95 protein-coding genes and 2 pseudogenes (2 of these 97 only partly in view) are annotated in these 114,894 nt (G+C 73.4%); 45 read left to right on the forward strand and 52 right to left on the reverse strand.

Annotated elements, in window-relative coordinates; genetic code table 11:
• From ACZ4V6_RS26760 to ACZ4V6_RS26780, 5 genes and pseudogenes are all read right to left on the reverse strand, one after another.
• Positions 1-593: the 5' portion of a CGNR zinc finger domain-containing protein gene (locus ACZ4V6_RS26760; RefSeq protein ID WP_467832148.1), read on the reverse strand. Its footprint begins 10 nt before the window's first position; the window shows 593 of its 603 coding nt (coding positions 1-593); the start codon lies at positions 591-593; the stop codon falls past the left edge of the window.
• A 433-nt stretch (positions 594-1,026) separates the two neighbouring features.
• A pseudogene (locus ACZ4V6_RS26765) lies at positions 1,027-1,228 on the reverse strand (VOC family protein); the annotation flags it as partial.
• Between the two features lie 78 nt (positions 1,229-1,306).
• Positions 1,307-1,651, reverse strand: a complete 345-nt coding sequence (locus ACZ4V6_RS26770; RefSeq protein ID WP_467832151.1) for an SCO0607 family lipoprotein — start codon at positions 1,649-1,651, stop codon at positions 1,307-1,309.
• 73 nt (positions 1,652-1,724) lie between these two features.
• Positions 1,725-2,951, reverse strand: a complete 1,227-nt coding sequence (locus ACZ4V6_RS26775) for an MFS transporter (RefSeq protein WP_467832154.1) — start codon at positions 2,949-2,951, stop codon at positions 1,725-1,727.
• A gap of 85 nt (positions 2,952-3,036) precedes the next feature.
• Positions 3,037-3,633 carry a TetR/AcrR family transcriptional regulator gene (locus ACZ4V6_RS26780; protein ID WP_467832157.1) on the reverse strand — a complete coding sequence of 199 codons (597 nt, stop codon included), beginning with the start codon at positions 3,631-3,633 and terminating at the stop codon, positions 3,037-3,039.
• 228 nt (positions 3,634-3,861) lie between these two features.
• Here ACZ4V6_RS26780 and ACZ4V6_RS26785 point away from each other — a divergent pair, with 228 nt between their 5' ends.
• Positions 3,862-5,904, forward strand: coding sequence for a SpoIIE family protein phosphatase (locus ACZ4V6_RS26785; RefSeq protein ID WP_467832159.1), 2,043 nt, complete (start codon positions 3,862-3,864; stop codon positions 5,902-5,904).
• 368 nt (positions 5,905-6,272) lie between these two features.
• Here the strand turns inward: ACZ4V6_RS26785 and ACZ4V6_RS26790 are convergent, their stop codons facing one another.
• A complete protein-coding gene (locus tag ACZ4V6_RS26790) occupies positions 6,273-7,685 on the reverse strand; it encodes an aminopeptidase P family protein (protein WP_467832161.1) in 1,413 nt (470 codons plus the stop codon).
• Between the two features lie 166 nt (positions 7,686-7,851).
• Between ACZ4V6_RS26790 and ACZ4V6_RS26795 the strand changes: the two genes are divergently transcribed.
• Entirely contained in the window at positions 7,852-8,835 is a 984-nt protein-coding gene (locus ACZ4V6_RS26795; protein ID WP_467832164.1) for a helix-turn-helix transcriptional regulator, read from the forward strand.
• Here ACZ4V6_RS26795 and ACZ4V6_RS26800 read toward each other — a convergent pair.
• Positions 8,765-9,253 carry a ribosomal maturation YjgA family protein gene (locus ACZ4V6_RS26800; protein ID WP_467832472.1) on the reverse strand — a complete coding sequence of 163 codons (489 nt, stop codon included), beginning with the start codon at positions 9,251-9,253 and terminating at the stop codon, positions 8,765-8,767. The two genes, ACZ4V6_RS26795 and ACZ4V6_RS26800, sit on opposite strands and share 71 nt — an antisense overlap.
• 149 nt (positions 9,254-9,402) lie before the next feature.
• Here ACZ4V6_RS26800 and ACZ4V6_RS26805 point away from each other — a divergent pair, with 149 nt between their 5' ends.
• Positions 9,403-9,918 carry a hypothetical protein gene (locus ACZ4V6_RS26805; protein ID WP_467832165.1) on the forward strand — a complete coding sequence of 172 codons (516 nt, stop codon included), beginning with the start codon at positions 9,403-9,405 and terminating at the stop codon, positions 9,916-9,918.
• Positions 9,919-10,112: 194 nt separating this feature from the next.
• On the opposite strand, the gene ACZ4V6_RS26810 is transcribed toward ACZ4V6_RS26805, so the two are convergent.
• The 5 genes from ACZ4V6_RS26810 to ACZ4V6_RS26830 all read right to left on the reverse strand — a co-directional run bounded on the left by ACZ4V6_RS26810 (position 10,113) and on the right by ACZ4V6_RS26830 (position 15,578).
• A complete protein-coding gene (locus tag ACZ4V6_RS26810; protein WP_467832168.1) occupies positions 10,113-11,300 on the reverse strand; it encodes an anhydro-N-acetylmuramic acid kinase in 1,188 nt (395 codons plus the stop codon).
• 136 nt (positions 11,301-11,436) lie between these two features.
• Entirely contained in the window at positions 11,437-12,993 is a 1,557-nt protein-coding gene (locus ACZ4V6_RS26815) for a sodium:solute symporter (RefSeq protein WP_467832172.1), read from the reverse strand.
• Positions 12,994-13,400: 407 nt separating this feature from the next.
• Positions 13,401-13,760, reverse strand: coding sequence for a hypothetical protein (locus tag ACZ4V6_RS26820; protein WP_467832176.1), 360 nt, complete (start codon positions 13,758-13,760; stop codon positions 13,401-13,403).
• A gap of 213 nt (positions 13,761-13,973) precedes the next feature.
• Positions 13,974-14,828, reverse strand: a complete 855-nt coding sequence (locus tag ACZ4V6_RS26825) for an SGNH/GDSL hydrolase family protein (protein ID WP_467832178.1) — start codon at positions 14,826-14,828, stop codon at positions 13,974-13,976.
• Between the two features lie 156 nt (positions 14,829-14,984).
• Complete coding sequence (locus ACZ4V6_RS26830; protein ID WP_467832181.1) at positions 14,985-15,578, reverse strand: DinB family protein; 594 nt, start codon at positions 15,576-15,578, stop codon at positions 14,985-14,987.
• A gap of 238 nt (positions 15,579-15,816) precedes the next feature.
• Here ACZ4V6_RS26830 and ACZ4V6_RS26835 point away from each other — a divergent pair, with 238 nt between their 5' ends.
• Positions 15,817-17,442 (forward strand): multicopper oxidase family protein, encoded by a 1,626-nt coding sequence (locus tag ACZ4V6_RS26835; RefSeq protein WP_467832183.1) that lies wholly within the window; start codon positions 15,817-15,819, stop codon positions 17,440-17,442.
• A 236-nt stretch (positions 17,443-17,678) separates the two neighbouring features.
• Here the strand turns inward: ACZ4V6_RS26835 and ACZ4V6_RS26840 are convergent, their stop codons facing one another.
• From ACZ4V6_RS26840 to ACZ4V6_RS26850, 3 genes are all read right to left on the reverse strand, one after another.
• On the reverse strand, positions 17,679-19,433 hold the full coding sequence (locus ACZ4V6_RS26840) for a lysyl oxidase family protein (protein ID WP_467832188.1): 1,755 nt from the start codon (positions 19,431-19,433) through the stop codon (positions 17,679-17,681).
• Positions 19,434-19,748: 315 nt separating this feature from the next.
• Positions 19,749-20,765: a DUF6215 domain-containing protein gene (locus ACZ4V6_RS26845; RefSeq protein ID WP_467832191.1), complete on the reverse strand. Its 1,017-nt coding sequence runs from the start codon at positions 20,763-20,765 to the stop codon at positions 19,749-19,751.
• 444 nt (positions 20,766-21,209) lie between these two features.
• The gene (locus ACZ4V6_RS26850) at positions 21,210-22,664 is read right to left on the reverse strand and encodes an amino acid permease (protein WP_467832192.1); all 1,455 of its coding nucleotides are present in this window, start codon (positions 22,662-22,664) and stop codon (positions 21,210-21,212) included.
• Between the two features lie 145 nt (positions 22,665-22,809).
• Between ACZ4V6_RS26850 and ACZ4V6_RS26855 the strand changes: the two genes are divergently transcribed.
• Positions 22,810-23,664 (forward strand): IclR family transcriptional regulator, encoded by an 855-nt coding sequence (locus tag ACZ4V6_RS26855; protein ID WP_467832194.1) that lies wholly within the window; start codon positions 22,810-22,812, stop codon positions 23,662-23,664.
• A gap of 3 nt (positions 23,665-23,667) precedes the next feature.
• Here ACZ4V6_RS26855 and hutC read toward each other — a convergent pair whose 3' ends face one another.
• Positions 23,668-24,417, reverse strand: a complete 750-nt coding sequence (gene hutC / locus ACZ4V6_RS26860) for a histidine utilization repressor (RefSeq protein ID WP_467832199.1) — start codon at positions 24,415-24,417, stop codon at positions 23,668-23,670.
• 217 nt (positions 24,418-24,634) lie between these two features.
• On the opposite strand from hutC, the gene hutU reads away from it, so the two are divergent.
• Together hutU and hutG are read left to right on the forward strand one after the other, a co-directional pair.
• Positions 24,635-26,320, forward strand: coding sequence for a urocanate hydratase (gene hutU / locus ACZ4V6_RS26865; RefSeq protein WP_467832202.1), 1,686 nt, complete (start codon positions 24,635-24,637; stop codon positions 26,318-26,320).
• On the forward strand, positions 26,317-27,306 hold the full coding sequence (hutG, locus tag ACZ4V6_RS26870; protein ID WP_467832204.1) for a formimidoylglutamase: 990 nt from the start codon (positions 26,317-26,319) through the stop codon (positions 27,304-27,306). Before hutU ends, hutG begins: the two co-directional genes overlap by 4 nt.
• Positions 27,307-27,413: 107 nt before the next feature.
• Here hutG and ACZ4V6_RS26875 read toward each other — a convergent pair whose 3' ends face one another.
• Complete coding sequence (locus ACZ4V6_RS26875) at positions 27,414-27,995, reverse strand: HutD/Ves family protein (protein ID WP_467832206.1); 582 nt, start codon at positions 27,993-27,995, stop codon at positions 27,414-27,416.
• A gap of 76 nt (positions 27,996-28,071) precedes the next feature.
• A complete protein-coding gene (gene hutH, locus ACZ4V6_RS26880) occupies positions 28,072-29,607 on the reverse strand; it encodes a histidine ammonia-lyase (protein WP_467832208.1) in 1,536 nt (511 codons plus the stop codon).
• 138 nt (positions 29,608-29,745) lie between these two features.
• On the opposite strand from hutH, the gene ACZ4V6_RS26885 reads away from it, so the two are divergent.
• Positions 29,746-30,531: an IclR family transcriptional regulator gene (locus tag ACZ4V6_RS26885; protein ID WP_467832210.1), complete on the forward strand. Its 786-nt coding sequence runs from the start codon at positions 29,746-29,748 to the stop codon at positions 30,529-30,531.
• On the opposite strand, the gene ACZ4V6_RS26890 is transcribed toward ACZ4V6_RS26885, so the two are convergent.
• The 3 genes from ACZ4V6_RS26890 to ACZ4V6_RS26900 form a co-directional block, all read right to left on the reverse strand.
• A complete protein-coding gene (locus ACZ4V6_RS26890; RefSeq protein ID WP_467832212.1) occupies positions 30,500-30,691 on the reverse strand; it encodes a hypothetical protein in 192 nt (63 codons plus the stop codon). The genes ACZ4V6_RS26885 and ACZ4V6_RS26890 overlap by 32 nt on opposite strands.
• Before the next feature lie 489 nt (positions 30,692-31,180).
• On the reverse strand, positions 31,181-31,849 hold the full coding sequence (locus ACZ4V6_RS26895) for a phosphoribosyltransferase (protein WP_467832214.1): 669 nt from the start codon (positions 31,847-31,849) through the stop codon (positions 31,181-31,183).
• 36 nt (positions 31,850-31,885) lie between these two features.
• Positions 31,886-32,557 carry a dienelactone hydrolase family protein gene (locus ACZ4V6_RS26900; protein WP_467832217.1) on the reverse strand — a complete coding sequence of 224 codons (672 nt, stop codon included), beginning with the start codon at positions 32,555-32,557 and terminating at the stop codon, positions 31,886-31,888.
• Positions 32,558-32,745: 188 nt separating this feature from the next.
• Between ACZ4V6_RS26900 and ACZ4V6_RS26905 the strand changes: the two genes are divergently transcribed.
• Entirely contained in the window at positions 32,746-32,892 is a 147-nt protein-coding gene (locus ACZ4V6_RS26905) for a hypothetical protein (RefSeq protein ID WP_467832219.1), read from the forward strand.
• 21 nt (positions 32,893-32,913) lie between these two features.
• Here the strand turns inward: ACZ4V6_RS26905 and ACZ4V6_RS26910 are convergent, their stop codons facing one another.
• The 8 genes from ACZ4V6_RS26910 to rhaI form a co-directional block, all read right to left on the reverse strand.
• Positions 32,914-33,489, reverse strand: a complete 576-nt coding sequence (locus ACZ4V6_RS26910; protein WP_467832221.1) for a chloramphenicol phosphotransferase CPT family protein — start codon at positions 33,487-33,489, stop codon at positions 32,914-32,916.
• Between the two features lie 29 nt (positions 33,490-33,518).
• On the reverse strand, positions 33,519-34,352 hold the full coding sequence (locus tag ACZ4V6_RS26915) for an endonuclease/exonuclease/phosphatase family protein (RefSeq protein ID WP_467832224.1): 834 nt from the start codon (positions 34,350-34,352) through the stop codon (positions 33,519-33,521).
• A gap of 125 nt (positions 34,353-34,477) precedes the next feature.
• Positions 34,478-35,119 carry a LutC/YkgG family protein gene (locus tag ACZ4V6_RS26920; RefSeq protein ID WP_467832227.1) on the reverse strand — a complete coding sequence of 214 codons (642 nt, stop codon included), beginning with the start codon at positions 35,117-35,119 and terminating at the stop codon, positions 34,478-34,480.
• Positions 35,116-36,540, reverse strand: a complete 1,425-nt coding sequence (locus tag ACZ4V6_RS26925) for a LutB/LldF family L-lactate oxidation iron-sulfur protein (protein ID WP_467832229.1) — start codon at positions 36,538-36,540, stop codon at positions 35,116-35,118. Before ACZ4V6_RS26925 ends, ACZ4V6_RS26920 begins: the two co-directional genes overlap by 4 nt.
• Positions 36,537-37,292 (reverse strand): (Fe-S)-binding protein, encoded by a 756-nt coding sequence (locus ACZ4V6_RS26930; RefSeq protein WP_467832231.1) that lies wholly within the window; start codon positions 37,290-37,292, stop codon positions 36,537-36,539. The genes ACZ4V6_RS26925 and ACZ4V6_RS26930 overlap by 4 nt, the downstream gene beginning before the upstream one ends.
• Positions 37,283-38,791, reverse strand: a complete 1,509-nt coding sequence (locus ACZ4V6_RS26935; RefSeq protein WP_467832234.1) for a rhamnulokinase — start codon at positions 38,789-38,791, stop codon at positions 37,283-37,285. The genes ACZ4V6_RS26930 and ACZ4V6_RS26935 overlap by 10 nt, the downstream gene beginning before the upstream one ends.
• 193 nt (positions 38,792-38,984) lie before the next feature.
• Positions 38,985-41,030 carry a bifunctional aldolase/short-chain dehydrogenase gene (locus ACZ4V6_RS26940; protein ID WP_467832237.1) on the reverse strand — a complete coding sequence of 682 codons (2,046 nt, stop codon included), beginning with the start codon at positions 41,028-41,030 and terminating at the stop codon, positions 38,985-38,987.
• A 64-nt stretch (positions 41,031-41,094) separates the two neighbouring features.
• Positions 41,095-42,261: an L-rhamnose isomerase gene (gene rhaI / locus ACZ4V6_RS26945; protein WP_467832238.1), complete on the reverse strand. Its 1,167-nt coding sequence runs from the start codon at positions 42,259-42,261 to the stop codon at positions 41,095-41,097.
• Between the two features lie 357 nt (positions 42,262-42,618).
• Between rhaI and ACZ4V6_RS26950 the strand changes: the two genes are divergently transcribed.
• The 3 genes from ACZ4V6_RS26950 to ACZ4V6_RS26960 all read left to right on the forward strand — a co-directional run bounded on the left by ACZ4V6_RS26950 (position 42,619) and on the right by ACZ4V6_RS26960 (position 44,295).
• The gene (locus tag ACZ4V6_RS26950; RefSeq protein WP_467832241.1) at positions 42,619-42,780 is read left to right on the forward strand and encodes a hypothetical protein; all 162 of its coding nucleotides are present in this window, start codon (positions 42,619-42,621) and stop codon (positions 42,778-42,780) included.
• Between the two features lie 71 nt (positions 42,781-42,851).
• Positions 42,852-43,172 (forward strand): L-rhamnose mutarotase, encoded by a 321-nt coding sequence (locus tag ACZ4V6_RS26955; protein ID WP_467832244.1) that lies wholly within the window; start codon positions 42,852-42,854, stop codon positions 43,170-43,172.
• Between the two features lie 94 nt (positions 43,173-43,266).
• Entirely contained in the window at positions 43,267-44,295 is a 1,029-nt protein-coding gene (locus tag ACZ4V6_RS26960) for a LacI family DNA-binding transcriptional regulator (protein ID WP_467832246.1), read from the forward strand.
• 192 nt (positions 44,296-44,487) lie between these two features.
• Here ACZ4V6_RS26960 and ACZ4V6_RS26965 read toward each other — a convergent pair whose 3' ends face one another.
• Positions 44,488-45,405: a PhzF family phenazine biosynthesis protein gene (locus ACZ4V6_RS26965; RefSeq protein WP_467832249.1), complete on the reverse strand. Its 918-nt coding sequence runs from the start codon at positions 45,403-45,405 to the stop codon at positions 44,488-44,490.
• 77 nt (positions 45,406-45,482) lie between these two features.
• The gene (locus ACZ4V6_RS26970; protein WP_467832251.1) at positions 45,483-46,958 is read right to left on the reverse strand and encodes an MFS transporter; all 1,476 of its coding nucleotides are present in this window, start codon (positions 46,956-46,958) and stop codon (positions 45,483-45,485) included.
• Between the two features lie 64 nt (positions 46,959-47,022).
• Between ACZ4V6_RS26970 and ACZ4V6_RS26975 the strand changes: the two genes are divergently transcribed.
• The gene (locus tag ACZ4V6_RS26975; protein ID WP_467832254.1) at positions 47,023-47,784 is read left to right on the forward strand and encodes an ArsR/SmtB family transcription factor; all 762 of its coding nucleotides are present in this window, start codon (positions 47,023-47,025) and stop codon (positions 47,782-47,784) included.
• 282 nt (positions 47,785-48,066) lie between these two features.
• Here ACZ4V6_RS26975 and ACZ4V6_RS26980 read toward each other — a convergent pair whose 3' ends face one another.
• The 4 genes from ACZ4V6_RS26980 to ACZ4V6_RS26995 form a co-directional block, all read right to left on the reverse strand.
• Positions 48,067-48,594 carry a hypothetical protein gene (locus tag ACZ4V6_RS26980; protein ID WP_467832256.1) on the reverse strand — a complete coding sequence of 176 codons (528 nt, stop codon included), beginning with the start codon at positions 48,592-48,594 and terminating at the stop codon, positions 48,067-48,069.
• Between the two features lie 542 nt (positions 48,595-49,136).
• Positions 49,137-50,243, reverse strand: a complete 1,107-nt coding sequence (locus ACZ4V6_RS26985) for a class I mannose-6-phosphate isomerase (RefSeq protein ID WP_467832258.1) — start codon at positions 50,241-50,243, stop codon at positions 49,137-49,139.
• Positions 50,240-51,079, reverse strand: a complete 840-nt coding sequence (locus ACZ4V6_RS26990; protein ID WP_467832261.1) for an SDR family oxidoreductase — start codon at positions 51,077-51,079, stop codon at positions 50,240-50,242. The genes ACZ4V6_RS26985 and ACZ4V6_RS26990 overlap by 4 nt, the downstream gene beginning before the upstream one ends.
• An 84-nt stretch (positions 51,080-51,163) precedes the next feature.
• Entirely contained in the window at positions 51,164-52,420 is a 1,257-nt protein-coding gene (locus tag ACZ4V6_RS26995) for an ATP-binding protein (RefSeq protein ID WP_467832263.1), read from the reverse strand.
• Between the two features lie 619 nt (positions 52,421-53,039).
• Here ACZ4V6_RS26995 and ACZ4V6_RS27000 point away from each other — a divergent pair.
• Positions 53,040-53,951 (forward strand): NAD-dependent protein deacetylase, encoded by a 912-nt coding sequence (locus ACZ4V6_RS27000; RefSeq protein WP_467832266.1) that lies wholly within the window; start codon positions 53,040-53,042, stop codon positions 53,949-53,951.
• A 279-nt stretch (positions 53,952-54,230) separates the two neighbouring features.
• Here ACZ4V6_RS27000 and ACZ4V6_RS27005 read toward each other — a convergent pair whose 3' ends face one another.
• Positions 54,231-55,322 carry a LacI family DNA-binding transcriptional regulator gene (locus ACZ4V6_RS27005; protein WP_467832268.1) on the reverse strand — a complete coding sequence of 364 codons (1,092 nt, stop codon included), beginning with the start codon at positions 55,320-55,322 and terminating at the stop codon, positions 54,231-54,233.
• 148 nt (positions 55,323-55,470) lie between these two features.
• Here ACZ4V6_RS27005 and ACZ4V6_RS27010 point away from each other — a divergent pair, with 148 nt between their 5' ends.
• Positions 55,471-57,339, forward strand: coding sequence for a beta-galactosidase (locus ACZ4V6_RS27010; protein ID WP_467832270.1), 1,869 nt, complete (start codon positions 55,471-55,473; stop codon positions 57,337-57,339).
• Positions 57,340-57,490: 151 nt separating this feature from the next.
• Positions 57,491-61,531: an endo-alpha-N-acetylgalactosaminidase family protein gene (locus ACZ4V6_RS27015; RefSeq protein WP_467832273.1), complete on the forward strand. Its 4,041-nt coding sequence runs from the start codon at positions 57,491-57,493 to the stop codon at positions 61,529-61,531.
• A gap of 51 nt (positions 61,532-61,582) precedes the next feature.
• On the opposite strand, the gene ACZ4V6_RS27020 is transcribed toward ACZ4V6_RS27015, so the two are convergent.
• Positions 61,583-63,484 carry a CocE/NonD family hydrolase gene (locus tag ACZ4V6_RS27020; RefSeq protein WP_467832278.1) on the reverse strand — a complete coding sequence of 634 codons (1,902 nt, stop codon included), beginning with the start codon at positions 63,482-63,484 and terminating at the stop codon, positions 61,583-61,585.
• 227 nt (positions 63,485-63,711) lie between these two features.
• On the opposite strand from ACZ4V6_RS27020, the gene ACZ4V6_RS27025 reads away from it, so the two are divergent.
• Both ACZ4V6_RS27025 and ACZ4V6_RS27030 read left to right on the forward strand, forming a co-directional pair.
• Positions 63,712-64,446 carry a class I SAM-dependent methyltransferase gene (locus ACZ4V6_RS27025; RefSeq protein WP_467832280.1) on the forward strand — a complete coding sequence of 245 codons (735 nt, stop codon included), beginning with the start codon at positions 63,712-63,714 and terminating at the stop codon, positions 64,444-64,446.
• Between the two features lie 146 nt (positions 64,447-64,592).
• On the forward strand, positions 64,593-65,042 hold the full coding sequence (locus ACZ4V6_RS27030; RefSeq protein WP_467832283.1) for a spore-associated protein: 450 nt from the start codon (positions 64,593-64,595) through the stop codon (positions 65,040-65,042).
• Positions 65,043-65,548: 506 nt separating this feature from the next.
• Here the strand turns inward: ACZ4V6_RS27030 and ACZ4V6_RS27035 are convergent.
• Positions 65,549-66,562 (reverse strand): hypothetical protein, encoded by a 1,014-nt coding sequence (locus ACZ4V6_RS27035; RefSeq protein WP_467832475.1) that lies wholly within the window; start codon positions 66,560-66,562, stop codon positions 65,549-65,551.
• 380 nt (positions 66,563-66,942) lie between these two features.
• Between ACZ4V6_RS27035 and ACZ4V6_RS27040 the strand changes: the two genes are divergently transcribed.
• Complete coding sequence (locus ACZ4V6_RS27040; protein ID WP_467832286.1) at positions 66,943-67,788, forward strand: MIP/aquaporin family protein; 846 nt, start codon at positions 66,943-66,945, stop codon at positions 67,786-67,788.
• Between the two features lie 27 nt (positions 67,789-67,815).
• A complete protein-coding gene (gene glpK / locus ACZ4V6_RS27045; protein WP_467832287.1) occupies positions 67,816-69,333 on the forward strand; it encodes a glycerol kinase GlpK in 1,518 nt (505 codons plus the stop codon).
• A 59-nt stretch (positions 69,334-69,392) separates the two neighbouring features.
• Here the strand turns inward: glpK and ACZ4V6_RS27050 are convergent, their stop codons facing one another.
• From ACZ4V6_RS27050 to ACZ4V6_RS27060, 3 genes are all read right to left on the reverse strand, one after another.
• Entirely contained in the window at positions 69,393-69,836 is a 444-nt protein-coding gene (locus ACZ4V6_RS27050; protein ID WP_467832290.1) for a DUF3093 domain-containing protein, read from the reverse strand.
• 127 nt (positions 69,837-69,963) lie between these two features.
• Positions 69,964-71,853, reverse strand: a complete 1,890-nt coding sequence (gene htpG / locus ACZ4V6_RS27055) for a molecular chaperone HtpG (RefSeq protein WP_467832293.1) — start codon at positions 71,851-71,853, stop codon at positions 69,964-69,966.
• 83 nt (positions 71,854-71,936) lie between these two features.
• Positions 71,937-72,479, reverse strand: a complete 543-nt coding sequence (locus ACZ4V6_RS27060; RefSeq protein ID WP_467832296.1) for a DUF4303 domain-containing protein — start codon at positions 72,477-72,479, stop codon at positions 71,937-71,939.
• 300 nt (positions 72,480-72,779) lie between these two features.
• On the opposite strand from ACZ4V6_RS27060, the gene ACZ4V6_RS27065 reads away from it, so the two are divergent.
• The 6 genes from ACZ4V6_RS27065 (at position 72,780) to ACZ4V6_RS27090 (ending at position 79,047) form a co-directional block, all read left to right on the forward strand.
• On the forward strand, positions 72,780-73,652 hold the full coding sequence (locus tag ACZ4V6_RS27065; protein ID WP_467832298.1) for an SGNH/GDSL hydrolase family protein: 873 nt from the start codon (positions 72,780-72,782) through the stop codon (positions 73,650-73,652).
• A 260-nt stretch (positions 73,653-73,912) separates the two neighbouring features.
• Positions 73,913-74,869 (forward strand): GlxA family transcriptional regulator, encoded by a 957-nt coding sequence (locus ACZ4V6_RS27070; RefSeq protein WP_467832300.1) that lies wholly within the window; start codon positions 73,913-73,915, stop codon positions 74,867-74,869.
• A gap of 105 nt (positions 74,870-74,974) precedes the next feature.
• Complete coding sequence (gene gap, locus ACZ4V6_RS27075; RefSeq protein ID WP_467832303.1) at positions 74,975-75,973, forward strand: type I glyceraldehyde-3-phosphate dehydrogenase; 999 nt, start codon at positions 74,975-74,977, stop codon at positions 75,971-75,973.
• Between the two features lie 49 nt (positions 75,974-76,022).
• The gene (locus tag ACZ4V6_RS27080; RefSeq protein WP_467832306.1) at positions 76,023-76,520 is read left to right on the forward strand and encodes a peptidylprolyl isomerase; all 498 of its coding nucleotides are present in this window, start codon (positions 76,023-76,025) and stop codon (positions 76,518-76,520) included.
• A gap of 154 nt (positions 76,521-76,674) precedes the next feature.
• A complete protein-coding gene (locus ACZ4V6_RS27085) occupies positions 76,675-78,153 on the forward strand; it encodes a glutamate-cysteine ligase family protein (protein WP_467832308.1) in 1,479 nt (492 codons plus the stop codon).
• 60 nt (positions 78,154-78,213) lie between these two features.
• Entirely contained in the window at positions 78,214-79,047 is an 834-nt protein-coding gene (locus ACZ4V6_RS27090) for a class II glutamine amidotransferase (RefSeq protein ID WP_467832310.1), read from the forward strand.
• Positions 79,048-79,092: 45 nt separating this feature from the next.
• Here ACZ4V6_RS27090 and ACZ4V6_RS27095 read toward each other — a convergent pair whose 3' ends face one another.
• Positions 79,093-79,308 (reverse strand): hypothetical protein, encoded by a 216-nt coding sequence (locus ACZ4V6_RS27095; protein WP_467832313.1) that lies wholly within the window; start codon positions 79,306-79,308, stop codon positions 79,093-79,095.
• 656 nt (positions 79,309-79,964) lie between these two features.
• Positions 79,965-80,894 (reverse strand): GNAT family N-acetyltransferase, encoded by a 930-nt coding sequence (locus ACZ4V6_RS27100; protein WP_467832316.1) that lies wholly within the window; start codon positions 80,892-80,894, stop codon positions 79,965-79,967.
• A gap of 205 nt (positions 80,895-81,099) precedes the next feature.
• On the opposite strand from ACZ4V6_RS27100, the gene ACZ4V6_RS27105 reads away from it, so the two are divergent.
• From ACZ4V6_RS27105 to ACZ4V6_RS27115, 3 genes are all read left to right on the forward strand, one after another.
• Entirely contained in the window at positions 81,100-82,587 is a 1,488-nt protein-coding gene (locus tag ACZ4V6_RS27105) for an NCS1 family nucleobase:cation symporter-1 (RefSeq protein ID WP_467832318.1), read from the forward strand.
• 26 nt (positions 82,588-82,613) lie between these two features.
• On the forward strand, positions 82,614-83,339 hold the full coding sequence (locus tag ACZ4V6_RS27110) for an aspartate/glutamate racemase family protein (RefSeq protein WP_467832320.1): 726 nt from the start codon (positions 82,614-82,616) through the stop codon (positions 83,337-83,339).
• Positions 83,340-83,493: 154 nt separating this feature from the next.
• Positions 83,494-84,177, forward strand: a complete 684-nt coding sequence (locus tag ACZ4V6_RS27115) for a GntR family transcriptional regulator (protein ID WP_467832323.1) — start codon at positions 83,494-83,496, stop codon at positions 84,175-84,177.
• A gap of 25 nt (positions 84,178-84,202) precedes the next feature.
• Here the strand turns inward: ACZ4V6_RS27115 and ACZ4V6_RS27120 are convergent, their stop codons facing one another.
• On the reverse strand, positions 84,203-84,799 hold the full coding sequence (locus ACZ4V6_RS27120; protein ID WP_467832326.1) for a GNAT family N-acetyltransferase: 597 nt from the start codon (positions 84,797-84,799) through the stop codon (positions 84,203-84,205).
• Positions 84,800-84,966: 167 nt separating this feature from the next.
• A complete protein-coding gene (locus tag ACZ4V6_RS27125; RefSeq protein ID WP_028964611.1) occupies positions 84,967-85,170 on the reverse strand; it encodes a cold-shock protein in 204 nt (67 codons plus the stop codon).
• 378 nt (positions 85,171-85,548) lie between these two features.
• On the opposite strand from ACZ4V6_RS27125, the pseudogene ACZ4V6_RS27130 reads away from it, so the two are divergent.
• Positions 85,549-86,280 (forward strand): annotated as a pseudogene (locus ACZ4V6_RS27130) (L,D-transpeptidase family protein); the annotation flags it as partial.
• Positions 86,281-86,291: 11 nt separating this feature from the next.
• Here the strand turns inward: ACZ4V6_RS27130 and ACZ4V6_RS27135 are convergent.
• Both ACZ4V6_RS27135 and ACZ4V6_RS27140 read right to left on the reverse strand, forming a co-directional pair.
• Positions 86,292-89,915, reverse strand: coding sequence for an RICIN domain-containing protein (locus ACZ4V6_RS27135; RefSeq protein WP_467832329.1), 3,624 nt, complete (start codon positions 89,913-89,915; stop codon positions 86,292-86,294).
• A gap of 396 nt (positions 89,916-90,311) precedes the next feature.
• A complete protein-coding gene (locus ACZ4V6_RS27140; RefSeq protein WP_467832333.1) occupies positions 90,312-90,536 on the reverse strand; it encodes a hypothetical protein in 225 nt (74 codons plus the stop codon).
• A 323-nt stretch (positions 90,537-90,859) separates the two neighbouring features.
• Here ACZ4V6_RS27140 and ACZ4V6_RS27145 point away from each other — a divergent pair, with 323 nt between their 5' ends.
• Positions 90,860-93,490: a SpoIIE family protein phosphatase gene (locus ACZ4V6_RS27145; RefSeq protein WP_467832336.1), complete on the forward strand. Its 2,631-nt coding sequence runs from the start codon at positions 90,860-90,862 to the stop codon at positions 93,488-93,490.
• 313 nt (positions 93,491-93,803) lie between these two features.
• Here ACZ4V6_RS27145 and ACZ4V6_RS27150 read toward each other — a convergent pair whose 3' ends face one another.
• Together ACZ4V6_RS27150 and ACZ4V6_RS27155 are read right to left on the reverse strand one after the other, a co-directional pair.
• Positions 93,804-95,702: an alkyl/aryl-sulfatase gene (locus ACZ4V6_RS27150; protein WP_467832338.1), complete on the reverse strand. Its 1,899-nt coding sequence runs from the start codon at positions 95,700-95,702 to the stop codon at positions 93,804-93,806.
• 559 nt (positions 95,703-96,261) lie between these two features.
• Positions 96,262-97,605 (reverse strand): MFS transporter, encoded by a 1,344-nt coding sequence (locus ACZ4V6_RS27155; RefSeq protein ID WP_467832341.1) that lies wholly within the window; start codon positions 97,603-97,605, stop codon positions 96,262-96,264.
• A 282-nt stretch (positions 97,606-97,887) separates the two neighbouring features.
• On the opposite strand from ACZ4V6_RS27155, the gene ACZ4V6_RS27160 reads away from it, so the two are divergent.
• Together ACZ4V6_RS27160 and ACZ4V6_RS27165 are read left to right on the forward strand one after the other, a co-directional pair.
• The gene (locus ACZ4V6_RS27160; protein ID WP_467832344.1) at positions 97,888-98,532 is read left to right on the forward strand and encodes an HD domain-containing protein; all 645 of its coding nucleotides are present in this window, start codon (positions 97,888-97,890) and stop codon (positions 98,530-98,532) included.
• Positions 98,533-98,540: 8 nt separating this feature from the next.
• Positions 98,541-99,512 carry a GlxA family transcriptional regulator gene (locus tag ACZ4V6_RS27165; protein WP_467832345.1) on the forward strand — a complete coding sequence of 324 codons (972 nt, stop codon included), beginning with the start codon at positions 98,541-98,543 and terminating at the stop codon, positions 99,510-99,512.
• Positions 99,513-99,519: 7 nt separating this feature from the next.
• On the opposite strand, the gene ACZ4V6_RS27170 is transcribed toward ACZ4V6_RS27165, so the two are convergent.
• Together ACZ4V6_RS27170 and ACZ4V6_RS27175 are read right to left on the reverse strand one after the other, a co-directional pair.
• Entirely contained in the window at positions 99,520-99,954 is a 435-nt protein-coding gene (locus ACZ4V6_RS27170; protein ID WP_467832478.1) for a hypothetical protein, read from the reverse strand.
• 129 nt (positions 99,955-100,083) lie between these two features.
• A complete protein-coding gene (locus ACZ4V6_RS27175) occupies positions 100,084-101,148 on the reverse strand; it encodes an aldo/keto reductase (protein WP_467832347.1) in 1,065 nt (354 codons plus the stop codon).
• Between the two features lie 130 nt (positions 101,149-101,278).
• Here ACZ4V6_RS27175 and ACZ4V6_RS27180 point away from each other — a divergent pair, with 130 nt between their 5' ends.
• The 12 genes from ACZ4V6_RS27180 to ACZ4V6_RS27235 all read left to right on the forward strand — a co-directional run bounded on the left by ACZ4V6_RS27180 (position 101,279) and on the right by ACZ4V6_RS27235 (position 113,957).
• A complete protein-coding gene (locus ACZ4V6_RS27180) occupies positions 101,279-101,899 on the forward strand; it encodes a TetR/AcrR family transcriptional regulator (RefSeq protein WP_467832350.1) in 621 nt (206 codons plus the stop codon).
• A 339-nt stretch (positions 101,900-102,238) separates the two neighbouring features.
• Complete coding sequence (locus tag ACZ4V6_RS27185; protein WP_467832352.1) at positions 102,239-102,766, forward strand: hypothetical protein; 528 nt, start codon at positions 102,239-102,241, stop codon at positions 102,764-102,766.
• 448 nt (positions 102,767-103,214) lie between these two features.
• The gene (locus ACZ4V6_RS27190) at positions 103,215-105,353 is read left to right on the forward strand and encodes a hypothetical protein (protein WP_467832355.1); all 2,139 of its coding nucleotides are present in this window, start codon (positions 103,215-103,217) and stop codon (positions 105,351-105,353) included.
• Positions 105,354-105,403: 50 nt separating this feature from the next.
• Entirely contained in the window at positions 105,404-106,927 is a 1,524-nt protein-coding gene (pelF, locus tag ACZ4V6_RS27195; protein ID WP_467832358.1) for a GT4 family glycosyltransferase PelF, read from the forward strand.
• Positions 106,924-108,330, forward strand: coding sequence for a hypothetical protein (locus ACZ4V6_RS27200; protein WP_467832360.1), 1,407 nt, complete (start codon positions 106,924-106,926; stop codon positions 108,328-108,330). Before pelF ends, ACZ4V6_RS27200 begins: the two co-directional genes overlap by 4 nt.
• A gap of 93 nt (positions 108,331-108,423) precedes the next feature.
• A complete protein-coding gene (locus ACZ4V6_RS27205; protein WP_467832363.1) occupies positions 108,424-109,425 on the forward strand; it encodes an SDR family NAD(P)-dependent oxidoreductase in 1,002 nt (333 codons plus the stop codon).
• A 32-nt stretch (positions 109,426-109,457) separates the two neighbouring features.
• On the forward strand, positions 109,458-110,171 hold the full coding sequence (locus ACZ4V6_RS27210; RefSeq protein ID WP_467832365.1) for a nucleotidyltransferase family protein: 714 nt from the start codon (positions 109,458-109,460) through the stop codon (positions 110,169-110,171).
• Between the two features lie 7 nt (positions 110,172-110,178).
• Positions 110,179-111,105, forward strand: a complete 927-nt coding sequence (locus tag ACZ4V6_RS27215; RefSeq protein WP_467832370.1) for an NAD-dependent epimerase/dehydratase family protein — start codon at positions 110,179-110,181, stop codon at positions 111,103-111,105.
• On the forward strand, positions 111,102-111,764 hold the full coding sequence (locus tag ACZ4V6_RS27220) for a spherulation-specific family 4 protein (protein ID WP_467832373.1): 663 nt from the start codon (positions 111,102-111,104) through the stop codon (positions 111,762-111,764). The genes ACZ4V6_RS27215 and ACZ4V6_RS27220 overlap by 4 nt, the downstream gene beginning before the upstream one ends.
• Positions 111,761-112,570: an endo alpha-1,4 polygalactosaminidase gene (locus ACZ4V6_RS27225; RefSeq protein WP_467832376.1), complete on the forward strand. Its 810-nt coding sequence runs from the start codon at positions 111,761-111,763 to the stop codon at positions 112,568-112,570. Before ACZ4V6_RS27220 ends, ACZ4V6_RS27225 begins: the two co-directional genes overlap by 4 nt.
• A 25-nt stretch (positions 112,571-112,595) precedes the next feature.
• Complete coding sequence (locus tag ACZ4V6_RS27230) at positions 112,596-112,925, forward strand: antibiotic biosynthesis monooxygenase family protein (protein ID WP_467832379.1); 330 nt, start codon at positions 112,596-112,598, stop codon at positions 112,923-112,925.
• Between the two features lie 297 nt (positions 112,926-113,222).
• Positions 113,223-113,957 (forward strand): dienelactone hydrolase family protein, encoded by a 735-nt coding sequence (locus tag ACZ4V6_RS27235; protein WP_467832382.1) that lies wholly within the window; start codon positions 113,223-113,225, stop codon positions 113,955-113,957.
• Between the two features lie 85 nt (positions 113,958-114,042).
• Here ACZ4V6_RS27235 and ACZ4V6_RS27240 read toward each other — a convergent pair whose 3' ends face one another.
• On the reverse strand, positions 114,043-114,894 hold the 3' portion of the coding sequence (locus ACZ4V6_RS27240; protein WP_467832385.1) for a pyruvate carboxylase. The gene runs 2,523 nt beyond the window's last position; only the last 852 of its 3,375 coding nucleotides appear in the window; its start codon lies off the right edge, out of view; the stop codon is at positions 114,043-114,045.

Raw genomic sequence — 114,894 nt, forward strand, 5'->3', positions numbered from 1 at the left:
TCGGTGTGGCGGGCGCGCAGGGCCCTGACCTTGTGGCGGTTGCCACAGTGCTCCATGGAGCACCAGCGGCGGCGCCCGGGCCGCGAGGTGTCGACGTAGACGAGGTGGCAGTCCGCGGCGGCGCAGGTGCGGATGCGGTGCGCGAAGGGGCCGGTCAGGAGCTCGACGGCGTCCCGGGCGACGGTGGCCGCCAAGTGGGTGCCGGTGGGGGTCCCGGCCCACTGCCGCTCGCCGGTCGGGGCGATGGCGGGAGCCAGCGCCGGGCGGGCGGCGGCCTCGTTGACGACCTCCAGATCGCCCGGTGGGTGAGGTTCGTCCCGCGTGTGGGCGATGACCACGCGGAACAGCGAGTCCCGCAGCCTTCGCATGCCGGCCACCTCGTCCGCCGAGATCTCCAGCGCGGGCGTCGGGGTCAGCCTCGACCGTTCCGCCCAGCCGGCCAGGTCGGCGGGCTCGTGCAGCACCTCGTACCGGCGATAGGGGCCGGGGCCTCCGGTGGTCAGCAGTTCCAGGCACAGCGCGCCGGGATCGAATCGGTAGGCGACGCCGGTGTGCGAGTACAGCGTCAGCCCCTGGGCCGGGGACGAGTTCATGTAACCACTATAACTGGTTACATGGGAGACGGGCGGGGGAACGGTCATCCCCGCAGCCCGGTGCTCGACCCTCACGGGGCGTGATGCCGCGTGGCCGGGGCAGGGAGGACCACCTGTGCCCGCGCGAGGCGCGGCCGGGCCGACCAGCGGGAGGGTCCGCACGCCGCACCCCTACGACGAGTCCGGACCCGTGCGGCCGTCCGCACGGACCGCCGCCCGGCACCGGACCCGCTCGGCGGTCGACGTGGAGCGGCTGCGGAAGGTGCTCGCCCACCGGCGGCCGGACTCCGGGCTGCGCGAGATGCGCCGCGTCGCCCGACGCGTGGTGGTGTTCCCGCACGACGCCGGTGACACCGGCTCCGGCCGACCCGCGGCCTCCTCGCCCTCGACCCGGCGGAACCCGGCCTCCGCCCGCTCGCGGCCTGAGGGAGCGTCAGCCGGGGATCCGGCCGCCTCTCCGCTCCGACTCGCTGCGGAGAGCGCGGAATTCCTCGCCCTCGGGATCGGCGAGGACCGCCCAGCCGGGGCCACCGGGATTCCGGTGATCGGTGACGAACGTGGCACCGGTCCCCAGCAGTCGTTCCACCTCCTGCTCGCGAGGTCCCAGGGCGCAGGCACAGATGGATCCGGTTCCTGGTCCTCTCGGGCCCGGGCACGAGTCCTGCGCCGGGAGGCGCTGACCTCCGACGGCGCCGGCGCCGAGGACCGCGCGATCAGCCGCTCTCGGGAGCGTCCACGACGGCACCGTTCTCGTCGATCATGTGGGTGCGCCAGTACACGTCCCACTCGTCGTCGACCTGCTGCGGCACCTTGCCCTCGGGGTAGCGCGTGTAGCCCTCGGGGGGCTGCTCGCCGTCCGGGACACAGGCGGATCCCGTACCGCCGACCGAGGTGACCGGGTACTCGCCCCCGCTGCAGACGTCCTCCCGGTACTCCAGCGAGCATCCGGTGAGCGCCAGGGCCGCCGCGGCACACCCGAGAGCGGCGGCGGCCGTGAGGCGGACGACGCCGCGCCGCGCACGGTCGGCAGGTCGAAAGGTCCCGCTGGTCTTGCGCACAGGGTCTCCTAGCGTCGGTGGGTAGGCCACCCACCATCGCCGACGCCCGGCGGCGGGACCTGAGTACGGGTACTCAGAGCACGCGTTCGCCGGTACTCACCGGTGCGACGGAGCCGTTCCCCCCGTCGGGCAGGCCGGGCGCGGGTGCGGGGCCGGTGGCCGGAGCGGTGCGGCGGACGAGGTCGGGCAGGACGGTGGCCAGGCCGGCCGAGGCCAGCACCGCGCCCAGCCAGAGCGGGGCGCGCAGGCCCCAGGTCTCGATCACCACCGCACCGACGGACGAGCCCAGGATGACGCCGAGGGTGATGAAGGAGGAGTGGACGGTGTTGACCAGCGGACCGGCGTTGCCGGCTCGCTGGACGCGGGTCACCATGGCCGGGTTCATGGTGACGCCGGCCAGTCCGATGCCCAGCATGCAGACGACGGCCGCCGCGGACAGGTCGGCGAGAAGGGCGAAGCCGGTCAGGAACACCGTGTTGAGGGCGAGACCGACGGCGAGGACGGGGACGGTGTGCCGGTCGGCGAGGCGGCCGACGACGGTGTTGCCGACGACGGTGGCGGCGCCGTAGGCGATGAGCAGCAGGGGGACGGTGCCGGTGGAGAAGCCGGTGACCTCGGTGAGGATCGGGTTGAAGTAGCTGAACGCGGAGAAGGTGGCGCCGATGATGAACGTGCTGGTGGACAGCGCCCACCACATCCTGGGCCTCCTGAAGACACGGGCCTCCTCGCGGAAGCCGCCGCCGCCCTCCGCCCTCTCGACGCGGGGCACGCCGAACAGGGTGGCGACCGCCGCGATCACGGTGATCAGGGTGATGACCCAGAACGCGGCGCGCCAGCCGAAGCGCTCGCCGACCAGCGTGGAGAGGGGCAGTCCGAGCAGGGTGCCGAGCATGAGGCCGTTCATGACGACGGCGATCGCGCGGCCCCGCACCTCGGGCCGGGTGACCTGGGCGCACAGGGAGATCCCGACACCGAAGAACGCCTGCGAGGCCGTGCCGGTGACGATCCGCGCGGCCATCATGGTGCCGTAGCCCGTCGCGGTGGCGGCCAGCACGTTGCCGGCGAGGAAGACGGCGAACAGCACCATCAGCGCTGTCCGCGGGGGGAACCTCATCAGGCCCACGGTCAGGAAGGGACCGCCGGCCGCCATCGCCACGGCGAAGGCGGTGATGAGGTAGCCGATCTGCGGGACGGTCACGTCGAGCCCTTCGGCCATCTGCGGCATCAGCCCGGCGACCACGAACTCACTGGTCACCATGGCGAAGATGCCGAGCGCCAGGACGTATACGGCACGAGGCACGGTGCTGTCTCCTCCGAGGCAGGTTATGTATTGATCAGTACAAAATTCGGGCAGGCGTGGGCACGGCTCGCGGCGACGTGCGCCGTCAGCCGGTGAGCGTGTCCATCGCGATCTCGGCGATCGACTCCAGGGCCGCCCTGTCGGCGCCGCCCTGACTGGAGATGCGCATGCCGGCGATCGTCGCGTTGACGAAGCGGGCGAGCGCCTCGGCGTCGCGGGGCGACGTGATGCTGCCGTCCCGGCGGCCCTCCTCGAACGCCGCGCGCAGCACCGCCAGCCGGCGGGCGGTGTCGCGTTCCAGCGTGTCCGCCGCCCGCGGATCCCGGGCGACCAGCTCGACCGTGGTGTTGACGGTCAGGCAGCCCGGGCCGCGCCCGGCCCTGCGCCGCTCCGTCTCATCGTCGACGACCACGGCGAACAGGGTGCGGAGCCGCTCGGCCACGCTGTGCCGCGTGTCCTCCAGGACGGCCAGCTGGGTACCGGTCGTGGAGTCGATGTACCGGGCCAGCACGCGCTCGAAGAGGTCGCGTTTGCTCTTGAACGTGTTGTAGATGCTGCTGCGCCCCAGCCCCGTGGCGTCGCACAGGTCCTGGGTGGAAGTGGCCTCGTAGCCCTTCTCCCAGAACGTGCGCATCGCCGCGTCCAGGGCCCGGTCCTCGTCGAACGTCCTCGGTCGGGCCATGGGATGACCCTAGCCGTTTTGGATCGACCGGTGCAATACCGGGCCGCGCCCGGTTCGGGGTAACGGTCGCTCCGCTGTCAGCGTGGCGCGCGATGTGCCGGGTCCGCGGCGGGAAGATGAGCGAGGTCTCCGGTGCCGACGTCGGAAGGGGTACGAGGTGAGGGTGCTCGCCCGGCGGAGTTCCCGCCCACCGTCCGTCCGGCGCGCGCGGGACACGAGGGACCGGTGATGAGTCCGGCGAGGCATCTCGACCCGAGGCTGTTCGACGAGACGGTCGCGGCGGTCGCGCTGTTCTCCGGGCCGGAGCACCGGTTGGTCTACCAGAACGCGGCCTGTTCCAGGCTGCTCGGCGCGCGAACCCCGGGGCTGCCCGCGAGGGAGGCGTTCCCCGAACCGGATGCCGAGGGGTTCCTGACGGTACTGGACGACGTCGTCGCCACCGGACGGTCCCGCCGGCTGCCCGACTCGCGGGAACCCGACCCCTGCGCTCCGGAACAGGCCCGGTACTTCGTCTACTCCTGCACGCCCGTCACCATGCCGGACGGCCAGGGCGCCATGGTCGTCGCCCTGGACACCACGGCCGAGACGCTGGCGCTCCAGCGCTACCGGGCGCTGGTGTCGGCCGTGTCGCAGATGGTGTGGGTCCTGCGCGCGGACGGCTCGGCGGAGGAGATCGTCCCCGGTTGGCAGCGGCTGACCGGGGTTCCCTGGCACGGGTGGATGGACGAGAGGTGGGCCGCCCGCATCCATCCCCGTGACCGCGAACGACTCGGGCGTTCCTGGCGCACCGCCACGGCCGAGGAGCCTCCGGGCGTCTTCGAGAACACGTTCCGGGTGCGGACCGCCGACGGCTCGTACCGGCACATGTCGACCCGCTGCGTGCCCGTCCTGCGCGGCGGCCGCGCCGAGGAGTGGGTCGCCGCGACGGTGGACGTCGAGGACACCTGGCGTGCCACGCTGGGCGAACGTCTTCTCGCGCAGGTCGCCGAGGTGCCCGGTGAGGGTTTCGAGGACACCTTCGCCGCGGTGGTGCGGATGATCGTGCCCGAACTGGCCGACGCCTGTGTGATCCTGCTGCTGGCCCAGGAAGGATGGCCGCTGCCCGAGAAGGCGACCGTCACGGCCCGGCGGGTCGCCTCCGCGATCCGCCCGGGACTGCCGCCCCGGCCCGCGCTGCGGGGCCAGAGCGTCACCGTCTCCAGCACCGTGCGGGAGGTGCTGGAGAGCCGGACCCCGCGGACCTTCCCCGTGCCCGCGGACGGGCAGATCCCCTCCGGCCTGGTCCCGGCGGTCACCGAACGGTGGCTGACCGACGCCGGTGCCACCAGCCTCACCCTCATTCCGCTGGTCGTCGACGGCACCGTCCTCGGCTACGCCGCCACCAGCACCAACGGCGACACCCCCGCTCCCGCTCCCGCCGACATCGAGCTGCTGCGCAAGGTCCTCCACCTCGCACACCAGCCGATCCGCCGGGTCCTCGACCTCCAGCAGGCCCGCGGCACCGCCCTGCGCCTCCAGCACGCCCATCTCACCGAGCCGCCGGCCGTGCCCGGCGCCCTCCTGGCCGCCTGCTACCGGCCTGCCAGCCCGGCCCACGAGATCGGCGGCGACTGGTACGACGCCATCACCCACCCCGACGGCACCCTCGTCCTCGACATCGGGGACGTGGCGGGCCACGACCTCACCGCGGCCACCGCCATGGGCCAACTGCGCAGCATGCTCCGAGGCCTTGCCTGGAACAGGGGCCCCGACTGCACGCCCGCGGCTCTCCTGGCCATGCTCGACGACGCCGCCGACGGGCTGAACATCGCCCCCTTCACCACCGCCGTCCACACCCATCTGCGGCGCCGGCCCGACGGGACCTGGCGGATGGCCTGGTCCAACGCCGGGCACCCGCCGCCGCTGCTCGCCCCCGCCCGGGGGGAGCCGCGTTTCCTCACCGGCACCGACCAGGATCCCCCGCTGTGCGTGGCACCCGGCGTCCCCCGCACCACGCACACCCACACCCTCGAGCCCGGCGACACCCTCCTGCACTACACGGACGGCCTCGTCGAGACCCCGACCGCCTCCTTCGACGTCGGCCAGCAGCGGCTCCTGCGCGCCGCCGCGCACCACCGCGCCGAACCCCTCCCGGACCTGCTGCGCCTGCTGCAGGACCTCTCCGACGACCGCGACGACACCGCGCTGATCGCCTTCCGCGCCCATCCGGCCGACCGGGCGCCTCGGCGCCCCCCGCCCGGCGGCACCGCCTGCGGCCCGGGACCGTCGTAGGCGCCGCGGTGGGGCTCGGTGGTGGCGGAGACGGAGCCGCCCCGGTGGTCGCGGCCACCGTCGTCCGTCACCACCGCGGCGTCGCCGGGGGCGGGCGGGGAAGCCTTCGGTTCGTGTCCGTCCACGGAGTGGATCGTGCCGCCCCCCGCTTCACCGCATGGTGGCGGCAGCGGCCGACGAGGCGGAGAGAGACGTGAACGGCCGGCCCTTCGCCCACCCCGTGTCCCCCGGGGAGGGGGAACGCCCGGCCCGAACGGTGTGCGGACGCGGTGAGGACGGGGCGGGCGTCGCGGGCCGTGGCCCGGCGGCCGGGAAGCGGCCCTCGGCGGCGGGTGCGCCGCCGAGGGCCTCGCGGGCCGGGGGCGTGCTCAGCCCGCGAGGCGTGCCATCCATGCCTCGACCTCGTCCGCCGCGCGGGGCAGGCCCGCCGACAGGTTCTCGTGACCGTCGTCGGTGACGACCAGGTCGTCCTCGATCCGGACGCCGATGCCCCTCCACTCCTCGGGCACGGTCAGGTCGTCCGCCTGGAAGTACAGGCCCGGTTCGACCGTCAGGCACATGCCCGGCTCCAGCACGCCGTCGACGTAGTCCTCCGTGCGCGCCCGCGCACAGTCGTGGACGTCCAGGCCCAGCATGTGCCCCGTGCCGGCCATGGTGAAGCGGCGCTGCAGGCCGAGTTCGTACGCCCGGTCGACGGGGCCCTCGATGAAGCCCCACTCGACGAGCCGCGCCGTCAGGTGCCGCTGGGCCGCCTCGTGGAAGTCACGGTACGAAGCGCCGGGCCCGACCGTCGCCATACCTGCCTCCTGGGCCTCGTACACCGCGTCGTAGATCTCGCGCTGGAGGGGCGTGAAGGTCCCGCTGACCGGCAGCGTGCGGGTGACGTCGGCGGTGTAGAGGGAGTGCGTCTCCACACCGGCGTCGAGCAGCAGCAGGTCTCCCGGGCGTACCGGGCCGTCGTTGTCCGTCCAGTGCATGATCGTGGCGTGTTCGCCGGCGGCGCAGATCGAGCCGTAGCCCACCGCGTTGCCCTCCAGGCGCGCCCGGCGGAAGAAGGTGCCCTCGATCCACCGCTCCGACGACGCGATCGCCCGGGAGAGCTCCCCGACGACGTCGGTGAAGCCGCGCACGGTGGAGTCCACCGCCTTGCGCAGTTCCCCGATCTCCCAGGCGTCCTTGACGAGGCGGAGATCGCTCAGCGCGTCCTCCAGTTCGGCGTCCCGCTCCGCGTCGGTGGTGACGGCGGCCTCGAGGGCGGGGTCGACCCCGCGGACGATCCGGGTCCGCGGACCGCAGACGGCGGCCAGGTCGGCGGCGGCGGTGCGCACGTCCCGGCACGGCAGGCCGAGCACGCGCTCCGATTCGGCGAGCGAGCGGCGCCGGCCCGTCCACAGTTCGGCGTGGGCGCCGGTCCAGAACTCGTCGTCGTCCCTGCTGTCGCGCGGCAGCTGGTAGCAGTAGGCGTCGTGGCCGCCGTCCGCGCGGGGTTCGAGGACGAGTGCGCCGTCCCGGACCTGGTCGCCGGTCATGTGCACGTAGCCCGTGTACGGCCGGAAGGGGTAGGTGTCGTCGTTCGAGCGGACCTTGAGGTTGCCCGAGGGGATCACGAGGCGTTCGCCGGGGAACCGCGCGGAGAGCGCGGCGCGGCGGCGGGCCGCGTGCGGGGCCTGCTCGGCGAGTCGGAGGTCGTGTCGTTCCGTGTCCGCCCACCCCGTCCGCATCAGGGCGGACAGCTCCGCGGAGATCCCCGGGTAGAGGCTGTTCTTCCGGCGGTTCGCCACGTCATGCACCTTCCGTTGGTCTTGCCTGGGGCTGCCGAGAGGTTCTTCCCCACCGCCGGTCCGGGGCGGCACCCGGACGGTACCGCCCCGCGGCGGGTCCCGGCGCCCAGGTGTGCCAGTGGCACCGATCGGCCACGGACCGGCCGTGAGCACGGATAATCGCCCCATGGCGAACGCGAAACTCGGTGAGGCCCTCCGCACGCTGGGGCTCGACGACACGGCCTGCCGGGTCTATCTGGCCCTGCTGGAGCTGGCTCCCGCTCCCCTGGGCGCGGTCGGCGCGGCGGCCGGGGTGGGCGGGGCCGATCTCGCCGCGGCGTACGGCGAACTGGCGGACGCCGGCCTGGCCGGTACCGCGGCCGGGGACGGGGAGGTGGTGGCCCCGGTGCCGCCCGCGGCGGGCCTGGAGGTCCTCGCCCGGCACCGGGCGGCCGAGCTCGAGGAGTCGCGCATCGCGGTCGGAGGGGCGTTCGAGTCGTTCCGGCGCCGGCGGCTCGCCGCCTACGACGACGACCTCGTCGAGGTCGTCACCGGAGAGGCCGTCGGTCCGAGGATGCGGCATGCCTGGGCCAGCGCCCGCGAGCAGATCCGGCAGTTCGAGTCCCCTCCGTACACGCCTCTGGCCAGTGCGACCGACGACGCCCTGGCGACGCTGGCCCGCGGGGTGACCCAGCGCGTCGTCTACTCGCGGGAGTCCCTGGAGCACCCCGGGCATCTGAAGGACGTCATCGAACCGTGCATCGAGGCGGGCGAGCAGGCCAGGGTGCTGCCGTCGGTGCCGGTGAAGCTCCTGATCATCGATGAGGCGTACGCGCTGGTGTCGTTGTCGATCAGGGAGGCGGACGTGCACCACACCATGCTGGTGGTGCAGCCCTGCGGCCTGCTCTCCGCGCTGACGGCCCTGTTCGAGCAGGCCTGGCGGAACGCCCTGCCCATCCACGGCCTCAGCGCCCGCCCCGCCGGACTCCCGCCCGCCGACCGCCGGCTGCTGCGCCTTCTGGCCGGCGGCGCGACGGACGAGGTCATCGCGCGTGAACTGGGCATCAGCCGCCGTACGTTGTTCCGGCGCCTGCAGGTCCTCATGACCCGGCTCGGCGCCGCGAACCGCTTCCAGATGGCCCTGCAGGCACAGCGCTCGGGCTGGCTGTGACCGGGGCCCGGGCGCCGGGTGCCCGAGCTGCGACGAGCCACCCGGCCGCGGCGCCGACCGCGTACCAGAGCAGGTCCGGTGCGTTGAAGGTGGAGCCGAGGACCAGGCGGGCCGCCGTGCTCCGCCGGGAGAGCGCCGCCGGCAGGTCGGTGAGCTGGAGGAACTCGACGCCCCAACTCACGGCCAGGGCCACCGCGGCGGCCTTCCACGGTGTGGTCCGCGGTGCCGCGAGGACGACGAGGGCGAGGATCAGGAGGGTGTAGAGGGCGTCGCCCCCGTATTTGGCCACCCCTCCCTCCGACACCGCCCTGAGGCCGGTTCCCGCGCCGACGGTCACCAGGGCGGCCACCCCCGCCGCGAGACGGACGCGTACCGGGTCGCCCTCGACGGGGGCGCGGGTGCCGGGAGTTGGGGGCATGCGGTCATTCTGCCGGACGTCCGCCGCCCGCCCCGGCCGGGCGCCGCCGACGCCCTCTGGCGTACGCGCGTAGACCTCGGGCACCATCGTCGTGCACCGCGCGCTCAACCACCCCACAGGCAGCATGACGCACTGCATGGAGGTTCTCGATGAAGTCTCCGAAAGGCATCCGCATCCGGTCGGCCGTCACGGCCCTCGCCCTGGTGGCCGCCCCCGGCGCCGTCGTCGTCGGCAGCGCCGGCGACGCGTTCGCGGTGACCAAGATCAGCCACGCCACCGCGACGTCCATGTTCCGCGAGGTCGGGATCACCTGGTCGTCCTCCGGCAACTGCTCCGACCGCAACAACTCGACCTGTACCTCCTTCGACCAGCTCAACCTCGCCACCGCGCAGGGCGCCCAGACCCTCAAGCGGGCCAGCGGGTGCGCGCTGAACATCACGGGCGGGACCGAGACCGGACACGCCTCCGGCACCTACTCGCACTGGAACGGCTACAAGCTGGACTTCAGCAAGTACACGTGCGTCGGCAACTACATCAAGAACAGCTTCACCTACATCGGCCTGCGCGGCGACGGCGCCGCGCAGTGGCGGTCGGGCTCCGGCAACATCTACGCCGACGAGGGCAATCACTGGGACGTCACCTACTACAACTGCGGCGGCTGCTGAGCCCGGACGGCGGCCGGCGGCGCAGGGGGCGGGGCACGCGCGACGGCGCCCACCGGGTACGCGCGTGTCCCGGTGCGGCGGCGTCCCCGCCGGACGCCGGACACGGCCCGCCCCCTCGGGAGGGCCGGGGCGGATCCACGGGCCGGACGCGGTCACGGACGCGCGGCGTGGGCACGGCCCCTCGGCGGGGCTGGTCAACGGGCGGGGCGGGCCGGGCCGGTGATGCGCAGCAGGCGGGGCGCCCGTGCCGCGGGTTCGGGCAGGCGCAACGGAGACCTGCCGGGGGTGATGCTGCCCAGGAGGGTGGCCCGGCGGGCGCCGGTGCCCGAGGGGAGGGTGCCGGGCAGGCCGTGGACGGTGAGGAAACCGAGGATCGCGAAGGCCAGGGCCTCCTTGGCGTCGGAGGGAAGCCCCAGGGCGTCGCTGGGGCGCAGTGGCACGCCGGGCAGTTCGTCGGCGAGCACGCGCATGAGCACGGGGTTGCGGAGGCCGCCGCCGGAGACGAACAGGTCGGTGACCCCGTGGGCGCGGCAGGCGTCGGCGACGGTGACGGCCGTGAGCCGGGTCAGGGTGGCGAGGACGTCGTCGGCCTCGGGCGTGGGCGCCTTCTCCAGTGCCCGTCGCAGGTAGGGCAGGTGGAAGTGTTCCTTGCCGGTGCTCTTCGGGGCGGGCCTGAGGTAGTACGGGTCGTCGAGCAGGACGCGCAGCAGCGCCGGGCTGGTGCGGCCCGCGGCTGCCCGGCGGCCGTCCTCGTCGTAGGCGGCGGCGCCGTCCGTGAAGTGCCGTACGGCCGCGTCCAGCAGGGCGTTCGCCGGGCCGGTGTCGAAGGCCAGCGGCTCGGCGCCGGGCGCGACGACGGTGATGTTGGCGATGCCGCCGAGGTTGAGGGCCGCGGGTGTGCCGGGCAGCGCGCGCAGCAGCATCGTGTCGGTCATGCCGACCAGCGGGGCTCCCTGGCCGCCCGCCGCGACGTCCCGGCTGCGCAGGTCGGAGACGACGGGGAGTCCGGTGGCCTCGGCGATCCAGGCCGGCCCGCCGAGTTGGAGCGTGCCGCGGACGGCGCCGTCCTCGACCCAGTGGTGCACGGTCTGGCCGTGGGAGACGACCAGGTCGGCGGAGCCGTCGCACAGGTCGCCGAGGGCGCGCCCGGCGGCCGCGGCGAAGGCCTGCCCCACGCCGGTGTCCAGGGCGCACACGGCACGGGTGGTGGTGGTGGCCGGCGGCAGGGTGGCGGAGATCAGGTCCCGCAGCCCGTCCGGGTAGGGGACGGAGAGGTGTCCGAGGGGCCGCAGGCACAGGGTGTCGCCGTCCAGGCCGAGGTCCGCGGCGGCGGCTTCGACGGCGTCGTAGGAGGTGCCCGACATCAGGCCGATCACGCGCACGGCGCCTCCCGGTGCGTGGTGCGGGCCGGGACCGGTGTCCGCCGCGGCCGCGGCACGGCTGCTCCAGGGACGTTCTCGGCGGGGCACGGGGCCGGGGCCTCGCCGGAGGGACCGGCGCTGCGGCGTGCGCGCGCCGTCATTCCCGGACCCCGGCCGTCTCGACGCGGGCCGGATCGGTGCCGTCGGTGCCTCCCGTGGCCCCGGGAGCCCGGTGGAACAGGCTCGTCAGCGCGCCGACGGCCAGGGTGACCGCGACGCCGATCGGCACCAGCCACTGTGCGGCGATGCCCGCCGGCACGGTGGCGCCCGCGACGTCGACGTCGATCTTCACGCCGCGCACGAGGTAGGTCATCACGACGATGGTCACGAGGAACGCCACGACGGAGTCGGTCTCGTCGGCCCGGCGCACGAGGCGGCCGAGCAGGAAGGCGCCGAGCAGGGCGCCGTACGTGTAGCCGGCGATGGTGAGGCCGGTGAGGTAGACGTTGCCGGTGCTGGTGCTGAAGGCGCAGGCGAAGACGGCCATCAGCACCGCCCACACCAGGGTCATCACGCGGGCGAGCCTGAGCAGGAACTCCTCGGACGGTGTGCTGCGGAAGAAGCTGTGGATGATGTCGGCGACCGTCGAGTTGGACATGGAGTTGAGCGCCGAGGACAGGGAGCCCATCGCGGCGCCGAGGATGCCGGCCACGAGCAGTCCGGAGACCACCACGGGCAGCCCGTGCAGGATGAACTCCGGGTAGAGGTTGTCGGCGCTGCTCAGACCGAGTTCCTCGAAGCCGCGGCCCTTGTTGTAGGACCACAGGAGTGCTCCGACGAGGGAGAAGGCGGCGAACTGGACGGTGACGAAGACGCCCGAGGCGATCATGGCCTTCTGGCCGTCGCGCAGGGTGCGCGTGGACAGGACGCGCTGGACCATCAGCTGGTCGGAGCCGTGGCTGGCCATGGCGAAGACGGCGCCGCCGATGACGGCGGTCGGCAGGGCGAACGGGCTGGTGAGGATGTGCGCCGGGTCGAAGTCGGTGTCGAACAGCCGGAACTTTCCCGCGTGCAGGGCCTGCGCGTAACCGTCGGCGCCGACGTGGGCAGTCAGGACGCCGATGGCGAGGAGGGCGCCGCCCACGTACAGGACCATCTGGATGGTGTCGGTCCAGATGACCGCCTTGATGCCGCCGAGGTAGGTGTAGAGGACGGTGACCGCGGTGACGGCGATGATGATGACGCGGTAGCTCGTGTGCACGCCGAACTCGTCGAGCAGCAGCTTGATCGGGATGGCGGAGGCGAACAGCCTTACGCCCTCGGCGAGGAGCCGGGTGAAGACGAAGGTCACCGAGGCGATCCCCTGCAGCTTCGACCCGAACCGGCTGCCCAGGTACTGGTAGGCGCTGACGAATCCGCCGCGCTTGTACAGGGGGATCAACACGGCGGCCACGACGACGCGGCCGATGACGTAGCCGAGGGCGAGTTCGACGTTGCCGAAGGCCTGGCCGCTGTACGCGCCGCCGGGCACGCTGATGACGGTGAGCACGCTGGTCTCGGTGGCCACCACCGAGAAGGCCACGGTCCACCACGGCATGTGGCCTTCACCGACGAAGTAGTCCTTGGAGGTCTTCTGCCGGCCGGCCAGCCGCAGGCCGATCCAGGCGATCGCCACGAGGTAGACGACGATCACCACGAGGTCGAGTTGGCGCACGCTCACTCCTGGGCGACGACCGGCGGCGTCGCCGGCCGGGTGGGGTCGGTGGGGGCGGTCGTCGGCCGCCCGGCACGGACGACGCGGGGTTCACGGGGGAAGGGGGTGCTCGGTGCCGGCAGGCGTGCGCCGTCCAGCGGGTCTCCGAGCGTCCCCCGGAACCGGAGGGACCGCCAGTCGTGTCGCCCGACCGGCTCTGGCCGACCGCCTGTGCGCCGGAGTCGCACAGGCGGTCCTTCGACGCGCCACGACCGCGGCGCTCGAGGAGGCCTACGGGGCCGTCCGGCACCGCGGCGGCCCCGGCCGCGGCGCCGCTCCCCCGGCGACCGGCCGCGGCGCCGGGGCGCGCGCCGACGGCACCGCGGACGCGCCGGCCGGGACGGGCCGGGCCGGCGCGTGGCGGCGGATCAGCCGTCGGAGTAGCTGAAGTCGCCCACGGTCCAGGCGCTGACGTCCTCGATCGCGACGCGGTACATCCCGCCCGTCTCCGGGATCCCCACCGTGCCCTGCAGGATCCGGGCGACGTGGAAGTGGAGATGCGTGGGTGGCCCGTCCTTCTTCGCGGGAGCGTCGAAGACGGCGGAGAACTCGTTCAGTTGGGCGGAATCCGTCAGTACTTCCGACACCCTCTGCCGCCATACGGCTTCGGGAGCCAGGCGACCGGTGACGACGGCACCGCCGGCGACCACGGTCAGGGACATCTGACTGCTCTGCCCCGACTCCACGAGGGCGGCGATGTCAACGATCAGCTCGTCAGGCTTCGGCATGAGACCGGATTCTATGCGCCGCAGGCCATCGCCATGCAGCCCCACTGCTCGAAAGGTACCTGCGGCGGGCCCATGCGCACGGACACCACGTCGCGCGGCGCCCGCGGAGGGACCCGGGTGCGCCGTGACGGCGTGCCGCTCGGTGGCAGCGGCGCCGGGCGGTCGCCGACGGCCCGCGCCACCGCGTGCGGGGCCGTGCCGGCCGGGCACCGGTCAGGCGCGGACGGCCGCGGCGAGGACGTTGCCGATGGCCCGGGCCCCCGCGGCGTTGGGGTGCAGGGGAGCGGCCGGCCGGGTGGGGATCAGGCCCTCGAAGTAGCGGTCGGCGGGGGCGGCGCAGATGTCGTGCCCGATGCCCGGGGTGTAGGTGTCGACGAAGGCGGCGCCGTGCGCTTCGGCCGTCTGCTTCAGTACGGCGCTGAGGTGGTCGATCGCCCCCTGGAGGTGGTTGGCGTCCTGCTTCCAGTAGGGCTGGGTGGGGTGGCAGCCGTCGGGGCGCAGGTAGTTGCCGTAGCCGACGACGAAGATCTCGGCGTGCGGCGCCCGTCGGGCGATGCCGTCCAGGGCGGTGGCGAAGGTCGGCGCCCAGGCGTCGATGCGGGCCCTGATCCTGTCGGTGCCGCCGGCGGTGTTCTCCTCCGCGCAGCTGGTGCCGTGGGGCGGGGGCAGGATGTTGACGCACTTCAGCGCTTCGCCGAAGAGGCCGGTGTCGTTGCCGCCGATGGTGACGCTGACGATGTCGGTGTCGGGGGTGAGCGCGTCGTACTGGGGCGCGGTCCCCGGATACTGGGCGGTGCCCAGGTGGGCGGCGGTGGCGGAGGAGCAGCTGACGTCGGTGAGCTTCGCGCCCAGGGCCTCGGCCGCGACGCGGGGGTAGTCGGCCAGGGAGCGCAGACACGCAGGGTCGCGCGGGTCGGTGGGCGGCACCAGCGGCGCGGCCGCGTAGGAATCGCCGAGCGCGACGTACTGCAGGGGGTCGGCGGCCGATGCGGCCGTGACCGGTGCCGTGGCCGACGCGACCCCGGCGGACAGGACGACGGCCAGGAGCATGCGCAGGGCTGTCTTCAAGGATGCCTCCGTTCGGCACACACGCGTGCGGGATCCTTTCCTACTACGGACAGGTCCGAGCAGGTCCGCCGCCGCACGGAGGCGTCATCCTTCTGCGCCGCGGCGGAGTGCTTCGGCGGACCGCGCGTGACGCGGTGCGGCGGCGGTGACGCCCCCTCACGCGTCCCGGCCGGCTTCCCGGGCCGCACGCTCCAGTCGGCCGCGGTAGTCCTCCCACCACGCCGGGCCGCCCGGCGCCATGCTGTCGTTGCCCTTCTTCTCCCCGACGTCGCCGTCGACGAGCTCGCGGACGATGTCGGCGTGTCCGGCGTGCCGGTGCGTCTCGGCGATCATGCGCACCACGGCGTGATGCAGCGTCACCTCGGCCTTGTCGCCGGGCCACCACGGCACCTTGCCGACCGCGTCCAGCGCCAGCGCGTCGATCGTCGCGTCCGCGTGGGCCCACGCCCGGCGGTACAGCGCCACGATGTCCTCGCGCGTCTCCTCCGCGGTCGCCCACATGTCCGCGTTGGGCTCGGCACCGTCCTCCAGCCAGGGCAGCGCCTCGCCGGACGGCCGCCCGAAGACGTCGCCGAGGTAGCCCAGCTCCATGCTGGCCACGTGCTTCACCAGACCGAGGAGGTTGGTGCCCGTCGGCGTGAGCGGGCGGCGTATGTCGTACTCCGAGAGCCCTTCGAGCTTCCACAGCAGCGCGTCACGGGCAGTCTGCAGGTAGAAGTGAAGGTCGGTCTTGGCATCTGAAGCGGTCATGGGAGCAGTCTGCCGCCGGCGTGCTCCGCTTCTCACCGAAACCGGTGATCTTGCGTGAGGGATCCGGAGGTCTCCTCGCCTCCGGCCGGGCGGCGGGTCACCGCGACGCCCGGGAGCACGCGGACACGGCGAACCGTCGTCCGCGGCCGTCCGCCTGCCGGTGGAATTCGTGCCCCGCGCTTCAGCCGTTCGGCCGCACCGACGGGCTGTCCGATCATCCGGCATGTCTTATTCAGTCATGATCAAACCTTCTCGGCGCACCTTGCTCCGCGCCCCGGTCGCCGCGGCCGGCGCGGGTCTCCTGGCAGCCTGCACGAGCCCCGGCCCGGGGCCGAACTCCGGCCCTCGGGGAGTGGCCGGCGGGACGGCGTTCGTTCCGGCCGGCCCCCCCGGCTACGTCAACCCGTCCGACCCGGAGGTCCTCGCGACGGAACGGAAGCGCGGGGCGGGGCCGGTGCGCACCTACCGGCTCACCGCTGCCGAGACGACACTGGACCTCGGCGGGCTCTCCGTGCCGAGCTGGGCGTACGACGAAGCGCTTCCGGGCCCCTTGGTGCGGGTCACCGCCGGTGACGTGCTCGACCTGACGCTCGTCAACCGGCTGCCCGCCGAGACCACGCTGCACGGCCACGGGGTGCGGTTGCGCTGCGACATGGACGGCGTTCCGGGCCTCACCCAGGACGCCATCCGTCCCGGATCCGATTTCCGCTACCGCTTCACCGCCGAGCACCCGGGAACGTACCTGCTCCACTCCCACGTCGGGATGCAGGCGGACCGAGCCCTGTACGCGCCGTTCGTCGTCGACGACCCGCGAGAACCCATGTCCTACGACAAGGAGTGGGTCGTGGTCCTGGACGACTGGCTCGACGGCGTGGAAGGCTCCACCCCCGAGGAGGTCCTGAACCAGCTCAGGCCCGAGGGCTCCATGGACATGGGCCACATGGCCATGGGACCCGGCCACGGCGGAGCGGGCCCCGGCCGGCCGACGGCGCTCCCCTCGCCGTCCAGGAAGCACGCGGGACCCTCGCGCGTGCTGCACAGCTCCCACAGCCGCATGCTGCACGGCGAGGGCGGCAGCGTCGCCCACCCCCACTACCTGGTCAACGGGCGCCTGCCCGCTCATCCCGAGGTGTTCCGCTGCCGCCCCGGCGACCGGGTCCGGCTGCGCATCATCAACGCCGGTTCCGAGACCGCCTTCCGGGTCGCGCTGGGCGGCCACGGGATGACGGTCACCCACACCGACGGCTATCCGGTGAAGCACGCTCGGACCGATGCCCTCCTCGTAGGCATGGCGGAGCGGTACGACGTCGTGGTCACCGCCCGGGACGGCGTCTTCCCCCTGGTCGCGCTGGCCGAGGGCAAGAAGGGCAGGGCCCTCGCCGTCCTGCGCACCGACAAGGGGAGCGGGAACCTTCCCCCGGCCGACGCCCACCCGGACGAACTCGACGGCATGACCGTTCCCGCACGCCGTCTCGTGCCCGACGACTCCGTGGCCCTGGACGAGCGTGAACCCGACCGCGAGATGCGCATCAAGATCACCGGCAGCATGGAGAAGTTCGACTGGGGGTTCGACCACAAGGCCTACTCGGTGCAGGAGCGCCGTCCGGTGCGCGCCGGTGAACGGGTACGGCTGACCCTCATCAACGCCACGGACATGTGGCATCCGATGCACCTGCACGGGCACACCTTCGCGATCACCGGACTGGACGGCGTGGGGGCGCGCAAGGACACCGCGGCGGTGCTGCCGCACCGGAAACTGGTGCTCGACTTCGACGCCGACAACCCGGGTCTGTGGATGCTGCACTGCCACAACCAGTACCACTCGGAGAGCGGGATGATGACGATCCTGGGATACCGCAGATAGGACGCGGGGCGGCGCCGGCCGCTCCTCGGGTCCCGTCCGGTCCGCGGAGGCGGCCCGGACGGACGACCACGACGGCTTCGCCGAGGCCCACGGAGGAGACCGGGAACGACCTCGTGAACGCGCACTGCGCGCGGCCCGCGATGCCGGACCGGTCCCGCCGGGAACCCGGCGGGACCGGCGGCCACCGCACGGGGCCGCCGGTCCTCACCGGCCCGTGGCACCGGCCTGACGCTCGGTCAGTTCGCGTTCACCAGGTCGTGCGCCGGCACGGTCACCGTCCGCTTGCCCGGCTTGCCGCCGAGCACGATCTTCCGGAGGGCGCTGTTGTTGTCGAGGCTGGTCTCCTTCAGGCGCTTCTCCGGGTTGGCCAGCACCTGGATGTAGTACGTGCCGTTGGGCACGTTGGTGATGTCGAAGGACTGGCCGGGCAGGTCCTGGGTGTACGTGTCCCCGGAGCCGACGTCCAGCACCTCGCGGACGGAGATCGAGTTCTCCTGGCCGCAGGCGGTCGCCAGATCGGTGTTGAACGGGTGCCAGTTGGCGTTCTTCACCGTGTAGTCGATCGCGTCGGTGTTGGCCAGGCAGAAGGCCTCCTTGCCGCTGCGCACGGCCTCCTTCTTGTCCGCCTTCAGCAGCCGGTAGCTGGCGAAGTCGGTGAAGTGCCAGTGCACGTGGCCCGGGCGCGGGTCCCACTCCATGGTGCCGGTCGGGGTGTAGCCGACCTGCTTGCCCTTGGCGTCGTAGAAGTACTGGTAGGCGTCCATCTTGGCCTTGCCGGGCGAACGGAAGCCGTCCACCACCAGCTGCGCCGGGCCGGCGTTCCACACGTTGGCGCTGAAGGCCAGGTAGTCCTTGCCGGGGATGTCCTCCTCGCCGTCGCTGATGACGATGCCGTAGGCCGGCAGCGAGCGCAGGTCGGGCTTGGGGACGTCCGGGACGGAGGCCTTGCCGACGGGCCGCTTCGACAGCGGTTTCAACGCCGGCGCCTTGCGCGAGCCGTCGGTCTGCCCGCCCGTGTCACCGATCCGCGCCGCACGCGCGGCCTGCTCCTTCTTCACCGCCCAGGGCAGGGCCGGAGGAGCCGCCTTCAGCGGCCCGTGGCCCACGTTGTACGAGGGGCCCGCGCCGCTCGTCACCGGCGCGGCGGCCTGCGCGGGCGTCGGGGCGTGCCCCGCGTGCCCGGCCGGCGCCCGGTGGCCACCGGCCTCGTGCCCGGCGTGCTCGCCGGCCCCGGCGGCCTGCGCGGAGCGGAGCGCCGCCCCGGCGACGCCCTGGTCGTCCTCGTAGCTGCGCTCCTCCACCTTCACCTTCACCGTGGCCGGCTTGTCGGCGATGCCGAACAGGTCGCGGTACTTCTTGGCGACCCGCACCTTGGCGGTGTAGTCGCCCGCTGCCAGCTGGACCGCGTCGGTGTAGGAGCCGGCGTAGGTGTTGGCGGCCCAGCCCTTCTCGACACCCCACACCGAACCGAGGGTGAACGGGTTGGTGGGGCAGCTCTCCGGATACTTGGAGGTGGCGGGCGCGTCGGGGCGGACCCGGCCGCTGGCGTTGTTGGGGCAGAAGTCCTCGGTACGGCCGAGGACCTTCTTGCCCGTCTTGTCGGTGACCGTGACCTCCATGAAGCCGGGCAGGCCGGAGAAATCCTTCACGGTGCCCTTGGGCAGCGTCTTGGTCCTGGCCTTGCCGCCCTCGTACACGGTCTGGGTGATGGTCACCGGGTCCTTGTAGGACTTGCGGGTCACCTTCAGTTCCAGCGGCGTCCCCTCGGCGGTGAGGTAGGTGCCGAGGTCGAGGTAGACGCCCGGGTCCTCCTTCCAGGAGGTGAGCGTGATCGAGCCGGTGGCGGCGACGAGGCTCAGCCTGGGCCCCGTCGCGGCCTTCGCCGGCTCCGACGTGGCGGCCACGAGTCCGGCGGTCACGGCCATGGCGGCGACGGCCGTGGTGCCGGCGAGCAGCGGTCGCCGCAGCCGGGTGGTGCGCTTACTGGTCATCGTTCCCTCGTCCTCCGGATGCTGTGAGAAGGAGACAGGCGACAGGCGGCGCGACGTGTCGTCGAGGACAGCCGCGAGGCCGGCCCTGCGAGGGGCGCTTGCTGTGCCCGCGCTGTGAGAGGAGCGGACCTGACGCCCGGTTGTCCGCGGGGGGAAAACGACGAGATGTTGGCCGGATAGCACCGTTGCGGAGGGAATCGGGTCGTTCTTCCGGCTGTGGCACGCCTGGGGGCGGATCTTCTGATATCGGGTGCGGCGGCAGGCCGAGGTGCGCGCACTCACCGCGCTCGGTGCCCGTCGCCCCCGAGCGCCTCGTCAGACGGCCCGTCGGGGGATCGCCGGCAGCACCTTCTCGGCGATGCCGAGGAGAGCGCTGTCGTCCGGGAGGGCTCCGGACGCGCTCCACACGGTGATGTCGAAGTAGCCGCCCCGGTCCTCCCCGTCGAACGCCACGGTCAGCGTCCTGGCCAGGGGGCCCTCCTCGACCGGTCCGCCGGACCCGCCGCCACCGAGGTTGATCTCGATCTTCATGGTGTGGTCCGAGGAGAGCACCGCGGGACGGCCGAGGACGGAGAGCGTCCTGACGTCCGTCTCCTCCCCGTACTTCATCAGCTTCACGTACTGGGCGATCGACAGGTGGTTGTACGTGGCCGAGACGTTCACGGTGTACGTGTCGAACTGGACCTCCGCCTCGGGCTGGGCGACCTTCCCGTCGGTCAGCGGAGCGGTGTTGCTGGTGCCGGAGGCCACGGTCGCGGTCTCCGCGGGCGTGCCGAGGAGCTGGGCGAGGTCGGACCGGTTGAGGGCCTTGCACAGCTCGTCGCCGGTCACGGCCCGGGGCGACTTCCGGTAGACGCTCGGCAGCTCCTCCTGTTCCCCGCTCGCGCACGAAGCGGCCTGCGGCGCGTTCGTGCTGTCGGAGGGCATCAGCCGCGGCCCCAGCCACAGCGCGGCCCCGAGCGCGGCGAACACGGCCACGGCCGCGACGGCCTGGCCCCACGCGTTGGGCTCCTTCTCCGGAGCGGCCGGGGCGGGAGGCCGCACCGCTGCGGCCTGAGCCTGCGGCTGCGGCTGCGGCTGCGCGGCGGCGTGGGACACCGCCCCGTCCACGGGCGGCGCCGGGCTCGGGTTCCGCCGTGCCCGCAGCGCCCGGACCACCGTGTGGACCCGTACCGCGGTGAACACCAGGAACACCGTGCCGATACCGGCCGGCACCCATTCGCCGTCGCGGACGGCGAGGTACATGATGCGCACGCCGAAGACGGATCCGACGGCGATGAGCAGGGGCTCCCGGACCCAGAAGGGCAGGAGGCGGATGAGGAAACCGAGCACCCGGTGATCTCACCAGGGCAAGATCGCGTTGGCTGTGGTGGAAGCCACAGTTCCGGGTGGGAACCCGAGAACCTCGCTCCTGGGCAAACGCGGTTGCGACGGGGCTCCGAGGTCCGCCGAGGTACCCGCACGGGCGGTGCCACGCGGCAGAGGCGGCCGGACCGGGGCCGCCGGGGACGGCCGGGAGCTTCTTCCAGAGGCTCCGTGCCGCCGAGGCGACGGCGGGCTCGGACCGCTCGCACGAGGGGGTGAGGCGCCCGCCGGGATCACCGGGATGGTGCCGCGCCCGCCGTCGGACGAGGCGAGTCGCTCGACAGGTTCCGGGTTCCGGACCCATGGGGGACGGCGGACGCTCCCGGCGCCCGGCGCCCGGCGCCCGAGTGACGAGGGGCACGGGGGCGGGCCCCGCGGCCTTGGCGTCCGGCCGTCACGCCCTCCCCGGCGTCATCGTGGTGCGCGGGCCGGCTCCTCCAGGCCGGCCGCGTCACCCTCCGGGGCCGCGCCAGCCTTCCTCCCCGGAGCGGAGTCCGGCTGTGGGCCGGGGCGCCGCGGCCGGACCCAGAGGGCGTGGACGCCTCCGAGGAGCGCCAGCCACACCGCGCCGACGACCAGGGCGATCCGGGTGCTGCCGTCGAAGGCGAGCAGCACCATGACCGCGGCCATGAAGACGATGGCGGCGATCTGGCCGTAAGGCCAGAAGGGGGCGGGGAACTTCAGCGACGCCCTCTCCCCGGCGGACATCGTCCTGCGCGCCTTGACGTGGGTCAGCAGGATCATCAGCCAGACCCAGACGGTGGCGAACGTCGCGATCGAGGAGATGATCAGGAAGATCCTGCCGGGCATCAGGACGTTCATCAGCACACCGAGCAGCAGGGCGCCGATCATGACGAGGGTGGTCACCCACGGCACGCCGTTGCGGGTGACCCGCAGCATGACCGCGGGACCCTGGCGCCGCTCCGCCAGGCCGAACATCGTGCGGCCCGCGGCGAAGATGTCGCTGTTGATCGCGGACAGCGCGGCGGTGAGGACGACGAGGTTGAGGACGGCGGCCGCGGACTTGAGTCCGACGCCGGCGAAGATCTCGACGAAGGGGCTGCCCGACGCGTCGATGTCCCGCCAGGGGGTGATCGACATGATCACCGCGAGGGTCAGGACGTAGAAGAGGATGATGCGCAGCGGGATGGAGTTGACCGCGCTCGGGATGGTCTTCTCCGGGGACTGGGCCTCACCGGCCGTGACACCGATGATCTCCGTGCCGCCGAACGCGAACATGACCACGGCGAACGACATCACGAAGCCGTCGGCGCCGCCGGCGAAGAAGCCGCCGTGGCTCCACAGGTTCGACAGGCCGACGTGGCCGTCGCCGTCGCCGAGGCCGAAGGCGATCACGGCGACGCCGACGAGGATCATCGCGACGATGGCCACGATCTTCACCAGGGAGAGCCAGAACTCCAGCTCGCCGAAGACCTTGACGCTGACGAGGTTGAGCGCGCCGATGAGGAGGACGGCGGCCAGCACCCAGATCCAGCGCGGCACGCCGGGGAACCAGAAGCCCATGTAGACGCCGACCGCGGTGATGTCCGCGACGCAGACGATGACCATCTCGAAGGCGTACGTCCAGCCCGTGGTGAACCCGGCGAGCGGGCCGAGGTGCCGGGTCGCGTACTCGCCGAAGGAGCCGGCGCTCGGCGAGGCCACGGCCATCTCGCCGAGGGACCGCAGCACGAGGAAGACGGCCGCTCCGCCGATCAGATAGGCCAGGAGCACCGCGGGCCCGCCGGCCTGGATGGACTCGGACGAGCCGTAGAAGAGCCCCGTGCCGATGGCGGAGCCGAGGGCCATGAAGCGGATGTGCCGGGAGCGGAGCCCGCGGCTCAGACCGGCGGTGTCGGTACGCAAACGAGTGTCTCCCTCTTCGGGGTGTGCGCCGGAAGGTGTGACGGAGCGGTTCCCGTGCGGATCCCGCCGGTCCGTCGTCCGAGCTCGCGGCGGGGACGACGGCCTGTATATTCCTGTCTATACAGGAGCGTCAAGAGGTGGTCCGATGAGTGAACGCGCGCCTGCGCCGAGCACACCGCCGTCGTCGAACGCGTCGTCGAGCGCGTCACCGGCCGTCGGCCGGGCCCTGGACATGCTGGTGTACCTCGCCGGACGCCCCGGACCGGTCCAGGCCGCGACCCTCGCCCGCGACCTCGGAGTCCCGCGGTCGTCGGCGTACCACATCCTCAAGGTCCTGGCCGACCGCGGCTTCGTCACCTACGTACCGGCGGAGCAGGCGTACGGGCTGGGCGTCACCTCCTTCGAGGTGGGCTCCGCCTATCTGCGGCACGAGCCCCTGGAACGGCTCGCCCGTCCCCTCCTGCACGCGCTCGCCGGCCGTCTCGGCCAGACGGTGCACCTGGGGATCCTGCACGGCGCGGAGACGGTCTACCTGCTCAAGGAGCGGCCGCCCGCGGGCCGGAGCGGCGACATCGACATCGCCCTCGTCACCGACGTCGGCGTCCGCCTGCCGGCCCACCTGACGGCCAACGGGCGCGCCATCCTCGCCCACACCTCCGAGGCGCAGTTGCGGGCGCTCTTCCCCCGGCCCGGCGACCTGACCACCCGCACGGGCAGGGGCCCGCGTTCGCTGCCGGAGCTGGCCGGCGAGCTGGCCCGGGAGCGGGAGCGCGGCTGGTCCCAGGAGGTCGAGCTGGTCACCCGGGGCTTCCGCTCGATGGGGGCGGCGGCGTTCGACCACAACGGGCGGCCCGTCGCGGCGATCAGCACCACCTGGCGCCGCCACCACTGCCGGCACGACGCGGCCCACGTGCGGGACGTCCTGCGGCAGGGTGCCGCGCGGCTCACCGCCGCCGTCTCGGGCCACGCCCCGGCCACGGCGGGGACGGCGGCCGCGTGAGCGTCAGTGCGTCGCGAACGCGCCCTCGAGGCGGTAGCGCGAACCGGGGTGCAGCAACCGCGCGATGCTGACGAGCGCGTCCCGCGACCAGGTGCGGCGGTGGATCAGCAGACAGGGCTCGGACGGCGTGACGCCGAGGATCGCGCACTCCTCCGGCGCCGCCAGCACCGCCTCCACGATGTGCTCGCCCCTGCCGAGGGGCGCGACCTTGGACAGGAAGGTGAACGGCGTCTGCCGGGTGAAGTCCTGCTCCAGGTAGCCGGGCGCGAACGCCGGAACGACATAGCGGTCCTCCAACTGGATCGCCACCCCGTCCTCGTAGTGGACCACCCGTGAGCGGAACACCGGCTCCCCCTCGCCGAGGCCCAGGTGCGCACCGGTCTTCCCGTCGGCCCGCTCCTCGCGCACGGACAGCACACGGGCCTCGTAACGGTGGCCGCGGTGGCGCACCTCGTCGGCGATGTTGTGCACTTCGAGCAGGGCGGAGCTGGCCTTCTTCGGGGCGACGAAGCTGCCCACCCCCATGACCCGGCGGATGACGCCCTCGGCGGCCAGTTCGCGCAGGGCGCGGTTGACCGTCATCCGGGACAGGCCGAGCGCCTCGACGAACCGGCTCTCCGACGGCAGGGCGTCGTCCTCGCGCCAGTGGCCGCCGGCGATCCGCTCGGTGACGAGGTCCTTGACGCGCCGGTACGCGGGGGCGGAACCGGTCGTGTGCTGCTCGTACAGCCGGCCGAGCTCCGCTGGATCCACGACCAAGCCGCCCACCGTCCTCGTCTCCCGCCGCGCCGCCGATGCCCCGTACCCGCCTGGAATCCTAAGCGAGGGCCGCGCCGGGCGCAGGGGCCGGTGGCGCCGGACGCGAGGAAGCGTCTCGGATCCGAGAAACCCGCGGGACGCCGCTGGTCCGGTGCCGGCCGCTGCCGTGTCATGGCGGGACAACGGCTCGATCGTCTCGTGAGGAGTCTCCGTGACCAGCGTTTCCCCCGAAGCACCGGGCGTCGTCCGCGCCCCGCGCGGCACCGAACTGAACTGCCTCGGCTGGCAGCAGGAGGGTGCCCTGCGGATGCTCATGAACAACCTCGACCCCGAGGTCGCCGAGCACCCCGAGGACCTCGTCGTCTACGGCGGCACCGGAAAGGCCGCCCGCAACCGGGAGGCCTACGACGCCATCGTCCGCACGCTGAAGACGCTGAAGGACGACGAGACGCTGCTGGTGCAGTCCGGCAAGCCCGTCGGCGTGATGCGCACCAGCGAGTGGGCGCCGCGCGTGCTGCTGGCCAACTCCAACCTGGTCGGCGACTGGGCCAACTGGGAGGAGTTCCGGTCCCTGGAGGCCCGGGGACTCACCATGTACGGCCAGATGACGGCCGGTTCGTGGATCTACATCGGCAGCCAGGGCATCCTCCAGGGCACGTACGAGACCTTCGGCGCCGTCGCCCGCAAGAAGTTCGGCGGCAGCCTGGCCGGCACCATCACCCTCACCGCGGGCCTCGGCGGCATGGGCGGCGCCCAGCCGCTCGCCGTCACCATGAACGACGGCGTGGCCGTCTGCGTCGACGTCGACCCCTCCCGCATCGAGCGGCGGATCGCCCACCGTTACCTCGACGTCGCCGCCGACGGCCTGGACCACGCCCTGCGTCTCGCCGTCGAGGCCCGCGACCGGCGCGAGCCGCTCTCCATCGGTCTGACCGGGAACGCCGCCGAGGTCTTCCCCGAGCTGCTGCGGCGGGGCGCGCCCATCGACATCGTCACCGACCAGACGAGCGCCCACGACCCGCTGTCCTACCTCCCGGTCGGCGTGAGCCTCCAGGAGTGGCACGAGCAGGCCCGCAAGGACCCGGCCGACTTCACCGAGCGCGCCCGCGCGTCCATGGCCCGGCACGTCGAGGCCATGGTCGGCTTCCTCGACGCCGGCGCCGAGGTCTTCGACTACGGCAACTCGATCCGCGACGAGGCCCGCAAGGCCGGCTACCAGCGGGCGTTCGACTTCCCCGGCTTCGTGCCGGCCCACATCCGGCCGCTGTTCGAGGAGGGCCTCGGCCCCTTCCGCTGGGCCGCCCTCTCCGGTGACCCCAAGGACATCGAGGCCACCGACAAGGCCATCATGGAGCTCTTCCCGGAGAACGAGCACCTGCACCGCTGGCTGAGGATGGCCGGCGAGCGCGTGGCGTTCGAGGGGCTGCCCGCCCGCATCTGCTGGCTGGGCTACGGCGAACGGCACCGCGCGGGTCTGCGCTTCAACGAGATGGTCGCCTCCGGCGAGCTGTCCGCCCCCGTCGCCATCGGGCGCGACCACCTCGACTCCGGCTCCGTGGCCTCGCCCTACCGCGAGACCGAGTCGATGCTCGACGGCTCCGACGCCATCGCCGACTGGCCGCTGCTCAACGCCCTCGTGAACACCTCCTCGGGGGCCTCCTGGGTCTCCGTCCACCACGGCGGCGGCGTCGGCATGGGCCGCTCCATCCACGCCGGCCAGGTCTGCATCGCCGACGGCACCGAACTCGCGGCCCGAAAGCTCGCCCGCGTCCTGACCAACGACCCGGGCATGGGCGTCATCCGGCACGTGGACGCCGGTTACGAGCACGCCGCGTCGGTGGCGAAGGAGCGCGGCGTGCGCATCCCGATGGCGGAGACCGAGGGCGGCGCGGCGTGAGCGCGGTGACCAGGGACGGGGAGATCCCGCACGTCCACGCGGACGTCCCGGCCGCACCCTGGACCGGACGGGACGACGGTCCCGGCGCCGACAACCTGCGCTGGCACCACGCCGTCCGCCTCGACCCGGCCGGGGCGGTCCCGGGGGACGTCGCCCTCGTCGGCTTCCGCAGCGACGAGGGGGTGCGCCGCAACAAGGGCCGGCAGGGCGCCGCGAACGGCCCGGACGCCCTGCGCCGAGCCCTCGCGTCGATGGCGCTGCCGAGGCCGCTGCGGGCGCTCGACGCGGGCGACATCGAGGTCGCCGGGGACGGCGAGGACGCCCTGGAGACGGGGCAGCAGCGCCTGGGCCGTGCGGTGGCCGCGCTCGTCGACCGCGGCCACCCGGTGATGGTGCTGGGCGGCGGCCACGAGGTGGCGTACGGCAGCTACCTCGGGCTGGCGCAGACGCGGGCGCTGCGCGAGGGCGCCCGTCTCGGCGTGCTGAACCTCGACGCGCACTTCGACCTGCGCGACGACGTCCGGCCCAGCTCCGGCACCCCCTTCCTGCAGATGGCGCAGAGCGAGACGCGGCAGGGCCGGGAGTTCAACTACTGGGTGCTGGGCGTCAGCCAGCCGAGCAACACGGAGCGGCTGTTCCGCACCGCGGACTCGCTCGGTGTCCGCCACCTGCCGGACACCGAGTGCGGCCTGCTCGGCCTGGCGCGCGCCGAGGGGTTCGTCGACGAGTTCCTCGCGAGCTGCGACGTGGTGCACCTGAGCATCGACCTCGACGTGCTGCCCGCCGCCGTCGCGCCGGGTGTCAGCGCCCCCGCCGCGTACGGCGTGCCCATGGACGTCGTCGAGCGCGTCTGCGCCCGGGTGGCGGCGAGCGGCAGGCTGGCGGTCTGCGACATCGCCGAGCTGAACCCGGAGTTCGACGTGGACCAGCGCACGGCCCGCGCCGGTGCCCGCCTGATCCACCGCATGGTGACCGCCCTGGCATGACCCCCCGCGGGCCCGTGTCCGGCCCGCCCCCGGCAGGCCGCCAGGCCGTGAGACGCGACGAGAGCCGCGGCCTGGCGGCCGCGGCCTTTCCGCGGGGGGCGTCCCGGTCAGTGACCGGACCGGCCGGTGGGGCCGGCGAGTTCGACGACCATGAGGACCCCGTCGACACCGATCGCGTCGGAGTCCTCGTCGGAGAACAGGACGGCGTCGAGACGGCCGAGGCGGGCGGACGCCCCGTGCAGCAGGGCCGTCCCCTCCAGGACGACCGCGAGGACGCGGGTCCCGGTGCCGGGCCGCACGGAGGTGTCCGAGCGCGCGACGCGGACCCGCGCCGCCGTCCCGGCACGCCGGACCATCACGTTGAGGTCGACGATCGGCCCGCCGAGCAGCCGGCACTCCGTGACGGCGTCACCGGGGAAGGCGAAGGGCTCGTACGGGCCGTCCACCACGTGCGGAACCCCGTCGACCGTCAGTGCCATGCCCGGCCCGTCGACGAGGGTGATGATCCTGTCGACGCCGTCGAACGTGGAGAACGGTCCGCTGTCCGCGACGTCGGCGACGCTGACCCGCCAGGCGAAGTCGTCGGTCCCCGCGCCCTGCGGGTGGACGGCGACCTGCGACGTCACGCCGCCGCCGTTCTTCCACGGCGCGGGTGCCCGCTCCGACGCCCGCAGGATCCGTGGTGCCATGGGGTCTCCCTCCCGGGGGAAAGCCGCACACCTCCCGGGCCCGCGGGCCCGGGAGGTGTGCGGGACGTCGGTCCGGTCAGACCAGCGGGCCGGTGACGGACTCCGCGGCGGCCAGGGCGCGGCCGGAGGTGACGTACTGGACGGTCGCCTCGATCTCGGGGGCGAGCCAGCGGTCGGTGCCGGGGCCGTCGACCGTCTCGCGCAGCCCGTCGCGCACCGCGGCGGTGGCCGGCGCCGGGCTCAGCGGGGCCCTCATGTCGAGCGCGCGGGCGGCGGTGTAGATCTCCACCGCGAGGACGCGGCCGAGCCCGTCGATGGCGCGGCGCAGCTTGCGGGCGGCGGACCAGCCCATGGAGACGTGGTCCTCCTGCATGGCGCTGGAGGGGATGGAGTCGGTGGAGGCCGGTACGGCGAGCCGCTTGAGCTCGGAGACGATCGCGGCCTGCGTGTACTGCGCGATCATGTGGCCGGAGTCGACGCCGGGGTCGTCGGCCAGGAAGGCGTTGAGGCCGCGGTTGCGGGCGGGGTCGAGGAACCGGTCCGTGCGGCGCTCGGAGATGGAGGCGAGGTCGGCGACCGAGATGGCCAGGAAGTCGAGGACGGCGGCCACCGGGGCCCCGTGGAAGTTGCCGTTGCTCTCCACCCGGCCGTCCAGGGTGACGACGGGGTTGTCGACGGCGCTGGCCAGCTCGCGGGAGGCCACCAGTTCGGCGTGGGTGAGGGTGTCGCGGGCCGCGCCGTGCACCTGCGGCGAGCAGCGCAGCGAGTACGCGTCCTGGACGCGGGTGCACTCCGGTCCCTTGTGACTGGCGACGATCGCCGAGTCGGCGAGCAGGGCGCGCAGGTTGCCGGCGCTGTCGCCCTGGCCCGGGTGCGGGCGCAGGGCCTGGAGGTCGGCGGCGAACACGGCGTCGGTGCCGAGCTGGCCCTCGACGCTCATCGCGACGGCGATGTCGGCCGTGCGCAGCAGGAGGCGCAGGTCGTGGGCGGCGAGGACGAGCATGCCGAGCATGCCGTCGGTGCCGTTGATGAGGGCGAGGCCCTCCTTCTCCTCCAGCACGACCGGGGCGATGCCCGCCTCGGCGAGCGCCTCGGCGGCGGGCTTGCGCACGCCGTCGGCGGTGCGGACCTCGCCCTCGCCCATGACGGCGAGCGCGCAGTGGGCCAGGGGGGCGAGGTCGCCGGAGCAGCCGAGCGAGCCGTACTCGTGGACGATCGGGGTGATGCCGGCGTTCAGCAGCGCGGCGTAGGCCTCCGCGGTCTGCGTCCGTACGCCCGTACGGCCCGTGGCGAGGGTGGACAGGCGCAGCAGCATCAGCGCGCGGACCACCTCGCGCTCGACCTCGGGGCCCGAGCCCGCGGCGTGCGAACGCACCAGGCTGCGCTGGAGCTGGGCACGCAGCTCGGTGGGGATGTGGCGGGTGGCCAGGGCGCCGAAACCGGTGGAGACGCCGTAGTGGGGCTTGGCGTCGTCGGCGAGGGCCTGGATGACCTCGCGACTGCGGGCGATTTCCTTGAGCGCCTCCGGGGCCAGTGCCACCGGGGTACCGAGACGGGCGACGGACACGACTTCGTCGGCGGAGAGCGCGCCGACACCAACAACAACGGTCATGTCCCTATGAAGCCGCAGGCGGAAAGGGTGCGCGAGGGGTTATGGATCAATAGTGTCTGGGTCCCGAGACATCAGCGCCCGTGGTTGTCTGGGATCCCAGACACTTGGTCCGCCCCTCCCCTGGTTTACTCTCGCCCCATGAGCATCGTCCCGGCCGCCGCCCAGGTGCTGGCCGTGCTGCGCTATCTGGCGCGGCAGGCCGCACCGGTGCCCGCGGCCGCCATCAGCCGCGACGTGGGACTGCCCCGCTCGACGACCTACCACCTGCTCGACACCCTCGCGGCCGAGGGCTTCGTGGTCCACCTGCCGGAGGAGCGGCGCTACGGCCTCGGCGTGAGCGCCTTCGAGCTGGCCTCCGGGTACGAGCGCCAGGCGCCGCTCCAGCGGCTGGCCCGGGTGCCGCTGGCCACGCTCGTGGACCGCACCGGGCACAACGCGAACCTCGCCGTGCTGCACGGCCGCGAGGTCATCTACGTCATCGAGGAGCGCGCTCCGGGCCGGGCGCCGCTCGTCAGCGAGGTGGGGGTGCGCCTGCCGGCCCATCTGACCGCCAGCGGCCGGGCGGTGCTGGCGCTGCTGCCGCCCGCGCAGGTGCGGGCGATCTTCCCGGACCGGTCCGCCTTCGTGCTGCGGCACGGCGTCGGTCCCGCGTCGCTGACGGCCCTGCGGGGCCTGCTGGCCCAGGTGCGGCGCCGGGGGTACGCCACGGAGGAGGGCGAGGTCACTCCCGGCCTGTCCTCCGTCGCCGCGCCCGTGCTGGACCACCACGCCCACCCGATCGCGGGTGTCTCCGTCACCTTCCCCGGCGAGTCGGCGGACGCGTCGGAACGCCACCGGATCGCGGACCACGTGGCGCAGACCGCACGGGAGCTGACCCGCCGCGTGGGCGGCGTCACCGCCGCGCGGAACGGGCGGGGGCGGTGACGGCCGCGGCGCAGTCGGGGTTGTGGCACCGGCCCGGGTACCAGCGGGGAACGAAGATCCCGAGACTCTTGTACCGTCTGATCTCGCCGTGGACGGGGTGGTGGCACACCGGACAGACCTGTTCGGCCGGCGACCTGGTCCCGCCTGTCTGACTGGTCATGCCTCCACGGTAAAGCGGGAGAAAAGCCCCGAAAAGCCCTTTGCGCCGCTTTGTTCTCTTCTGTTCCCTGGTGCTCCCGGCTCTGTTCCCTGGTGCTCCCGGCCGGTCGTCCCGGCGGAACGTCGTGGGCCCGGGGCGACGGAGACCGGCGGGACACCGGGGCACCGATGACGCCGGAGAACAGAACGCGGTGCCGGTGGGCGCGGGGCGCGGGGCGCCCCGAAGCAGGCGAGGACCGGGGCGGGTCCCGCCCACAGCCCGCTCCGGGCGGCCGCCCCCTCGAACCCGATGGCGTGTCCGCGGCGGTGGGCCGGCGGGTCGGCCGTGAGGTGCACGACCACGGGGGCGGCGAACGCTCCCGGGAGCCGGAACGGCACACCGAGCACGCGGACCTCGCGACGATCCGTGCGGACGGCTCCCCGGTGCGGGCCGGACCCTGGTACCGAGTCCGCGCCACCGGGTCACGAGCGGCACCGCGGAAGGAGGCCGTCAGGGCGGGCCGGGGGGCGAGGCCGCCCTGTGCGCGTCCAGGATCTCGATGACCTCGTCGTCGCCGACCTGCTCGAAGTCGTCGTACCAGAGGCCGACCGCGAGGAAGTCCGGCGGCCGGCGCAGGCACAGGACGTCGTCGGCCTCCGCGCGCATCTCCGCGGCGGTCTCGGAGGCGCCGACGGGAACGGCGAGGACCAGCCGGGCGGGGTCCAGCCGCCGGAGGTGGCGGAGGGCGGCGCGCGCGGTCGCGCCGGTGGCCAGGCCGTCGTCGACGAGGACCACGGTGCGGTCCCTGACGTCGGGCGCGGGCCGGTCGCCCCGGTAGAGCAGGGCGCGGCGCCTCAGTTCCGCGCGCTCCCGGGCCACGTCCCGGACGAGGCGGTCCTCGGTGAGGCCGAGCATCGTCAGGGCCCGCTGGTCGAACAGGGGCGGCTCGTCGCCCACGACCGCGCCGATGCCCGTCTCCGGCCTTCCGGGCAGACCGATCTTCCGCACCACGAGCACGTCCAGCGGCGCCCCGAGGGCCCTGGCGACTTCGGCGGCCACCGGCACGCCGCCGCGGGGCAGCGCGAGGACGACGGGACGGGGCAGCTCGCCGCCGGACGCCCGCTCCACGAGCCGCAGTCCGAGTTCCTGGCCGGCTGCCCGGCGATCGGGGAAACGCATGATCTGATGCCTGCCTCTCTCGGGCCCGCCGTGGTGTCAGCGGGTGCGGTCGCCGTCGGCCCCTTCGCCCAGGTGGTCACGGAACCAGGCGGCGGCGACCTCGGTGACTTCCTCCAGGGCGCCGGGCTCGGGGAAGAGGTGGGTGGCGCCCGGGACGACGTGGATCCGGTGGAACGGCGCGAGCCGCCGGGCAGCCTCACGGTTGAGACCGAGGACCGTCTCGTCGTCGCCCCCGACGACGAGCAGGACCGGTGCGGCGACCAGGGGAAGGGCATCGCCCGCCAGGTCCGGTCTGCCGCCCCGGGACACCACCGCGGACACCGCCCGGGGCCGCTCCGCCGCCGCGATCAGGGCGGCCGCCGCTCCCGTGCTCGCCCCGAAGAGGCCCACGGGCAGATCGGCCGTGTCCGGCCGCCGCCCCAGCCAGTCCACGGCGTCCGCCAGGCGCCGGGCCAGCAGGGCGATGTCGAAGCGATGCCGGGCCGTGGCGATGTCCTCGCGCTCCTCGTCCGGTGTCAGGAGGTCCAGCAGCAGCGTCCCGAATCCCGCTCCGCGCAGACCGGCGGCGACTGCGCGGTTACGGGGACTGAGCCGTGAGCTGCCGCTGCCGTGCGCGAACAGGACCACGCCCCGCGCGCCGGGGGGCACGGTGAGATCGCCGTCCAGGGTGGTGCGGTGCGAGGGCACCTTCACGGTTTCGGACGCCATGCCCGTTCATCTCCCCTGAGGCTGTCCGGCGGCCGGGAGGACCGGGTACCCCGATCGTGCCGCGCTGTACCGGCAGCGCACCGCCGTCTGCCGTCCGGTGAGCCTTCGCCGACGGGCCCCAGCCGGCTTCCGGCGCCCTCCCGCCCTCGTTCCGCCGACCGAGGGCGCCGTCCGGAAGGGATCCGCCCGTGCCCATGGCCGGGTCCGCCGCACGCACCACCGCGGCCTTTGGACACCTCACCGCCGGTGCCGAGGGCATCACCGCGGCGGGCGACCACCTGCCCGTCCGCGTCACGGTCCCCGGGCCGGCCGCGGGGGCCGCTCTCCTCCCGTGACCCGTCCCCGTCCACGGCGCGTCACCCGGTGGCGGCGGACAGGTGGCGGTCCCGGAGGCGGGCGAAGGCGGTGCCGCCCGACAGGTGCGGGAGCCGCGGGAGGAAGTCCCTGATCCGCTCGGCGCACTCCCGCGCGGTCGCGGTGCCGGTGTCGCACTCCAGGTCGTAGTCGCCGTGCCGGTGGACGAGGTGGTACTGGTGCGCGGCGAGGCCCGGCGGGCGGTCTCCCCGCTCGCGCTCCCGGCGCGTGAGTTCCTCGAGCGGACAGTGGACACCCACGAACAGCACGCTCTCGGGACGCAGGACCGACAGGCAGTCGAGCAATCGCCAGGGCTCGCTGAGCACATGGTCGACGACGACGTCGTTGCCCACCTCGGCCATGGCCGCGACGGAGCGGTGGAAGCCCATCCTGGTCCGCCGCAGCGCCGTGTCGAGCTCCTCCGCCTCGAGGGCGCGCTTGGTGCGCATCGCGTTGAAGCTGTCCACCGCCAGGTGGAAGAAGACACCGTCGTCGAGGACGTCGAGCAGCTCGCGCGCGATGCTCGACTTCCCCGAACTGGACGTGCCGTTGAGGAAGATGATCCGGCCTGGCGTCATCCGGGCATGATGCCAGACGGCCGGCCGGGTCAGGTGCGCAGGTCGGCGAGCAGCATGTGGTGGTCCGAGTACGGGGTGGGGTGCACGCGGTGCCGGAGCGGGGTGATGCCCCGCAGGAACACATAGTCGAACTTGCTGTCCCAGTCGGTGGTCGGCTCGCACCTGCCGGCGGGCGAGGGACGGCATCCGGGATCGGCGTCCGCGGCCAGTTCCCGGAACGGGTCGAGTTCGGTGGTGTCCGGCACGGCGTTGAAGTCGCCGAGCACGACGGCGCGGTCGTACCGGCCGACGGCCGCGGCGAGTACGGCGGTCTGGCCCGCCCGGACCGCCTCCTGGCGCCGTTGGGCGAGGTGCGTGTTGAAGACCCGGACGGACCGGTCGCCCACCGTCGTGGTGACGGCCAGGTACCCGCGGTCCTCGGACCCGCCGTCGGGGTACTCCACGAGGACGCGGTCCGTCATCGGTGCCGCCGACAGGAGTGCCTGGCCGAAGCCTCCCGGATTCCACGGCCACCCGCCGCAGCGTCCCCGGTTCCGCAGCACCGACCCGTACTCGACGTGGTAGACCAGCCCGTGGCGGGCCTTCAGGTAGTCGCGGAGCTGCTCGACGTCGCGTACGCACGCCTCCTGCAGACCTATGACCTGGGGTGCGTACGCGGCGATCTCCGCCGCCCGGTCGGCGTTGCTCTCGCGGCAGGGATTGCAGATGTTCCACGTCATGACGCGGTTCGGTACGACGTGCTTGACGGAGTCGGCGCGCAGCGGCCCGGCGGCGGGGCCGTCGTCCGATGCGCCGCGGCCGACGATCAGCAGGCAGGCCACGGCCAACGCGCCCACGAACCACCGGGTGTTCCTTCCGAGCACGATCGCCTCCTCGCGGTGCCGGCACGTGCGGTCCGACGCGTCCACGCACGAGGTTAGGCGACGGTCCGGGCGTTCAGCACATGCTTCCGGGGCTTCGTCCGCCCGTTCGCCGGGCCGTGCGGCCGTCAGTCGACCACCAGGACGACCTCCAGGGTCCGGGGTCCGTGGACGCCCTCCACCCGGTCCAGCTCGATGTCGCTGGTCGCGGACGGGCCGGAGATCCAGGTGCTCGGGCGGGTGGGATCGAGGCGGGGCAGGGCCTGCGGGAGGGAGGCGACCACCTGGGTGCGGGCGTCGACGACGCAGATGTGCACGTCGGGAACGAGGGTGAGGGCACGCCGTCCCTGCCCCGGGCCGGCGTCGAGGACGACGGTGCCGGTCTCCGCGACGGCCAGGGCGCAGCCGGTGACCACGGCGTCGGCGGAGTCGAGCTGCTCCGGGGTCAGAGGAACGTCGTCGAGGCGTTGCCGGGCGTCCGAGCCGGTCAGCCAGGCACCGGGCAGGCCGGGCGGCACGACGACGCTGCGCGCGCCGTGACCGGCGAGGAGCTCGCCGATCAGTGCCGCGAGGCCCTCCGAAGTGGTGCGGTGCACGCCCGCCCGGTAGTCGGCGAGGTTCTCGTGGAGCAGGTCGAGCACCGCGGCCGGGTCGTCGGGAGTGTGGCTGACCAGGTAGTCGCGCGAGACCTCGGGGGCTTCGGGCGCGTCCGCGAGGGCTCTGCTCACTCGGCCGAGGACGCGGTCGCGGGAGGAGGACGGAGAGGTCATGCGCGGTTCTTCTTCCACCAGTCGCGGAACGGTCGGGCGGGCACGTCCGGAAGATCACGGCTGTCGGTCCACTGGCGCGCGCCGGGGCCGGGGAGCCGCTCGGGGTGCAGCTTCCGCGTCCCGGACGCGAGCCGTTCACCGGCGGTGAGGGCGGCCGGATGGTCGAGGAGCCAGGTCGCCGCCCTCATCGCGGCCTTCTCCAGGCGGTGCCCCTTGCCTCCCTGGTCGGCGACCTTCTCCCGTAGGTGTACGAGGACTTCGGGGATGTCGATGGCGACCGGGCAGACCTCGTAGCAGGCGCCGCACAGGGAGGAGGCGTAGGGGAGGGAGGCGTCGAGTTCGGTGGTGGTGCCGCGCAGCTGGGGGGTGAGGATGGCGCCGATGGGACCGGGGTAGACCGAGCCGTAGGCGTGGCCGCCGGCGCGTTCGTAGACCGGGCAGACGTTGAGGCAGGCCGAGCAGCGGATGCAGCGCAGTGCCTGGCGGCCGACCTCGTCGGCGAGGGTGTCGGTGCGGCCGTTGTCCAGCAGGACCAGGTGGAAGGTGCGGGGGCCGTCGCCGTCGGTGGTGCCGGTCCACATCGACGTGTAGGGGTTCATGCGCTCGGCGGTGGAGGAGCGGGGCAGGAGCTGGAGGAAGACCTCGAGGTCGCGCCAGGTGGGGATCACCTTCTCGATGCCGGCCACGGAGATCAGTGTCTCGGGCAGGGTCAGGCACATGCGGCCGTTGCCCTCGGACTCCACCACCACGAGGGTGCCGGTCTCGGCGATCATGAAGTTGGCGCCGGAGACGGCGACCTTGGCGCGCAGGAACTTCTCCCGCAGGTGCAGCCGGGCGGCTTCGGCGAGTTCGGCGGGGGTGTCGGTGAGGTTCTCGGGTGCGGGGCGGCCCCAGGCGCCCATCTCGGAGCGGAAGATGTCGCGGATCTCGCCGCGGTTGCGGTGGATGGCGGGGACGAGGATGTGCGAGGGCAGGTCCTGGCCCAGCTGCACGATCAGTTCGGCGAGGTCGGTCTCGTAGGCGCGGATGCCGCGGGCCTCCAGGGCTTCGTTGAGGCCGGTCTCCTGCGTCGCCATGGACTTGACCTTGACGACCTCGCTCTCGCCGGTGGCCTCCACCAGGTCGGCCACGATGTCGTTGGCCTCGTCCGCGTCGGCGGCCCAGTGCACGGTGCCGCCCGCCGCCGTGACCGCATCCTCGAGCTGTTCCAGGTAGCGGTCGAGGTGGCGCAGCGTGTGGTCCTTGATCCGCCTGCCGGCCTCGCGCAGCTGCGCCCAGTCCTCCAGCTCCGCCACCGCCCGCGCCCGCTTGTCCCGGATCGTGTGCGTCGCGTGCCGCAGATTCCCGCGCAACGTCGCATCGCGTACGGCGTCCCGAGCCGCCTTCGGGAACGAGGGCATGCCCATGAAGGTCTTGCTCATCGCAGCGGCTCCTCTTCCGTGCTCGCGAGGATCTCCGCGAGGTGCAATGCCCGTTGGGGTGCGTCCCGGCGGCGCAGCATGCCGCCGAGGTGCATCAGACAGGAGTTGTCCGCACCGCACAGCACGTCCGCGGAGGTGGACAGGGCGTTGCGGATCTTGTCGTCGCCCATCGCCGCGGACACGTCGGCGTTCTTCACGGCGAAGGTGCCGCCGAAGCCGCAGCACTCCTCGGCGCCCGGCAGCTCCACCAGCTCCAGCCCCTTGACCGCCCGCAGCAGCCGGCGGGGCCGGTCGCCCAGACCGAGCATGCGCAGTCCGTGGCAGGAGGGGTGGTAGGTGACGGTGTGGGGGAAGTACGCGCCCACGTCCGTCACCCCGAGGACGTCGACGAGGAACTCGGTCAGTTCGACGACGCGCGGCACGAGGGACGCGGCGGCGTCGGCGAGTTCCCGGCCGCGGCCCTCGGCCGCCGCCCTGGCTCCGATCCTCGGGTAGTTGTCGCGGACCATGGCGACGCAGGAACCGGAGGGGGTGACGACGTGGTCGTAGCCGTCGAAGGCGCGGGCCGTGCGGCGCACCAGGGGCTCGGTCTCGCGCCGGTAGCCGGTGTTGTACTGGGGCTGGCCGCAGCAGGTCTGGGCGGCGGGGAAGTCCACCTCGACCCCGAGGCGTTCGAGCACCTTGACGGTGGCGATCGCCGTGGACGGGTAGAGCGCGTCGTTGACGCAGGTGGCGAAGAGGGCTACGCGCATCGGGGTTCCGTTCGGGCGGGGGTGAGCCTGGCGGCCGCCGCGTCCCAGGCGGCGCTGTCGCCGCGGGGGCTGTAGCGCCTGAGGTGCTGGGTGGAGGCGACGAGCCGGCGCATCGCCGCGAGGTCGGCCACCAGTCCGGCCGCCCGGGCCTGGACGAGGATGTTGCCGAGGGCGGTGGCCTCGGTGGGTCCGGCGATGACGGGCAGGCCGGTGGCGTCGGCGGTGAGCTGGCAGAGCAGGTCGTTGCGGGAGCCGCCGCCGACGAGATGGATGTGGGTGATGTCGCGGCCGGCGAGTTCGGCGGCCTGCCTCAGGGTGCGGCGGTGGGCGAGCGCGAGGCTCTCCAGGATGCAGCGCACGACGGCGCCCTGGCTGTCGGGGACGGGCTGGTCCGTGCGGCGGCAGTGGTCCCGGATGCGTTCGGGCATGTCGCCGGGGGCGAGGAACTCCGGGTCGTCCGGGTCGACGACCGCGCCGAACGCGCGGCAGCGGGCGGCCTCGGCGAGGAGTCCGGGGATGTGCGTGGGCAGTCCCTGTGCCTCCCAGGTCCGGCGGCACTCCTCCAGCAGCCACATGCCCATGATGTTGCGGAGGTAGCGGACGGTGCCGTCCACGCCCAGTTCGTTGGTGAAGTTCGCGGCCCGGGATGCCTCGGTCAGGACCGGGGCGTCCAGTTCGAGGCCGGCCAGGGACCAGGTGCCGCAGGAGATGTAGGCGAAGTGCGGCTCGGTGGCCGGGACGGCGGCGACGGCGGAGGCGGTGTCGTGCGAGGCGACGGTGACGACCGGGGTGCTCGCGTCGAGGCCGGTGTGGTCGGCGACGTGCGGCAGGAGGGTGCCGGCCGGGTCGCCGGGGCGGCGCAGCGGCGGCAGCAGGCCGGGGTCGATCGAGAGCCGCTCCAGGAGCTGCGCGGACCAGGTGCCCCTGCGGGCGTCGAACAGCCCGGTGGTGGACGCGTTGGTGACCTCCGCGCCGAGGGATCCGGTCAGCCAGTGGACCAGCAGGTCCGGGATCAGCAGCAGGGTGCGCGCGGCACGCAGCTGGCTGCTGCCGGCCGCCGCGGCGAGCTGGAAGACGGTGTTGAACGGCAGGTGCTGCAACCCTGTGATCCGGTACAGCTCCTCGGGGCCGACGTGGGGGTGGACCCGTTCGGCGGCGGCGTCGGTGCGGTCGTCCCGGTAGTGGTACGGGGTGCCGAGGAGGACGCCGTCGGCGTCGAGGAGCCCGTAGTCCACCGCCCACGTGTCCACTCCGACGGAGACGACTCCCCCGGCCCGGGCGGCTTCCCGCAGTCCGTCGACGGTGCCCTGGAAGAGCGCGAGCAGGTTCCAGTGCAGCCCGTCGGGCAGGCGGACGGGGGTGTTGGGGAACCGGTGGACCTCGGTCAGGTCGAGGTTGTCCGGTCCGACGCGGCCGAGGATCACCCGTCCGCTGGTGGCCCCGAGGTCGACCGCGGCGAACGCCGAGGAGAAGGCCGAGGAGGCCGGGGTGGTGGTCACGTGGTGGTACCTCCGCTGTGCGCGGCGAGGAGTGGTCGGACGGGGAGGGGGACGAAGGAGGGAGAGGGGGGACGAAGGAGATGAGGAGACGAAGGGGGGAGGAGGGGACGGGGAGGCGGGGACGGTCCGCCGGTCCGTGGTGCGCCCTGATGCCGCTGCGCGTGCCGCACCGGCATCAGGGCGTGCTGCGGGGTCAGCGCAGGAAGGCCGCGGCGACGCCCGCGTCCACCGGGATGTGCAGACCGGTGGTGTGGGTCAGGTCGCCGCCGGTGAGGGCGAAGACCGCGTTCGCCACGTGCTCGGGCAGGACCTCGCGCTTGAGCAGCGTGCGCTGGGCGTAGAACTCGCCCAGCTTCTCCTCCTCCACTCCGTACACGGCGGCCCGCTCGGCGCCCCAGCCGCCGGCGAAGATGCCGGAGCCGCGGACGACCCCGTCGGGGTTGACGCCGTTGACGCGGATGCCGTGCCCGCCGAGCTCGGCGGCCAGCAGGCGCACCTGGTGGGCCTGGTCGGCCTTGGCCGCCCCGTAGGCGATGTTGTTGGGGCCCGCGAAGACGCCGTTCTTGGAAGCGATGTAGACGATGTCGCCGCCGAGCTCCTGGGCGGTCATCACCCGGGCGGCCTCGCGGGAGACCAGGAAGGAGCCGCGGGCCATGATGTCGTGCTGGAGGTCCCAGTCCCCGGCCGTGGTCTCCAGCAGCGGCTTGGAGATGGAGATGCCGGCGTTGTTGACGACCAGGTCGACGCCTCCGAAGGCGAGGACCGCCTCGGCGAACGCGGCGGTGATCTGCTCCTCGCTGGTGACGTCCACGGTGACGGCCACGGCCCGGTCGGGTCCGCCGAGTTCCTCGGCGACGGCCGCCGCGCCCTCGGCGTCGCGGTCGGCGACCACAACGCAGGCGCCCTCGGCGGCGAGCCGACGGGCGATGGCCTTGCCGATGCCCGAGCCGGCGCCGGTGACCAGGGCGACGCGGGTGGCCAGCGGCTTGGGGGCGGGCATGCGGCGCAGCTTGGCCTCCTCCAGCTCCCAGTACTCGATGCGGAACTTCTCCGACTCCTCGATGGGGCTGTAGGAGGAGACGGCCTCGGCGCCGCGCATCACGTTGATCGCGTTGACGTAGAACTCGCCGGCGACGCGGGCGGTCTGCTTGTCCTTGCCGAAGGAGAACATGCCCACGCCGGGCACGAGGACGATGGCGGGGTCGGCGCCGCGCATGGCGGGCGAGCCGGGGACGGCGTGCCGCTCGTAGTAGGCCCGGTACTCGGCGCGGTACTCGGTGTGCAGCTCCCGCAGGCGGGCGACGGCCTGCTCCAGCGGGGCGTCGGCCGGCAGGTCCAGGACCAGTGGGCGGACCTTGGTGCGCAGGAAGTGGTCGGGGCAGGAGGTGCCGAGGGCCGCGAGGCGCGGGTGCTCGGCGCGGGAGAGGAAGTCCAGTACGACGTCGTCGTCGGTGAAGTGGCCGACCTGGGGGCGGTCGGCGGACGCGAGGGCGCGGACGTGCGGGGCGAGTGCGGCGGCACGGGCGCGGCGCTCCTCGTCGGGCAGGGGCGCGTGGCCCTCGGTCACCGGTCCGAAGGGTTCGGGACGGCCCTTCTCGGCGAGGAAGGCCTCGGCGGTGCGGATGATGTGGAGCGAGTTGGCCTCGCACTCCTCGGAGGTGGTGCCCCAGGCGGTGATGCCGTGGCCGCCGAGGACGCAGCCGACGGCCTGCGGGTTGGCCTCCTTGACGGCGGCGATGTCCAGGCCGAGCTGGAACCCGGGGCGCCGCCACGGCACCCAGACGACCTTGTCGCCGAAGCACTCGGCGGTCAGCTTCTCGCCGTCGGCCGCGCAGGCCAGCGCGATCCCGGAGTCGGGGTGCAGATGGTCCACGTGGGCCGCGTCGACCAGGCCGTGCATGGCGGTGTCGATGGAGGGCGCGGCCCCGCCCTTGCCGTGCAGGCAGTAGTCGAAGGCGGCGACCATCTCGTCCTCGCGCTCGACGCCGGGGTAGACGTCCTTCAGCGCGCGCAGCCGGTCGAGTCGCAGCGCGGCCAGTCCCTGGGGCTTCAGCGTGCCCAGGTCCCCGCCGGAGCCCTTGACCCACAGCAGTTCCGTCTCGCCGCCGGTGACCGGGTCGGTGGCGGTGCCCTTGGCGGACGTGTTGCCGCCGGCGTAGTTGGTGTTGCGGGGGTCCGAACCCAGCCGGTGCGAGCGCGCCAGGAGCCCGGCGACTTCGGGGTGGAGGGCGGAAGCCATGGTGATCTTTCCTTCTGGGGGGAATGACGACGGGGATGCGGGGGCGCGGGGGCTCCGGGGGCGGTTACGCGCCCCAGCCGGCCTGCTCGCCGCCCACGCGTTCGACGACGATCCGCTCCTGCCAGCCGCTCGCGCGGTAGGCGGCGACCGGGTCGGGGTGCAGGCCCCGCTCCTCGCGGACCTCGGCCAGCAGCGGGCGCACGTCGGTGTTGTACGCGTCCATGAGGACGGCGTTGGCGGCCAGGACGTCGCCCTCGGCCTGCGCCGCGGCCAGCGCCCCGGCGTCGACGAGCAGGGCCTTGGCGGTGGCTTCCTGCACGTTCATCACGGAGCGGATGACGGCGGGGATCTTGGCCTCGATGTTGTGGCACTGGTCGAGCATGAAGGCGACGCCGGCGGCGGGGTCCAGGCCGCCGTTCTTGACGACCTCGTGCATGATCCGGAAGAGCTGGAAGGGGTCGGCGGCGCCGACCATGAGGTCGTCGTCGGCGTAGAAGCGGGAGTTGAAGTCGAAGCCTCCCAGCTTCCCCTCGCGCAGCAGGACCGCCACGATGAACTCGATGTTGGTGCCGGGCGCGTGGTGGCCGGTGTCGACCACGACCTGCGCCCGGTCGCCGAGCTTGAGGCAGTGCGCGTAGGCCGTGCCCCAGTCGGGGACGTCGGTCGTGTAGAAGGCGGGTTCGAAGAGCTTGTACTCCAGGAGGATCCGCTGGTCGTCGCCGAGGCGCTCGTAGACGGCCTGGAGGGCTTCGGCCAGGCGGTCCTGGCGGGCGGCGACGTCGTCCTGGCCGGGGTAGTTGGTGCCGTCGGCGAACCACAGCTTCAGATCGCGCGAGCCGGTGGCGTCCATGATGTCGACGCACTCCATGAGGTGCGCGAGCGCCTTGCGCCGCACCGTGGCGTCGGGGTGGCAGACGCTGCCGAGCCTGTAGTCGTCCTCCTGGAACACGTTGGCGTTGACGGCCCCCAGTTCCAGGCCGCGGTCCTTCGCGTGGGCGGCGAGCGCCGCGTAGTCGTCCACCTTGTCCCAGGGGATGTGCAGCGCCACCCGGGGGGCGACGCCGGTGAACTCGTGCACCTTGGCCGCGTCGTCCAGCTTCTCGCGGGGTGTGCGCGGCACGCCGGGCTGCGCGAACACCTTGAAACGCGTTCCGGAGTTGCCGTAGCCCCAGGAAGGCGTCTCGACCCGCTGGCCGGCGAGTGCGGTTTTCACGGCGGTGATGTCAGGCATGGCCACCTCTGGATGCGCGGGTCGCCCCGTCGCGGGGCACGTGCGGGAACCCTTGAATGAATCGATTCAGGACGCCGCTGAAACTAGCCCGTGCCCGTAAACCCGTCAAGGGTCGCGAAGAGCCCGGCGGGACTGCCGCCGGATCGCCGAACGCGGCGCCACGACAAGGACGACGATGGGTCACCTCCCAGGCTCATATGGCTCGTTGACACTCCCGTCCACCGCGTCCGCGACTTCCTCCGGCCGCGTGGCGCGCAGGCCCTTGACGCCCCGCACGGGCCGGGGCTAGCTTCCGAGCACCTGGTTGAAACATTTCACATCCCGGTTTCCGTCCGGCACACGTACGGGAGAGGTCCCATGACTCGTCCCGAACCGGAGACACCTCCGGTGCCCGCCCTGGAGGGAGCGGGTGAATCCTTCGGCGCCGTCCGGGCCCTGCGCGGCGTCTCGCTGGGGCTGTGCGAGCCGACCGTCTTCGAGGAGAGACCCCCATCGACCAGTACGACTTCTGACCCGTGACGACTCCCGTGACGACCGCGGTGGGGCCCCGGCGGTCGCCGGGGCCCCACCGCCGGCAGCAAGGTGATCCGATGCAACGTGTCTGTTTCCTCCTGAAGGTCCGCTCCGAGAAGGCCGCCGAGTACCGTGAACGCCACCGGGAGGTGTGGGCGGACATGCGTGCCGCCCTCACCGAAGCGGGCTGGCGCAACTACTCCCTCTTCCTGCGGGAGGACGGCCTGCTCGTCGGCTATCTCGAGACCGACGACTTCGAGGCGGCCCGCGCGGCCATGGACGCGACCGAGGTGAACGCCCGCTGGCAGGCCGAGATGGCGGAGTTCTTCGAGGAACCCGACGGGCGGGCGCCCGATGCCGCCATGCGCCCTCTCACCGAGGTCTTCCACCTGGCGTGAGCCGGCGTGCCGGCTCCGCAGGACGGACACCTCCTCCCGCACCGGTCCCGCGCCGGTCCCGCGGCGGGGAGAGAAACAGCGGGAGACACCACACATGACGCACTCCACGCCGACGGTCGGCATCAAGGACGTGGCACGGGAGGCGGGTGTCTCCGTCGGCACGGTGTCCCACGTGCTCAACCGGCCCGACCGCGTCTCGCAGCGGACGCGGCGTCACGTGGAGCAGGTGATCGCGCGTCTGGGGTACGTGCGCAGCGAGTCCGCCCGGCAGCTGCGGGCGGGCCGCAGCCGTGTCGTGGCGGTGCTCGTCCTGGACATGGGCAACCCGTTCTTCGTCGACCTGGCCCGGGGAGCGGAGCGCACGGCCCGGGACGCGGGCCTCGCCGTCACGCTGTGCAACAGTGCGCAGAGCGCGCGGAAGGAGGCCGAGTACCTCGGCCTCTTCGCCGAACAGCGGGTCCGCGGGGTACTGGTCACGCCCGCCGACCCCAGCGGGCGGAGTCTGGGCGGCTTCCGCCGGCACGGGATCCCCTACGTGCTCGTGGACCGGGTGGCGGGGGACGAGGAGGGCTGCTCCGTCTCGGTCGACGACATCGCCGGCGGTGCCATGGCGGTCCGGCACCTCACCGGTGCCGGGCACCGCTCCCTCGCCTTCGTCAGCGGACCGCCCCACCTGAAACAGGTGCAGGACCGCAGGACGGGGGCCCTGAGCGCCGTCGCCGAGGCCGGTCTGCCCCCCGCCGCGTTGCGGGAACTCCCCACCGGGCGCCTCGACGTGGCCGCCGGGCGGGACGCCGGGGCCAGGCTGCTGGGTCTGGCGGCCCGGCCCACCGCGGTCTTCTGCGCCAACGACCTGCTGGCCCTCGGCGTGCTCCAGTTCATGTACACGGCCGGCGTCAAGGTCCCGGACGACATGGCCATCGTCGGTTACGACGACATCGAGTTCGCCGCCGCGGCGACCGTCCCGTTGACGTCCGTCCGTCAGCCCGCCCGCACCATGGGCGCGATGGCCGCGGACCTGCTCCTCCAGGAGGCCGGTGACCGGGCGGACGAGCACCGGCACCAGCGCGTGGTCCTCCGGCCCGAGCTCGTCGTCCGCGGTTCGAGCCTGCCCACGCGCTGACCCCGGCGCCTCGGTGCCGGGCACGCGGTGCCGGGGCGGCGTCACCCGCCGGACACCGCTCGGACAGGGTCCGCGGGAGCCGACGCCCCTCCTCCCCATCGGCCGTCGTCCCCGAGGCCCGTTCCCGGGGACGCGCGGCCTCGTGCACGCACGGGGCCGGCACGCAGAACGCGCCGGCCCCGCGATGCCCCGCTACGTCCGCGGCGCCTCCGTCGGCCGGATGCCGATCGCGGCTCCGGTGACGCGTACCCGTGGGTCACCGGTGACCAGACCGACCTCCAGCAGCGACGGCCGCCCCATGTCGTGGCCCTGGTGGAGGGTGAGCCTCGCGTCCGCCGGGACGAGGCCCAGGTCGCGGGCGTAGGCGCCGAACGCCGCGGCCGCGGCGCCCGTCGCGGCGTCCTCCACCACGCCGCCGACCGGGAACGGGTCGCGGACGTGGAAGACGGTCGCCGTTTCGCGCCACACCAGCTGCACCGTCGTCAGGTCGAGGCGCTGCATCAGCTTCAACAGCCGGTCGAAGTCGTAGTCCAGGTCGGCCAGTCGTCCACGGGTCGCGGCCGCGAGGACCAGGTGGCGCACGCCCGCGAAGGCGATCCTCGGAGGCAGGGCGGCATCGAGCTCGCCGGGCTCCCAGCCGAGCGCCGCCAGGGCCTCCGCCACATCGGCCGGGGCGGCCTCGTGCACCCGGGGCTCGACACTGGTGAGAGTGGCTTTCAGCACGCCGCTCTCTTCTCGGACGGTGACGGGCACGTGGCCCGCGGAGGTGTGGAACCCGAAGTCGCCCTCGCCGAGTCGCTCACCGAGCGCCACCGCGGTGGCCACGGTGGCGTGGCCGCAGAAGCCCACTTCCGCCTTGGGGCTGAAGAACCGCAGCGTGAACGAGCGTCCGTCGTCCGGGTCGGGTCCGGGGGTGACGAAGGCGGATTCCGAGTAGCCGAGTTCGGCGGCGATCGTCACCATCTCGGCGTCGCCGAGGGAGGAGGCGTCGAGGACGACCCCGGCTCCGTTGCCGCCGGTCGGGCTGGTGGTGAAGGCGGAGTAGTGCAACACCTCGTCGGTGAGGTGGCGGGCCGGTCCGGTCGCGGTGGTCTTCGGCGGGTTCGTCATGGTCGATCGTCCTCTCTCGGGGGTTCGTGCGGGGTTCTGGCGGGGATTGCTGCGGGCCTGCCGGGTGGCGGACCGGGTCAGTCTCCCTCCGTGGCGGGTGTGCCGTCCCGGCGGCGGGCGGTGAGGGCGAGCAGGGCTCCGGTCGCGAAGGCCGTCGCAGCGAGGCCGGCCGACAGCCGCAGGCCCGCGGTGAAGCCCGGCGCCGCGGTGGCGAAGGTACCGAACAGGGCCACTCCGACGGCGCTGCCGACCTGCCGGGAGACGTTGAGGACGGCGGAGGCCGTGCCCGCTCCCGCGCCGGGTGCGGCATCGATGATCGCGGCGGTGGCGGCGAGGGCCGTCAGCGTCTGGCCGAGGCCGGTGGCGGTCAGAGCGAACAGGAGAACGGGATACGGGGTGTGGGGCCCGGCAGGAAGCCAGCCGAGGAAGCCGAGCGCGCCCAGCGCGAGGCCGGCGGCCATGGGCACGTACGGGCCGGTGCGGGCGGCGGTCCGGCTGAACAGCGGGGCGGCGATCAACCCCATGCCCACCGACGGCAGCAGGGCAAGACCCGTGGCCAGGGCACTGAAGCCGCGCTCCTGCCGGAAGTACAGGGTGGTCAGGAACAGCATGCCGTAGTAGCCGAGGCTGATGAGCAGGCCGATGGCTGCGGTGGAGGTGAAGGAGGAGACGCGGAACAGGGACGGCGGGAGCAGCGGGGCGTGTCGGCCGCCCGCGTGGGCGCGGGCCTCGAGGGTGCGCTCCACGGCGGCGAAGGCGGCCAGGGCGGCGACGCCGAGGCCGAACGCGGAGAGCACCAGGGGTGAGGTCCAGCCGCGTGCGCCCGCCTCGTTGAGGCCGCCGGCCAAGGCGACGATTCCGACGAGGCCGAGGAGTTGGCCGAGCGGGTCCGTCCTCGACGCCTTGCCCCGCGGCCGGGAGTCGGGCGGGAGGTGCCGCAGCGTCAGGGCGACCGCGAGGGCGGCGACGGGCAGGTTCAGCCAGAACACCGCGCGCCAGCCGATGCCCGGGACCAGCAGCCCGCCGACCACCGGCCCGGCGCCGAAGGCCACCGAGGCGACCGCGCCCCAGACGGCGACGGCGCGGGCGCGTGCCGCGCGGTCGGGATGGGTGGCCTGGAGCAGGCCGAGGGACGCGGGCACCAGCAGCGCCGCACCCGCGCCCTGCGCCAGCCGGCCGGCGATCAGCAGGGCCGGCGAGCCGGCGAGGGCGCAGGCCGACGAGGCGACGGCGAAGACGCCGAGTCCGGACAGGAACGTTCTGCGGTGGCCCATGCGGTCGGCGAGCGCGCCGCCGAGCAGCAGCAGGCCGGCGAAGAGGGTGCTGTAGCCGTCGACGATCCACTGCAGGGCGGTGGCGCCGGTGCCGAACGAGGTACGAACGTCGGGGAGGGCGACGTTGACGACGGTGACGTCGAGCATGACGAGGAAATAGCCGAGGCTGAGCGCGATCAACGGAGCCACGGCGAGCGCGGGCGGACGGGCGTCGGTGGTCCGGACGGTTGCCGGTCCCGTGGCCGGCCCGCTGCGGGCGGCGAGGTTCGTCGTGGTCATGGAGAGATCATCGAAGCCGGAAACTTCGTCGCACGTGAAAGTGTCGACGTCGTACGCTGCGACCATGACGGACGAGCCGCTCAAGCAGCAGACCGACATCGCCCGCGCCGCGGCGCTGATCGCTGACCCGTCGCGGGCCCGCATGCTCAAGTGCCTGGCCGACGGCCGCGCCCTGCCCGCGAGCGCACTCGCCGGCGAGGCGGGTGTCAGCGCCGCCACCGCCAGCGTGCACCTGGCCAAGCTGGTCGGGGGTGGGTTCGTCACGGTCAGCCGGCAAGGCAGGCACCGCTACTACCGCCTGGCCGATCCGGACATCTGCGCCGCCCTGGAGGCCCTGGCGCTGATCGCGCCGCCGCTGCCCGTCACCTCGCTGAGACAGAGCAACCGCACCAACGCCCTGCACCGCGCCCGCACCTGCTACGACCACCTGGCCGGACAGCTCGGTACCGGCCTGATGGGCGCGCTGCTCGACCGCGGCGTGCTGACCGGTCACGACGGCGTCCACCGCCCCGAGGAGGCCGTGAACGACCGTCCTGCCTCCTACGGACGCGACATCCGCTACGAACTCACCGACAGCGGCCGGGTCCGGCTGCGCGAATTCGGCGTCGAGACCGACCGGTTGCCGCCGCGCCGCCCCGCGGTGCGCTACTGCGTCGACTGGAGCGAGCGTCGGCACCACCTGGCCGGCGGTCTCGGCGCGGCACTGACGGCCCGGCTGTTCGAGCTGGACTGGGTGCGCCGCGGCGCGGCGCCGCGCGTGGTCCGGGTGACCGACGAGGGGGCGGCGGGTCTGGAGCGTTCACTCGGCCTGACTCTCGCGCGGTAGCGGGGTGACCGCAGGTCACCGCGCCCACGCTCAAAGGGCGTTCGGTCCGGACGGACCGCCCCTTCTGCCCCGGGCCGCCCCCTCGGGGTCGTGAAGGACGGCTGCCGGTCGGCAGGGCCGGACCGAGCGAGGCACGAAGGAACCGTCGAGCGGGACGTCGACCGCCCGAAGCGGTGGCGTGGCCCGGCCGCCCGCTGCGGGAAGGCCGCGGCCGCCCACTTGGCCGGCCCCCACGTCGCGGACGCCCTCCTCCGGCCCACCCGGTGATCCGGACGAACGGCCCTAGCCCGCCCAGCTCCGCAGCAGCCTCTCCCGCTCCGCGCCCCGCGGGGTCCCGCCTCCCGACGCGCGGCCCCACTCCGACATCGCCGCCAGCGTGGTCGCCATCGTCGCGGCGCCCTCCGTGAGACGGGACAGGAGGACGCGGGAGAGCTCGACCTCCGTCGGCGAGTAGCCGGCGGCCGCGGCCGCGTAGACCGAGAGCTCGTGGTCGGCGTCGGACGACGCGACGCGCACCGTCATCAACGCCGGGGCCTCGTCCGTCCGGTCCGGCCCCATGGGCATGGCCAGGTTCACCACCATCGTCAGGGCGAGGTCCTTGAACACGCCGGCCTGCCGCGCGAGGGACTTCACGGGAACGTCCGTCACCGTCAGGGCACGCACGTCCTCCCACAGGTGGACGCCGGACTGCCGGTCGCCGAGCGCCACGACGCCCTCGGGGGCCAGGCGTACCCCGGGCGCCAGACCGGACGGCTTCGCACCCACGTACACGTCGCCCTCGGCTATCCAGAACAGGCCCACCATGGCCATGCGTTGCTCACTTCTTCCTGCGGCGGCACCGCCGCCGGTCTCGTGTCGGAACGATCAGGCCTCCTCCCCAACGAGCGGAGGAGCGGGGGGAGTTCCCCCTGTGCCGGGGCGTTCCGGGGACGTTCGTCCGGAGCCCATGATAGGTCCGTGAAGATTCCCGGCCGGCGGACCGGACCGTCCACCGGCCCCGGAGTGCGGGCCGTGGAAGCCCCGTCGCCTCCCCGCCGGCCGGCGGCCCACGGTCCCGGTCGTGGTGCCCGCGGTGGAGACGGACGAGGAGCGGGACGCGATCGTCTCCGACGGGACGGTGACGCGCCCGGGGCGGAGGACCTCCGTGCGCGTCTCGGCCGGGGCGGCGCACCGCCGCGCGCTCCGCGCCCCTCCCCCACCGAGGTCGTGCGGCAGCACTTCCTGGTGGCTCCCGCCGGGTGGCGCCCGGCCGGGCTCTTCGATTCCGAACCGGCCATGACCGGCGACCGCGCGTACGGCTTCGTGGGCGTGGGCCTGTTCGTCACCCGGGTCCGGGACGTCGCCCCGGCGGTTCAGGACGCCCGGGGGTTCGCGTCGCCGATGTCCGCGCCGGCGCCGAGGGTGCCGATGAGGTGGAGCGGGTAGCCGGCTTCGAGCAGGGGGGCGTGGACGTCGCGGGCGAGGTCGGGCAGGTAGCCGAACAGGACGTCGGCCGGCCCGGTGATCTCGGCCTCCTCGCAGACGGCGGGCAGCAGGAGCGTCTCCGCCCGGCCGAGTTCTTCGCTCCAGCCGCCGGTCCGCACCCGTACCGGGGCACCGACGTTGGACAGGATCCGGGCGGTGGTGAACGTGTGGCGCAGCGGTTGCGCGGTCCCGGCGCGCCAGCGTTCGAGGGCGAAGTACGGGCCGGCGCACAGGAAGACCCGTTCCACCCCGTCGCCGACGGCGATGCTCATCCCGGGCGTGAAGTCGGGTCTGGCCGTCAGGTCGGCCTGCCGCATCAGCATGTCGAGGTGGGAGCCGAACTCCTCTTCTCCCACCGGGGAGCCGTCCTCCATGTTCCAGCGCATCGCGTGCTGCTGGATGTCGGAGGTCTGCTCGATCTCGTAGACCAGGGTGTCGGGTCCGAAGCTGTGCAGGGTGCCACCGGGCACGTAGAGGGTCTGGCCCGCCCGTACCGGGAGGCGGCGCAGGACGGCGTCGAAGTCCTGCGCCTCCAGTGCGGCCCGCAGCCGGTCGGCCGTCACGCCGTCCTTGACGCCGCACAGGGCGGTCGCGCCGGGGGCGGCCGCCAGGATGTGCCAGGCCTCGGTCTTGCCGTTGGGCTGCCCCTCCAGGCGCCGGGCGGTCTCGTCGTCGGCGTGCAGGTGCACGGGCAGGGTCCCGGTGGCGTCGATGAACTTCGTCAGGACGGGGAAGTACCGGCCGGACCACCCGTCGCCCATCAGTTCCCCGGGATGGTCGTGGACCACCTCGCGCAAGGTCCGGCCCGCCAAGGGCCCGGCGGTCACCACGCCGCTGCTGCCGTCGACGTCGCTGCACTCCCAGGTCTCGGCGACGCTCCAGTCCGGCAGGCCGGTCTTGCCCAGGCGGCGGGCGATGGCGTGTCCGCCGAACACCAGCGGCTTCGCCGTGACCGTCAGCCGCAGCGGGTACAGGTGCTTCCCGCGGGACCTCACAGGATCGGCTGCCCGCCGGTGACCGCGATCCGGGCCCCGGAGACGTAACTGGCCTCGTCGGAGGCGAGCAGCACGTAGACCGGTGCCAGCTCGGCCGGCTGGCCCGGCCGTCCGAGCGGAACCTGGGACCCGAAGCTCTCCACCTGCTCCGGTGGCATGGTCGCGGGGATGAGCGGCGTCCAGATGGGGCCGGGAGCCACGCTGTTGGCGCGGATGCCCTTCGAGGCCAGCATCTGGGCCAGGGAACCGACCATGTTGGCGACGCCCGCCTTGGTGACGTTGTACGGGAGCAGTTGCGGCGGCGGACTGTCGGAGTTGACCGAGGTGCTCCCGATGATGGCCGATCCGGGGCGCATGTGTGGAACGGCGGCCTTGACCAGGTGGAAGAAGGCGCTGATGTTGATCGCCAGGGTGCGGTCCCACTCCTCGTCGGGGATGTCCTCGACGGAATCCCGTGTCATCTGGAACGCGGCGTTGTTGACCAGCACGTCGATCCGGCCGAACTCCTTCACTGCCCTGTCGACGATCGACCGGCAGTGCGCCGGGTCCGCCACGTCACCGGGCACCAGCACGCACGTACGGCCCGCCTCCCTCACCCACCGCCGTGTCTCCTCGGCGTCCTCGTGCTCGTCGAGGTAGGAGATCAGGACGTCCGCGCCCTCACGGGCGTAGGCGATCGCCACCGCACGCCCGATACCGCTGTCCCCGCCCGTGATCACCGCGGTCTTGCCCGTCAGCCGTCCGGATCCGCGGTAGCTGTTCTCGCCGTGGTCCGGCCCGGGGACCATGTCGGACGTGAGACCGGGAGGGGTCTGCTGCTGGCGGGGCTGGGACATGGTCGCTCCTGCCGTGCGGTGGAACCGGGCGCAGTGGTCGTCGCCCGGCTTCCCTCCCATGCTGGCCCGCCGGCCGGCAACCCGCTACGGGAGACCCAGGCGGGCGACGAACACGCTGCGGCCGTCGGTCGCCTCCTGCGTCTGGATGCACAGGCTGATCTCGACCAGCCTGCCGTCGCGGTGCAGGGCCGGCATCGTCACCGGGCGGCCGAGGATGTGCGGTTGCCCGGTGAGCAGCAGGGAGGTGAAGGCGACGACGTGCCGCTCCCGCAGGTGTTCCGGGATGATCGTGGTGATCCGCCGGCCGATGAGGTCCTGCGCGTCCCAGCCCAGGAGCCGTGCCGCCGCCGTGTTCACGGCGATGATCCTGTTGCCGTCGTCGGCGGCGACGGCGGGGGTGCTGCTCGCCTGCAGGCGGCTGGGGTCCCAGGGGGCCAGCTCGGGGGGTGTGGTGCTGGGCTCGCGGGGGGCCTCCGTCCACGCGGTGGGGGCCTTCCCGGCGAGCTGGTCGGTGATCTGGCCCAGGAGCCAGCGGGTGGCGGCACGGACCTGCGGCAGGGCCGGCCGGGTCAGCAGCCGCCCCCGGCGGGCCGTCTCCTGGGCCGCCTCGAGGACGCGGCCCAGGGTGAGCACGGCGTCCCGGGCACCGGCGGGGATCCGCGCACGCAGCGTGTACAGATCCCCGTGGCTGTGTTCCTCGGACGCGGAGGCCAGAGCCGCGCTGATGACGTGGTTGGTGTCGTGCGCGGTCAGCAGGTCTTCGGGCGGGGCGGAGGGCGGGCCGTCGCCGGACGCCGCGAGCAGGGATTCGCGCAGCAGTGCCGCGCGGTGCTGCTGGGCCGCCCTCTGCAGCGCCCCGGGCGAGTCGATCAGTTCCACGGACACCGTCGGGACCCGCGTGGAAGAGGGGGCGTCCGTGGCGACCCAGCCCGACGTCGGCGGCTCGGGCGTGTCGGGCCACAGCTCGAACCAGACCGTCTTGTGGTCCTCGCCGACCTGGACCCCGTGGCTGGAGGCCAGTTCCTCGACCAAGCCCAGACCCCGTCCGGTACTGGCGTACGCCGTACCGCCTCGGTGGGGCACCAGGCCGCGGTTCGGCTCCTGATCGCTGACGCGGACGTGCACCCGCCCGTCCGTGACCCAGGCCCGGACTTCCACCTCGGTGTGGGCGTGCACCACCGCGTTGGTCACCAATTCGCTGACCAGCAGCTGCGCGGTGTCCGCCGCGTCCGGGGACACGCCGTCCAGCACCTCACGGACGAACCGCCGGGCCACCGCGGCGCTCTGCGGGCGCGGAGGCAGCCGGCGTACCGGTGTGCTTGCCGGGCTCGGTACGGCCATGCCGCCAGTGTGCCCGCATCGACGTCGCCTGTCCTCCACAGTGATCACCCGGGGCAGACGCCGGCCGGGCCACCGCGCCCGGGCCCTCCCGTCACAGCGGGTCCTGCGCGGTCGCGTGGCCGGCCCGTCCCGGTCGGAGTGCCCTGGTGGAAGTACATCCGCCGGCCCGTCTCCGTCAGGCGCCCCGGAGAGCTCCGCCGTACCCGGCGGCTCTGGTCGCCGGCGAGGTACGCCGGATGGACGACGCCCGGAGCGAGGAGGACGCCGGACATGTCACCGACCTCGGCCGAAGGCTGTCGGGGACACCGGGCCGCCGCTCGTCACCGTGAGGACCGACTCCGCGTCCCACCGGCGTCCGGAAACCCCGGTCTCGGTGAACCCCGGAGCCAGAAGTTCCAGGACACGGGCCGGGGAGACACGCACCCCGGGGCCGAGCAGTCGCCTCTCCCCGGCGACGGCCGCCCGCACGGCCCGCTCGCTCTCTTCCGCCGTGCGGAAAACCCCACGGGCACCGCCGGCCGGAGCACGGCGGACCGTCCACGCGACACCGCGCGGCGCGGTGGGCCGTCGTACGGCCGGGCGGAGCGCTCGCAGGGAGCCCGTTCCGTACCCTGGCGGCATGCGTATGCGCCCCACTCTGAGCTGGACCCCCACCGAGGACCTGCCGCCGGGCACCGTGGATCCGGAGCCGGTCGTCGAAGCGCTGCGCGCCGGCGGGGTGCTGGTGCTCAGCGGGGCGGGCATCTCCACGGAGTCGGGCATCCCCGACTACCGGGGCGAGGGCGGGAGCCTGAGCCGGCACACCCCGATGACCTACCAGGACTTCACCGGCTCCGCCCGGGCCCGGCGCCGGTACTGGGCGCGCAGTCACCTCGGCTGGCGCACCTTCGGCCGCGCGCTCCCGAACGCCGGGCACCGGGCCGTGGCCGCGTTCGGGCGGCACGGGCTGCTGTCGGGGGTGATCACGCAGAACGTCGACGGCCTGCACCAGGCCGCCGGCAGCGAGGACGTCGTGGAACTCCACGGGAGCCTGGGCCGGGTCGTCTGCCTCTCCTGCGGCGCCCTCACCCCGCGCCACGAGCTGGCCCGGCGGCTGGAGGAGGCCAACGCGGGCTTCGAGCCGGTGGCCGCCGGCATCAACCCGGACGGTGACGCGGACCTGACCGACGAACAGGTCGGTGACTTCCGCGTGGTGTCCTGCGCGGCCTGCGGCGGCGTCCTCAAACCGGACGTGGTCTTCTTCGGCGAGGCGGTTCCGCCCCGGCGCGTCGAGCACTGCCGCCGGCTGGTCCGCGAGGCGGCCTCGCTGCTGGTCCTGGGCTCCTCGCTGACGGTGATGTCCGGTCTCCGGTTCGTCCGCCAGGCGGCCGAGGCCGGGAAGCCGGTGCTGATCGTCAACCGGGACCCGACCCGGGGCGACCGGCACGCCCTCACCCGGGTCGCGCTCCCGCTCGGGACGGCCCTCACCACCGTGGCCGGCCGTCTGGACATCCCCGTCGACGGACGGACGGGGGGCGGGACGGGGCTCTGACGGGAGCGGGGCGGCCCGGCGCGCCCGCGGGGACGCTCCCCCGTCGGCCCGCCGCACCCGTCCCGGCGATGTGGCGTCCGCCTCCGGCGAAGCCCTGCGGCACCGCCTCGGCGAAGGCGGCGATCGACTGGTGGGGACGGCCCGGCACCCGCACCGCCGGGGTCTGCCACGCCGGCGCCGCCCCCTGCGTACCGCAGCCGCACCGGGCCGCCGCCCGCCGCGTCGGCGTGGCGCCGCCGGCCGTCGCGCCGGCCACCGCGGCGTGCGCCCCCGTGTCCGCTACGCCGGGGTCCGGTCCGCCCGGCCACCGGGCGGCGGTGCCGTACTGGCACGCACGATCAGCGCCGGTTCGACGGACGCCGGTTCGGGCGCGGCGTGCGGGTCCGCGATGTGCCGCAGCAGGTGGGCGACCGCCAGCGCGCCCATCTGGGTGAACGGCTGGGCGACCGTGGTGAGCGAGGGTGAGCAGTACTCGGCCAGCGCGATGTCGTCGACGCCGACGACGGAGATGTCCTCGGGCACCCGCCTGCCGAGCTCGTGCAGGGCCCGGATCACGCCGAAGGCCATCTCGTCGCTCGCCACGAACACGGCGGTGGCGTCGGGGATCTTGCCCAGGATCAGCCCGTTGCGGTACCCGGACCCGGGTGTCCAGTCGCCCTCCAGCACCGGTGGCGCGGACAGGCCCGCGGCCTCCAGGGTGTCGCGCCAGCCGGCGCAGCGGCTGGCGGCGTCGAGCCACTCCTTGGGCCCGGCGACGTGCCACACGCTGCGGTGCCCGAGCTCGATCAGGTGCCGTGTCGCCAGGCGGGCCGCGAGCGTCTGGTCGACGGCGACGACCTCGGTCGCCGGGGTCCGCGACCCGTCGACGGTGACGGTCGGCACCGCCCGGGTGAGCTGCTCGATCCGCGGGCTGACGTGGACCAGCGGCACGGCGAGGACGACCCCCTCGGCCCCCTGTTCCGCCAGGCGTGACAGGGCTTCCTCGATCGCGGCCGTGTCCAGGGACGCGGTGGTCGCGGTGCTGATCTCGTAGCCGGCCGCCCGCGCCGCCGTCTCGATGCCGAACGTCAGGTTCGTGCGCGAGTAGAAGGTGGTCTGCAGGGTCACGACGCCGATCGTCCGGCTGCGCCCCGAGGACAGCGTCCGTGCCGCGTTGTTCTTGCGGTAGCCGAGCTGCTCGACGGCGGCGAGCACCTTGGCGCGGGTCTTCGCCTTGACGTTGGGGTGCCCGGCCAGCGTCCGGGAGACCGTCTGCGCGGAGACGCCGGCGAGCCGGGCCACATCGGTCATGCCGGGCTGCCGTGCGAAGCCGTCGCCTGCCGCACCCGTGCGCGTGGGCGCCTCGCCGGCTTCCGGTGTTTCCGATGCCATCGTCCGCTTCTCCAGGAGAACCGCGGCGTCGGCCGCGTCGTCGCAGGTACCGCTGTCGGGCGCAGTCTATCCATCCCTCTCTATTGGCATCGATAACAACGTCTGCCATAGTTCCCGCCAGCGTGGCTGGCGAGGCCGAGAGGAAGAGATGGTGTCATCGATAACATCAGGTCCCGCCGTGGGCGGGACGACGGACGGCCGGGCGAGCGGTACGCCGTCCGGACGGCCCGCGTCCGCGCCGGGACCCGTCCTGACCCATCCGCACGGCACGCTCCTGCGGGCCGGCCGGCCGCACCGCGTGCTCGCCGGGTCGCTGCACTACTTCCGCGTCCACCCCGCCCAGTGGGCGGACCGGCTGGAGCGGGTCGCGGCCATGGGCCTCAACACCGTGGACACCTATGTGCCGTGGAACTTCCACGAGCCACGGCCGGGGCGGTACCGCTTCACCGGCGGACACGACGTCGAGCGCTTCGTCCGGACCGCCCAGGAGACCGGCCTGGACGTGATCGTCCGGCCGGGCCCGTACATCTGCGCCGAGTGGGACAACGGCGGACTGCCCGCCTGGCTGACCGGACGGCCCGGCATGCGCCTGCGCTCCTCCCACCCGCCCTACCTGGCGGAGGTCGGACGCTGGTTCGACGAGCTGGTCCCGCGCCTCGCCGCACTCCAGGCGGGACGGGGCGGGCCGGTGGTCGCCGTCCAGATCGAGAACGAGTACGGCAGCTACGGCGACGACCGGGGCTACCTCCAGTGGGTGCGGGACGCCCTCGTGGAGCGCGGTGTCACGGAACTGCTCTACACGGCGGACGGTCCCACCGAGCTGATGCAGGACGGCGGCGGCCTGCCGGGACACCTGGCGGCGGCGACGTTCGGCTCCCACGCCCGCGAGGCGGCCGAGCTGCTGCGCGCGCGCCGCCGCGACGAGCCGTTCGTGTGCGCCGAGTTCTGGAACGGCTGGTTCGACCACTGGGGCGAGAAGCACCACATCAGGTCCGTGGAGAGCGCGGCACGGACGCTCGACGACATCCTGGACGCCGACGGCTCGGTCAGCCTCTACATGGCGCACGGCGGCACCAACTTCGGCCTGTGGGCGGGTGCCAATCACGACGACGGCGCGCTCCAGCCGACGGTGACCAGCTACGACTCCGACGCGCCGATCGCCGAACACGGCGCGATCACCCCGAAGTTCCACGCGTTCCGCGAGCGGCTGCTGGCCGTCACCGGGGCGCCGGCCCGCCCGCTGCCGCCCGAGCCGGCGCTGCTGGCCCCCCGCACGGTCCCGGTGCGCGCCGGGGCCCCGCTGCTGGAGGCGCTGCGCGCCGTGTCCGAGCCGGTGGCCTCCCCGCACCCGCTGAGCTTCGAGGAGCTGGAGCAGGCGTCCGGTCTCGTCCTCTACCGCGCCGAACCGCTCCTGCCCCGCGGCGGCCACACCCTCACGGTCACCGGGCTCCACGACCGCGCCCAGGTCTTCCTGGACGGCGCGCCGCTCGGCGTCCTCGACCGCGAGACCGCCTCGCTGGAGGTCCAGGGCCGGGGCGAACGGGTGCTCCTGGAGCTGCTGGTGGAGAACCAGGGGCGCGTGAACTACGGTCCGATGCTCGGCGGGCGCAAGGGCATCCTCGGCGGTGTCTCGGTCGGCCGGCGGCTCGTGCACGGCTGGACCATGCACCGGCTGCCGCTCGACACGTGGACGCGGGAGGACCTCGCGCGGGCCGTGTCGGCCGCCGGCCCGGACGGCTCCGCCGGGTTCGCGACGGCGCGGTTCACGGTCCCCGAGCCCGCCGACGCCTTCCTCGCGTTCCCCGGCTTCGCCAAGGGCTTCGTGTGGGTCAACGGCACCCTGCTCGGGCGTCACTGGGAGATCGGCCCCCAGCGGACGCTCTACGTGCCCGCGCCCCTGTTCGTGCCGGGCGAGAACACCGTCACCCTGCTGGAGCTGGAGCGGCCGGGTGACCGGCTGGAGCTGTGCGAGGGGCCGGAACTGGGGCCCGCCGAGGAGTACGTCGAGACCTTCTGACCCTCCCCGGGCGGCTCCCGCCCGTCCCCGCACCCGGCGATCGACCGTCTGTCCCCGTCCCCGGCCGTCGTTCCTTCGCGGCCGCCGTCACGATCTCACCGCCGTCTCCCGTCCCTCACCCGATCCGAGGAGGAAGTACCAGGTGGAAACCATGACGTCCCCGTCGCCCCGCCCGCCCGGGCGCAGACGCGGCCCGCGTCCCGGCTCCGTGGCCGCGGCCCTGGGCCTGTGTCTGGGCATGCTGTCGACCGCGGCCGTGCCCGCCGGAGCGGCGCTGCCCCGAGCCCTGTCCGCCCCCGCGCCGGCGGCGGCCACGCCGGTGCAGCTGAGCCGGGGCGGGCTGACCGTCACGGTGGCCGAGGAGTTCCCGCAGGTCATCTCCTACCGGCTGGGCACCCGCACCCTCGGCGGACAGGCGTCCGTCCTCGACACCTTCACCGTCAACGGCACCCCGCACCGGGCCACGACCACCATGAAGGCGGAGGCGAGCAGGGCCACCTACACCTCCGTCTTCGCGGACCTGCCCGGCCTCACCATCACCTCGACCATCACGGTGACCGAGGACACCACGGTCGTCTTCGCCGTGGAGAAGATCTCCGGCGAGGCCGCCGCCGGCGTGCGGACCCTCGCGATCCCCGGCCAGTCCCTCGTCTCCGTCGACTCCTCCGCACCGGGCGCCAACCTCGCCCGGACGAAGATCTCCACGGACTCGACGACGACCGCCGACCGGTTCGTCCCGATCACCGACGGCACCGCCCCGGACGCGGCGCCCGTCGGCACCCCGTACGCGTTCGTCGGCAACGCGCAGCTGTCCGCGGGCATCGTCACCAACGCCACCGAGGACTCGCCGCAGAACGACAACAGCAACGGGAACACCCGCCTGCAGTCCCGCATCGTCGACGCCGGCGACGGCAGGCGCCGCGCGGAGCTGTCCGTCGGCACCTACACCCACCACCCGCAGGGCGCGACCGACCCGCGGGTCGCCACCTACGAGCTGCCCCGGGCGACCGTGGTCCTCGCCGCCGACGCCAACGGGGACGGCACGGTCGACTGGCAGGACGGCGCGATCGCGCACCGGGAGCACATGCGTCGCCCGCTGGGCGCGGACCGGGTGCCCGAGCGGGTGGTGCAGCGCATCCCGTTCAACTTCGCGAGCCAGGCCACCAATCCGTTCCTGAAGACGCTGGACAACACCAAGCGCGTCTCCATGGCCACCGACAACCTCGGGCAGTGGGTGCTGGAGAAGGGCTACGCGAGCGAGGGCCACGACTCGGCGCACCCCGACTACGGCGGCAACGAGAACGTGCGCGCGGGCGGGCTGAAGGACCTCAACCGGCTCACCGGGACCGGCGCCGGCCACAACGCGGACTTCGCCGTGCACGTCAACGCCACCGAGGCGTACGCGCAGGCGAAGACCTTCAGCCAGGAGCTGGTCGCGGGGCAGCCGAACGGGTGGGACTGGCTCAACCAGGCCTACCACATCGACCAGCGCAAGGACCTCGGCACCGGCGCCGTCCTGGACCGCTTCGCGCAGCTGCGCAAGGAGGCCCCGCAGATCAGGACGGTCTACATCGACGCCTACTACTCCAGCGGCTGGCTGGCCGACGGACTGGCCGCCGGGCTGCGGAAGATGGGCTTCGAGGTGGCCACCGAGTGGTCGTACAAGTTCGAGGGCTCGTCGGTGTGGTCGCACTGGGCCGCCGACAAGAACTACGGCGGCGCCACCAACAAGGGCATCAACTCCGACATCGTCCGCTTCATCGCCAACTCCGACCGCGACGTGTGGAACGTCGACCCGCTGCTCGGCGGCGCCAGCGTCGTCGAGTTCGAGGGCTGGACCGGCCACGACGACTGGAACGCCTTCTACCGCAACATCTGGACGGACAACCTGCCGACCAAGTTCCTCCAGCACTACCGGGTGATGGACTGGGACCGCGGCAGGTCGGCGACGCTCACCGACGGCGTGCGCGTCCGGGCCGAGGACGGCCGGCGCGTGATCTCCATGGGTGACGCGGTCGTCCTCGACGGCGACACCTATCTGCTGCCGTGGGGCGACGCGCAGAGGGGCGACGGCACCACCTCGCCGAGCGACGCCGACAAGATGTACTTCTTCAGCGCCTCCGGCGGCACCCGCACCTTCGAGCTGACCGGCCAGTTCGCGAGGAACAGGAACTTCACCCTGTACGCCCTCACCGACCAGGGCCGGGTGAAGAAGGCCCGGGTGAAGGCCGAGGACGGCAAGGTGACGCTGACCGGGGAGAAGGGGCAGCCCTACGTCCTGGTGCCGAACGGCGGCAAGGCACCGCACGAGGACGCCGCGTACGGCGAGTTCACCGGGCTGACCGATCCCGGGTTCAACGGCGGGAACCCGGACGCCTGGAACCCGCGGGGCGACGCCGCGATCACGCGGGCCGGCAACGGCGACAACGTCGTCCGCCTCGGCAGCGGTGCCTCCGGCATCTCCCAGCGGGTCTCCGGTCTGACACCGGGCAGGCGGTACACGCTCAGCGCCGACGTCGAGATCGGCCCCGGCGGACGCCGGGACACCACGCTCCGGGTACGCGGCGCCGCCGCCCCGGCCGTGAACACCTTCGACATCACCCCGGCGCGCAACTGGACGGCGGCCGACGAGAAGCGCGACACCTACTCCCAGCGGGCCTCCGTCGCGTTCACGGCTCCGCGTGGCGGCAGGGTCACCGTCGAGCTCGGCGCCGGTGCCGGCGGGGCCGCGGTGGTGCTGGACGACGTACGCGTCATGGCGGACACCACCGCACCGCTCCCCCGCGCCGGGGACGGCACCGTCGTCGCCCACGACGACTTCGAGGGCAACCAGCCGGGCTGGGGCCCGTTCGTGAAGGGCGACGCCGGCGGGGTCACCGACCCCCGTACGAGCATCAGCGACCTGCACGCGCCGTACAGCCAGAAGGCGTGGAAGAACACCTACTCCCCGTACGACACCGGCACGTTGCGGGGCAAGGCGGTCGACGACGTGCTCGCCGGGCGGCACTCGCTGAAGTCGCACGCGGAGAACACGGGGCTGGTGTACCGCACGACGCCGGCCACGGTGCCGTTCGAGGAGGGCCACAGGTACCGGATCTCCTTCTCCTACCAGACCAACATCGAGGGCCAGTGGGCCTGGGTGACCGGCGCGGACCGGGTCGCGGACGGGAGGACGGCCTCCCGGGACATCACCCGTGACGTCCTGGAGCCCGCCCTGGACACCGCCACGTACTCCCGCGAGATCGTCGCGGGCTGCGGGGACACCTGGGTCGGACTGCGCAAGCTCGGCGGCGCCCGGGGCACGGACCTGGTCGTCGACGACGTCACCGTGACCGACCTGGGCGAGGCCGGGGCCGGGGCCGCCTGCGCGAACGTGAGCGTGCCGGCCGGTGCCGAGCTGAGCCCCGGGGTGCCGGGCGCGTTCGTCACCACCTTCACCAACGACGAGTCCACCGACGTCGTGAACGTCGGGACGGCGCTGCGCGGGCTGCCGGAGGGCTGGAAGGCGGAGGTCGCGAAGAAGGACGGCAACCTCGTCGGGACCGTGAAGCCGGGCGCGAGCGTGAGCACCACCTGGCTGCTGACACCGCCCGCCGGCGCGGCCGGCACCACCGTCACCTGGCAGGCGACCGCCGCCTACGCCCACGCCGGGGCCACCAAGACCGTCTCGGCGGACGCCCGGGCCGCGGTGACCACCGAGCCGTTGCTCTCCCCCGGCTCGATGACCGCCACCGCCGACTCGGAGAACGGCTCCTCCGGCGACGGGGAGGGACCCGTGTCGAACGTCCTCGACGGTGACCCGGGCACCATCTGGCACACCGACTACACCGGCACCCCCGCGCCCTATCCGCACTGGGTGACGCTGGGGCTCGGCGGCGCGGCCGACGTGGACGGCTTCGGCTACCAGACCCGGCAGAGCGGCGGTCAGAACGGCCGCGTCGGCGGCTACGAGGTCGCCGTGTCGGAGGACGGCACGCACTGGACGACGGTGGCGAGGGGCACGCTGAAGGACGTGCCGCAGATGCAGCGCGTCTCCTTCGACCGGGTCCGGGCCTCGCACGTGCGGTTCACGGCGCTGGACGCGCTCAACGGGCAGCCGTTCGCCGCGGCCGCGGAGATGCGGGTGTACGGCACGCCGGTGGACCTGCCGACGGGGTACCCCCCGGGTGAGCGGTCCGCCGACCGGGGCTGACCCGGCGCGGGGCCGGCCCCGGCTGCTTTGCCGCCGGGGCCGGCCAGGGGGTCAGAGCCGACCGCCCGGAACCACCGTGAACGTCGCCGGACCGGCCGGCAGGCTCACCGTGTACTGGCGCAGGTACGTGTCCAGGAACGGCGAGCGGTCTCCGGCGGTGGCGACGTCGTCGGCCGGGTCGTCCAGGGCCAGCCTGAGCTTCGCGCCCTTGACCTTGATGGTCTCGCCCGACGGGGTGTCACGCCACGAGCCCGTCCGGATCGAGCCGATCTCCACGGCCAGGACGTGCCCTGCCGCCAGGGTCCAGTCGGTCGCCTTCAGATCGACGGTCAGCCGGCTCGAATCCACCAGGGAGACCTGTTCGTCGAACATGACGGCGGTGCCGTCCGGGGCGACGTCGTACAGCTTGAGCATCACGTTGCCCCCGCCCTTCGCGGTCAGCGAGACCCGCGGGGTGCCGGTGACGCGCACGGCCTTCTTCAGCGGTTTCGACCAGACGAAGAAGCTGGAGGTGACCTCACCGGCCTGCTGGCGCTTCGCCAGTTCCCCGGCCAGCCCTCGCGGCGCGGCCTGCTCGGTCGCGGGCGCGTGCTCCATGTCCCACTTGCCGGTGGGCCGGGCGGGCGGCTGCGGTGCCGGGTCGCCGGAGGCGGTCAGTGCCGCGCGGGCGACGGCGCCGCCGTCGTCCACGTAGGAGCCGCCGCCGAGCGGAAGGGTGACCGTCCGTTCCGTGACGGGCCAGGTGCGCTGGGCGCGCCAGGCGCCGGTGGAGTCCTCGACGGCGTAATTCGGGTAACGGACGGACGGCCTGACGCCCTTGAGGTACTGGTCGTAGAAGGCGATGGTCTCGTCGTACCAGCCCTCACGGCCCATGGCCAGGCGTCCGTCGCCGACCCGGTCGCCCCCGCGCACGTGGTCCCACTGGCCGAGCCAGCCGCGCTCGGGGCCCCGGTGGTTGTCGAGGTACTCCTCCATCTCCTCGGGCTTGGTGTTGTTCTCGATGAAGCCCTGGGTGACGAAGAGCGGGGTGTCGCTGCCCTCGGCCATCTTCGCCAGGTCCCGGGAGGTCCAGTACGGGTCCCGCTGGTCGGATATCCGGTATCCGGCCGAGTTCTCCGTCAGGCACTCCGGATGGGTCTCCTCGTACCGGGCGTTGGCCTGGTAACGCGGGTCGTCGTCCGCCATCGGGGGCATGGTGGCGATGGAGTTGTACGCGCCTGCGGTGCCGGTCACGTTCGGGCGGGGGACGCCGTTGGAGTAGATGTACTGGTACATGTCCCACAGGGGTTCCTGGGCGACGACGGCCTTGAGGGCGCGCTGGTCCAGGTTGTTGCCGATGAGGCCCGTGACGGCGTCGTACGACTTGCCGTACATGCCGACGGCGCCGGTGGACCACGGCTGCTTCGCGGCCCAGTCGACCGCGGCCCTCACGTCGGCCTGTTCACCGGGGCCGCCCCAGTCGAGGCAGCCGGTGGAGCCGCCGAAGCCGCGCAGGTCCACCATGACGAAGGCGTAGCCCCGGTCGAACAGGTCGGCGCCCTCGACGAAGTCCTGGAAGCGGGACGAGGGACCGGTGTGGGTCCAGCCCTCCGGGCCGGTCTGCCCGGCGTGGGCGAAGTAGGGGCCGATCGACAGGATGACCGGCACCTTGGCGTTCTTCCGCCCGGCCAGTTCCTCCGGCAGCAGGACGTCGGCGTGCAGTTGGGTGCCGGAGCCGTCCGAGGACGGGAAGTAGTGCTGGGTCCAGACCGAGCCCTCGGGGACTCGGTCGTTCTCCTCATGGGTGACGGGGTCGGTCGCGGTCGCCACCGCCCCCGTCACGGGCCGGGGACCGGCGGCCGGTTCGGCCGCCGTCCCGTGCGCCGCGACGGCGGGACCGGTCAGTCCGGCGGTCAGCGCGAGGGCGGCGACAAGTGCCGAGGCGGTCCGGGTGACCGCGCTACGGGCTCTCACATGCTCCTCCTTGAACGGTGGGTGCAAGTGGTGCGGGTGGTGCAGGTTTAGCAGCGATACCGGCCGCGCGTCGACGGGGCGTGCGCCTTGTCGGCATATGCCGGACGTCGGCCGCCGATCGTGCGGCCCACGAGGACAACCCGGAGCCCGTGCCGCGCCGGAGACGGACCGTCACGTCGGTGGAACCGGATGGTGCCGCGGGCCGGAGGCCCCCTACGGTCGGCTCCATGACTGACGAGTGCTTCGGACATCCACGGCTCGCCGCGATCCACGACCCGCTCGACCCCGATCGGAGCGATCTCGACGCGTACGTCCGCACGGCCGAGGAGCTCGGGGCGCGCCGGGTGCTGGACATCGGCTGCGGGACCGGGGTGTTCGCCCTTCTCCTCGCCGGCCGCGGGATCGAGGTCGTCGGGGTCGACCCCGCCGCGGCGTCGCTCGACGTGGCCCGGGGCAGACCCGGCGGTGAACGGGTGCGGTGGATCTGCGGTGACGTGCGGGCGCTCCCGCCCCTGCGGGTCGATCTGGCGACCATGACGGCGAACGTGGCCCAGGCGATCGTGGACCCGGGGACGTGGCGGGAGACGCTGCGGAGGACGTACGGATCGCTGCGGCCGGGCGGGCACCTGATGTTCGAGACCCGGGATCCGGCCCGGCGCGCCTGGGACGAGTGGAACCGGGAGCACTCCCACCGCGTGACGGACGTCCCGGGCGTCGGCGCGGTCGAGAGCTGGGTCGAGGTGACCGACGTGAGCCGGCCGCTGGTGACGTTCCGCTGGACGTACGTCTTCGCCGCGGACGGGCAGGTGCTCACCTCCGAGTCGACGCTGCGCTTCCGCGAGCGCGAGGAGGTCGAGGCGGACCTGGTCGCGCAGGGGTACGCGGTCGACGACGTGCGTGACGCCCCCGACCGGCCGGGCCGGGAGTTCGTCTTCCTCGCCCGACGTCCACGGACGGAATGAGCGGGATGCCGCCGGAAGCCGTACGCCGCCGGGGAATCCGGCGGCCACCGGAACCAATTGCCGACAGTGACGCAACCGTTCCGGTACGTTACGGGTCACACCAGACAGGAGCACCGACCGGCTCCCGAACCGCACAAGGGGGAAAAATGATCTCAGCCCGTTCCAAGCTGGCCGCAGCCGCACTGGTGGCGGTGTCCGTCGGGGGCGCCACCGCCCTGGCCGCACCCGCCTCCGCCGCCGCGAGCGTCACCCCGCAGACCGTCTGCGGCAGCGGCTACAAGACCGTCAACTCCGCGCCCATCGGCTCCAGGGGGACCGTCTACCTGACCTACAACTCCGCCAACGGCAACAACTGCGTCGTGACCATCCGCAGCGCCACGGGCACGGCCGTGGACATGTCCGCGCACCTGTACGTCCCCGACACCGACCAGGGTGACGGGGACTACGGGAGGTACACGTCGTACGCGGGCCCGGTCCGCGCCTACGGCAAGGGCCACTGCGTCGACTGGGGCGGCAGCATCGGCGGCGTCTCCGTCCAGGTGACCGGCTCCAACTGCACGGTCCTCAAGGAGCAGCGGGTCACCGTGACCCGGTGATCCGCTTCCGGCCCGCCTCGGCGGGGTGCGCGGCACCGCCGCCGGGGCGAGGGCCGTGGGCGTCACCCCGGTGGAGGCCGTGGTCCTCGGTGGAGACGGGACCGGCCGACGTGGCCCGCCTCCGCGGCCGCCCGTGCGGCACTGGGCCCGGCGGCGGGACGGTGGGCCGCGTGGCCGTGGCGGAGGAGCCGGGCCGCACGCTCGGGAGTGGGACCGATCCAGAACCGGGCCCGCGGACGCCGACGGCTCCAGCCGCCCCCGGCCGCCGGGCGCTCGGCCTCGGCCGCGCCCCGGTCGGCCGGCACCCGTCCCCGGACGGACCCGGCCTCCGGGCCGCCCCCCCGGTGCGGCGGGGCGTGACCGCGACATCGACCGCTGCGCACCTGGCCCACGACGTCGTCCGACCGGGTCCGTGATCGGCGCGGAGACCTCCGGGCGGACGAGCCGCACCCCTGCGGCCGCTCACCGTACGGGTGCGGCGTCCGCTCCGGAGGTGCCCGGCACGGTCAGAACTCGTCCTCCGGGAAGTCCGGGTCGGCGAGGCCGCTCTCGGCGAACTCCCCGTCGTCCATCGCCCCCGGAGCGGCGAAGAAGCCCCCCATGAGCTCCCCCAGGTCCAGCTCGCCGGCGCCGGCCGGGGCGGTGGGGCGGGTGCCGTCGCTGATCCGCAGGGTCAGGCCCAGCTTCTTGACGTCGGCGTCCTCCGCCAGCTTGGCGAGGTCGATGTCCACCTCGGTCAGCTCGCCGTTCTTGAGCGTGAAGTCCGCCGTCACCTCGGTGTCGGGCGCGTCCTTCAGGTCCTTGTCCGTCGGCAGGTCCATGCCCGGCGGCAGGTCCTTCGCCAGCGGACGGATCTCGCCCAGCAGCTCGGTGATCAGCGTGCGGAAGGGGGCCGTGGCGGTGACGTGCTCGGCGCCGTCCTCGCCGTCGGACGTCTTCAGCTCCACCTCACGGGCGACGACTCCGCGCAGCGCCTTCATGAGCTTCTTCTGCGTCTTGGCGTCGAGGGTCGGCTCGGGCGCGGGAGCGTCCCCGCCCTCCTCACCCTCGCCGGCGAGGTCCTCCATCTCCTTGGTGCTGAACTTCACCCACTTGCCCTCGAGGGCGTCCTTGAGGCCCCCGGCCTCCGGGGGCAGGTCCTCGACGGACGGCATGGGGCTGCCCATCGCCTTGCCGAGGGTCTCGACATCGGAGCGGAGGTAGACGTAGTCGCCGACGACCCGGTACTCGACGAGGTCGCCGTCCGGGCTGCTGACCTTCATGGCCATACCGGCGAAGTCCTCCTCGCCGGACTCCTCGAGCGGCTTCTTCGACTCCACGGTGACCGATACCTTCACGCCGCTCAGCAGCTCGGCGACCTCGTCCGGGATCTCGTCGCCGGGCTCGGGGTCGGACTTCGCGTCCAGTGCCTTCAGCGTCTTGGCGTCGGTGTCCAGGTCCAGCTCGAAGGAGATCGACTTCTCCTTGCCGAGCTTGTCGAAGGCCCGGTCCAGCTTCTGGCCAGCGGAGAGCTGCTCCACCGTTCCGCAGGCGGCCGAGCCCGCGAGGACGGCACCGACGACGGCGGTGGCGGTCAGGGTCTTGCGTATGGCGCTGATGATGGTCTCCTCGTGAGTCAGATCACGGTGTGATCGAACAGGAGACTCACCAGAGCCCCACAAGGTTGCCCCCGATCACCGGACGATGCCGGAAACACGTATGGAGCAGTGTGCGTGAACCTTTGTCACCCCGCCCGGCCGCGCCGCGTCCGCCCCGAAGCGCGGTACGACGGGGCGGGGTTCGCCGTCCGCGGCCCGTGCCGCCGCTGTGCCGGACGTGCGCCCGTCCGCGGCCGGCCCTAGCGTGGCAGACGTCGCTCGGGTGATCGACGGCCGGCCCAGCCGGCGGAAGGCGAGCTGTCATGGCTGAGCGGAGCAAACGGTCTTCTCTGATCGGTGAACTGTCGGCCGAATTCGCCGGCACGATGATCCTCATCCTCTTCGGCTGCGGCGTGGTCGCCCAGGTCGTCGCGGGCGGGGCCCTCACGGACCCGGAAGGCGGTCTCGGGGACCACGACAGCATCTCCTGGGCGTGGGGGCTCGGCGTCACCCTGGGCGTCTACGTGGCGGCGCGGCTCAGCGGCGCCCACCTCAACCCAGCGGTGACCGTGGCCCTCGCCGTGTTCAAGGGGTTCTCGTGGCGCAAGGTGGTGCCCTACGTGCTGGCCCAGACGGCCGGCGCCTTCGTGGCCGCCCTGCTGGTCCGCTGGAACTACACCGAAGCCCTGGCGAAGGCGGACCCGGGACACACCATCAAGACGCAGTTCGTGTTCTCGACCCTGCCCGCCAACGGCAACACCGCTCTCCCGGTCCACGAGTGGGGCGCGTTCCGCGACCAGGTCATCGGCACCGCGATCCTGCTGCTGCTGATCATGGCGCTGACCGACCTGCTGAACAATCCGCCGGGCGCGAACCTGGCCCCGTTCATCATCGGCCTGGTCGTGGTCGCGATCGGCATGGCCTTCGGCACCAACGCGGGCTACGCCATCAACCCGGCCCGCGACTTCGGTCCCCGGCTGGCCAGTTTCATCACCGGGTACGGCGGAGCCTGGCGGGATCAGTACGGGAACTTCTACTTCTGGGTGCCGATCGTCGGCCCGCTGATCGGCGGCGTGCTCGGCGCGGGCCTGTACAAGGTCCTCATCGGCCGCTTCCTGCCGACCGCCGAACCCGAGCCCCCGGGGCGCGTCCCGGCGTCCGCGGACTGACCACACCGGCTGGAGAGGCAGCGAATCATGGCGGACTTCATCGGCGCGGTGGACCAGGGGACCACCAGCACCCGGTTCATGATCTTCGACCACGGCGGCAACGAGGTGGCGAAGCACCAGCTGGAACACGCCCAGATCCTCCCGCGTTCCGGGTGGGTGGAGCACGACCCGGTGGAGATCTGGGAGCGCACCAACTCGGTGATGCAGAACGCCCTGCGCTACGGCGGCCTGTCGGCGACCGATCTGCACGCGATCGGCATCACCAACCAGCGCGAGACCACGGTGGTCTGGGACCCCCGCAACGGCCGCCCCTACTACAACGCCATCGTGTGGCAGGACACGCGCACCGACGCGATCGCGGCGAACCTGGAGCGCTCGGGCAGGGGCGACGTCATCCGGCGCAAGGCCGGCCTGCCCCCGGCGACGTACTTCTCCGGCGGCAAGATCCAGTGGATCCTGGAGAACGTCGACGGCGTGCGCGAAGCGGCGGAACGGGGCCACGCGCTCTTCGGCAACACCGACGCGTGGGTCCTGTGGAACCTGACGGGCGGTCCCGACGGCGGCATCCACGCCACCGACGTGACCAACGCCAGCCGCACCATGCTGATGAACCTGGAGACGCTCGACTGGGACGACGAGCTGCTGGGCTTCTTCGGCGTCCCCCGGGCGATGCTGCCGGCCATCAACGCCTCCTCGCACCCGACGGCGTACGGGGTGACGCGGACGACCCGGCCGCTGCGTACCGCCCTGCCGATCGGCGGGGTCCTGGGCGACCAGCAGGCGGCCACGGTCGGGCAGGTGTGCTTCCGTCCCGGTGAGGCCAAGAACACCTACGGCACCGGCAACTTCCTGGTGCTCAACACCGGGACGGAGCTGGTCCGTTCCCAGCACGGCCTGCTCACCACGGTGGCCTACCGGTTCGGCGACGAGCCCGTCGTGTACGCGCTGGAGGGCTCCATCGCGGTGACCGGCTCCGCCGTGCAGTGGCTGCGCGACCAGATGAAGATCATCAGCAGCGCCGCCGAGAGCGAGGACCTCGCCCGCACCGTCGACGACAACGGCGGCATGTACTTCGTCCCCGCCTTCTCCGGCCTCTTCGCACCGTACTGGCGCTCCGACGCCCGCGGGGCGATCGTCGGCCTCGCCCGGTACAACGACAACGCGCACCTGGCACGGGCCACCCTGGAGTCCATCTGCTACCAGAGCCGCGACGTCGTGGAGGCCATGGAGCAGGACTCCGGGGTCCACCTCGACGTGCTCAAGGTCGACGGCGGCGTGACCGCCAACGACCTCTGCATGCAGATCCAGTCCGACGTCCTGGGCGTCCCGGTCAGCCGCCCCGTCGTCGCCGAGACCACCGCGCTGGGCGCCGCCTACGCGGCGGGGCTGGCCACGGGGTTCTGGCGGGACACCGACGAACTGCGCACGCACTGGCACGAGTCCAGGCGGTGGGAGCCCCGGTGGACCGACGAGCAGCGCGCGGAGGGCTACGCCGGCTGGAGGAAAGCGGTGGAACGCACGCTCGACTGGGTGGAGATCCCCTGAGCGGCCGCCCCGGCGGTTCCCCGTCCCCCTGCGGACCCCACCGGCGCGGGCGGCTCCGGTCAGCGGCGGGCGAAGGACAGCACGGCGAAGAGGGTGGTCGGCCGGCGGGTGGAGAGGTAGAGGTAGGGGGCGGGGCAGTCCGGATCGTCGATCTCGATGCGCAGGGCCGTCGGGACATGGCTGCGCAGCAGCATCTTCGCGCGTACGTCGGCCCGTCGGGTGCGCCAGAGGAACGCCTCCTCGGCGTCGAGGATCTCCGCCATGCCGAGGGCGGTGAGGGGGACCCGGATCGAGCCGGCCGTCAGGTGGCGGTCCGTCACCACGATGGCGGCGGCGCCGTAGGCGTGCAGCCCCAGGGCGACGAGGGCCGCCACGACCACCAGTCCGGTGACGGCGGCCACGGCCCCGAAGGGCAGCAGGACGACGGCGGCCATCACACTCAACAGGGCGGCGAGCCAGAACGCGGCTCTCGGGACGCCGAGACGTTCTTCGTACAGACGCATGCCCTCACCCTCTCAGCCCGGACCGGCGGGCCGCGCACCGCCCGCCTCGGCGATGCGCGGCTCGTCCCCGTACGGCGGCCCCGTGGCGACGGCACCGGGACCCGGCCGACGCACGCGGGCGGCGGGCCTACAGGGTGCGCTCCAGGCGGTCCGCCACGAGCTTGACGAACCGGGCCGGCTCCTGGGGCCGGCCGCCCTCGGCGAGTACCGCGAGGGTGTGGAGGAGTTCGGCGGTCTCGGAGACCTCCGTGCGGTCCTCGCGCTCGGTGTAGGCCCGGTTCAGGGCCTTCACCAGCTGGTGCTCCGGGTTGAGTTCGAGGATGCGCTTGGCCCGGGGGACCTCCTGGCCCATCGCCCGGTACATGTTCTCCAGCGCGGGCGTGAGGTCGTCGGCGTCGGAGACGACGCAGGCCGGGGAGACCGTGAGGCGGGAGGAGAGGCGGACCTCCTTGACGTCCTCGCCCAGGTGCTCCGTCATCCAGCCGAGCAGCCCGGCGTACTCCTCGCCCTGCTGTTCCCGCTCGGCGCCGGTCTGTCCGTCCTGGTCGCCGTCGAGGTCGATCTCGCCCTTGGCGACCGACCGCAGCCGCTTGCCCTCGTACTCCCCCACCGCGTCGACCCACACCTCGTCCACGGGGTCGGTGAGCAGCAGGACCTCGACGCCCTTGGCCCGGAAGGCCTCCATGTGCGGGGAGGCCTCCATGGCCTGCCGGGACTCGCCCGTCATGTAGTAGACGGCGTCCTGCCCGTCCTTCATCCGTTCCACGTACTGCTTGAGCGTGGTCGGCTCCTCGGCGTCGTGCGTGGTGGCGAACGAGGAGACGGCGAGGATCGCGTCGCGGTTCTCGGAGTCGGTGACGAGTCCTTCCTTGAGGACGGCGCCGAACTCCCGCCACAGCGTGGCGTAGCGGTCCGGCGCGGACGTCATCATGTCCTTCACCGTCGACAGGACCTTCTTGGTCAGGCGGCGCTGGATCATGCGGATGTGGCGGTCCTGCTGGAGGATCTCGCGCGAGACGTTGAGCGAGAGGTCCTGCGCGTCGACGACGCCCTTGACGAAGCGCAGGTACGGCGGGAGGAGTTCCTCGCAGTCGTCCATGATGAAGACGCGCTTCACGTAGAGCTGCACACCGCGCCGGTGGCCCTGGGTGAACAGGTCGTGCGGGGCGTGGGAGGGGACGAAGAGCAGGGCCTGGTACTCGAAGGTGCCCTCCGCCTGGAGCCGGACCGTCTCCAGCGGCTCGCGCCAGTCGTGGCTGAGGTGCTTGTACAGCTCGTGGTACTCGTCGTCGGACACCTCGTCGCGCGGGCGCGCCCACAGGGCCTTCATCGAGTTGAGGGTCTCGGCCTCGCCGTCGTCACCGGTCCCCCCGACGAGACGGATGGGCCAGGTGATGAAGTCCGAGTACCGCTTGACGATCTCCTTCACCTTCCAGGTGGAGGTGTAGTCGTGGAGCTGGTTCTCGGTGTCCGCCGGCTTGAGGTGGAGGGTGACGGCAGTTCCCTGCGGCGCCTCGTCGACCGTCTCCAGGGTGTACGTGCCCTCGCCGCGCGACGACCAGCGCGTGCCCCGAGTCTCGCCGGCGCGGCGGGTCACGAGGGTGACCTCGTCGGCCACCATGAAGCCCGAGTAGAAGCCGACGCCGAACTGTCCGATGAGCCCGTCGGTCCCGTCGCCGTCCTGGGACTCGCGCAGCTCCTTGAGGAACGCGGCCGTGCCCGAGTTGGCGATGGTGCCGATGAGCCGTGTGACCTCGTCGTACGACATCCCGATGCCGTTGTCCCGCACGGTGAGGGTGCGGGCGTCCTTGTCGATGTCGAGCTCGATGTGCAGGTCGGTGACGTCGACGTCGAGGGTGTCGTCCCGCAGGGCGGCCAGGCGCAGCTTGTCCAGCGCGTCGGAGGCGTTGGAGACGAGCTCGCGCAGGAAGACGTCCTTGTTCGAGTAGACCGAGTGGATCATCAACTGCAGGAGCTGACGCGCCTCTACCTGGAACTCAAACGTTTCGGTCGGCATGGTTGGTGGCTACCTCACTGATCCGCAGTCGTCTGCACTGGTGGAAGCCACTTTAGAACAGCTCGGGTCCTCCCCGGGGCCTGTCAGGCGCCGTCGAGCACGGCCGCCTCCTCCAGCCAGTCGGCGAGCGCCTCGGGCGGGTTGAGCCGCAGCGCCCTCTCGTCGTTGCCCGTGTCCGGCGGGACGACCTCGACGGTGACGACGACGCGGTGGCGGTCCGCGCCCGTGCCGAAGAGTCCTTCCGCGTCCAGTCGCGCCATGGCCGTCTCCATCGCGCGCAGCCTCAGGCCGAACTCCGCGTCGTCCTCGCCGTCGGGCAGGTCGGCCAGTTCGCCGCGGGCCTCGAAGAGGGCGCGCACCGGCTCGAGATGCCGCTCTCCGTAGCAGCAGAACGGGGAGTCGGCGTAGGACCACTTGAGGTCGAGGGGCGGGCAGCCGTGACGCGCCGCCTGTTCGGCGAGGGCCTGCTCGGACCAGGCGGACAGGGTCGGCCCGTACGCCTCGCCGGGGGTGACCAGGGTGCAGTAATAGAACCGGTGACCGGGGTGTTCCCGGAACAGTTCGGTGAAGGCGGCGCGGGCCGCGCGGTGCACGGCGTCGGTCAGATCGCTCTCGGTCGGGGTCACGGGGGCGGCTCCGGGGGCGGACGGGACAGGGCGGGGATCGGCGGGCGCAGGGCGCCCATCGTAAGAAGTTCAGTCGCCAACGTTGACGCGCTGCCGGGGCCGCGGGCACATTACCTAACGGTAGAACCGATCGGTAACTCGCGTTCGGTGCTCCGCGGTCACCGCCGTGCGCGTTCTCGCCCATGACAGGACCGTCGCCCCGTTCCCCGCTCGAGCCGCCGCACTCGCACTGATCAGCACGCCTGCGCGGGCGCCCCCGTGCCCGCTTTCCCGTGCCCGCTTCCCGAGAAGAGAGAGCACATGCCGAAGCATGCCGTGCGCCGTGTCATGTCCGCGACCGTTGCCGCGGTCGGCACGCTGGCCCTCTGTGTCACCGCCGCCGCCGCCGACACCGCACCGTCCCTCGACTACGTCGCCCTCGGCGACAGCTACAGCGCCGGCTCCGGCGTCCTGCCCGTGGACCCGACGAACCTGCTGTGTCTGCGATCCACGGCGAACTACCCGCACGTCATCGCCTCCCGGACGGGCGCCCGCCTCGACGACGTGACGTGCGGCGCCGCCGAGACGAAGCACTTCACACAGGCCCAGTACCCGGGAGTCGCCCCCCAGGTGGACGCGCTCGGCGCGGACACGGACCTGGTGACGCTGACCATCGGCGGCAACGACAACGGCACGTTCATCAACGCGGTGACGGCCTGCGGCACCGCGGGCCTGCTCAGCGGCGGCAAGGGCAGCCCCTGCAAGGACAAGCACGGCACGTCCTTCGACGACCAGATCGAGGCGAACACGTATCCCGCCCTCAAGGAGGCCCTGCGCAGTGTCCGCGCGAAGGCCCCCGACGCGCGCGTGGCGGTCCTGGGCTACCCGTGGATCATGCCGGCCACCGCCGATCCGTCCTGCTTCCTGAAGCTGCCGATCGCCACCGGAGACGTGCCTTATCTGCGGGGCATCCAGGCGCACCTCAACCAGGTCGTGCGACGCGCCGCCGAGGACACCGGCGTCACCTACGTCGACTTCTCGCGGGTCTCGGAGGGACACGACGCGTGCCGGGCCGCCGGCACCCGCTGGATCGAGCCGCTGCTGTTCGGCCACAGCCTCGTCCCCGTCCATCCCAACGCCCTCGGGGAGCGCCGCATGGCCGAGCACACCATGGACGTCCTCGGCCTGGACTGATCCCCGGAACCCGCCGACGAGGCCGTCCACACCGTCGGCGCCCTCCGGACGGCGGGCTTCCCGCACCTCGTGGACGCCATCGGCGCCGAGGCCGCCCGGGGCGTGGACGAGGAGCCGCACACGGGCGGCGGCGCGCCGGCCGGGGCCCCGCACACGGCGGTGCGCGCGCCGGGCGACCCGTACCCCGAGACGCCCGGCCGTGGGCCTGCCAGGTGCACGCCGGTCCGGGGCGCGGCCCGCGCCCCGCATACCCTGTCCCCGTGCCAGCCCCCCGTCTGCGTCGTGTCGCCGTCCTCGTCCTCGAGGGGGCCAAGCCGCTCGACGTCGGCATTCCCGCGCAGGTGTTCACGACCCGCGCCAGCATGCCGTACGAGGTGCGGGTGTGCGGCGCGGCGCCCGGGCTCGTGACCGGCGGCGACGGTCTGTCGTACCACGTCGCCCACGGTCTCGACGCGCTCGCGTGGGCCGACGTCGTCTTCCTGCCGGGCTACCGGTTCCCGGACCGCGAGGACCCGCCGCCGGCGGTGGTCGACGCGCTGGTCGCCGCCCACGACGGGGGCGCGCGGCTCGCGGCCATCTCCACCGGCGCCTTCGCGCTCGCCGCCACGGGCCTGCTCGACGGCAGGCGGGCCACGACGCACTGGCACTACACGCGGGCGCTGGCGGCGAGGCACCCGCGCGTCCAGGTCGACGAGAACGTGCTGTTCGTCGACGAGGGCCGGGTGCTCACGTCGGCGGGCGCCGCCTCCGGCATCGACCTGTGCCTGCACATCCTGCGGGGCGACCTCGGGGTGGCCGCGTCGAACCACGCGGCCCGGCGCCTGGTCGCGGCGCCCTACCGCAGCGGGGGCCAGGCGCAGTACGTACCGCGCAGCGTGCCCGAGCCGCTCGGCGAGCGGTTCGCCGCCACCCGCGAGTGGGCGCTGCACCGGCTGGGCGAGCCCCTCACCCTGGAGACGCTCGCCCGGCACGCGGCGGTGTCGCCGCGCACCCTGTCGCGGCGCTTCGTCGAGGACACGGGGTACACCCCGATGCAGTGGGTCATGCGTGCCCGCCTCGACATGGCGCGCGAGCTGCTGGAACGGTCGCAGCGCAGCGTCGAGCAGATCGCCGGCGACGTCGGTCTCGGCACCGCCACGAATCTGCGGCTGCACTTCCAGCGCATCCTCGGCACCACCCCGACCCAGTACCGGCGGACCTTCGCCCAGGGCGAGTGACGTCCTCGTCCGGCCTGGCGGGATCCTTTCGAACCGTGGCGATCGCGCCGCTGTCCGGGCCGTCCGTCCCGCGCCAGCCTGGGGGCGAGAGGAAGGGACACTCACATGACTCGCATCGCCATCAACGGATTCGGCCGCATCGGACGCAATGTGCTGCGCGCCCTGCTGGAACGCGGCAGCGACCTGGAGGTCGTCGCCGTCAACGACCTCACGGAGCCCGCCACGCTGGCGCGGCTGCTCGCCTACGACACCACGGCCGGCCGGCTGGGCCGCCCGGTGACCGCCGACGGGGACGCCCTGGTCGTCGACGGCCGCCGGATCAGGGTGCTCGCCGAGCGGGAGCCGGCGCGGCTGCCGTGGGCCGAGCTGGACGTCGACATCGTGCTGGAGGCGACCGGCCGCTTCACGTCGGCCAAGGCCGCCCGCGCGCACCTGGACGCGGGCGCCCGGAAGGTGCTCGTCAGCGCGCCGTCGGACGGCGCCGACGTGACGCTCGCCTACGGGGTCAACACCGGCGCCTACGACCCGGACGTGCACACCGTCGTCTCGAACGCCTCGTGCACGACCAACGCGCTCGCGCCGCTGGCCGCGGTGCTGGACGAGCTGGCCGGCATCGAGCACGGCTTCATGACGACGGTGCACGCCTACACGCAGGAGCAGAACCTCCAGGACGGCCCGCACCGCGACGCCCGCCGCGCCCGTGCCGCCGCCGTCAACATCGTGCCGACCACGACGGGCGCCGCCAAGGCGATCGGTCTGGTGCTGCCGAACCTCGACGGCAGGCTCTCGGGCGACTCGATCCGCGTGCCGGTCCCGGTCGGGTCGATCGTCGAACTCAACACCACCGTCTCCCGCGAGGTGACGCGCGAGGACGTGCTGACGGCCTACCGCACCGCGGCCGAGGGCCCGCTGGCCGGCGTCCTCGAGTACTCGGAGGACCCGCTGGTGTCGTCGGACATCACCGGCAACCCCGCCTCCTCGGTCTTCGACGCGGAACTCACCCGGGTCGACGGCCGGCACGTCAAGGTGGTCGCCTGGTACGACAACGAGTGGGGCTTCTCGAACCGCGTGATCGACACGTTGCAGCTCCTCGCCACCCGATGAGGGGACGGCCGGTTACCGTTCCGCGGACCACACCCGTCACAATGGTGGGATGAGCAATTCCAAGGTTTTCTTCGACATCGACATCGACGGCAAGGACGCGGGCCGCATCGTCTTCGAGCTCTTCGAGGACGTCACGCCCAAGACCGCCAAGAACTTCATCGAGCTGGCGACCGGCGAGCACGGCTTCGGCTACAAGGGTTCCCCGTTCCACCGTGTGATCCCGCAGTTCATGCTCCAGGGCGGTGACTTCACCGAGGGCAACGGCACCGGCGGCAAGAGCATCTACGGCGAGAAGTTCGCGGACGAGAACTTCCAGCTGAAGCACACCGGCCCGTACCTGCTCTCGATGGCGAACGCGGGTCCGAACACCAACGGCTCGCAGTTCTTCATCACCACCGTTCCCACCCCCTGGCTGGACGGCAAGCACGTCGTCTTCGGCAAGGTCGTCGAGGGCACGGACGTGGTGGACAGGATCGAGGGCTACGGTTCCTCCCCGTCGGGCCGTACCTCCGCGACCATCACGGTACGGGAGTCGGGCAAGCTCTGAGCCCGCACCGGCCGGGCGCGGGCCCGCCGGACACGGCGCCCGCCGCACACCGTGCGGCGGGCGCCGTCCCTTTCCCCGCCCCGCGTGGTGAGGCACGCCCCTCGGTGCGACGCTGGGGTGGAGAGGCGTCCGAGGAAGGGAACCGGGAGAGCCGATGGGACGGGACGTCCCGGCGCTGGTCTTCACCCGTGAGGACCGCCGTCGGTACCGGATCAAGATGCAGGAGTGCCTGGAGGCCTTCGCGCAGATGCTGCGCGAGTCGCGGTTCGAGACCGAGCGGCCCCAGGTGGGGCTGGAGATCGAACTGAACCTGGTCGACGACGAGGCCGAGCCGGCGATGCGCAACAGCGACGCGCTGGAGGCCATCGCGGATCCCGCCTGGTCCACCGAGCTGGGCCGGTTCAACCTGGAGATCAACATCCCGCCCCGCCGGCTGACGGCGGGCGGCCCCGACTCCTGGGAGACGGAGATCCGCGGCGCCCTGAACCACGCGGAGGACCGGGCGAAGTCCGTCGGCGCGCATCTGATCATGATCGGCGTCCTGCCCACGCTGCGGCAGTCGGACGTCGGCGAGGCCGCGCTGTCGGAGAACCCGCGCTACCGGATGCTCAACGACCAGGTGTTCGCGGCGCGCGGCGAGGACCTCCACATCGAGGTGGACGGCGTCGACCGGCTGCGGACCTACGCGGACACGATCACTCCGGAGGCCGCGTGCACCAGCACCCAGTTCCACCTCCAGGTGTCCCCCGAGGAGTTCGCCGACTACTGGAACGCGGCGCAGGCGATCGCCGGGGTGCAGGTGGCGCTCGCCGCGAACGCGCCGTTCCTGCTCGGCAAGGAGCTGTGGCACGAGAGCCGCATCCCGCTGTTCGAGCAGGCCACCGACACCCGGCCGCAGGAGATCAAAGCACAGGGTGTGCGGCCGCGGGTGTGGTTCGGCGAGCGGTGGATCAACAGCGTCTTCGACCTGTTCGAGGAGAACCTGCGCTACTTCCCCGCGCTGCTGCCCCTGTGCGACGAGCAGAACCCCGTGGAGACGCTGGACCGCGGTGACATTCCCGAGCTGGGCGAACTGACCCTCCACAACGGCACCATCTACCGCTGGAACCGCCCGGTCTACGCCGTCGCCCACGACAAACCGCACGTCCGGGTGGAGAACCGGGTCCTGCCCGCCGGGCCGACCGTCGCCGACACCCTCGCCAACGGCGCCTTCTACTACGGGCTCACCCGCGCCCTGGTGGAGGAGGACCGGCCGGTGTGGTCACAGATGTCGTTCTCCGTCGCCGAGGACAACCTGCACACCGCGGCCCGGCACGGCATCGAGGCACGGCTGTACTGGCCCGGCGTGGGCGAGGCGCCCGTGCCCGAGCTCGTGCTGCGGCGCCTGCTGCCGCTGGCGCACCGGGGACTGGAGCTGTCCGGCATGGACGCGGCCTGGCGGGAACCGCTGCTCGGCGTCATCGAGCAGCGGTGCGTCACGGGGCGCAACGGCGCCGTCTGGCAGAAGGAGATGTTCCACCACATCGACGACTCCACGCACGTCGGCCGGCACGAGGCCCTGCGGCGCATGACCCGGCAGTACATGGACTACATGCATCTCAACGCCCCGGTCCACACCTGGCCGGTCGACTGATGTGCGGCACCCCGTGCGGCACGTACCCCATGGCCCCCAGGACGAGGGAGGCGGCAGACGATGTGCCGATGGCTCGCCTACTCGGGTAAGCCCGTGCTGCTCGAGACCCTCCTGTACCAGCCGGACCACTCGCTGATCGACCAGAGCCTGCACTCCCGGATGGGGGTGGAGACCACGAACGGGGACGGGTTCGGCGTCGGCTGGTTCGGCCCGGAGATGGAGACGCCCGCGATCGTGCGGGAGACCGGCCCGGCGTGGAGCAACCGCAATCTGCGGGAGATCGCCGGGCATGTCCGTTCGTCGCTGTTCTTCGCGCACATCCGGGCCTCGACGGGCAGCGCGGTCCAGCAGACCAACTGCCATCCGTTCCGTCACGGCCGCTGGATGTGGATGCACAACGGCGCGATCGCCGAGTACCACCGGGTCAGACGCGACCTCGCGCTCGCCGTCGACCCGCGGCTCTTCCTCGCCATCGAGGGCTCGACGGACTCGGAGATGATGTTCTTCCTGGCCCTCACGTTCGGTCTGGAGGAGGATCCGCCGGGGGCGGTGGCGCGGATGGCGGGGCTGGTGGAGGAGATCGGTCACGAGCACGGCGTGGAGCACCCGCTGCAGATGACGGTCGCCGTGACGGAGGGCCGGCGGCTGTGGGCGTTCCGCTACTCCAGCCAGAAGGCCTCGCGGTCGCTGTACTACAGCTCCCGCGTGGAGACGCTGCGCGCGCTGCACCCCGGGATGCCGTTCCTGCGGGAGGCGTCCGACGAGACCCGCCTCATCGTCTCGGAGCCCCTGGGCGACCTGCCCGGTGTCTGGAACGAGGTTCCCGAGGGCAGCTGCGGGGTCGTCCAGCCCGGGGGCGACGAGCTGTTCCCCTTCGCGCCGCAGCCCGTCTGACGCCGTCGCCGGCCCCGGCTGCCGGACGGGCCGGGCGGCGTGCCGTCACCGCGGGAAGGCGTGCGGTCCGCCGCCGCGCCACTCGATCCACTCCGCGGCCTCCACGTCCGACGCCTCCACGTCCTCCATGCCGGCGAGGCGCAGGAACTCCGCGATGTCGACGAGTGTGTAGGCCATGCCTATGAAGGCGCCGCCGGAACGGACGCGCCGGCCGCCGTCCGGGGCGGGCGGATAGACGACGACGGCGGGGGCATCTGACATGTTCCCAGGGTGGGGCGGATGCCGTCGCCGCGCACCCGGACAGCGCCGGCGGCGCGCCGCGGGAGGCGCGCGGTTCCCGCCCTGTGGCCGAACGGCCCGCCCGTCGTGGCCGACGACGGGCACGGCCGCGTCGTCCCCGAAGACTCCGGGCCTGCCGTCCGCCGTGGCCCCTGCGCAGGGGTGTGCCCGGCCCACGCGCTCCCCGGGGCGCCGGTGGCGGGGGCGGACCTGCCCCGTGGAGGCCGCCGCGCCGGGGGCGCGGCCCCGCACGTCCCCGGCGGACGGACCTGTGCGGCCGTCGGGCGGCGTGAAGACGCCGTACCGGTCACCGCCGACGCCGAGCCCGGCACGGGCGGACGCGCACCGGGCGGCCAGGTGGAACCCGGGGACCTCGGACATGTCGGCCGGGAGCGTGCCGCGCCGCGGGGCGATGGCCGGCTCTGCCCGGGAGCGCCGCGGCTCCGCGCGCCCACGCGCCCGTGCGGTCGGCGGTCCGCGCCCGGCCGGTGGCTCGTCGCCGTCGTGTACGGGGGCGCCCGCGGAACACGACCGCTCCGGCTCCAAAGGACGAGCCCGCGGGGAACGCGTAGCACTGTGGCCCCCGTTCGCCCCTCCGCGCGCCGGGCCCGGCCGTCCGGGTGACGGGCCGCCGGGCGTCAGGTGAGCACCGCCTCCCAGGTGTCGACGGCGAAGTGGACCGTCATGCCGTTGCGGCCGTACAGGCGCGGTGCGCCCGTGGCGTTCTCGGTGTCGACGCCGAGGCCCACCGTGTCCCGTCCGCGCGCGGCGAACTCGGCGAAGGCCCGCCGCAGCAGGAAGGCTCCCAGGCCGCGGCCGCGGGCCCCGTCGAGGACCCCGAGGCTGCGGATCCAGCCCATGGCCTCGCGGTCGTCCCGGGCCAGCAGGAATCCGGCGTCGCCCAGGTCCTCGGTCCCGACGATCCACACCAGGGACCAGTCCAGTCGCTCGGCGCCGATGTCGTGCAGCCAGTGGTCGTAGTCGCGCGGCTGGAAGTCGAAGTGGCCGGCGAACGCCGACTGGTACAGCTCGTGCACCCGCAGCCGGTCGGCCTCGCCGGCACAGGCCCGCACCCGCACTCCCGGCGGCGGGGCGGGCGGCAGGTCGACGGCGGGGTCGACGGAGCGGCGCAGCACGTGGTAGCGGCGCACGGTTCTCCAGCCGCGCGCGGTGAGCAGCGCGGTGTCGGTCGTGGGCCGGGCGTTGAGGTGCAGGTGGACGACGGCCCGGCCGGCTCCGTTCGCGCGGGCCTTGGCCAGTGCGCGCGCCTCCATCGCCGCCAGCAGGCGCAGCCCGGTCTGCTGGTGGTCGGGCAGCACGTAGTGGTCGATGTCGACGCGCTCGCCGCCGGACTCGTCCCACAGCAGGCCGTACGCCACCATCCTGCCGTCGTCGAGGGCCACCCACGAGTCGTGTTCGAGGTCGGTGTCCGGACGCTTCAGGTCGGCCTCGACCTCGTGCAGGTCGGTCTCGGGACGGCCGATCTCCATCCGGTCGATCTCGTTGAGGAGTTCGGTGATGGCCGGGGCGTCACCGAGGACGGCCGGGCGCAGGAGTGCAGGGGACATGGGTGCAGCGTCGGGGGCACCGACCGCCGGCCGCAACGGGTTTTCCCCGGGCGTTCCCCGGTCGGCGTGACCCACAAATGGTATTCCATTTACTGTCGACCTCTTGACGGTGCCGTTCGGCGAAAACTACGTTCTGGGGCACGGAATCCCGCTTCCGCTTCGTGGAAACCGCCAACTCCCCGCACCCCGAACCAGGAGTCCCCGCATGACTGCCCTGGAAGACCGCTGCTCGTCCGCTCCGACCGGCGCCCCCGCCACCAGCTCCGCCCTCTACACCTACGACCTGGCCCCGACGAAGAAGGAGGGCCGCCGCTGGGGCGCCTACAACGTCTTCACGCTCTGGGCCAACGACGTGCACAGCCTGGGCAATTACGCGTTCGCCATCGGACTGTTCGCCCTGGGTCTGAACGTGTGGGGCATCCTGGCCGCCTTCGCGCTCGCGTCCGTCCTGCTCTTCCTCCTGCTCACCCTGTCCGGGTTCATGGGGCACAAGACGGGCGTCCCTTTCCCCGTCATGAGCCGCATCGCGTTCGGCATCAAGGGAGCGAAGATCCCGGCCGCCGTGCGCGGTGCCGTCGCCATCGCCTGGTTTGGTATCCAGACCTACCTGGCCTCCGCCGTCCTCAGCGCTCTGCTGGTGGCGCTGTTCCCGGAACTGGGCCGCCTGGACACCGGCTCCCTGCTCGGCCAGTCGACCCTCGGCTGGGTCACGTTCCTGGCCCTGTGGGCCCTTCAGGTGCTCATCGTGAGCTACGGGATGCAGATGATCCGGCGGTACATGGCCTTCGCGGCACCCGTCACGCTGCTCACCATGTGCGCGCTGGCGGTGTGGATGTTCGTCCGCGCGGACGGCTCGATCTCCCTGTCCGACGGCGAACCGCTCACCGGCGGCGCGATGTGGCTCCAGGTCCTGCAGGCGGCCGCGCTGTGGGTGGTGATCTACGGGACGTTCGTCCTGAACTTCTGCGACTTCACGCGGTCCGCGAGGAGCCGCGGCTCCATCGTCCGGGGGAACGTGATCGGCATCCCGGTGAACATGCTCTTCTTCGCCTGCATCGTGGCGGTCCTCAGCGGGGCCCAGTTCAGCCTCGACGGACGCGTCATCACCAGTCCGACGGACATCGTCAGGTCCGTCCCGAACATGTTCCTGCTGGCCGTCGCCTCGCTCGCCCTCATCGCCCTGACGGTCGCGGTGAACCTGCTGGCCAACTTCGTGGCACCGATCTACGCGCTGGTCAACCTCTTCCCCCGCCGGCTCGACTTCCGCAGGGCCGGCCTGGTGAGCGCCGTGCTGGGCCTGGTGATCACGCCCTGGAACCTCTACGACAGCCCGGTCGTCGTGAACTACTTCCTCGGCGGGCTCGGCGCCCTGCTCGGGCCGCTGTTCGGCGTGATCATGGCGGACTACTGGCTGCTGCGGAAGGCCCGGGTGAACGTCCCCGCCCTCTACACCGAGGAGGCGGGCGCCGAGTACCACTACCGCCGCGGCTACAACCCGCGCGCCGTCGCCGCGTTCGTCCCCGGTGCCGCGATCGCCGTCGTGGTCGCCCTCGTGCCCTTCTTCCACGCCGCGGCCGGATTCTCCTGGTTCGTCGGCGCCGTCGTCGGCGCCGCCCTGTACGCGGTCGTCGCCGACCGCGCCGTACCGATCCGCGACGTGGACGGCGAGGCCATCGCCGTCGCCGCCGAATGACCCGCCCGAGCGGAAGGCCCCATCCCGTGCGCATCCTCGTGGTCAACGTCAACACCACGCAGTCCATCACCGACGCGATCGGCAAGCAGGCGGCGGGCGCCGCCTCGCCCGGGACCGAGATCGTCCCCCTCACCCCCTCCTTCGGCGCGGAGTCCGTCGAGGGCAACTACGAGAGCTACCTCGCCGCGGTGGCCGTCATGGAGACCGTCCGCGCCCATCCGGAGCCCTTCGACGCGGTGATCCAGGCCGGGTACGGCGAACACGGTCGGGAGGGACTGCAGGAACTGCTCGACGTGCCCGTCGTCGACATCACCGAGGCGGCGGCGAGCACCGCGCAGTTCCTCGGCCGCCGCTACTCCGTCGTCACCACCCTCGACCGTACGGTCCCCCTCATCGAGGAGCGGCTGGAGGCGGCCGGGCTGAGCGCCCGGTGCGCGTCCGTGCGGGCCAGCGGGCTCGCCGTCCTGGAACTCGAACGCGACGCGCGGGCGGCCGTGGACGCCATCGCCGAGCAGGCCGCCCGGGCGGTCGAGGACGACCGGGCCGAGGTGATCTGTCTGGGCTGCGGCGGGATGGCCGGCCTCGCCGAACGCGTCGTGGACCGTACCGGCGTGCCCGTCGTCGACGGGGTGACGGCCGCCGTGACGATCGCGGAATCGCTGGTCCGTCTCGGCCTGTCCACGTCCAAGGTCCGCACCTACGCGGCGCCGCGTCCCAAACGGATCGTCAACTGGCCCCCGGCGGTTCACTGACGACGCGCGTCGTTCCCGCCCCCCGTCCTCCGACGGCACCGGGCCGGGCCGCTGGTCACACCGTCCGCACGGTATTCTGACGGGCCGCCCGGCCGCCGCACCGCACCGCCGCAGCCGGTGCGCAGGCGAACGGGACGAACGACGAAGGACGGCGATGGCTGCGTCAGGGGATTTCACGCCCGAGTCCGAGCGGGTGACCCGGCAGTTGCGGGACGAGATCCTCGACGGAGTGCGACGGCCGGGCAGCAGGCTCGTCGAGCGGGAGCTGGCCGAGGCACTCGGCGTGAGCCGGCTGCCCGTCCGCGAGGCCCTGCGGACGCTGGTGTCCGAAGGGCTGGTGACGCCCAGGCCGCGCACGTGGGCGGTGGTGCGCGAGTTCACCACGAGCGACATCGCCGATCTCGACGAGGTCCGCTCGGGCCTGGAGACCCTCGCCTTCCGGCTCGCCGCGCAACGGCACACCCGCGCCGGACTGGAGAGGCTGCGCGCGACCGTGGACGCCGAACTGGCGGCGGCCCGGGCCGGCGACGCCGTGCGGGCCCACCGGGCCGCGGCCGACTTCCACCAGACCGTCATCTCCCTCGCCGCCAACGAGCTGCTCAACGAGCTCGAAGGCGTCCTGCGCAGCAGGCTGCGGTGGCTCATGGGCCAGCACGACGACCTCGAGGGCGTCGCGCTGGAGCACGAGGCCCTCTACCAGGCGATCGCGGAACGCGACGTCGAGCGTGTGCAGGAACTCGTCCTGCACCACCTCGCCACGAGCCGCAGCGCCGCCCTGGGCCGCCACACCCGGCAGGAGAAGGACCAGGAGCAACAGCGGGAACGGGAGCAGGGCTAGGCCCTGCCGCCCGACCCGACGCCGGTCAGCGGCGCGGCTCCCGCCGCATCGACCACAGCACCGGCCCCTCCCCCGGCAGGCGCAGCTCCTCGCGCACGGTGAAGCCGAAGTGCTCGTAGAAGGGCAGGTTGGACGGCTTCGAGGACTCCAGGCAGACGGGCATGCCCGCCGCGTCGGCCTGGGCCAGTCCCGAGCGCAGCAGCGCGGCCCCGTGCCCCTGGCCCCGGGCGGCCGGGTCTGCGCCGACCACCGCCAGGTACCAGTGCGGTTCCCGGGGCGTGTGCGCGGCGGCGGCCTCGACGGCGTCCCGGAACAGCGGGGCCCGGTCACCGAGGATGTCCTGGAGTTCCTGGATGGTCTCCGCGTCGGGAACGGCCTTGGCCTGTGCCTCGGCCGGCACCCAGAAGGCGGCTGCCGCCCCGGTCCGCTCGCACAGGCAGTGGCGGACGTACTGGCGGGTGAAGATCGTGGCGAAGTAGCGCTCCAGCGCCGCGTCGCGGGTGGTGTCCTCGGGGAAGAACCAGCGCATCATCGGATCGTCGTCGAAGGCGCGGGCCAGAAGGCGGCTGACCTCGGAAGCGTCGTCGGTCGTCGCCGTCCTCGGCGTGTTCGTCATCGGCATGCGGGTCATTCTGCCGTTGGTGATCTTGGCGGGGGCACGGGGGTCCTGGTCGCGGCCCGCCGGCCGGCAAAGACGGCCGCGGCGTCGCGGGAGCGCGGCCCGCCGAAGAACACGGCGCCCGGAAGCGAACCGCTTCCGGGCGCCGTGCCGGGTTCAACGCGTCCCGGTCAGGCGGGGGTGATGTTCTCCGCCTGCGGGCCCTTCTGGCCCTGGGTGATGTCGAACGTGACGGCCTGGCCCTCCTGGAGCTCGCGGTACCCGCTGGCGTTGATGTTGGAGTAGTGCGCGAAGACGTCGGGGCCGCCCCCGTCCTGCGCGATGAAGCCGAAGCCCTTTTCCGAGTTGAACCACTTGACGGTACCGCTGGCCATGCCTCTGCCTTTCAGCCGATATCGGATCCGCACCGCGCGGACCCGGAGGTGGTCGTCCTGGTCCAAGGCACTGCACAGCAGACCGCCCGCACCACGGTGCGGGCGGCCGGGTCGAACCACGACATCTGCCGCTGACGCTACACGGCATGTCCGCACCTCACCAGTGAGTAAGGCCTCCGAACGCGAACGGTGTTGCGCCCGCGGAGCCCCGCGGCTTTCGGAGGGTCCGCCCCGGCCCGCCTCCCCGGCGACCCCTTCCGCCCCTCCCCGCACACGGCGTCACCCGTGCGCCATCCGGGCGAGACACGGGCCATCGGCACGACCCGGTCGTACGGGTGGTCAACCAATGAGGTGCCACCTACCGAACCGGAGGTTGAGATGAGCGTCAGGAAAGCCCTGGCCCTGGCGAGCGGCGCGGTGATCTGCACCGGCCTGCTGGGAACGGGCTGCGCCTCGCGGACGCCCGACGGACCCCCCGCGCAGTCGGCGTCCCCCCGCCCCGCCCCGGTGGGGCCGACCGCCCGGCCGCTTCCCGGGATCGGACCCGTCGTGCGGGCCCGGATGCCCGAGGACACCGGGCAGGTCCTGGTCGTCCGGGGCGCGACCCCGGACGCCAACCGGGCCCAGGTGGTCCTCTACGAACGGCGCCCCGGGCGGGGCTGGCAGGCCGTGGCGGGCCCCTGGCCCGCCCACAACGGACTGCGCGGCTGGACGAGTGACCACAGCGCGGGCGATCTGCGCACGCCCGTCGGCGTCTTCGGGATCAGCGACGCGGGCGGCCGGCTGCCCGACCCGGGGACCCGGCTGCCCTACGACCAGGACCCGGAGTTCTCGCTCTCGGGCACCGGTCACCTGGGGGAGGACCTGGAGGGTTCGTTCGACTACGTGATCGCCGTCGACTACAACCGGGTGCCCGGCACCACCCCGCTGGACAAGACACGGCCGCTGGGCGAGGAGAAGGGCGGCGGGGTGTGGATCCACGTGGACCACGGCGGGCCGACCAACGCCTGTGTGTCCCTGGACCAGGAGCACATGCGCGCGCTGCTGCGCGCCCTCGATCCGGACCGCAGGCCGGTCGTCGTCATGGGACCCGCCTCGGAGCTGGCGCGGTGTGCGCGGGGTCAGTTCCGCGTGGCGCTCCAGCGCTGCCGGGCGCCCCCGTCGTCGGCGGACTGGACGACGAGGCCGTCGGCGGTGGCGGTCAGGGACAGTCCGCTGTGCCGTGCCTTCAGCGTGAGGGTTCCGGCCTGCGCGGTGACGGTCCACCGCTGGTTGGCGGTGCCGGTGCAGGTGTACTGGACCACCGCGGCCCCGGCGGCCTGCGAGCTGCCGGCCACGTCGGCGCAGAGACCGCTGCCGGCGTTCTTCAGCTGGTAGGTGCCGTCGTCGTTGCGGGTGACGTTCCACTTCTGCGCCGGCGACGTGGAGGCCCGGCCGGCCCTCAGCGGGCCGGCGTCGCTGTCGCCGGGCGCCTCGAGCCGTTCGCCGCCTCCGGTGTGGGCCAGCGCGTACTGGCCGTCCGGTAGCGCCGGGGGCACGACCTCCTCGTCGCCCACGTCCAGCGCGAAGACGTGCACGGCGCTGTTCGCCGGCAGGGTGACGGCGGCGACGTCCTTGCCGGGGTCGATGCGCAGCGTCTTGGTGTAGAGGCGGTACTCCACGGTGTCGTAGGCGGGGCCGGACGGGGTGTTCTTGCCCTTCGTGGTGATCGCGGTCCTCGCCCCGTACCGGTCGGTGGGCAGGCAGCACCAGTTGGGGAAGCCCAGCTCGGCCTCGGTGGTCGTGCCGTCGGTGTAGTGGACGGTCGCCGTGCCCCCGGCGCTGCCGCTGGTCCCGGTGCCGAGGAAGGCCAGCGCGTTGCCCTTCTCGTCGCCGGGGACCTGGACGGTCTGGCCCTTGCCCGTCACGTTGTCGGGGGTGCCCGGTGCCGCGTCGGGCCAGGTGAAGGAGAAGCCGTTCGCCGTCACGGCGGCGCCCGGGGTGACGCCCTGCCGGGCCAGCCGTTCGGCGATGAAGCTGGAGCCGCCGCCGTCGATGTCGCCGGGCGCCGGGTCGTCCTGCTCGGTCACGCCGACGTTGTCGGCCGCCGAGGCGAGCGAGGGGTGCGCCAGCGTGGTGGCGGTCCGGGTGCGCACGGAGTACGTGCTGTGCTGCCGGGTCGTGTACGACGCCCGGGCGGAGATGTCGTACCTGCCCGGAGCGGCGTCCTTCGGCGGCGTCACGGTGAAGCGCGCGGTGAAGGTGCCGCCGTCCGGCAGGGCACGCGTGCCCGTCGGCCCGGTCGCGGCCACCTGCCAGCCCTCGGGGGCGTCGACGGCCGATCCGCTCACCGTGACCGGCTTGCCGGTGCTGTTGGTGACCGCGACGTCGACCCGCTGGGACTCTCCGAGGGTGCCGACGGCGGCGGTGCGGGCGTCGAGGCCGACGGCGCGGTCCCGGGGGTGGGTGCCGCCGACGGAGCCGGCTCCGTCGAGGCGCACCGTCACCTGCTCGCCCGTGGACACCTCGGCGGTCTTGACGTGGACCACGCCGGTCGCGGCGTCGTAGTACCAGCCGGACGGTGCCGACCGCAGCTCGCCCTCGGACGCCACCTCCCGCAGCCGCTGCCCGCCGGCCCGGACGCCGGACGGGTCGGTGTCGGTGTGCACGGTCAGGCCGTAGCGCCGCTGGGCGGGCTTGCCGTCGTAGGCGCCCCGGAGTTCGCCGATCCGGATGTCCACGGGGCCGCGGCGGCGGGCGTCCGGCGCGCTCACGGCGATGCGCTGCGTGGCCGACTCGCCCTCGGCGTGGGCCCGGGTGCGGCCGTCGTCCTCGTACAGGGTGAAGGCGGAGTCGCCCTCGGGGTAGATGTCGAGGTCGAGCCGGCCCGACCTCTTGCCCTGCGCCCAGTCGGTCGTGCCCTCGGGGAACATGGGCACGATCGCGCCGGCGCGCACGAACAGCGGGAGCGTGTCCAGCGGTGCCTGATAGCCGTCCAGGGTCTGTCCGCCCTCGTACACGCGGCCGGTCCAGTAGTCCGCCCAGCGGCCCTCGGGCAGGTGGATGCCGTCACGGACGTCGCTGTCCTCGTGGACGGGGGCGACCAGGAGGTCGTCGCCGGCGAGGAACTCGTACTTCGCCTCGTCGCCCCAGGTGGCCGGGTCGTCGGGGTAGTTGAGGTACAGCGGGCGGGTGGGGCCGACGCCGGTCTTCGAGGCGTTCGCCAGGTGCGTGTAGAGGTAGGGCAGCAGCCGCTCGTGCAGCAGCAGGTACTTCTTGTTGATCGCGGTGTAGGGCGCGCCGTACCGCCAGGGCTGCTTGTCGCTCGCCGCCCAGCCGCTCATGGCGTACGTCATCGGCAGCAGCATCTTCCACTGGAGGTCGCGCACGTAGGTCTCGGCGCTGCCGCCGAAGATGCCGTCGACGTCGCCGGTGGTGACGGGCTGGCCGGACATGGTGGAACCGGCGTAGGTGGGGATCTGCCAGCGGATGTAGTCCCACGAGCCCGACTGGTCGCCGCTCCACATGGCGCCGCAGCGCTGGGTGCCGGCCCAGCCCTCGACGGTGAGCACGGTCGCGCGGTCGGCGCTGTGCTCCTCGATGCCGTCCCGCGCCTTCTCGCAGGCGTCCAGGGCGAAGCGGTAGCCGGGGCCGACCCAGGCGACGTCGGTCTTGCGCACCCGGACGCCGGCGGCGACCTCGGACTCCTGCTCGGTCAGGTCGGCCTCGGTCCACAGGCCGAGTTCGGCCCCGTTCCCGTGCAGCATGCCGCCGGTCTCGGGAAGGTCCTCGTAGCCGCAGCCGTAGCCGTCGTTGACCAGCATCCAGCCGAGCGGCATGCCCTCGCGGGCGTAACCGTCGGCGATCGCGCGGGAGTCGCGCAGCGTCCGGCGTTCGCCGCGGTTGGCGTTGTGCAGGTAGCAGTCGGCGTCGCCGAGTTCCATGGCGTACATCGGCGGCATGGCGGGGCGGCCGGTGAGTTCGGTGTACCCGTCGATGACCTGCTTGGCGTCGCCGACGAAGTAGTAGGCGTCGAAGCGCTGTTCCTGGTGGGTGGTGCGCACCGGCGCGCCGAAGTCGTAGCGTCCGGGGGCGAAGGTGTTGCGCAGGACGCCGTAGCCGTTGCTGGAGAGGTAGAACGGCGCCGCGTTCGGGTTGCCGCCGTCGTTCCAGTCGTAGTCGCGGCTGATGTCGATGCTCCGGCCGCGGTGGCTGAAGCGGCCGTTCTGCATGCCGCCGCCGAAGAACTGCTCCTTCTCGCCCTGGCCGAGGGTCTGCGCGGTCCCGTCGGCGGACCAGGACAGCGGGGCGGTCTCCCGCCACAGCTGTCTGCCGTCCTCGTCGGCGAGGGCCAGGGTGACGGGCGACTTGGTGACCGTCAGGGTCGCCTCGTCGGTGCGGATGACGTAGGCGTCGCCGGTCTCGGTGTGGGTCGAACGGGCGCCCTCGTAGTCGGTCTTGACGACGATGTCGGCGTCCGGGGCGGCGGGGTCGGCGGGGTCGTCGTTCGCCGGGTCGGTGAAGCGCCCGTCGGGGGCGAGGCGGACGCGGAGGAGGTCGTCGTCGGGGAAGCTGATGCGGAGCTTCGCCTCGCCCGAGGCGACGGTGTAGGTGTCGCCGTCCGCGGTGAAGCCGGTGGCGTCGCCGAGCCGGCCGTCGGCGGCGGCGGACGCGTCGCGGGCGCCCGCGTACGACGGCATCGCGGCCGTGAGCAGCGCCGCGGCCAGGGCGGCGGCGAGCAGACGCGCTCGGGACTGACCGTTCATGGTGCCCTCCGGGGTCGGTCGGCGCCGCGGCCGTGTGCGCGCCGGTGGCGACGGTTGCGCTCCGGGGCGACAGACGGGATGCAGCGGGCATTGCGGGCATGACGGCAACGCTCCCCAGTGGGCCGTCCGCGTCACTGCCGGAGCACTGTCGGTGCACGACTCTGGCGGGCCCGGCCAGGGCATGTCAATACATGCTCGATACAAAGCCGTTTCGAGCATTTCCGAGCACGGATGCCGTGCTCGGTAGGCGCGGGCCGACGGAGGCCACCGCCTCGCCCGAGAGCCGCCCGGCCATGAGCGGCGCGGTGGAAGAACCGGGCACGGCGGCTCAGGGGCGTTCTCGCGCGTGGCCCCCGGCCGCGGGCGTCCCGTCGCCGCGGCGCCCGGGCCCGGCCGTCAGAACAGACGTTCCTGCGCGCCGGTCGCCTTCGCGCGCGGCCGGCCTCGGCGCGCGGTGGGCCGCTCGGGTGCCGTGTCCCCGAACAGCGGAGCCGTGCCGTACTCGTCCGGCTCGGCCGGAACGGTGGTGGGGCCGGTACCCACGTTCAGCCGCAGCGGGGCTTCCCGGTCGAAGTCCCCCGGGGTCATCGCCGTCCACTCCCGGTCCTGCCGCTCACCCACGCACCGACACCTCTCTCGCACCGCGAGCCGCGGTCGCCGCCGCTCGGCCTGTTGTGACCGATTCTGCCCGGTCGGCGCCTCGCCTCACCCCGCACGGGGCGCTGCTCGGTGGTGCGGCCCGCGCACGGGGGAGAACGCGGGGCCGCGCGGGAAAGCCGTCGCGGTGATCCGCCGCCCACCGGGCCCGCCCCCGCGGCACCCCTGCGGTCCTTCCGCGCCCCCTCCGCGCCAGTCACCCGGACGGCGGACGGCCGTGGCGGCCCGGCCGTGCCCCGCCCGCACGGCGCCCTGCCTCCCGGCCGTGCGGGGCACACACTGGGGACATGGACCATCCCGATCCGCCGGAGTCGGTGTCACGGTGTTTTCCCGGGGAGGCGCGGAGCGCGGCGCCGGCCCGGCGGTTCGTCCGCGCGGCCCTGGAGGACGTCGCCCCGCACCTGACCGACACCGCGGAGCTCCTCACCGGCGAGCTGGTCGCCAACGCGGTGCTGCACGCGGGCACCGAGATCGAGGTGGAGGTCGGCGTGCACGACGGCCGGGTGCGTGTCGGGGTCGGTGATCGCCGGCCCCGCCGTGGTCCCGTACCGCGCCACTCCCCGCCGTACGCCGGTACGGGACAAGGACTGGCGCTGATCGAGCAGTTGGCGTCGCGGTACGGGACCGACGCGGGCGACGCGCACAAGACGGTGTGGTTCGAGCTGTGGTCCGGCGGCCCGCCACCGCCGTCGCCGGGATGGGAGGCCGCCGTCACGCCGGATGCCCCCGTGAGGACGGTGACGCTCGTCGACGTGCCGAGCGCCCTGTGCTCGGCGACCCAGCAGCACCGACACTCCCTGTTGCGCGAGCTGGCTTTCGCCGCGCTCGCCGGGGACCCGCTGGAGGTGCCGCCGCGGGACCTCGCCGCCGCCCACGACGCCAACAACATGATCAGCTCCGGTCTGACGGCCACCCCGGGCGAGCCGCTCCCCGACACGGGCCCGCGCTCCGTGTCGCTGACGCTCCCGGCCGACGCGGCACCGGCGGTACGCACCCTGCGCCGTGTGCTCGAGACGGCCGAGGAGGCGGCCCGGGAGGAGCGTCTGCTGACCCTGCCGGCGCTGCCGCGCGGACGCGCCTTCCAGGACTGGCTGTTCGACGAGATCGTCGGCCAGCTCGCCGGGGGCCGGCCCACCGCGTGGACCGTACTCCCCCGCGAACCGGAGGTCAGCTCCTCGGACCTGGTGCCGTGGGACGTCTCCCACGTACGGGCCGGCCGGCTCCCGACCATCGCCGCCGACGAGGCCAACCGGATCATCGCGGTGAACGGGCCGGCGGCGGACATGCTCGGCTGGAGCACGGGCGACCTGGTCGGGCGCAAGCTCACCGCCCTCGTCCCCGAGCACCTGCGCGAGCGGCACACCGCGGCCTTCACCTCCCTGCTCCTCACCGGCCGCACCCGCATCGTGGGCCGGTCCGTGCCCCTTCCGGCGCTGCACCGCGACGGCCGACTGGTCCCGGTCCGCCTGTTCATCCAGACCCAGGAGACGGCCGACGGCCGCACCGTCTTCGTCGCCCAGCTCACCCCGCGGGCGACCACGTCGCTCGATGTGCCGGACGTGGCCGACGGCAGCCGGCAGGCCCCGCCGCCGGAAGGCGGCAGGCGCCGCGCGCCGTCCGCTCCCGAACGGGACCGGAGGCCGGCCGGCGCCGGTCACGGCATGTCGGCACTGGACCGGCTGGCCCTGCTGGCCGACACGGGGGCCGAGCTCAACAACACCCTGGACCTGGACGAGGGACTGCGGCGCGTCGGCCGGCTGGTCACGCGGCGGCTGGCCGACTGGTGCGCGGTGGACCTGTTCACCGAGCACGCCCGGGTGGACCGCGTCTGCGTCGTCCACCGGGATCCGCGCGGGCTGCGTCCCGAGGCGTACGAGGGCCGGCTGCCGCCGGTCTCCGACGTCTCGCGCGGCCCGCTGGCCCGGGCGCTGCGCGGGGCGGGGCCCCTGCTGCTCACCGGAACGCCGGCACAGGCCGTGAGCGAACTCGACCAGGACTACGCCGCCCTGCTCCGCGGGCTCGGTGCGAGCAGCACCGTCGTCGCCCCGCTGCGCGCCCGCCGGGAGATCTTCGGCGCGCTGACCGTCACCCGGACGGCCGGAGCCCCGCCGTTCACCGAGGAGGACCTGTCCCTCGTCGACGACCTGGTGCACAGCCTGGCCCTGGGCGTGGACAACGCCCGGCTGTACCAGCGGACCCGCAGCATCGCCGAACGGCTCCAGCTCTCCCTCCTGCCCGTGCTGCCGGACGTCGGACACCTGCAGGTGGCCGCCCGCTACGCCGCCTCCTCCACCACCGCGCAGGTCGGCGGCGACTGGTACGACAGCTTCGTGGTGCCCGGCGGGGACGTCGCCGTGGTCATCGGCGACGTCACGGGGCACAATCTCGACGCGGCCATCGCCATGAGCCAGCTGCGGAGCATGCTCCGGGGCATCGCCGTGGACCGCAAGGAGCCGCCGGCGGAGGTGCTGCACCGGCTGGACCTGGCGAACCACACTCTTCACCAGGAAGCCACCGCCACCTGCGTCTACGGCATCGTCAAGGGCCCCGCCGAGGGCCCCTGGGAGCTCCACCACTCCTCCGCCGGCCATCCGCCGCCCCTGCTGACCACCCGGGACGGCGAGACCCGCTACCTCGAACAGGGCGCGGGCCTGCTCCTCGGCATGGATACGAAGGTGGCCCGCCGGACGGCCCGCGACGTGCTGCCGGCCCACTCGACTCTGTTGCTGTACACCGACGGTCTGATCGAGCGCCGGGGCGAGGTGCTCGACGTCGCGTTCGACCGCCTGCGCCGGCACACCGCCGACCTCGCCCGCGAGTCCCTCGACACGTTCTGCGACGAGTTGCTGATCGGGCTGGGCGCGGACAGTGCCGACGACATCGCCGTCCTCGCCCTCCGCCCCACCCCGGCCGGCTGACCGGCGGGTCCGGACCCTCGGGCGGGGGCCGGCCGGGCCGGTCCGACGACCGGAGGCCGGCGATCCGTTCGTGCGGCTCGCCGGGGACCCGCACGGCCGCGGTGGTGCGGGGGCGGCGGTCGGTGCCGGCGGCGGGCAGGGCCCGTTCCAGGGCCCGGCTCGGGGGCAGCCGGTGCGTGGTGCTGCCGCGCAGGAGGCGGCGGGCCCGGGCGGACGCCCGGCGTCTGCCGGGCGGTCGACGGGGCCGCGCGCCGGTTCGGGAGAGGCCCATGGGCGGGATTCCGGGAGTCGGCGGGCTCGCGGGTCCGTCGGGTCACGGCGTGACGATGGCGAAGCCCGGGTCGGGGCGTTCCATCAGGCCGCCCAGGGTCGTCAGGGCGGTGATGTCGCCCTCCGTGCCGATCCTCCCGTCCTTGACGGCCTCGGGGAACGTGGTGGCGCGGCCGACGACCGCGTCGAGGGTGGCGCGGGTCAGCCGCAGCGTGAGGTGCGGTGCCTCCCCGCGCGGGGCGTCGCCGGGCATGGGGGTGAGGGCGCCGTTGGACAGCAGCAGCGTCCACACCTCGGCGGAGGGGGCGGGGACCGTGTGGTCGTCGGGAGCGGTGATCTCCCAGCGCAGGAGGAGGCGTCCGGCCTCGGCGGCCCGGGGGCCGTGGACGCGTACGGCCATGGACCGGAAGATCTGCTCGACGGTCAGCGCGGCGGTGATGCCGGACGAGGCCCCGCGGCCGGGCGTCGGCAGGACGCCGCCCGCGCGCAGTTCGGCGGCTCCGGTGAGGTAGAAGTTGCGCCAGGGGCCGCACTCGGAGCCGTGGCCGAGGCGTTCGAACGTGTCGGCCTGCAGGGCGCGGGCCTCGGCGTGCCCGGGGTCGGCGAACAGGACGTGGTTCAGTACCTCGGCGACCCAGCGCAGGTCGCCTCGGTCGAAGGACGCGCGTGCCTTGGCGACCACGGCGTCGGCGCCGCCCATGAACTCGGTGTAGCGCAGGGCGGCCTCGCGGGGCGGGTGCTGCCACAGGTGTGCCGGGTTGCCGTCGAACCAGCCCATGTAGCGCTGGTAGACGGCCTTGGCGTTGTGGCTGAGGGAGCCGTAGTGGCCGCCGATGTGCGCGCGCTTCTCCAGTGCGGGCGGGAAGCGGAGTTCCTCCGCGATCTCGGCGCCGGTGTGTCCGGCGTTGATGAGGCGCACGCACTGGTCGTGGAGGTAGGCGTAGGCGTCGCGCTGCTCCTCCAGGAAGCGCAGGGCGCGGTCCTGGCCCCAGGTGGGCCAGTGGTGGGAGGCGAAGACGACGTCCGTGGCGTCGGCGAACAGGCGGAGGGTCTCGGTGAGGTACCGGGCCCAGGCGCTGGGGTCGCGGACCAGGGCGCCGCGCAGGGTGAGGACGTTGTGCAGGGTGTGGCAGGCGTTCTCCGCCACGCAGAGCAGGCGCAGGTCGGGGAAGTGGATGTTCATCTCCGCCGGCGCCTCGGTGCCCGGGGTGAGCTGGAAGACCATGCGGACGCCGTCGACGGTCTCGCGCTGCCCGGTGGTGTGTACGTCGAGGGTGGGGGCGAGGAGGCCGACGCCGCCCAGGGAGGTGGTCTGGCCGAGGCCGCAGCCGATCTGCCCCTCGGGTCCCTTGGGCAGGGCGGCGCCGTACATGTAGACGGAGCGGCGGGCCATCGCGGGGCCGGTGATGACGTTCTCGCCGGCCGCGTGCTCGAGGAACCCGGCGGGTGCGATCACCGGGAGCCGCCCGGCGGCTGCGTCCGCGGGGTCGGCGACGCCGAGGACGCCGCCGAAGTGGTCGATGTGCGAGTGGGTGTAGAGGACGGCGGTGACCGGGCGGTCACCGCGGTGCTCCCGGTACAGGGCGAGGGCCGCGGCCGCGACCTCGGTGCTGATCAACGGGTCGATCACCAGGACGCCCCGGTCGCCCTCGACGAAGGTGATGTTCGACAGGTCCAGGCCGCGGACCTGGTAGACGCCGGGCACCACCTCGTACAGGCCCTGCCGGGCCGTCAGGCGGCTCTGCCGCCACAGGGACGGGTGCGCGGTGGGCGGGCAGTCGCCGTCGAGGAAGGCGTAGGCGTCGGCGTCCCAGACGGTGCGGCCGGACGCGTCCCGCACCACGCCCGGCCGCAGGCGGGCGATGAACCCGCGGTCGGCGTCGGCGAGGTCCTGGTCGTCGTCGGCCGGACGGTGGGCGGGGACGGGCGGGGTGCCGGGCATGTGGTCCTCCTCGGGTCGCGGGTGCGGGGTGGTCGGGGGCGGAGCGGGTCAGGACGGGGCCATCGGTCCCTCGGCGGTGCCGTCGCGCCGGATCTCCGAGGTGCCGGCCGGCACCCGGGACACGCGCCTCCTGTGGAGGAGGTGCTCGATCCCGTGGCCCCGGGCGGATCCGTCCTCGTCGTGGATCCGCGCCGCCGTCTCGAGCGGACCCGTCGGTCCCGGGGCGGGGCCGGGGACGGCCGGCACGTCCTCGCCGGCGTCGACGGGGGCCCGGCCTCGTACGGGGCGGGGTGTCCTGGCCGGCGACGGGCGCTGCGCGTGAGGCGGATGCCGAGGTTCACCGACGGACTCCTGTGCGGCTCGGGGCGGCCGGGCGATCCGGGCCCGGACGGGCACCCCGATCACTGTACTGTCTGAATGTTTATAGACGCTTTGTTCGTTAAAGATTTACCTGTCAAGAGTCCGTGGCGCGACCCCGCCCGTACGGACACGCGTCGCCGGGCCACGGGGCCGGCCCGAGGGACGGCAGGCCGGTTCCCCGCCCCGCGCCCCGCGGCGCTCAGCCCTCGCCGCCGAGGGCGCGGGCGTCCCGGGCCGGGCGGATCAGGGCCATCGCCGCCACGCCGCACGCGGCCAGTACGACGGCCGAGAGCAGGAAGGCCGCCGAGTACCCCGCGGTCTCGGAGGCGGCGCCGTCCACCAGGCGGCCCGTGAGGAACGGCACGAACATGCCCGGCAGGGTGCCGGTCGCCGCGACCACCCCGAAGACGGCGCCGCGCCGGGCCACGGGGACGACGGCGGCCGTGGTCACGTAGTGCAGGGGCAGGGCGACCGAGTGACAGGCGAACGCCACGGCGATCAGGCCCAGTTGCAGGGGACGCCGGTCCACGAGGGGCAGCAGGGCGAGCGCCGCGCCGGAGACCAGGACCGCCGTGCCCTGGGCGATGCCGTCGGTGGCCCGTCCCGCCCGGCCGCGCCGCTTGCGCCGGTCGACGAACGCGGGCACGGCCAGCAGCAGGAGCAGGCTCAGCACCGACACGGTGCTGATGGCGGCCGACGCGCCCGTGGCGCCGAAGCCCAGCTCGGTCTGCAGGTAGACCGGCAGCCAGGCGTTGGACAGCGCCAGCGCCCAGTGCGAGCCGAAGGCGCTGAGCACACCGCCCAGGACGGTGCCGCTGAGCAGCAGACTCCACAGCGGGGCCGGCACGGCGGCCGCGGGGCCGGCGGTGTCCGGGGCGGGGGCCTTCGCGGCCGCGCGAGGCGCCGGCGCCGCCCCGCCGTACGGCCCGTCCCTGCCGACGGCGTACCAGACGACGCACCAGACGGCGCTGGTGATCGCCAGGGCGACGAAGGCCGAGCGCCAGCCCAGGTTCACGATGAACCACGTCAGCACGGGCGCCGAGACGGCCGTGCCGAGGGCGGCGCCGCCGATCTGCAGGGCCGAGGGCATGCCGCGCCGACCCGGCGGGAACCACGCGTACAGCGCATGCATGGACATCGAGGCGGCCGGGCCCTCGGCGGCCCCCAGCAGCAGGCGTCCCGCGATCAGCGCCGGCACGGTCGCGACCAGGGCCGGCAGCTGGGCGACGGCCCAGACGGCGGCCATGACGAGCAGCAGGGTGCGCGTGGACCACCGGGCGGACAGGAGGCCGACCACCAGGCCGGAGACGCTGAACAGCGCGTAGAAGGAGCTGGAGACCAGCCCGTAGGTGCTCTTGTCCATGCCCAGCTCGTCCATGAGCGGCACGGCGGCCAGACCCAGGACGGACTTGTCCGCGTAGTTGACCATCATGAAGACGACGACCATCACGAGGACCAGCCAGGCGCGGGGCCGGTCGAACGGCGGCGGCTCCGAGGCCTGTTCGGGCGAGGAGCGTCGGGACGGGAGGGGGCGGACGACCACAGCGGCTCCATGGCTTGCCGCTCGTCACTGACGAGCTACTGAACGAACTGTTCATTAACTTTCTTCTAGTCCGGCAACGTAGTTCGCTCCCCTCCCCGGGTCAACGGTCGTGACGGGACCGATGTGCGAAACCGCGGGCCGGACGTGACCGGGAACCGCGCCGGGTGCGTGTCCGCATCTGTGGGTCGTACGGCCGGATGGCCATGGCGCCGCCGTCGGGCCCTCCGCAGACTGGACACGGCCGCCGGAGATACCGGCGGACCGACGAGCAGGTGGCTGACGATGACGCATGACGCTTCCCCGGCCGGAGTGCCGGTCCCGGACACGAAGCTGGCCCGCGAGGCGACCGAACTGGTGCGGGACAGCACGAGCGAGCTGATCTACGACCACTCGCGCCGGGTGTACTTCTTCGGAGCCCTCCAGGGCCGCAACCGCGACCTGAGCTTCGACCCTGAGCTGCTGTACATCGGCGCGATGTTCCACGACCTGGGGCTGAACGAGTCCTTCCACGCGAGCGGACGGCGCTTCGAGGTGGACAGCGCCGACGAGGCGCGCCGCTTCCTGCGCGCCCACGACGTGCCCGAGGACGGCATCCGCCGGGTGTGGACCGCGATCGCGCTGCACACCACGCCGGGCGTCCCCGAGTTCATGGAACCGGAGGTGGCGCTGGTCACCGCGGGTGTGGAGTACGACGTCCTCGGCATCGGTTACCACGACGTCCCCGAGGAGGAGCGCGCCGCGGTGGTCGCCCTGCACCCCCGGCCCGACTTCAAGCGGCGCATCCTCGCGGCCTTCACCGACGGGGTGCGGCCCAAGCCGGAGACCACGTTCGGCAACGTCAAGGCCGATGTCCTCGCGCACTACGTGCCGGGCTTCGAGCGCGGGGACTTCGTGCGCACGATCCTCGACTCCCCGTGGGCGGAGTAGGCGACGGCGTGCCCGGGCGGCGCGTGGTGGCGGTGACGGCCTTCGAGGGGGTGCAACTGCTCGACGTCACCGGTCCCGCCGAGGTCTTCACCACGGCCAACCTCTTCGGCGCCTGCTACGACGTACGGGTCGTCTCCCCCTCCGGTGCGCAGGTGCGGACGTCCTCGGGGGTGCGGGTCGGGGTGGACGGCGGGCCGCGGGACCTGCCGGCCCGGCTGGACACCCTGGTGGTGACCGGGCGGCGCGAGTGGCGGCGGGCCGTCGGCGACCCGGACCTGATGACGCTCGTGACGGGGCTCGTCGAACGCGCGCGCCGGGTCACGTCGGTGTGCGCGGGCGCCTTCCTGCTGGCCGAGGCCGGGGTGCTGGACGGCCGGCGGGCCACGACGCACTGGCGGCTGGCCGACCGCCTGGCGACCGCTTATCCCGGGGTGGCGGTCGAGGCCGACCCGGTGTTCGTCAAGGACGGTCCGGTCACCACGTCCGCCGGTGTGACGGCGGGCATCGACCTGGCGCTGTCCCTGGTCGAGGACGACCACGGCGCGGACCTGGCGCGCGAGGTGGCACGCGAACTCGTCGTGTTCATGGCCCGCCCGGCCGGCCAGTCGCAGTTCAGCACGCGTCTGGCACCGGGCGAGGCACGGCACCCCGCCGTGCGGGCCGTGATGGACGCGGTGACGGCGGATCCCTCCGCCCCGCACGGCCTGGAGTCCCTGGCCCGCGACGCGGGCGTCAGCGCACGGCACCTGCGCAGGCTCTTCCGGGCGGAGACGGGGGCGACCACGGTCCAGTACCTGGAGTCCGTGCGGCTGGAGAGTGCGCGGGCCCTGCTCGAAGGGGGCAACGAACCGGTCGAGGCGGTGGCCGCCCGGGCCGGTTTCGGGTCGTCCGAGACCATGCGCCGGGTGTTCCAGACCTCGTTGGGCGTCACCCCGACCGCCTATCGGGCCCGGTTCCGCACCACCGGGGTGTCCCGGTGACCTGCCTTCACGCCGCGCGTGCCCGGTCCCGCACCACGCGCAGGGCCGCCGTCGGGGTGTGGGCGGCCCTGACCCGGTAGGTCGTCCTGGCCGGGTCGGTCAGGGGCTCGCCGAGCGTGATCCGGCCGGCCGCGTGCAGCCTGTCGCACTCGGCGGTCGGCAGCGCCACGTAGCAACCGCCCCTGCCGGTCGCGGAGTCCAGCGGCCGCCAGTAGCTGTATCTGCGCCGTCCGCCCTCCCGGACGGTGACGAAGACGGGGGTGCGCGCGTCGGAGACGATCCGCAGGACGTCGGCCTCCGCGGGGCTCAGGGGACCGCTCGAGCGGGATCGCCGGCGCGCCGGGGCGGGCGCGGCGCCGAGGGGAGGGACGGCACCGAGCCGGGCGGGGCGGCCGGTCGCGCGGGCGGCGACGGTCTGCGGGAGCAGGGCGGTGGGCGGCATCGGCATGGCCTTTCCAGGTCAGTGTCTCGAGACCGCCTACCCGGTTCCGCCGGTGTTGATCTCGCTTTCGCCCGCATTCTTCAGTACGACACTGACAATCCCGCCGCCCCGCGCTCCCGTCGCGCCGGCTCAGGCACCGGCCGGGACCGCGCCCGCCCTGCCCAGGGGGTGGGGATTGAGGCGGGCGAAACCCTCCTGTCGTTCGTAGGGGAAGTAGGGGTAGGGGGCGGCCTTGGCGCTCGCGGCGTCGAGACGGGCCACCTGGTCCTCCGTCAGGGACCATCCGACGGCGCCCAGGTTCTGCCGGAGATGTTCCTCGTTGCGGGCGCCGATGAGGACCGAGGAGACGGTCGGGCGCCGCAGCAGCCAGTTGATGGCGATCTGGGGAACGGTTCTGCCGGTCTCCTCCGCGACGGCGTCGAGGGCGTCCACCACCCGGTAGAGGTGGTCGTCGTCGACCGGCGGGCCGTAGTCGGCCGTGGCGTGCAGCCGGCTGCCGGCGGGGATCGGCCGGCCGCGGCGGATGCGGCCCGTCAGCCGCCCCCACCCCAGGGGACTCCAGACGACGGCTCCGACGCCCTGGTCGAGCCCCAGCGGCATGAGTTCCCACTCGTAGTCCCGGCCGACGAGGGAGTAGTAGACCTGGTGCGCCGCGTACCGCTGGTACCCGTGCCGGTCCGCGTCGGCCAGCGACTTCATCAGCTGCCAGCCGCTGAAGTTCGAGACGCCGGTGTAGCGGAGCTTCCCGGCCCGTACGAGGTCGTCGAGGGTGGACAGCACCTCGTGGACCGGGGTCCGCGCGTCGTAGGCGTGCAGCTGGAAGAGGTCGATGTGGTCCGTGCCCAGCCGGCGCAGGGCCTGCTCGACCGCCTTGATCAGACGCGCCCGCGAGGTTCCGGCGTCCGCCGGGCCGTCGCCGGTCGGAAGACCGGCCTTGGTGGAGATGATCACCTGGTCACGGCGTCCCCTGACGGCGGCGCCGAGCACTTCCTCCGACGCGCCGCCGGAGTAGACGTCGGCGGTGTCGAACATGGTCACCCCCGCCTCCAGGCTGATGTCGACCAGCCGGCGCGCCTGCTTCTCGTCGGTGTCGCCCCAGGCGCCGAAGAGTTCTCCGCGCCCGCCGAAGGTGCCCGCGCCGAAGCTCAGCGCCGGGACCACGAGCCCCGACTCGCCCAGTCTCCTGTATTCCACAACCGCATCCCCTCGTCCGGTCGCCCCGTCGGTCGAGCGACGCGGCGACACCCCTTTAACGGGACGTTCGTTCCGTTAAGATGTCCACACGTTAGCAGGGACGAGTCACTAATGGAATCGGAGTACCGTTATGACGTCTGACAGGGTGGAACCGGGCACCGTCCGCCCGGGCGGCCGCACGGCCCGGGTACGGTCCGCCGTCCTGCGGGCCGCCGGCGACGCACTGGCCGAACACGGCCTGGCCGGGCTGGACCTCGCCGACGTGGCCCGTCGCGCCGAGGTCGGCAGGACCACGGTCTACCGCCGCTGGGGGACCCCGGCCAACCTGGTCGCCGACCTGCTGACGGACATGGCCGAGCAGTCGCTCCCCCGCACGGACACGGGCAGCCTCTCCGGCGACCTGCGCGCGAACGCCCGGCTCGTGCAGCGCACCCTGGCCGACGCACGGCAGGGCGCGCTGTTCAAGGCGGTGATCGCCGCCGCCACCTGTGACGCGCAGGCGGCAGCGGCCCTCCACCGGTTCTACGACACCCGCGTCTCGGAGTGGGAACCCTGCGTACGGCAGGCCGTCGAGCGCGGTGAACTGCCACGGGACACCGACGCGCGCGAGGTGGTCCGCGCCGTCTCCGCCCCCCTGTACTACCGTCTGCTGACCACCGCCGAACCGCTCGACGAGGCGACCGCGGACCGCGCCGCGGAAGCCGCTGCGGCGGCGGCACGGGCGGGGGCCTTCGCGACGGCCGGACACTGAGGAGGACGGAGGCCCGGAAGGCGGGACGACCCCGGCCCGGCACGGACGACGAGTACGCGGGCGCGCCGCCCGGCGGCGGACCCCCGGACACGGACCGCTTCCGGCGGGCACGCGGAATCCGCCATTGCCGCCGGCGCACCGGAGCGGCGAAGCGGCCCGGCGCGGTTCCCGGCCGGACGGACGCGCGCACGGCGCTGTCGTGCGCGAACACCGGCCGGCTCCCGCCGCGGGAGCATCACCACGGATCCTTCACCGGACGCACACTTCCAGCCGACCCGTGTTCCCGCCGTTCCGGGTGGTGCAGACGGTGCGCGGTGCCCGTGCCTAGTGTCCCGGGCCATGCGAACCACACGAACGAGACGCTTCGGTCTCGCCACCATCATCGCCCTCGCCCTCGCCCTGTTCGGCCTGGCGCCCTCCGCGAGCGCCGCCGAACCGGGCCCGGCCGAGCTGTCGTTCAGCACCGACGCGGCGACCACGCAGCCGGGCGGCGCGGTGAACCTGTCGATGACGATCAAGAACAACAAGACGTACGACATCTGGTTCGTCTACCAGACGATCGACCCCACCTGGCTGACCACCCAGCGCCCCGACCTCAAGTACAGCTTCACCGGCTGCAGCCTGGCCACGGAGAACGGGGCCGTGCCGTGTTCCGGGACCGGGCCGGCCAACCTGGGCGCCAACTACGGCGCCACCATCCCGCCCGGCCAGAGCCGCACCGTCACGCTGACGCTGCAGGTCGCCGCCGACTCCGGCTGCAACGGCAACATCGGCTTCTACTCGTACTACTACGCCGAGTTCAGCGACTCCACCAGCGTCAACGGCGGCCCGGTCTACACGCCGGAGACCCGCGTCCTGTGCGCCTGACCGCACCTCTCCCCGCGTACCGAGCACCGGCGGCGGCCGGCCCCACGACGGGCCGGCCGCCGCCGCCCCGTGATCACGCGTGACCTGATCTCGCGCCAGGGCCGGCCGGCGCACTGGTGGAGACCTCTGGCACCGAGACCCCGCGGAGCCTGGTGTTCCGCGGCCGCTCGGTTCCGTTTCACAGCAGTACACAGGCCCTGCGGCGCGTTCGACCTGCCGGGACGCGGCGCCGACCGGCGACCGGGGGACGCGCCGGCAGGGGGCGGATGGACACATGTACTTTTCCGTCAAGTTCCGCAGCAGGCACACGAAAGCTCCACACAGACCTCACTATGTGACACGACGGATGCGTCGACGACCGGCGTCTCAGGGGGACGGCGGCGTGGTCATGGGGTGGGGGCTCCGAAGGGGGCGGCCGACCCCTGTCCGGGGGAGGGAATCTCACCGCATGAAGCGGACCATTCGCACGACGGCGCTCACAGTGGGCGCGCTGATAGCGTCGCTGGCTCTACCGGCCGGCACGGCCCGGGCGGACGCCCCGGCACCGCGCATCGACCTGCGGGTGCTGGTCGTGAGCGACGGCGGACCGGCCACCGACGCCATCGCCGCCGAGCTGGAGACCGCGGGGACGCCGTACACGGAGATCGACCTCGCAGCCGCGGGCCGGCCGACGATCGACGCCGGCTTCCTGGCGGACACCGTGGACGGACGGCCCCGCGCCAAGTTCCAGGCCGTGGTCATGCCCAACGACAACCCCTTCCCGGCGGGCTCGGGCGAGATGGCGGCGCTGGCCGCCTACGAGAGGACGTACGGGATCCCGCAGGTCGACGCGTACACCTACGCGCGTCCCGAGGTCGGGCTCCAGTACGCGGTCGGCACCGGGTACGCCGGCAGCCTGGACGGCGTGCGGGCCGAGGTGACGCAGGCCGGTCTGGCGGGCCCCTTCGGCTATCTGGACGGGGCGGTGCCGTTCGAGGACAACTCCCCCACCGTGGGCGAGTCCTACGCCTACCTGTCGACGCCCGCGCCGGGCGCGGACTTCGTCCCCTACGTCCAGGCGGCGATACCCGGGCGGGCGACGAAGGGCTCGCTGGTGGGCGAGTACCGGCACGACGGGCGGCGCGAGCTGGTCGTCACCTTCGTCTACAACCGGTACCAGCAGCAGTTCCGGCTGCTGGCCCGGGGCATCGTGGAGTGGATGACCGGCGGGGTCCACCTGGGCGCCGACCGCAACTACTTCGCGGTCCACGTCGACGACGTGTTCGCGGCCGACGACCGCTGGGACACCCAGCTCAACTGCACGCCCGGCGACGTGGACTGCGCGCCGGGCGAGGGGACGCCGAACCCGATCCGCATGGTCCCCGCCGACGTCGACCACGCCACCGCCTGGCAGGACAGCAGGAACTTCACCCTCGACCTGGCCTACAACGGCTCCGGCAGCGTCGACCACCGCGAGGACAACAACGGCGCCGACCCGCTCGCCGACAAGCTGATCGCCGAGCGCGGCGCGTTCCGGTGGATCAACCACACGTACACGCACGCCTTCCTCGGCTGCGTCCAGGACGTCAGCGTCGTGCCGTGGAAGTGCGCCACGAACGCCGACGGCAGCACCCGGTGGGTCTCCCGCAACGAGATCGCGGACGAGATCGCCACCAACCGCGTCTGGGGCCAGGCGGCAGGACTCCCGCTGGACAACGACGAGTTGGTGACCGGTGAGCACTCCGGGCTGAAGGTGACCCCGCAACAGCCGGTGGACAACCCGAACCTGGGCCCCGCCCTGACGGACAACCGTGTCGCCTGGCTCGGCTCGGACAACTCCCGCGACCCCGTGCAGCGCCGGGTCGGCAGCGCCACCACGGTCTCCCGCTACCCGATGAACATCTTCTACAACGCCGGGCGGGCGGCCGAGCAGGTCGACGAGTACAACTGGATCTACACCAGCCGCGCCCAGGGCGGCAGCGGCATCTGCGAGGACAATCCGGCCACCTCCACGTGCCTGACCGCACCGCTGGACCCCGCCACCGGCTACACGGACCACATCGTGCCCCTGGAGACGCGGATCGCGCTCGGGCACGTCCTCGCCAACGACCCCAAGCCGCACTTCATCCACCAGTCGAACCTCGCCGAGGACCGCATCGCCTACCCCGTCCTCGACGGCGTCCTGGACGGCTACGCCGGTCTGTTCGCCGACAACACCCCCGTGGTGAACCTGCGCATGGAGGCCATCGGCGTCGAACTCCAGCGCCGGGCGGCCTGGCAGGCGGCCGTCGACGCCGGTCACGTCACCGCCTACCGCGTCGGCGCGGCCGTGACCGTCGAGGCGCCCGGCGGCGTCGCCGTGCCGGCGACCATGCCCGCCGGCACCCAGCGCGCGGGCACGGGCTTCGGCGACGCCTACGCCGGTGCGGTGTCCGGCTGGACCACGCCCGGGGCCGGGGACGCCCTCGCCCTCACCCTGCCGTCGTCGGCCACCGCTCCCCAGGTGGCCGCCGGTTCCGGCGACACGGCCGCCACGACGCCGGCCGCTCCGCGCACCCGGGTACCGGCCGGCGTGAGCGAGCCGGTGCCCCACGGCACGGAGCGCTGAGCGCCCACCGCAGGTCCTGCCACCCCACACCCCGGCCGTGGAGCACATGAATGCACGTTCCCCACGGCGCGCGGCGCCCCGGCGCGCCGCGCGTCACCCTGCTCACCGAAGGTACCTACCCGCACAGTCACGGCGGAGTGAGTGTCTGGTGCGACCAGCTCGTCACCGGCATGCCCGACCTGGACTTCGACGTCGTCGCCGTCACCGGCACCGGGCGCGAGCCGGTCGTCTGGGACGTCCCCGGGCACGTCTCCCGGGTCGTGTCCGTGCCCATGTGGGGGCCCGCCCCGCAGGGGCGCCCCCCGCGCGGGCGCGAGCTCAACCGGCTCGAGGCCGCCTACGAGCGGTTCGTGACCGCGCTGCTCGACCCGCGGGCCGAGGACGGGTTCGGCCCCGCCCTGTACCGGATGGCACGGGCCGCCGCGGACGGCCGGCTGAGCCCCTTCCTGCGCGGTGACCGGGCGACCGGCGTCCTGACCGCCGTCTGGAACCGGCCGGGACTCGCCGTGCGCGAGGCCAGGCCCACCCTCCACGACGCGGTGACGGCGACCGGCCTGCTGGAGCACGCCCTGCGGCCGCTGGCCGCCCCGTGCCCGGAACAGGGCGTGGCGCACGCGGTCAGCGGCGGCGTCGCGGTGCTGCCGGGGCTGGCCGCCCTGGAACGGCACGGGGTGCCCCTGCTGCTGACGGAGCACGGCGTCTATCTGCGCGAGCGGTACCTCGGTTACCGCACGGCGCCCTACCGGTGGCCGGTGAAGGCACTCGTCCTGGGCTTCTTCCGGCTGCTCGCGGAGGAGACCTACCGCAGGGCCGCCCTGATCACCCCCGGCAACCGCTACAACCGGCTGTGGGAGGAACAGGGCGGCGCCGCCCCGGAGTCCATACGCACCGTCTACAACGGCGTCGACCCGGCCGCGTTCCCGCCCGCCGGTCCCGAGCCCGCGGAGCCCGTGCTCAGCTGGGCCGGCCGGGTCGACCCGATCAAGGACCTGGAGACCCTGATCCGCGCCTTCGCCCTGGTGCGGGCGGAAGTACCCGCGGCGCGGCTGCGGCTGTTCGGCGGCACCCCGCGCGGCGGCGAGGCCTACCGGGAGCGCTGCGAGGCGCTGGCGGCGCAGCTCGGTCACGGCGACGCCGTGGCCTTCGAGGGCCGGGTGGAGGACATCAAGGACGCGTACGCCGCCGGGAACGTGGTGATGCTGTCCAGCATCAGCGAGGGCTTCCCCTTCACCCTGATCGAGGCCATGTCCTGCGGCCGGGCGACCGTCTCCACGGACGTCGGCGGTGTCCGGGAGGCCGTCGGCGACACCGGACTCGTCGTACCGCCCCGCGACCCGGCCGCCATGGCCGCCGCCGCCCTGGAGCTGCTGGGCGACCCGGTGCGGCGCCGGGCGATGGGCGAGGCGGCGCGGCTGAGGGTGATCGAGCAGTTCACGCTCCGGCAGACCATCGACACCTTCCGGTCCATCTATCTGGAGCTGTCGGCGTTCGGCGCGGCCGCCACGGCCCCGGTGGGCGAGCGGGAACCCTTCGCGGCGGTGGGCGCGGCACCGGTGAGGAGCGCGACCGGATGAGCGGACCCATGTCGCTGGAGCCCGGCGGCGCGGAGCAGGACACGCTGGCGCTGCGCCTCGCCGACACCCGTACGCCCGCCCCGCGCGCGGCCGACCACCACACGCTCGCCCTGGTGCGGCCCGGGTACGGCGCGCAGCACGCGGCGGTCGACGGGCTGGCCGCCGAACTCGCCGACCGCATCGCCCCGGCCGTCCACCCCTACGAGGTGGCCGCGCTGCTGGAGTCGGAGGGTCTGACCGGCGAGGTGATCGCGGACCGGTACGGCCACCGCGACCTCTTCTCGCTGGCCACGGCGTTGTACGAGCGTGTCCCGCGCACCTTTCCCGAGCCGCCGCTGCCCGCCGACCCCTGGCGGCCCGACCATGTGCGCTGCGCGCTGCGCGGCGCCCTGTTCGCGCTGCCCGGTCTCGGCTACGCGCTCGCCGGGCGCCTGCTGCCCCACGGCGGCACGGTGACCGCGCTGGTGGTGGCGGGGCTGGTGTCCTGGGCGTGGAACCAGGCGCTGGGCCACCGGGCGTACCTGCGCCTGGCGACCGGGCGCCGGGAGGCGGGCCGCACGCTGCTCAAGGGGGCGCCGCTGGGCGCCGCCGCCGCGGTCGCCGCCGGGGCGCCGCTCGCCGGGTCGGGCGCGGCGGCGGCGGCCGTGGCGGTCCAGTCGGGCTACCTCGCCGCGGCGGGCGTGCTGCTGGTGCTGGGCCGGGAGCGGCTGCTGCTGGCCGCGCTCGTGCCGGTGGTCGCCGGCTCCGCGGTGCTGCCCTGGTGGGAGCCCGGGGGCCTGCTGCGGGCCGGCCTGCCGCTGCTGTCGCTGTGCGGCGCGGCCGGTGCGGCCGGCTGGGCGCTGCGCGGCACCCTGACGGCGGCGCCCGTACCGGGGGCCACGCGTCCGCGGCCGTCGCGGTCGCTGCCGTACGGCCTGTTCGGTCTGGCCGCCGGGGTGCTGGTGTTCCTGGCGGGCCGGGAGCAGCCGTGGGCGGTGGTCGTGCTGACCGTGAGCATGGGTCCGGCGGAGTGGCTGCTGTACCGCTTCCGCGGTCTGTCGGTGGCGGCGCTGCGGGCCACCGCCACCCCGGCCGGGTTCCGGCTGCGTGCGGCCGCCGTCCTCGCCGGCTGCCTGCTGGCGTACGCCGGGCCGCTGGTCCCGGCGGCGCTGCTGGTGGACGCCGACCCGGTGGCGACGGCGCTGCTCGCGGTGGTCCTGTGGACCTCGCTGCTCCTCCAGGCCTTCGGCGTGGCCTGGCCGCCCGCCGCCCTGTGCCTCGCGGCGGCCGCGGGCGCCGGCGCCGTCGCCCTGTACGGCCTCCCACCGGGTACGGCGGCGCTGCCGCTGTGCTGCGGGATCGCCGCGCTCTGTCTCACCGGGTGCGCGCTGGGGCTGCTGGGCCGGCCGGCCGCCCATGCCTGACCCCGGCCGTCCCGCACGGCACCACCGCCGACGTCCCCCGCGGCCCGTCGTCCGATCCACCACCGCACCGCTCACCGACCGGAAGGACCCCGCGTGACCTCCACACCGCTCGCCGCCGTCACCGGAGCCGAGGGATTCATCGGCTCGCACCTCACCGAGGCGCTCGTCGCCTCCGGGCACCGGGTGAGGGCCATGGCGCAGTACAACTCCTTCTCCTCCTACGGCTGGCTGGAGACCCTCTCCCCCGACGTCCTCGACCAGGTCGAGATCGTCCTCGGCGACGTCCGCGACCCCGGCTCGGTCCGGCACCTGGTGGAGGGCGCCGACTGCGTGTACCACCTGGCCGCCCTCATCGCGATCCCGTACTCCTACCGGGCGCCGCACAGTTACGTGGACACCAACGTCACCGGCACCCTGAACGTGCTGGAGGCGGTGCGCGCCCAGGGCACGCCCCGGCTGGTGCACACCTCCACCAGCGAGACGTACGGCACCGCGCAGACGGTGCCGATCACCGAGGACCACCCGATCAACACGCAGTCCCCGTACGCCGCTTCGAAGGCGGGCGGGGACCGGCTGGCCGACAGCTACCACGCCAGCTTCGACACCCCGGTGGTGACGCTGCGGCCCTTCAACACCTACGGTCCCCGGCAGTCCATGCGGGCGGTGATCCCCACCGTCATCGGCCAGGTGGCCGCCGGGGAACGGACCATCACCCTAGGAGACCTGCGCCCCACCCGGGACTTCACCTTCGTCAAGGACACCGCGCAGGCCTTCCTCGCGGTGGGCACCGCGCCCGCCGAGCGGGTCGTGGGCCGCACCTTCAACGCCGGCACCGGCGGCGAGATCTCGGTCGGCGACCTGGTGGCGCTCATCGGCAAGGTGATGGACACCGCGCTCGACGTGCGGGAGGACGCCCAGCGGCTGCGGCCGGCCAACTCCGAGGTGATGCGGCTGGTCGCGGACGCGAGCCGGCTGCGGGAGGCGACCGGCTGGGAGCCGGCGCACGACCTGGAGCAGGGCCTCGCACACACGGTGGAGTTCTTCCGCGACCCGGCCAACCTGGCCCGCTACAAGACCGGCATCTACAACATCTGACCCGACCGGCACGTTGACCGAGGGGGAACCTCATGCACGCAGTGATCCTGGCCGGCGGCAAGGGCGTCCGGCTGCGGCCCTACACGACCGCGCTGCCCAAGCCGCTCGTGCCCATCGGCGACCAGCACGCCATCCTGGAGATCGTCCTGCGCCAGCTCGCCTCGGCCGGGTTCACCGGCTGCACGATCGCCATAGGACACCTCGGTGAGATCATCCGCGCCTACGTCGGCGACGGCTCCCAGTGGGGCCTGACCGTGGACTACTCCACGGAGGAGAGCCCGCTGGGCACGATGGGGCCGCTGCTGACGATGCGCGAGCGGCTGCCGGAGCACTTCCTGGTGATGAACGGCGACGTCCTCACCGACCTCGACTACGCCGACGTCCTGCGCCGGCACGAAGGCTCCGGCGCCCCGCTGACCATCGCCACGTACGCCCGCAAGGTGCACATCGACTTCGGGGTGCTGACCACCGACGCCAGCAAGGTCGTGGGGTTCACCGAGAAGCCCAGCATGGACTACCGCGTCTCCATGGGCGTGTACGGGCTGTCCCGGGCGACCCTCGACGGCTACACCGCCGGACTGCCGCTGGGCTTCGACGAGCTGGTGCTGGACCTGCTGCGGGCCGGCGACCCGCCGCACGCCTACGAGTTCGACGGGTACTGGCTCGACATCGGCCGCCCGGACGACTACGACCGGGCGAACGCCGAGTTCACCAGCCGCAAGTCCCTGCTGCTCAAGGGAGCCTGAGCACCGCATGCGCATCCTCGTTGTGGGCTTCACCGGTTATCTGGGCGCCCATGTCGCCGAGCGGCTCCGTGCCCTGCCGGGCGCGCGGGTCCTCGGCGGCGGCCGCTCGCCCGGCGCCGACGTTCCGGTCGACCTGGCCGCCGGCTCCGTCGACGGGCTGGCCCGGGCCCTGGCGGCGGCGGCGCCCGACGCCGTCGTCAACTGCGCGGGCGCCACCGGCGGTGACGCGGTGGCGCTCGCCGAGCTCAACGCCCGCGGCCCCGCGGTCCTGTGCGCGGCACTGCGCCGGGCCGCTCCCGCGGCCCGGCTGGTCCACCTCGGCTCGGCCGCCGAGTACGGGCCGGGCGAGGCCCTCGTCAAGGTGACGGAGTCGGCGCCCACCCGTCCCCTCACCGCCTACGGGGCCACCAAGCTCGCCGGCACGGTCACGGTCACCGCCTCCGGTCTGGACGCGGTGGTCCTGCGCGTCGGCAACCCGGTGGGCCCCGGCGCCCCGGCCACCGGCCTGCCCGGCCGGGTCACCGCGCTGCTGCGGGAGGCGGGCACGGACCCGGGCGCGGTGCTGCGGCTCGGTGACCTGTCGGCGTACCGGGACTTCGTCGACGTGCGCGACGTCGCGGGGGCGGTGGAGCGGGCGGTGACCTCGCCCGGCCCGGTGCCCGGGATCCTCAACGTCGGCGGCGGGGACGCCGTGCCGGTGCGCGACCTGGTGCGGGTGCTGGCGGAGACGGCCGGTTTCCGCGGGCGCATCGAGGAACGGGGGGACGGCTCCGCCCGTTCGGGGGAGGTGTCCTGGCAGTGCTCCGACATCTCCGCCGCGCGGGCCGCGCTCGGCTGGGAGCCGTCGTACGCGCTCGGCGAGTCGTTGGCCGCGCTGTGGTCGGCAAAGGCGCGGCCACCGTCCCTCCCCGTGGAGAGCGACGTGGCGTCGTGAGCCTGCTGATCCCGCTGTACGTCCACCCCGCCGAGGACCCGGGCGCCTGGCACCGGCTGATCACCGCGGCCGACCGCACGTACGGCGTCGTGATCAACCCCGCGAACGGGCCGGGCGAGGCGCCCGATCCGGCGTTCACCGCGGCGGCCGGGGCGCTGCGCGCGGCGGGCGCCCGGCTGCTGGGCTACGTCGACACGGACTACGGCACCCGCCCCGCGGCCGACGTCGTCGAGGACGCCCGGCGGCACCGGGAGTGGTACGCGGCCGACGGGTGTTTCCTGGACCGGGTGAGCGCGGCCAGGAGCGAACTGCCCGCCCACAAGACGCTGGTGCGTGTCCTGCGGCGGCAGGGCACGACGTGCGTCGTGCTGAACCCGGGGGTCCACCCGGCGCCCGGCTACGCCCGGCTCGCCGACCTGGTCGTCACCTTCGAGGGGCCCTGGTCCACCTACGTGTCGGCGTTCAGCCGGCCCGACTGGACGCGTCGGCACCCGTCCGAGCGGTTCTGCCACCTGGTGTACGGCGTCCCGGAGGCCCTGGCCCCGCTCGCCGTGCGCACCGCCCGCGAGCGGGGTGCCGCGGTCAGCGGGCCCGTCACGGGAGAGCCGCCCAACCCGTGGGCCCGCCTGACGCCCGTCCTGACCGGAGCGCGGCGATGAGGAGGGGGCCGGCCGCCCTGCTGACCGCGCTGCTCCTCGCGGTGGTGGCCGGCTGTTCGGGGGGCGGGGGCGGGCAGGACCGCGGTCCGGACCCCACGCCCCGCCGGGAGCTGTGGCAGCCGCGCCCCGGGCTGGCCTGGCAGTGGCAGCTGGACGGGAGGGTGGATCCGTCGGCCGACGTCCCGGTCTACGACATCGACGGCTTCGAGAACGGCGCGGCGGACGTGGCCCGCCTCCACCGCGCCGGACGCAAGGTGATCTGCTACATCAACGTGGGCGCCTGGGAGAGCTTCCGCCCGGACAGGGACGACTTCCCCCGGGCGGTGCTGGGGGCGCCCAACGGCTGGCAGGGCGAGCGGTGGCTCGACATCCGCCGCGTCTCCGTGCTGCGGCCGATCATGGAGCGGCGGTTCGACATGTGCCGGGACAAGGGGTTCGACGCGGTGGAACCCGACCTGGTGGAGGGGTACGGCAACGAGACGGGCTTCCCGCTCACCGCGCGGGACCAGCTGGCGTACAACCGCATGATCGCCGAGATCGCGCACGAGCGCGGCCTGTCCGTGGGGCTCAAGAACGACCTGCCGCAGATCCCGCAGCTGGTGGACGACTTCGACTTCGCGGTCAACGAGGAGTGCGCGCAGTACGGCGAGTGCGAGCGGCTGACGCCGTTCGTCGAGGCCGGCAAGGCGGTCTTCCACGTCGAGTACGCCGAGCCGCCCGGCCGCTTCTGCCCGCAGTCGCGCCGGCTGGGGCTCTCGTCGATGCTGAAGAAGCCGGAGCTCGGGGTCTGGCGCCGGGCCTGTTGACCACGGAGTACGGCAGGATGGAGCCATGAGCGTAGTCAAGATCAACGTACTGACCGTGCCGGCCGAGCAGCGCGAGACGCTGGAGAAGCGCTTCGCCTCGCGGGCCCACGCGGTGGAGAGCTCCGACGGCTTCGAGTGGTTCGAGCTCCTGCGCCCCGTCGAGGGCACCGACTCCTACCTCGTCTACACGCGGTGGCGCGACGAGGAGTCCTTCCAGGCGTGGATGGAGGGCCCCATGAAGGCGGCGCACCAGGGCGGCGGCGCGGAGGGCGGCGAACGTCCCAAGCCGGCGGCGAGCGGATCCACGCTGTGGTCGTTCGAGGTGGTGCAGCAGGCGGCTCCGAAGGGCGAGTAGCTCTCGGCGGGGCGGGCTCGACGGCGTCGGCCGCCGGCCCGCCCCGCGTCCGTCTCCTTCGTCAACCTCATGGCGAGGTGCGGGTGTTGGCGTTGGCGTGGTGCGGTGGACTATGTTGCCGACATGACTACCGGGACGGCGTTGCGCCACACACGGATCGGTGACCCGGTGCTCCGCTGAGCGCCGTACGGGTCGGCAGGGGCCCGCTGTTCGATCGTGGAGCCCGCGCTGCCGCGCGGGCTCCGCCTCCGTCGTGTTGATCCGAGGCTCGGCACATCGACCACGACAGGAGAACCCATGCCCACCAAGATGCTGCACATCCCCACCGCGGACGGCCAGGCCGATGCCTTCGCCGCGTTTCCCGACGACGGCGAGCGGCACCCAGGGGTGGTGATGTACCCGGACGGCTTCGGCATCCGGCCGGTGCTGCGGGAGATGGCCCGCGAACTGGCCGGGCACGGGTACTACGTACTCGTCCCCAACGTCTTCTACCGGCACGGCCCGGCGCCGGTCGTCGAGCTTCCGGCGTTCATCGACGAGGAAGCCCGGCCCGCGGTCTTCGCCCGGCTGATGCCCCTGATCGAGGCGCATACCGCCGACCGTGTCCTGCGGGACGCCGACGCCTACCTCGGGTTTCTCACCGCCCAGCCCGAGGCCGACGCCGGACCGGTCGCGGTGACCGGCTACTGCATCGGCGGCCTCCTGGCGACGCGCACCGCCGCCGCCCACCCCGGCCGGGTGGCCGCCCTCGCCGCGTTCCACGCTCCCGTTGGCGCGGCCGGGCCCGACGCTCTCGCCGCCGTCACCGCCCGGGTCCACTTCGGCCACGCGTCGTCCGACCTGACGCCCGAGGCACTGCGCGAGCTCAACCAGGCCCTGGACGACGCGAAGGTCGACCACACCTCCGAGATCTACCCCGGCACCGTCCACGGCTTCACCATGGCCGACACCGACGCCTTCGACCCCGCCGCCCTGCGGCTGCACTGGGACCGCCTGCTCCCCCTCCTCGCCCGCGCCCTCGCCCACGACTGAGCCTGCGGCCCGGACACCACGAGGAGAACGCGGCGGTGGCGCCCAGGGCCGGTCCGGTCCTGGGCGCCACCGCCGTCGCGTCGGCTCAGCTCAGCTCGACGAGGAGGTCGCCGCCCTCGACCTGCTGGATGCGGTTGATGGCCAGCCTGCCGACGGTCCCGGACCTGGGCGCGGTGATGGCGGCCTCCATCTTCATCGCCTCGATGGTGGCCACGGTGGCACCGGCCTCCACCGCGTCGCCCTCGGCGACGGCGAGGGTCACCACGCCGGCGAAGGGCGCCGCGACGTGGCCCGGGTTGCCCCGGTCGGCCTTCTCGGTGACCGGGACGTCGGAGGCCGCCGCGCGGTCGCGGACCTGGATGGGCCGCAACTGGCCGTTGAGCGTGGACATCACGGTGCGCATGCCGCGTTCGTCGGCGTCGCCGACGGCCTGGAGCTCGATGAGCAGCCGCACACCGGGGTCGAGGTCGACCGTGTACTCCTTGCCCGGACGCAGTCCGTAGAAGAAGTCCTTGCTGTCCAGCACGCTGGTGTCGCCGTAGGTGCCGCGGTGGGCGTCGAACTCGCGCGCCGGGCCGGGGAACAGCAACCGGTTGAGCGTGGCCCTGCGGTCCTTGGCCAGACCGGTGCGGTCGTCGGCGCTCAGCTCCGCCACCGGCTTGGCCTCGGCGCGGCCCCGCAGCGCCTTGGTGCGGAACGGCTCGGGCCAGCCCCCGGGCGGGGTGCCCAGCTCGCCGCGCAGGAAGCCGATCACCGAGTCGGGGATGTCGAACCGGTCGGGCTCCGCCTCGAAGTCGGCCGGGGAGACACCGGCGCCCACCAGGTGGAGGGCGAGGTCGCCGACCACCTTCGAGGAGGGCGTGACCTTCACCAGGCGGCCCAGCATGCGGTCGGCGGCGGCGTACATCGCCTCGATGTCCTCGAAGCGGTCGCCCAG

It is taken from the genome of Streptomyces sp. NPDC029152, assembly GCF_055564355.1.

Coding starts and splice junctions, on each gene's coding strand:
- ACZ4V6_RS27180 (WP_467832350.1), top strand. CDS start 101,279: ATGACGTCTGACAGGGTGGAACCGGGCACCGTCCGCCCGGGCGGCCGC.
- ACZ4V6_RS27025 (WP_467832280.1), top strand. CDS start 63,712: ATGACTGACGAGTGCTTCGGACATCCACGGCTCGCCGCGATCCACGAC.
- ACZ4V6_RS26975 (WP_467832254.1), top strand. CDS start 47,023: ATGACGGACGAGCCGCTCAAGCAGCAGACCGACATCGCCCGCGCCGCG.
- ACZ4V6_RS26855 (WP_467832194.1), top strand. CDS start 22,810: ATGAGTGAACGCGCGCCTGCGCCGAGCACACCGCCGTCGTCGAACGCG.
- ACZ4V6_RS27100 (WP_467832316.1), bottom strand. CDS start 80,894: ATGTCCCCTGCACTCCTGCGCCCGGCCGTCCTCGGTGACGCCCCGGCC.
- ACZ4V6_RS26925 (WP_467832229.1), bottom strand. CDS start 36,540: ATGAGCAAGACCTTCATGGGCATGCCCTCGTTCCCGAAGGCGGCTCGG.
- ACZ4V6_RS26795 (WP_467832164.1), top strand. CDS start 7,852: ATGGCGAACGCGAAACTCGGTGAGGCCCTCCGCACGCTGGGGCTCGAC.
- ACZ4V6_RS26805 (WP_467832165.1), top strand. CDS start 9,403: ATGAAGTCTCCGAAAGGCATCCGCATCCGGTCGGCCGTCACGGCCCTC.
- ACZ4V6_RS27085 (WP_467832308.1), top strand. CDS start 76,675: ATGGGACGGGACGTCCCGGCGCTGGTCTTCACCCGTGAGGACCGCCGT.
- ACZ4V6_RS26995 (WP_467832263.1), bottom strand. CDS start 52,420: ATGGCCGTACCGAGCCCGGCAAGCACACCGGTACGCCGGCTGCCTCCG.
- ACZ4V6_RS26785 (WP_467832159.1), top strand. CDS start 3,862: ATGAGTCCGGCGAGGCATCTCGACCCGAGGCTGTTCGACGAGACGGTC.
- ACZ4V6_RS27200 (WP_467832360.1), top strand. CDS start 106,924: ATGAGCGGACCCATGTCGCTGGAGCCCGGCGGCGCGGAGCAGGACACG.
- ACZ4V6_RS27215 (WP_467832370.1), top strand. CDS start 110,179: ATGCGCATCCTCGTTGTGGGCTTCACCGGTTATCTGGGCGCCCATGTC.
- ACZ4V6_RS27095 (WP_467832313.1), bottom strand. CDS start 79,308: ATGTCAGATGCCCCCGCCGTCGTCGTCTATCCGCCCGCCCCGGACGGC.
- ACZ4V6_RS27235 (WP_467832382.1), top strand. CDS start 113,223: ATGCCCACCAAGATGCTGCACATCCCCACCGCGGACGGCCAGGCCGAT.
- pelF (WP_467832358.1), top strand. CDS start 105,404: ATGCACGTTCCCCACGGCGCGCGGCGCCCCGGCGCGCCGCGCGTCACC.
- ACZ4V6_RS26960 (WP_467832246.1), top strand. CDS start 43,267: ATGACGCACTCCACGCCGACGGTCGGCATCAAGGACGTGGCACGGGAG.
- ACZ4V6_RS26930 (WP_467832231.1), bottom strand. CDS start 37,292: ATGCGCGTAGCCCTCTTCGCCACCTGCGTCAACGACGCGCTCTACCCG.
- ACZ4V6_RS27065 (WP_467832298.1), top strand. CDS start 72,780: ATGCCGAAGCATGCCGTGCGCCGTGTCATGTCCGCGACCGTTGCCGCG.
- ACZ4V6_RS27225 (WP_467832376.1), top strand. CDS start 111,761: ATGAGGAGGGGGCCGGCCGCCCTGCTGACCGCGCTGCTCCTCGCGGTG.
- ACZ4V6_RS27105 (WP_467832318.1), top strand. CDS start 81,100: ATGACTGCCCTGGAAGACCGCTGCTCGTCCGCTCCGACCGGCGCCCCC.
- ACZ4V6_RS27135 (WP_467832329.1), bottom strand. CDS start 89,915: ATGAACGGTCAGTCCCGAGCGCGTCTGCTCGCCGCCGCCCTGGCCGCG.
- ACZ4V6_RS27210 (WP_467832365.1), top strand. CDS start 109,458: ATGCACGCAGTGATCCTGGCCGGCGGCAAGGGCGTCCGGCTGCGGCCC.
- ACZ4V6_RS27005 (WP_467832268.1), bottom strand. CDS start 55,322: ATGGCATCGGAAACACCGGAAGCCGGCGAGGCGCCCACGCGCACGGGT.
- ACZ4V6_RS27080 (WP_467832306.1), top strand. CDS start 76,023: ATGAGCAATTCCAAGGTTTTCTTCGACATCGACATCGACGGCAAGGAC.
- ACZ4V6_RS26890 (WP_467832212.1), bottom strand. CDS start 30,691: ATGACCAGTCAGACAGGCGGGACCAGGTCGCCGGCCGAACAGGTCTGT.
- gap (WP_467832303.1), top strand. CDS start 74,975: ATGACTCGCATCGCCATCAACGGATTCGGCCGCATCGGACGCAATGTG.
- hutH (WP_467832208.1), bottom strand. CDS start 29,607: ATGACCGTTGTTGTTGGTGTCGGCGCGCTCTCCGCCGACGAAGTCGTG.
- ACZ4V6_RS26840 (WP_467832188.1), bottom strand. CDS start 19,433: ATGACCAGTAAGCGCACCACCCGGCTGCGGCGACCGCTGCTCGCCGGC.
- ACZ4V6_RS26780 (WP_467832157.1), bottom strand. CDS start 3,633: ATGGCCCGACCGAGGACGTTCGACGAGGACCGGGCCCTGGACGCGGCG.
- rhaI (WP_467832238.1), bottom strand. CDS start 42,261: ATGCCTGACATCACCGCCGTGAAAACCGCACTCGCCGGCCAGCGGGTC.
- ACZ4V6_RS26895 (WP_467832214.1), bottom strand. CDS start 31,849: ATGCGTTTCCCCGATCGCCGGGCAGCCGGCCAGGAACTCGGACTGCGG.
- ACZ4V6_RS27185 (WP_467832352.1), top strand. CDS start 102,239: ATGCGAACCACACGAACGAGACGCTTCGGTCTCGCCACCATCATCGCC.
- ACZ4V6_RS27170 (WP_467832478.1), bottom strand. CDS start 99,954: ATGCCGCCCACCGCCCTGCTCCCGCAGACCGTCGCCGCCCGCGCGACC.
- ACZ4V6_RS26910 (WP_467832221.1), bottom strand. CDS start 33,489: ATGACGCCAGGCCGGATCATCTTCCTCAACGGCACGTCCAGTTCGGGG.
- ACZ4V6_RS26940 (WP_467832237.1), bottom strand. CDS start 41,030: ATGGCTTCCGCCCTCCACCCCGAAGTCGCCGGGCTCCTGGCGCGCTCG.
- ACZ4V6_RS27115 (WP_467832323.1), top strand. CDS start 83,494: ATGGCTGCGTCAGGGGATTTCACGCCCGAGTCCGAGCGGGTGACCCGG.
- ACZ4V6_RS26820 (WP_467832176.1), bottom strand. CDS start 13,760: ATGCCGAAGCCTGACGAGCTGATCGTTGACATCGCCGCCCTCGTGGAG.
- ACZ4V6_RS27160 (WP_467832344.1), top strand. CDS start 97,888: ATGACGCATGACGCTTCCCCGGCCGGAGTGCCGGTCCCGGACACGAAG.
- ACZ4V6_RS26970 (WP_467832251.1), bottom strand. CDS start 46,958: ATGACCACGACGAACCTCGCCGCCCGCAGCGGGCCGGCCACGGGACCG.
- ACZ4V6_RS27050 (WP_467832290.1), bottom strand. CDS start 69,836: ATGCGTCTGTACGAAGAACGTCTCGGCGTCCCGAGAGCCGCGTTCTGG.
- glpK (WP_467832287.1), top strand. CDS start 67,816: ATGGCGGACTTCATCGGCGCGGTGGACCAGGGGACCACCAGCACCCGG.
- ACZ4V6_RS27150 (WP_467832338.1), bottom strand. CDS start 95,702: ATGCCCGGCACCCCGCCCGTCCCCGCCCACCGTCCGGCCGACGACGAC.
- ACZ4V6_RS27120 (WP_467832326.1), bottom strand. CDS start 84,799: ATGCCGATGACGAACACGCCGAGGACGGCGACGACCGACGACGCTTCC.
- htpG (WP_467832293.1), bottom strand. CDS start 71,853: ATGCCGACCGAAACGTTTGAGTTCCAGGTAGAGGCGCGTCAGCTCCTG.
- ACZ4V6_RS27090 (WP_467832310.1), top strand. CDS start 78,214: ATGTGCCGATGGCTCGCCTACTCGGGTAAGCCCGTGCTGCTCGAGACC.
- ACZ4V6_RS26835 (WP_467832183.1), top strand. CDS start 15,817: ATGATCAAACCTTCTCGGCGCACCTTGCTCCGCGCCCCGGTCGCCGCG.
- ACZ4V6_RS26920 (WP_467832227.1), bottom strand. CDS start 35,119: ATGACCTCTCCGTCCTCCTCCCGCGACCGCGTCCTCGGCCGAGTGAGC.
- ACZ4V6_RS27030 (WP_467832283.1), top strand. CDS start 64,593: ATGATCTCAGCCCGTTCCAAGCTGGCCGCAGCCGCACTGGTGGCGGTG.
- ACZ4V6_RS27190 (WP_467832355.1), top strand. CDS start 103,215: ATGAAGCGGACCATTCGCACGACGGCGCTCACAGTGGGCGCGCTGATA.
- ACZ4V6_RS26900 (WP_467832217.1), bottom strand. CDS start 32,557: ATGGCGTCCGAAACCGTGAAGGTGCCCTCGCACCGCACCACCCTGGAC.
- ACZ4V6_RS27015 (WP_467832273.1), top strand. CDS start 57,491: ATGACGTCCCCGTCGCCCCGCCCGCCCGGGCGCAGACGCGGCCCGCGT.
- ACZ4V6_RS26875 (WP_467832206.1), bottom strand. CDS start 27,995: ATGGCACCACGGATCCTGCGGGCGTCGGAGCGGGCACCCGCGCCGTGG.
- ACZ4V6_RS26990 (WP_467832261.1), bottom strand. CDS start 51,079: ATGTCCCAGCCCCGCCAGCAGCAGACCCCTCCCGGTCTCACGTCCGAC.
- ACZ4V6_RS26980 (WP_467832256.1), bottom strand. CDS start 48,594: ATGGCCATGGTGGGCCTGTTCTGGATAGCCGAGGGCGACGTGTACGTG.
- ACZ4V6_RS27230 (WP_467832379.1), top strand. CDS start 112,596: ATGAGCGTAGTCAAGATCAACGTACTGACCGTGCCGGCCGAGCAGCGC.
- ACZ4V6_RS26885 (WP_467832210.1), top strand. CDS start 29,746: ATGAGCATCGTCCCGGCCGCCGCCCAGGTGCTGGCCGTGCTGCGCTAT.
- ACZ4V6_RS26950 (WP_467832241.1), top strand. CDS start 42,619: ATGACTCGTCCCGAACCGGAGACACCTCCGGTGCCCGCCCTGGAGGGA.
- ACZ4V6_RS27040 (WP_467832286.1), top strand. CDS start 66,943: ATGGCTGAGCGGAGCAAACGGTCTTCTCTGATCGGTGAACTGTCGGCC.
- ACZ4V6_RS27000 (WP_467832266.1), top strand. CDS start 53,040: ATGCGTATGCGCCCCACTCTGAGCTGGACCCCCACCGAGGACCTGCCG.
- ACZ4V6_RS26830 (WP_467832181.1), bottom strand. CDS start 15,578: ATGACCGCTTCAGATGCCAAGACCGACCTTCACTTCTACCTGCAGACT.
- ACZ4V6_RS27010 (WP_467832270.1), top strand. CDS start 55,471: ATGGTGTCATCGATAACATCAGGTCCCGCCGTGGGCGGGACGACGGAC.
- ACZ4V6_RS26955 (WP_467832244.1), top strand. CDS start 42,852: ATGCAACGTGTCTGTTTCCTCCTGAAGGTCCGCTCCGAGAAGGCCGCC.
- ACZ4V6_RS27125 (WP_028964611.1), bottom strand. CDS start 85,170: ATGGCCAGCGGTACCGTCAAGTGGTTCAACTCGGAAAAGGGCTTCGGC.
- ACZ4V6_RS27145 (WP_467832336.1), top strand. CDS start 90,860: ATGGACCATCCCGATCCGCCGGAGTCGGTGTCACGGTGTTTTCCCGGG.
- ACZ4V6_RS26965 (WP_467832249.1), bottom strand. CDS start 45,405: ATGACGAACCCGCCGAAGACCACCGCGACCGGACCGGCCCGCCACCTC.
- ACZ4V6_RS26800 (WP_467832472.1), bottom strand. CDS start 9,253: ATGCCCCCAACTCCCGGCACCCGCGCCCCCGTCGAGGGCGACCCGGTA.